Source organism: Dechloromonas sp. ZS-1 (genome assembly GCF_039649255.1).
Taxonomy (GTDB): domain Bacteria; phylum Pseudomonadota; class Gammaproteobacteria; order Burkholderiales; family Rhodocyclaceae; genus Azonexus.
This window is the reverse complement of record NZ_JBDIYD010000001.1, coordinates 1-112,386: the sequence shown is the minus strand read 5'-3', so window position 1 is coordinate 112,386 and position 112,386 is coordinate 1. Positions and strand designations below refer to the sequence as shown.

Annotated in this window: 110 protein-coding genes, 1 other RNA gene, 1 pseudogene and 3 riboswitches (1 of these 115 only partly in view); of the genes and pseudogenes, 75 read left to right on the top strand and 37 right to left on the bottom strand. The window is 63.4% G+C overall.

Features of this window, described 5'->3' with window-relative positions; translation table 11 throughout:
* The 19 genes from AACO21_RS00560 to cobA form a co-directional block, all read left to right on the top strand.
* Positions 1-936: the 3' portion of a nickel-dependent hydrogenase large subunit gene (locus tag AACO21_RS00560; RefSeq protein ID WP_346190527.1), read on the top strand. Its footprint begins 777 nt before the window's first position; 936 of the gene's 1,713 nt are visible here — the last part of the coding sequence; its start codon lies off the left edge, out of view; its stop codon occupies positions 934-936.
* Complete coding sequence (locus AACO21_RS00555) at positions 936-1,430, top strand: HyaD/HybD family hydrogenase maturation endopeptidase (RefSeq protein WP_346190526.1); 495 nt, start codon at positions 936-938, stop codon at positions 1,428-1,430. Before AACO21_RS00560 ends, AACO21_RS00555 begins: the two co-directional genes overlap by 1 nt.
* Positions 1,430-1,720: a HypC/HybG/HupF family hydrogenase formation chaperone gene (locus AACO21_RS00550; RefSeq protein ID WP_346190525.1), complete on the top strand. Its 291-nt coding sequence runs from the start codon at positions 1,430-1,432 to the stop codon at positions 1,718-1,720. Before AACO21_RS00555 ends, AACO21_RS00550 begins: the two co-directional genes overlap by 1 nt.
* Positions 1,713-2,285 (top strand): [NiFe]-hydrogenase assembly chaperone HybE, encoded by a 573-nt coding sequence (gene hybE, locus AACO21_RS00545; RefSeq protein ID WP_346190524.1) that lies wholly within the window; start codon positions 1,713-1,715, stop codon positions 2,283-2,285. The genes AACO21_RS00550 and hybE (AACO21_RS00545) overlap by 8 nt, the downstream gene beginning before the upstream one ends.
* Before the next feature lie 49 nt (positions 2,286-2,334).
* A riboswitch (cobalamin riboswitch) is annotated at positions 2,335-2,542 on the top strand.
* Positions 2,543-2,672: 130 nt separating this feature from the next.
* A complete protein-coding gene (locus tag AACO21_RS00540; RefSeq protein WP_346190523.1) occupies positions 2,673-3,353 on the top strand; it encodes an energy-coupling factor ABC transporter permease in 681 nt (226 codons plus the stop codon).
* Positions 3,350-3,742, top strand: coding sequence for an energy-coupling factor ABC transporter substrate-binding protein (locus tag AACO21_RS00535; protein ID WP_346190522.1), 393 nt, complete (start codon positions 3,350-3,352; stop codon positions 3,740-3,742). The genes AACO21_RS00540 and AACO21_RS00535 overlap by 4 nt, the downstream gene beginning before the upstream one ends.
* The gene (locus tag AACO21_RS00530; protein WP_346190521.1) at positions 3,732-4,475 is read left to right on the top strand and encodes a CbiQ family ECF transporter T component; all 744 of its coding nucleotides are present in this window, start codon (positions 3,732-3,734) and stop codon (positions 4,473-4,475) included. Before AACO21_RS00535 ends, AACO21_RS00530 begins: the two co-directional genes overlap by 11 nt.
* Before the next feature lie 2 nt (positions 4,476-4,477).
* Entirely contained in the window at positions 4,478-5,350 is an 873-nt protein-coding gene (locus AACO21_RS00525) for an ABC transporter ATP-binding protein (protein WP_346190961.1), read from the top strand.
* Position 5,351: 1 nt separating this feature from the next.
* Complete coding sequence (gene cobM / locus AACO21_RS00520; RefSeq protein ID WP_346190520.1) at positions 5,352-6,161, top strand: precorrin-4 C(11)-methyltransferase; 810 nt, start codon at positions 5,352-5,354, stop codon at positions 6,159-6,161.
* 20 nt (positions 6,162-6,181) lie between these two features.
* Complete coding sequence (locus AACO21_RS00515; RefSeq protein ID WP_346190519.1) at positions 6,182-7,105, top strand: sirohydrochlorin chelatase; 924 nt, start codon at positions 6,182-6,184, stop codon at positions 7,103-7,105.
* 15 nt (positions 7,106-7,120) lie between these two features.
* Positions 7,121-7,810 (top strand): precorrin-8X methylmutase, encoded by a 690-nt coding sequence (locus tag AACO21_RS00510; protein ID WP_346190518.1) that lies wholly within the window; start codon positions 7,121-7,123, stop codon positions 7,808-7,810.
* Positions 7,811-7,816: 6 nt separating this feature from the next.
* Entirely contained in the window at positions 7,817-8,995 is a 1,179-nt protein-coding gene (locus AACO21_RS00505; RefSeq protein WP_346190516.1) for a cobalt-precorrin-5B (C(1))-methyltransferase, read from the top strand.
* Complete coding sequence (gene cbiE, locus AACO21_RS00500; RefSeq protein ID WP_346190515.1) at positions 8,992-10,287, top strand: precorrin-6y C5,15-methyltransferase (decarboxylating) subunit CbiE; 1,296 nt, start codon at positions 8,992-8,994, stop codon at positions 10,285-10,287. Before AACO21_RS00505 ends, cbiE begins: the two co-directional genes overlap by 4 nt.
* Complete coding sequence (cobI, locus tag AACO21_RS00495; protein ID WP_346190514.1) at positions 10,284-11,084, top strand: precorrin-2 C(20)-methyltransferase; 801 nt, start codon at positions 10,284-10,286, stop codon at positions 11,082-11,084. Before cbiE ends, cobI begins: the two co-directional genes overlap by 4 nt.
* Before the next feature lie 45 nt (positions 11,085-11,129).
* Positions 11,130-11,861 (top strand): cobalamin biosynthesis central domain-containing protein, encoded by a 732-nt coding sequence (locus AACO21_RS00490; RefSeq protein WP_346190513.1) that lies wholly within the window; start codon positions 11,130-11,132, stop codon positions 11,859-11,861.
* A gap of 592 nt (positions 11,862-12,453) precedes the next feature.
* Positions 12,454-12,864: a cobalamin biosynthesis protein gene (locus tag AACO21_RS00485; protein WP_346190512.1), complete on the top strand. Its 411-nt coding sequence runs from the start codon at positions 12,454-12,456 to the stop codon at positions 12,862-12,864.
* Positions 12,861-13,859, top strand: a complete 999-nt coding sequence (gene cobJ, locus AACO21_RS00480; protein ID WP_346190511.1) for a precorrin-3B C(17)-methyltransferase — start codon at positions 12,861-12,863, stop codon at positions 13,857-13,859. Before AACO21_RS00485 ends, cobJ begins: the two co-directional genes overlap by 4 nt.
* Positions 13,849-14,220 (top strand): NAD(P)H-dependent oxidoreductase subunit E, encoded by a 372-nt coding sequence (locus tag AACO21_RS00475; RefSeq protein WP_346190510.1) that lies wholly within the window; start codon positions 13,849-13,851, stop codon positions 14,218-14,220. The genes cobJ and AACO21_RS00475 overlap by 11 nt, the downstream gene beginning before the upstream one ends.
* Before the next feature lie 17 nt (positions 14,221-14,237).
* Positions 14,238-14,984 carry a uroporphyrinogen-III C-methyltransferase gene (gene cobA / locus AACO21_RS00470; protein ID WP_346190509.1) on the top strand — a complete coding sequence of 249 codons (747 nt, stop codon included), beginning with the start codon at positions 14,238-14,240 and terminating at the stop codon, positions 14,982-14,984.
* Between the two features lie 79 nt (positions 14,985-15,063).
* On the opposite strand, the gene AACO21_RS00465 is transcribed toward cobA, so the two are convergent.
* From AACO21_RS00465 to AACO21_RS00425, 9 genes are all read right to left on the bottom strand, one after another.
* Positions 15,064-15,939, bottom strand: a complete 876-nt coding sequence (locus AACO21_RS00465) for a Tim44-like domain-containing protein (RefSeq protein ID WP_346190508.1) — start codon at positions 15,937-15,939, stop codon at positions 15,064-15,066.
* A gap of 115 nt (positions 15,940-16,054) precedes the next feature.
* Positions 16,055-17,332, bottom strand: a complete 1,278-nt coding sequence (locus AACO21_RS00460; protein ID WP_346190507.1) for a cobyrinate a,c-diamide synthase — start codon at positions 17,330-17,332, stop codon at positions 16,055-16,057.
* Positions 17,329-17,661, bottom strand: coding sequence for a DUF2149 domain-containing protein (locus tag AACO21_RS00455; RefSeq protein WP_346190506.1), 333 nt, complete (start codon positions 17,659-17,661; stop codon positions 17,329-17,331). The genes AACO21_RS00460 and AACO21_RS00455 overlap by 4 nt, the downstream gene beginning before the upstream one ends.
* Positions 17,658-18,092, bottom strand: coding sequence for a MotA/TolQ/ExbB proton channel family protein (locus tag AACO21_RS00450; protein WP_346190505.1), 435 nt, complete (start codon positions 18,090-18,092; stop codon positions 17,658-17,660). Before AACO21_RS00450 ends, AACO21_RS00455 begins: the two co-directional genes overlap by 4 nt.
* Entirely contained in the window at positions 18,089-22,432 is a 4,344-nt protein-coding gene (locus tag AACO21_RS00445) for a cobaltochelatase subunit CobN (protein WP_346190504.1), read from the bottom strand. Before AACO21_RS00445 ends, AACO21_RS00450 begins: the two co-directional genes overlap by 4 nt.
* A gap of 25 nt (positions 22,433-22,457) precedes the next feature.
* Positions 22,458-23,048 (bottom strand): cob(I)yrinic acid a,c-diamide adenosyltransferase, encoded by a 591-nt coding sequence (cobO, locus tag AACO21_RS00440; protein WP_346190503.1) that lies wholly within the window; start codon positions 23,046-23,048, stop codon positions 22,458-22,460.
* A gap of 3 nt (positions 23,049-23,051) precedes the next feature.
* Positions 23,052-23,825, bottom strand: coding sequence for an ABC transporter ATP-binding protein (locus tag AACO21_RS00435; RefSeq protein ID WP_346190502.1), 774 nt, complete (start codon positions 23,823-23,825; stop codon positions 23,052-23,054).
* Complete coding sequence (locus AACO21_RS00430) at positions 23,822-24,799, bottom strand: iron ABC transporter permease (RefSeq protein ID WP_346190501.1); 978 nt, start codon at positions 24,797-24,799, stop codon at positions 23,822-23,824. Before AACO21_RS00430 ends, AACO21_RS00435 begins: the two co-directional genes overlap by 4 nt.
* A gap of 4 nt (positions 24,800-24,803) precedes the next feature.
* Entirely contained in the window at positions 24,804-26,627 is a 1,824-nt protein-coding gene (locus AACO21_RS00425) for a TonB-dependent receptor (RefSeq protein WP_346190500.1), read from the bottom strand.
* A gap of 105 nt (positions 26,628-26,732) precedes the next feature.
* Positions 26,733-26,940: riboswitch (cobalamin riboswitch) on the bottom strand.
* A gap of 113 nt (positions 26,941-27,053) precedes the next feature.
* On the opposite strand from AACO21_RS00425, the gene AACO21_RS00420 reads away from it, so the two are divergent.
* The 5 genes from AACO21_RS00420 (at position 27,054) to AACO21_RS00400 (ending at position 29,131) form a co-directional block, all read left to right on the top strand.
* Entirely contained in the window at positions 27,054-27,251 is a 198-nt protein-coding gene (locus tag AACO21_RS00420) for a hypothetical protein (protein ID WP_346190499.1), read from the top strand.
* Between the two features lies 1 nt (position 27,252).
* Positions 27,253-27,579, top strand: coding sequence for a cell division protein ZapA (locus tag AACO21_RS00415; RefSeq protein WP_346190498.1), 327 nt, complete (start codon positions 27,253-27,255; stop codon positions 27,577-27,579).
* Between the two features lie 34 nt (positions 27,580-27,613).
* Positions 27,614-27,794: non-coding RNA, 6S RNA (ssrS, locus tag AACO21_RS00410), on the top strand.
* A gap of 53 nt (positions 27,795-27,847) precedes the next feature.
* The gene (locus AACO21_RS00405; RefSeq protein WP_346190497.1) at positions 27,848-28,321 is read left to right on the top strand and encodes an EVE domain-containing protein; all 474 of its coding nucleotides are present in this window, start codon (positions 27,848-27,850) and stop codon (positions 28,319-28,321) included.
* A gap of 3 nt (positions 28,322-28,324) precedes the next feature.
* Positions 28,325-29,131 (top strand): sulfite exporter TauE/SafE family protein, encoded by an 807-nt coding sequence (locus AACO21_RS00400; protein WP_346190960.1) that lies wholly within the window; start codon positions 28,325-28,327, stop codon positions 29,129-29,131.
* On the opposite strand, the gene AACO21_RS00395 is transcribed toward AACO21_RS00400, so the two are convergent.
* Positions 29,132-29,908 (bottom strand): enoyl-CoA hydratase-related protein, encoded by a 777-nt coding sequence (locus AACO21_RS00395; RefSeq protein ID WP_346190496.1) that lies wholly within the window; start codon positions 29,906-29,908, stop codon positions 29,132-29,134.
* Between the two features lie 135 nt (positions 29,909-30,043).
* Between AACO21_RS00395 and AACO21_RS00390 the strand changes: the two genes are divergently transcribed.
* The 4 genes from AACO21_RS00390 to AACO21_RS00375 all read left to right on the top strand — a co-directional run bounded on the left by AACO21_RS00390 (position 30,044) and on the right by AACO21_RS00375 (position 33,948).
* Positions 30,044-30,364, top strand: coding sequence for a DUF485 domain-containing protein (locus AACO21_RS00390; RefSeq protein WP_346190495.1), 321 nt, complete (start codon positions 30,044-30,046; stop codon positions 30,362-30,364).
* The gene (locus tag AACO21_RS00385; RefSeq protein WP_346190494.1) at positions 30,364-32,025 is read left to right on the top strand and encodes a cation acetate symporter; all 1,662 of its coding nucleotides are present in this window, start codon (positions 30,364-30,366) and stop codon (positions 32,023-32,025) included. Before AACO21_RS00390 ends, AACO21_RS00385 begins: the two co-directional genes overlap by 1 nt.
* Before the next feature lie 146 nt (positions 32,026-32,171).
* Positions 32,172-32,690, top strand: coding sequence for a PAS domain-containing protein (locus AACO21_RS00380; RefSeq protein ID WP_346190493.1), 519 nt, complete (start codon positions 32,172-32,174; stop codon positions 32,688-32,690).
* A gap of 7 nt (positions 32,691-32,697) precedes the next feature.
* On the top strand, positions 32,698-33,948 hold the full coding sequence (locus AACO21_RS00375) for a methyl-accepting chemotaxis protein (protein ID WP_346190492.1): 1,251 nt from the start codon (positions 32,698-32,700) through the stop codon (positions 33,946-33,948).
* A 28-nt stretch (positions 33,949-33,976) separates the two neighbouring features.
* Here AACO21_RS00375 and AACO21_RS00370 read toward each other — a convergent pair whose 3' ends face one another.
* Positions 33,977-34,651, bottom strand: coding sequence for a GntR family transcriptional regulator (locus AACO21_RS00370; RefSeq protein WP_346190959.1), 675 nt, complete (start codon positions 34,649-34,651; stop codon positions 33,977-33,979).
* 160 nt (positions 34,652-34,811) lie between these two features.
* On the opposite strand from AACO21_RS00370, the gene scpA reads away from it, so the two are divergent.
* The 5 genes from scpA (at position 34,812) to AACO21_RS00345 (ending at position 42,123) form a co-directional block, all read left to right on the top strand.
* Positions 34,812-36,962 carry a methylmalonyl-CoA mutase gene (scpA, locus tag AACO21_RS00365; protein ID WP_346190491.1) on the top strand — a complete coding sequence of 717 codons (2,151 nt, stop codon included), beginning with the start codon at positions 34,812-34,814 and terminating at the stop codon, positions 36,960-36,962.
* Positions 36,963-36,969: 7 nt separating this feature from the next.
* Complete coding sequence (gene meaB, locus AACO21_RS00360) at positions 36,970-37,980, top strand: methylmalonyl Co-A mutase-associated GTPase MeaB (RefSeq protein ID WP_346190490.1); 1,011 nt, start codon at positions 36,970-36,972, stop codon at positions 37,978-37,980.
* A gap of 31 nt (positions 37,981-38,011) precedes the next feature.
* Positions 38,012-39,547, top strand: a complete 1,536-nt coding sequence (locus tag AACO21_RS00355; protein WP_346190489.1) for an acyl-CoA carboxylase subunit beta — start codon at positions 38,012-38,014, stop codon at positions 39,545-39,547.
* A 21-nt stretch (positions 39,548-39,568) separates the two neighbouring features.
* Complete coding sequence (locus tag AACO21_RS00350; protein ID WP_346190488.1) at positions 39,569-41,581, top strand: acetyl/propionyl/methylcrotonyl-CoA carboxylase subunit alpha; 2,013 nt, start codon at positions 39,569-39,571, stop codon at positions 41,579-41,581.
* Positions 41,582-41,853: 272 nt separating this feature from the next.
* Positions 41,854-42,123 carry a hypothetical protein gene (locus tag AACO21_RS00345; RefSeq protein WP_346190487.1) on the top strand — a complete coding sequence of 90 codons (270 nt, stop codon included), beginning with the start codon at positions 41,854-41,856 and terminating at the stop codon, positions 42,121-42,123.
* Here AACO21_RS00345 and AACO21_RS00340 read toward each other — a convergent pair whose 3' ends face one another.
* From AACO21_RS00340 to AACO21_RS00285, 12 genes are all read right to left on the bottom strand, one after another.
* Positions 42,124-43,056, bottom strand: coding sequence for an exopolyphosphatase (locus AACO21_RS00340; protein WP_346190486.1), 933 nt, complete (start codon positions 43,054-43,056; stop codon positions 42,124-42,126). It abuts the gene before it with no gap.
* A gap of 86 nt (positions 43,057-43,142) precedes the next feature.
* Positions 43,143-43,628 (bottom strand): ferredoxin-type protein NapF, encoded by a 486-nt coding sequence (napF, locus tag AACO21_RS00335; RefSeq protein WP_346190485.1) that lies wholly within the window; start codon positions 43,626-43,628, stop codon positions 43,143-43,145.
* A gap of 4 nt (positions 43,629-43,632) precedes the next feature.
* Positions 43,633-44,469 carry a c-type cytochrome biogenesis protein CcmI gene (gene ccmI, locus AACO21_RS00330; protein ID WP_346190484.1) on the bottom strand — a complete coding sequence of 279 codons (837 nt, stop codon included), beginning with the start codon at positions 44,467-44,469 and terminating at the stop codon, positions 43,633-43,635.
* Positions 44,466-44,957 (bottom strand): cytochrome c-type biogenesis protein, encoded by a 492-nt coding sequence (locus tag AACO21_RS00325; RefSeq protein WP_346190483.1) that lies wholly within the window; start codon positions 44,955-44,957, stop codon positions 44,466-44,468. Before AACO21_RS00325 ends, ccmI begins: the two co-directional genes overlap by 4 nt.
* Positions 44,954-45,538 carry a DsbE family thiol:disulfide interchange protein gene (locus AACO21_RS00320; protein ID WP_346190482.1) on the bottom strand — a complete coding sequence of 195 codons (585 nt, stop codon included), beginning with the start codon at positions 45,536-45,538 and terminating at the stop codon, positions 44,954-44,956. Before AACO21_RS00320 ends, AACO21_RS00325 begins: the two co-directional genes overlap by 4 nt.
* Positions 45,535-47,526, bottom strand: coding sequence for a heme lyase CcmF/NrfE family subunit (locus tag AACO21_RS00315; protein ID WP_346190481.1), 1,992 nt, complete (start codon positions 47,524-47,526; stop codon positions 45,535-45,537). The genes AACO21_RS00320 and AACO21_RS00315 overlap by 4 nt, the downstream gene beginning before the upstream one ends.
* Positions 47,527-47,528: 2 nt before the next feature.
* Positions 47,529-48,038 carry a cytochrome c maturation protein CcmE gene (gene ccmE / locus AACO21_RS00310; RefSeq protein WP_346190480.1) on the bottom strand — a complete coding sequence of 170 codons (510 nt, stop codon included), beginning with the start codon at positions 48,036-48,038 and terminating at the stop codon, positions 47,529-47,531.
* Positions 48,035-48,223: a heme exporter protein CcmD gene (gene ccmD / locus AACO21_RS00305; RefSeq protein ID WP_346190479.1), complete on the bottom strand. Its 189-nt coding sequence runs from the start codon at positions 48,221-48,223 to the stop codon at positions 48,035-48,037. Before ccmD ends, ccmE begins: the two co-directional genes overlap by 4 nt.
* A complete protein-coding gene (ccmC, locus tag AACO21_RS00300; protein ID WP_346190478.1) occupies positions 48,220-48,966 on the bottom strand; it encodes a heme ABC transporter permease CcmC in 747 nt (248 codons plus the stop codon). The genes ccmD and ccmC overlap by 4 nt, the downstream gene beginning before the upstream one ends.
* Positions 48,963-49,631 (bottom strand): heme exporter protein CcmB, encoded by a 669-nt coding sequence (gene ccmB / locus AACO21_RS00295; protein WP_346190477.1) that lies wholly within the window; start codon positions 49,629-49,631, stop codon positions 48,963-48,965. The genes ccmC and ccmB overlap by 4 nt, the downstream gene beginning before the upstream one ends.
* Before the next feature lie 9 nt (positions 49,632-49,640).
* On the bottom strand, positions 49,641-50,255 hold the full coding sequence (gene ccmA, locus AACO21_RS00290) for a cytochrome c biogenesis heme-transporting ATPase CcmA (protein WP_346190476.1): 615 nt from the start codon (positions 50,253-50,255) through the stop codon (positions 49,641-49,643).
* A gap of 129 nt (positions 50,256-50,384) precedes the next feature.
* Positions 50,385-51,386: a cytochrome-c peroxidase gene (locus AACO21_RS00285; RefSeq protein ID WP_346190475.1), complete on the bottom strand. Its 1,002-nt coding sequence runs from the start codon at positions 51,384-51,386 to the stop codon at positions 50,385-50,387.
* Between the two features lie 154 nt (positions 51,387-51,540).
* On the opposite strand from AACO21_RS00285, the gene AACO21_RS00280 reads away from it, so the two are divergent.
* On the top strand, positions 51,541-52,446 hold the full coding sequence (locus AACO21_RS00280; RefSeq protein WP_346190474.1) for a hydrogen peroxide-inducible genes activator: 906 nt from the start codon (positions 51,541-51,543) through the stop codon (positions 52,444-52,446).
* Here the strand turns inward: AACO21_RS00280 and AACO21_RS00275 are convergent.
* Complete coding sequence (locus AACO21_RS00275; protein WP_346190473.1) at positions 52,428-57,422, bottom strand: EAL domain-containing protein; 4,995 nt, start codon at positions 57,420-57,422, stop codon at positions 52,428-52,430. The genes AACO21_RS00280 and AACO21_RS00275 overlap by 19 nt on opposite strands.
* Positions 57,423-57,694: 272 nt before the next feature.
* Between AACO21_RS00275 and AACO21_RS00270 the strand changes: the two genes are divergently transcribed.
* The 16 genes from AACO21_RS00270 to hypE all read left to right on the top strand — a co-directional run bounded on the left by AACO21_RS00270 (position 57,695) and on the right by hypE (position 71,714).
* Positions 57,695-58,792 carry a hydrogenase small subunit gene (locus tag AACO21_RS00270; protein ID WP_346190472.1) on the top strand — a complete coding sequence of 366 codons (1,098 nt, stop codon included), beginning with the start codon at positions 57,695-57,697 and terminating at the stop codon, positions 58,790-58,792.
* Positions 58,793-58,795: 3 nt separating this feature from the next.
* On the top strand, positions 58,796-60,592 hold the full coding sequence (locus tag AACO21_RS00265) for a nickel-dependent hydrogenase large subunit (protein ID WP_346190471.1): 1,797 nt from the start codon (positions 58,796-58,798) through the stop codon (positions 60,590-60,592).
* Positions 60,593-60,691: 99 nt separating this feature from the next.
* A complete protein-coding gene (gene cybH / locus AACO21_RS00260; protein WP_346190470.1) occupies positions 60,692-61,396 on the top strand; it encodes a Ni/Fe-hydrogenase, b-type cytochrome subunit in 705 nt (234 codons plus the stop codon).
* A 102-nt stretch (positions 61,397-61,498) separates the two neighbouring features.
* A complete protein-coding gene (locus tag AACO21_RS00255; protein ID WP_346190469.1) occupies positions 61,499-62,134 on the top strand; it encodes a HyaD/HybD family hydrogenase maturation endopeptidase in 636 nt (211 codons plus the stop codon).
* Positions 62,134-62,436: a HypC/HybG/HupF family hydrogenase formation chaperone gene (hypC, locus tag AACO21_RS00250; RefSeq protein ID WP_346190468.1), complete on the top strand. Its 303-nt coding sequence runs from the start codon at positions 62,134-62,136 to the stop codon at positions 62,434-62,436. Before AACO21_RS00255 ends, hypC begins: the two co-directional genes overlap by 1 nt.
* On the top strand, positions 62,433-62,891 hold the full coding sequence (locus tag AACO21_RS00245; protein WP_346190467.1) for a hypothetical protein: 459 nt from the start codon (positions 62,433-62,435) through the stop codon (positions 62,889-62,891). Before hypC ends, AACO21_RS00245 begins: the two co-directional genes overlap by 4 nt.
* Entirely contained in the window at positions 62,888-63,751 is an 864-nt protein-coding gene (locus tag AACO21_RS00240; protein WP_346190465.1) for a hydrogenase expression/formation protein, read from the top strand. Before AACO21_RS00245 ends, AACO21_RS00240 begins: the two co-directional genes overlap by 4 nt.
* Positions 63,752-63,767: 16 nt before the next feature.
* Positions 63,768-63,968 carry a rubredoxin gene (locus tag AACO21_RS00235; protein ID WP_346190464.1) on the top strand — a complete coding sequence of 67 codons (201 nt, stop codon included), beginning with the start codon at positions 63,768-63,770 and terminating at the stop codon, positions 63,966-63,968.
* Positions 63,965-64,447 carry a [NiFe]-hydrogenase assembly chaperone HybE gene (gene hybE / locus AACO21_RS00230; protein ID WP_346190463.1) on the top strand — a complete coding sequence of 161 codons (483 nt, stop codon included), beginning with the start codon at positions 63,965-63,967 and terminating at the stop codon, positions 64,445-64,447. Before AACO21_RS00235 ends, hybE (AACO21_RS00230) begins: the two co-directional genes overlap by 4 nt.
* 11 nt (positions 64,448-64,458) lie before the next feature.
* Positions 64,459-65,331, top strand: a complete 873-nt coding sequence (locus AACO21_RS00225; RefSeq protein WP_346190462.1) for a hypothetical protein — start codon at positions 64,459-64,461, stop codon at positions 65,329-65,331.
* On the top strand, positions 65,324-65,665 hold the full coding sequence (gene hypA / locus AACO21_RS00220; RefSeq protein ID WP_346190461.1) for a hydrogenase maturation nickel metallochaperone HypA: 342 nt from the start codon (positions 65,324-65,326) through the stop codon (positions 65,663-65,665). The genes AACO21_RS00225 and hypA overlap by 8 nt, the downstream gene beginning before the upstream one ends.
* 65 nt (positions 65,666-65,730) lie before the next feature.
* Positions 65,731-66,912, top strand: coding sequence for a hydrogenase nickel incorporation protein HypB (gene hypB, locus AACO21_RS00215; protein WP_346190460.1), 1,182 nt, complete (start codon positions 65,731-65,733; stop codon positions 66,910-66,912).
* A gap of 6 nt (positions 66,913-66,918) precedes the next feature.
* Positions 66,919-69,258, top strand: coding sequence for a carbamoyltransferase HypF (gene hypF, locus AACO21_RS00210; RefSeq protein ID WP_346190459.1), 2,340 nt, complete (start codon positions 66,919-66,921; stop codon positions 69,256-69,258).
* Complete coding sequence (locus AACO21_RS00205; RefSeq protein WP_346190458.1) at positions 69,227-69,475, top strand: HypC/HybG/HupF family hydrogenase formation chaperone; 249 nt, start codon at positions 69,227-69,229, stop codon at positions 69,473-69,475. The genes hypF and AACO21_RS00205 overlap by 32 nt, the downstream gene beginning before the upstream one ends.
* A complete protein-coding gene (hypD, locus tag AACO21_RS00200) occupies positions 69,475-70,602 on the top strand; it encodes a hydrogenase formation protein HypD (protein ID WP_346190457.1) in 1,128 nt (375 codons plus the stop codon). The genes AACO21_RS00205 and hypD overlap by 1 nt, the downstream gene beginning before the upstream one ends.
* A 59-nt stretch (positions 70,603-70,661) precedes the next feature.
* On the top strand, positions 70,662-71,714 hold the full coding sequence (gene hypE, locus AACO21_RS00195) for a hydrogenase expression/formation protein HypE (protein ID WP_346190456.1): 1,053 nt from the start codon (positions 70,662-70,664) through the stop codon (positions 71,712-71,714).
* Between the two features lie 9 nt (positions 71,715-71,723).
* Here hypE and AACO21_RS00190 read toward each other — a convergent pair whose 3' ends face one another.
* Positions 71,724-71,942: a hypothetical protein gene (locus AACO21_RS00190; RefSeq protein ID WP_346190455.1), complete on the bottom strand. Its 219-nt coding sequence runs from the start codon at positions 71,940-71,942 to the stop codon at positions 71,724-71,726.
* 172 nt (positions 71,943-72,114) lie between these two features.
* Here AACO21_RS00190 and AACO21_RS00185 point away from each other — a divergent pair, with 172 nt between their 5' ends.
* Genes AACO21_RS00185 through AACO21_RS00170 form a run of 4 tightly spaced genes read left to right on the top strand, consistent with a single transcriptional unit; the run spans position 72,115 to position 77,691 of the window.
* Entirely contained in the window at positions 72,115-73,791 is a 1,677-nt protein-coding gene (locus AACO21_RS00185) for a hydrogenase maturation protein (RefSeq protein WP_346190454.1), read from the top strand.
* A complete protein-coding gene (locus AACO21_RS00180; protein WP_346190453.1) occupies positions 73,788-75,278 on the top strand; it encodes a sigma-54 dependent transcriptional regulator in 1,491 nt (496 codons plus the stop codon). The genes AACO21_RS00185 and AACO21_RS00180 overlap by 4 nt, the downstream gene beginning before the upstream one ends.
* On the top strand, positions 75,278-76,276 hold the full coding sequence (locus tag AACO21_RS00175) for a HupU protein (RefSeq protein ID WP_346190452.1): 999 nt from the start codon (positions 75,278-75,280) through the stop codon (positions 76,274-76,276). Before AACO21_RS00180 ends, AACO21_RS00175 begins: the two co-directional genes overlap by 1 nt.
* The gene (locus AACO21_RS00170; protein ID WP_346190451.1) at positions 76,273-77,691 is read left to right on the top strand and encodes a nickel-dependent hydrogenase large subunit; all 1,419 of its coding nucleotides are present in this window, start codon (positions 76,273-76,275) and stop codon (positions 77,689-77,691) included. Before AACO21_RS00175 ends, AACO21_RS00170 begins: the two co-directional genes overlap by 4 nt.
* Positions 77,692-77,705: 14 nt before the next feature.
* Here the strand turns inward: AACO21_RS00170 and AACO21_RS00165 are convergent, their stop codons facing one another.
* The gene (locus AACO21_RS00165) at positions 77,706-78,782 is read right to left on the bottom strand and encodes a hypothetical protein (protein ID WP_346190450.1); all 1,077 of its coding nucleotides are present in this window, start codon (positions 78,780-78,782) and stop codon (positions 77,706-77,708) included.
* Positions 78,779-79,093 (bottom strand): metal-sulfur cluster assembly factor, encoded by a 315-nt coding sequence (locus tag AACO21_RS00160; protein ID WP_346190449.1) that lies wholly within the window; start codon positions 79,091-79,093, stop codon positions 78,779-78,781. The genes AACO21_RS00165 and AACO21_RS00160 overlap by 4 nt, the downstream gene beginning before the upstream one ends.
* 81 nt (positions 79,094-79,174) lie before the next feature.
* On the opposite strand from AACO21_RS00160, the gene nikR reads away from it, so the two are divergent.
* The 5 genes from nikR (at position 79,175) to AACO21_RS00135 (ending at position 86,479) form a co-directional block, all read left to right on the top strand.
* Positions 79,175-79,639 carry a nickel-responsive transcriptional regulator NikR gene (gene nikR / locus AACO21_RS00155; RefSeq protein WP_346190448.1) on the top strand — a complete coding sequence of 155 codons (465 nt, stop codon included), beginning with the start codon at positions 79,175-79,177 and terminating at the stop codon, positions 79,637-79,639.
* A complete protein-coding gene (locus AACO21_RS00150) occupies positions 79,614-80,972 on the top strand; it encodes an ATP-binding protein (RefSeq protein WP_346190447.1) in 1,359 nt (452 codons plus the stop codon). The genes nikR and AACO21_RS00150 overlap by 26 nt, the downstream gene beginning before the upstream one ends.
* Positions 80,973-81,088: 116 nt before the next feature.
* A complete protein-coding gene (locus tag AACO21_RS00145) occupies positions 81,089-81,898 on the top strand; it encodes a nickel transporter (protein WP_346190446.1) in 810 nt (269 codons plus the stop codon).
* 96 nt (positions 81,899-81,994) lie between these two features.
* On the top strand, positions 81,995-84,016 hold the full coding sequence (locus AACO21_RS00140; protein ID WP_346190445.1) for a TonB-dependent receptor: 2,022 nt from the start codon (positions 81,995-81,997) through the stop codon (positions 84,014-84,016).
* 186 nt (positions 84,017-84,202) lie between these two features.
* Positions 84,203-86,479 (top strand): NADP-dependent malic enzyme, encoded by a 2,277-nt coding sequence (locus AACO21_RS00135; RefSeq protein WP_346190444.1) that lies wholly within the window; start codon positions 84,203-84,205, stop codon positions 86,477-86,479.
* Between the two features lie 89 nt (positions 86,480-86,568).
* Here the strand turns inward: AACO21_RS00135 and mpl are convergent, their stop codons facing one another.
* The gene (gene mpl / locus AACO21_RS00130; protein ID WP_346190443.1) at positions 86,569-87,921 is read right to left on the bottom strand and encodes a UDP-N-acetylmuramate:L-alanyl-gamma-D-glutamyl-meso-diaminopimelate ligase; all 1,353 of its coding nucleotides are present in this window, start codon (positions 87,919-87,921) and stop codon (positions 86,569-86,571) included.
* A gap of 50 nt (positions 87,922-87,971) precedes the next feature.
* On the opposite strand from mpl, the gene AACO21_RS00125 reads away from it, so the two are divergent.
* The 9 genes and pseudogenes from AACO21_RS00125 to AACO21_RS00085 all read left to right on the top strand — a co-directional run.
* The gene (locus AACO21_RS00125) at positions 87,972-88,562 is read left to right on the top strand and encodes a hypothetical protein (RefSeq protein WP_346190442.1); all 591 of its coding nucleotides are present in this window, start codon (positions 87,972-87,974) and stop codon (positions 88,560-88,562) included.
* A 40-nt stretch (positions 88,563-88,602) separates the two neighbouring features.
* On the top strand, positions 88,603-89,082 hold the full coding sequence (aroQ, locus tag AACO21_RS00120; RefSeq protein WP_346190441.1) for a type II 3-dehydroquinate dehydratase: 480 nt from the start codon (positions 88,603-88,605) through the stop codon (positions 89,080-89,082).
* 56 nt (positions 89,083-89,138) lie between these two features.
* A complete protein-coding gene (gene accB, locus AACO21_RS00115; RefSeq protein ID WP_346190440.1) occupies positions 89,139-89,597 on the top strand; it encodes an acetyl-CoA carboxylase biotin carboxyl carrier protein in 459 nt (152 codons plus the stop codon).
* A gap of 10 nt (positions 89,598-89,607) precedes the next feature.
* Positions 89,608-90,966: an acetyl-CoA carboxylase biotin carboxylase subunit gene (accC, locus tag AACO21_RS00110; RefSeq protein WP_346190439.1), complete on the top strand. Its 1,359-nt coding sequence runs from the start codon at positions 89,608-89,610 to the stop codon at positions 90,964-90,966.
* Between the two features lies 1 nt (position 90,967).
* Positions 90,968-91,858, top strand: a complete 891-nt coding sequence (gene prmA / locus AACO21_RS00105) for a 50S ribosomal protein L11 methyltransferase (protein ID WP_346190438.1) — start codon at positions 90,968-90,970, stop codon at positions 91,856-91,858.
* On the top strand, positions 91,834-93,015 hold the full coding sequence (locus AACO21_RS00100; protein WP_346190437.1) for a DUF3426 domain-containing protein: 1,182 nt from the start codon (positions 91,834-91,836) through the stop codon (positions 93,013-93,015). Before prmA ends, AACO21_RS00100 begins: the two co-directional genes overlap by 25 nt.
* 9 nt (positions 93,016-93,024) lie before the next feature.
* Positions 93,025-93,957, top strand: coding sequence for a carbohydrate kinase family protein (locus AACO21_RS00095; RefSeq protein WP_346190436.1), 933 nt, complete (start codon positions 93,025-93,027; stop codon positions 93,955-93,957).
* Positions 93,958-94,041: 84 nt separating this feature from the next.
* Positions 94,042-94,803, top strand: coding sequence for a GNAT family N-acyltransferase (locus AACO21_RS00090; protein WP_346190435.1), 762 nt, complete (start codon positions 94,042-94,044; stop codon positions 94,801-94,803).
* Positions 94,704-95,324 (top strand): annotated as a pseudogene (locus AACO21_RS00085) (lysophospholipid acyltransferase family protein); the annotation flags it as partial. The gene AACO21_RS00090 and the pseudogene AACO21_RS00085, both read left to right, overlap by 100 nt.
* 190 nt (positions 95,325-95,514) lie before the next feature.
* Here the strand turns inward: AACO21_RS00085 and AACO21_RS00080 are convergent.
* Genes AACO21_RS00080 through AACO21_RS00065 form a run of 4 tightly spaced genes read right to left on the bottom strand, consistent with a single transcriptional unit; the run spans position 95,515 to position 99,987 of the window.
* A complete protein-coding gene (locus tag AACO21_RS00080; protein ID WP_346190434.1) occupies positions 95,515-96,345 on the bottom strand; it encodes a symmetrical bis(5'-nucleosyl)-tetraphosphatase in 831 nt (276 codons plus the stop codon).
* Positions 96,346-98,169, bottom strand: coding sequence for a glutamine--fructose-6-phosphate transaminase (isomerizing) (glmS, locus tag AACO21_RS00075; RefSeq protein WP_346190433.1), 1,824 nt, complete (start codon positions 98,167-98,169; stop codon positions 96,346-96,348). It abuts the gene before it with no gap.
* A 9-nt stretch (positions 98,170-98,178) separates the two neighbouring features.
* The gene (locus AACO21_RS00070) at positions 98,179-99,186 is read right to left on the bottom strand and encodes an NAD-dependent epimerase (protein WP_346190432.1); all 1,008 of its coding nucleotides are present in this window, start codon (positions 99,184-99,186) and stop codon (positions 98,179-98,181) included.
* 30 nt (positions 99,187-99,216) lie between these two features.
* Positions 99,217-99,987 carry a glycosyltransferase family 2 protein gene (locus tag AACO21_RS00065; RefSeq protein ID WP_346190431.1) on the bottom strand — a complete coding sequence of 257 codons (771 nt, stop codon included), beginning with the start codon at positions 99,985-99,987 and terminating at the stop codon, positions 99,217-99,219.
* 40 nt (positions 99,988-100,027) lie between these two features.
* On the opposite strand from AACO21_RS00065, the gene waaC reads away from it, so the two are divergent.
* Together waaC and waaA are read left to right on the top strand one after the other, a co-directional pair.
* Positions 100,028-100,981, top strand: coding sequence for a lipopolysaccharide heptosyltransferase I (waaC, locus tag AACO21_RS00060; RefSeq protein WP_346190430.1), 954 nt, complete (start codon positions 100,028-100,030; stop codon positions 100,979-100,981).
* Positions 100,978-102,252: a lipid IV(A) 3-deoxy-D-manno-octulosonic acid transferase gene (gene waaA / locus AACO21_RS00055; protein ID WP_346190429.1), complete on the top strand. Its 1,275-nt coding sequence runs from the start codon at positions 100,978-100,980 to the stop codon at positions 102,250-102,252. Before waaC ends, waaA begins: the two co-directional genes overlap by 4 nt.
* On the opposite strand, the gene AACO21_RS00050 is transcribed toward waaA, so the two are convergent.
* The 5 genes from AACO21_RS00050 to AACO21_RS00030 are packed head-to-tail and all read right to left on the bottom strand — an operon-like array spanning position 102,218 to position 106,770.
* A complete protein-coding gene (locus tag AACO21_RS00050; RefSeq protein ID WP_346190428.1) occupies positions 102,218-103,546 on the bottom strand; it encodes a TolC family outer membrane protein in 1,329 nt (442 codons plus the stop codon). The genes waaA and AACO21_RS00050 overlap by 35 nt on opposite strands.
* Before the next feature lie 7 nt (positions 103,547-103,553).
* Entirely contained in the window at positions 103,554-103,877 is a 324-nt protein-coding gene (locus tag AACO21_RS00045; protein WP_346190427.1) for a rhodanese-like domain-containing protein, read from the bottom strand.
* Positions 103,877-104,530 (bottom strand): protein-L-isoaspartate O-methyltransferase, encoded by a 654-nt coding sequence (gene pcm / locus AACO21_RS00040; RefSeq protein ID WP_346190426.1) that lies wholly within the window; start codon positions 104,528-104,530, stop codon positions 103,877-103,879. Before pcm ends, AACO21_RS00045 begins: the two co-directional genes overlap by 1 nt.
* A gap of 60 nt (positions 104,531-104,590) precedes the next feature.
* Positions 104,591-105,232 (bottom strand): TetR/AcrR family transcriptional regulator, encoded by a 642-nt coding sequence (locus AACO21_RS00035; RefSeq protein WP_346190425.1) that lies wholly within the window; start codon positions 105,230-105,232, stop codon positions 104,591-104,593.
* A gap of 53 nt (positions 105,233-105,285) precedes the next feature.
* Positions 105,286-106,770: a carbonic anhydrase family protein gene (locus tag AACO21_RS00030; RefSeq protein ID WP_346190424.1), complete on the bottom strand. Its 1,485-nt coding sequence runs from the start codon at positions 106,768-106,770 to the stop codon at positions 105,286-105,288.
* A gap of 125 nt (positions 106,771-106,895) precedes the next feature.
* Positions 106,896-107,003, top strand: a riboswitch (TPP riboswitch).
* 67 nt (positions 107,004-107,070) lie between these two features.
* Here AACO21_RS00030 and thiC point away from each other — a divergent pair.
* From thiC to AACO21_RS00005, 5 genes are all read left to right on the top strand, one after another.
* The gene (gene thiC / locus AACO21_RS00025) at positions 107,071-108,987 is read left to right on the top strand and encodes a phosphomethylpyrimidine synthase ThiC (RefSeq protein ID WP_346190423.1); all 1,917 of its coding nucleotides are present in this window, start codon (positions 107,071-107,073) and stop codon (positions 108,985-108,987) included.
* A 167-nt stretch (positions 108,988-109,154) separates the two neighbouring features.
* Positions 109,155-110,225 (top strand): hypothetical protein, encoded by a 1,071-nt coding sequence (locus tag AACO21_RS00020; RefSeq protein ID WP_346190422.1) that lies wholly within the window; start codon positions 109,155-109,157, stop codon positions 110,223-110,225.
* 101 nt (positions 110,226-110,326) lie between these two features.
* Positions 110,327-110,701 carry a cyclic nucleotide-binding domain-containing protein gene (locus tag AACO21_RS00015; protein WP_346190421.1) on the top strand — a complete coding sequence of 125 codons (375 nt, stop codon included), beginning with the start codon at positions 110,327-110,329 and terminating at the stop codon, positions 110,699-110,701.
* Position 110,702: 1 nt separating this feature from the next.
* Positions 110,703-111,485: an MBL fold metallo-hydrolase gene (locus AACO21_RS00010; protein WP_346190420.1), complete on the top strand. Its 783-nt coding sequence runs from the start codon at positions 110,703-110,705 to the stop codon at positions 111,483-111,485.
* A gap of 60 nt (positions 111,486-111,545) precedes the next feature.
* A complete protein-coding gene (locus AACO21_RS00005) occupies positions 111,546-112,184 on the top strand; it encodes a cyclic nucleotide-binding domain-containing protein (protein ID WP_346190419.1) in 639 nt (212 codons plus the stop codon).
* Positions 112,185-112,386: the final 202 nt, after the last annotated feature.

The following is a 112,386-nucleotide window of genomic DNA, read 5'->3' as shown; positions in this document are numbered from 1 at the left end:
GTCGATGTCGGCGTGATCGGCGGTCACTATGCCGACTGGACCAAGTACGGGCGCGGCATTACCGACTATCTGTGCGTGCCGGACATCCCGTTGGACGGCAAGGGCACGCAGTTTGCCCTGCCCGGCGGCTTCATCGCCGGCAGCAAGCTGGAAAGCCACAAGCCGATCACCAGCTTCAACGACAAATATTTCATCGATGGCGTTTCCGAAGCGATCAAGCATTCCTGGTACGACTACAAGGGCGGCAACGATGTCACGCTGCACCCGTACAAGGGCGAGACGACGCCGAACTACACGGATTTCCAGGACAACGGCAAATACAGCTGGCTGAAGTCACCGACCTTCTACGGCAAACCGATGCAGGTCGGCCCCTTGCCGCGCGTCATGAACCTGCTCGCCGCCGGTCATGCGCCGACCAAGCAGTACGCGACCGCGGCGCTGGATCTGGTGTCCAAGGTGGCCGGGACGACGGTCGGCGTCGAGGCCCTGCATTCCACCATCGGCCGCCATGCCGCGCGTGCGGTGGGCTGCGCCGTGCAGATCGACGAATTGCTGCATCAGTGGGACCTGCTGCTGGCCAACATGGGCAAGGGCGATTACGCCACGTTCAACCGCCCGACCTTCCCCAAGGGCGAGCAGATGGGCGTCGGTTTCCACGAAGCGCCGCGTGGTGTGCTGTCGCACTGGATTGTCATCGAGTCCGGCAAGATCAAGAACTACCAGTGCGTCGTGCCCACCACCTGGAATGCCGCGCCGCGCAACGAAAAAGACCAGGCGGGCGCCTATGAGGCCTGCCTGATCGACAACCCAGTGGCCGATCCGGAGAAACCGCTTGAAGTCCTGCGCACCGTGCACTCCTTCGACCCCTGCCTGGCCTGCGCCGTGCATGTGGTCGATCAGGAAAACCATCCGGTGATCACGGTCAAAGCCGCCTGATGAAGCGCATCGTCATCCTGGGGGTGGGCAACATCCTGCTCACCGACGAAGGCGTCGGGGTGCGCGTCATCGAGGCGCTCGAACAGGGCTGGACCTTCCCGCCCGAAGTCGAGCTGGTCGATGGCGGCACCTGCGGCATGGAGCTGCTGGAGCAACTGGAGGACCTCGCGGGCCTGATCGTGGTCGATTGCGTGCGCTGCGGTCGACCGCCTGCCACGCCGGTTTTGCTGGAAGGCGACGCGGTGCCGGTGTTTTTCCGCACCAAGCTCTCGCCGCATCAGGTCGGTTTGTCCGACGTGCTGGCCAGTCTGGAACTGACCGGCAAGGCGCCGGGGACGACCATCATCGTCGGCATGCAGCCGATCTCGATGGGCCTCGGCATGGCCCTCTCGCCGGAAGTGGCGGCGCAACTGCCGGTGCTCATCGAGATGACGCTCGCGGCCCTGGCTGGCCTCGGGGTCCAGGCGACGATGCGGGCGCAGGAGGCGGCCTGATGTGCCTGTCCGTGCCGAAATGCGTTGTCGAATGGGAAGGCGAGGGGGACAATGCGGGCGAATTCGCCTGGGTGGAACGGCATGGGCGGCGCGAACGCATCAACATGATGCTGATCGGCCCGCAGCCCGTCGGCACCTGGGTCCTGACCTCGCTGGGGCTGGCCAAGGATGTGGTCGGCGATGCCGAGCGGGGGCTGATCGAGGATGCGCTGGCGGCCCTGGCCGAAACGCTCGATGGCGAGTTCGACCCGAACCGGCATTTCCACGATCTCGACCGCGCGCATGACTGAACGCCTTCGCCAACCCGCCCTGCAACCGCCCCCCATCCGCCCTGCGGAAGCCCGCGAGACAGACCCGAGCGCTTTTCTCGAGGCGCATTACCAGCAGATCTGGACGACGCGGATGCACGACCTGCCCTTCGTCAATCCGGCACTGCAGGTCGAGGCCGTCGGTTTCGTGCGGCACGACGGCGACTGGCTGGGCGTGGTCATTACCCCCTGGTTTCTCAACCTGCTCCTGCTTTCCGGCGGCGGGCCGCTGTGGGGCGATATTCCGGCCGGCGAGCGTCGTTACCTCAATCTGCCCTGTGGCACCCTGCAGTTCATCGCAGACGATGACCCGGAGATCGGCCCCTATCAGTACTGCCCCCTGATCGCGCCGGTGAGTTCGATTCCGGATCATGTGACCGCCCGTCAGGCGGCGCTGGATGCGATGCGCTCGGTCCTGTCGAGCCTGCCGCTGGGCGTGCCAGAGACGGCTGGCCCGCCCGCTTCAACGCCTGTGCCGCCCGCCGAGCCGGCGGCGCCCGTGTCGCGTCGCGGCTTTTTCCGTCGGCTGGCCGGCAAGCAGGGCTGACGCGTCCCCCCCAATTTTTTGCAGTTCCCAAACGCCATATTTCCCGTTTATACTCCGGCCCACTTCGGGTGCCTGACTGTTTTTTGACGGTTGGGTGAAACGGGAAGCCGGTGACCCTGCGCAAGCAGGCAGTCCGGCGCAGCCCCCGCTGCTGTAAGCCTGACGACTCCGCATCGAACCACTGTGCCAAGGGCACGGGAAGGGGCGGAGAAGGATGAGGGTAAGCCAGAAGACCGGCCCGACGAATTGAGTTGCACTGTGCCCCGGGGTGTGGGCGGTGGACTGTCGCCGGCTGCCGTCCTGTTCAGGGGCTTTGTGTCTGCGCTTCCTCCTCTCTCCCTCTTGTCATAGTGCGTTGGCATTTGCGCACACGTCGAGGGAGGTCGCATGCACATCATGGAAGGGTTCCTGCCGGCCCCGCACGCGCTGGCGTGGACCATCGCGGCCAGCCCGTTCGTGGCCGGGGGACTGTACGCCCTGCGCCGCACTTTGCAGGCAGCGCCGGAGCGCCGCATGCTGCTCGGCGTGGCGGCAGCCTTTGCCTTTGTCCTCTCCGCCCTCAAGCTGCCCTCGCTGACCGGCTCGTCTTCGCATCCGACCGGCGTCGGTCTGGGTACCCTGCTTTTCGGTCCGCTGGCCATGGTGCCGGTCGGCCTTGTGGTCCTGCTCTTCCAGGCCCTGTTGCTGGCGCATGGCGGATTGACGACCCTGGGTGCCAACCTGTTTTCACTGGCCGTGGTCGGGCCGCTCGTCTGCCATGTGCTTTTCCGCGCTGCGCGCGGGGTGGGCGTGCCGTTCAGCGGCGCGGTGTTTGTGGCCGCCAGCCTGGGAAATCTGGCGACCTATGTGACGACGGCCGGGCAGCTGGCGCTGGCCTTTCCCGACCCGCTGGGCGGCGTGACGGCCGCGTTTGCCAAGTTCGTGACCATTTTTGCCCTGACCCAGATTCCGCTTGCCTTGAGCGAAGGCCTGCTCACCGTGCTCGTGGTCAATACCCTGCGCCGCCTCAATGCGGATGAATTGCGCAACCTGCCGCTCTGGCGGGGCTTGGCGGAGGCCAAGCCATGATCGGGTGCGTACGCAGTTTCCTGCTCGGGGGGGCGGTCCTGCTGCTCGGTGCGTTGCCGCTCTGGGTGATCGAGCCGGGCGAGGCCGCCTTCCAGGGGAGCGACCAGCAGGCCCAGGCCGAGATCAGCCGCTTGGCGCCGGACTACCAGCCCTGGGCCAAGCCGCTCTTTACCCCGCCCGGCAGTGAAATCGAGTCCTTGCTGTTTGCCTTGCAGGCCGCGCTCGGTGCAGGCCTGCTCGGCTATTGGCTGGGCCGCGCCACGGCGCGGGCGGAATTCCGCAAGGCGGCCTCGGTCCCCTCGGCCGCGGTGTGTCCGACGGTCGACCATCCCGCCGGAGCCAAATCCGTCGGGCGGGATACGACGCAGGAGAGCCCGCATGTGGATTGAAGCCCTCGCCCAGCGCAGTCCGTGGCGAACGGTCTGCCCGTTTGCCAAGGCCGGTTTCGCCCTGACTGCCGGCGGTTTGGCGTTTGCCGGCACGGCGCCGCTGCGGGTACTGAGCGTGGCGGGCGTGTTGAGCCTGTTGAGCGTCTGGGGGGCGGGGACGCCCTGGCGGGCCTACGGGCGCGTTGCCGCACCGGGTCTGGCCTTTCTGCTGCTGTCGAGCTTGACCTTGCTGGTTTCGGTACAGACGGACGCCATGGGCGCCCTGCATCTGATCTGGCTCCCCGAGGGCGGTCTGCGCCTGGCCGAACTGGGCGCGCGGGCGCTGGCTGCGCTTGCCGCCTTGCTGTTTCTGGTGCTCAGTACCCCGTTGCCGGATCTGCTGGGCATGCTGCGTCGCCTGCGGGTGCCGGCCAGCCTACTCGATCTGATGGTCCTGTGTTACCGCATGCTGTTCGTCTTTGCCGCCGCATGGCGGGCGGTGCGGACAGCCCAGCAGGCGCGCCTGGGCGGCGTTTCGTTGCGGGCCCGCTGGCGCGGGCTGCAACTCATCACGGCCAGTCTGGCGGTACAGGTCTGGCTGCGGGCCCAGGCGCTGGAGCGGGCCGCTGCAATGCGCCTGGGCGAGGGGCGGCTGCGTTTCCTGTTGCCGGTGTATCCGACGGCAAGGCGCGACCGTCTGTTGGCCTTCGCTGCCAGTTTGGCGCTGGTGGTCATGATCGGATGGGGTGCTTGAGGATGCCGGTGCTCGCCTTCGAATCCGTCCATTTCCGTTATGGCGACCAGACGGCCGGTCTGGCCGACTGTTCGCTGCACTTCGAGGCCGGCAGCCGCAATGCCCTGCTCGGCGCCAACGGCTCGGGCAAGACCACGCTGCTGCTGCATGCAGCCGGGTTGCTGCGTCCAGAGGCCGGACGCCTGATGCTCGACGGGGTGCCGCTCGATTACAGCCGCGCCGGTTTGCACGCCTTGCGCCGGCGGGTAGGGCTGGTCTTTCAGAATCCCGACAATCAGTTGTTCGGGGCGACGATCGCCGAGGATGTTTCCTTCGGGCCGCTCAACCTCGGGCTCGATGCGCCCACGGTGGAGGCCCGCGTACACGCGGCGCTGGCCGTGGTCGGCCTGAGCGCCTTGGCCGGCGCGCCGGTGAATCAGCTCAGCTTCGGCCAGAAAAAGCGCGTCTGCATTGCCGGTGTCCTCGCCATGCAGCCCGACCTGTTGCTGCTCGATGAGCCGATGGCCGGGCTGGACCCCGCCATGCAGGCCGAGATGCAGGCCTTGCTTGAGCGCCTGTCGGCAGCCGGCGTCAGCATTGTCCTGGCGACGCACGATATCGATTTCGCCTACGCCTGGGCCGATGCCCTGCACGTGCTGGCGGCAGGGCGCTGCATTGCCTCCTTTCCGGCCAGCGCGCTGCCCGCGCACACCGCCCGCTTGCAGGCGGCAGGTCAGCCCTTGCCCGGGGTCTTGCGCCTGGAAACCGCCTTGTCCGCACGGGGCATCGCCGTCCCGCCGCTGCGCAGCCTGGATGCCCTGATCACTCACCTTTCTCCGTCGTCCGGCCCATCAAATCGGGCCACCGGCGACGGTCGACCGCAGGAGAACCCCTGAAATGCCCGGAAAAATCTGGTTTGTCGGCGCCGGCCCCGGTGATCCCGACCTGATCACCGTCAAAGGCCGCACGCTGCTCGAACAGGCGGGGGCGGTGCTCTTCGCCGGCTCGCTGGTCGATCAGGCCGCCACCCTATTCACGCCCGAGGGCTGCGCGATCCGCGACTCCAAGGATATGACCCTGGAGGAGATGACCGACTGGCTGATCGCCGCCGCCGGCCAACACCAGACCGTCGTCCGCCTGCAGACGGGCGACCCCGGCCTCTACGGCGCGCTGATCGAAATGACCCGCCCGCTGACTGCCGCCGGCATTGAATGGGGTGTCGTGCCCGGCGTCTCGTCGGCGATGGCCTCGATGGCCGCCGCCGGCGAAACCCTGACCCTGCCGGAAGTCACCCAGACGGTGATCCTGACCCGCGTGGCCGGACGCACGCCGATGCCGCCGGGCGAAGAACTCGAAGCCCTCGCCGCGCACAAGACCACGCTCTGCATCTACCTCTCGATCACCTTGCTGCACAAGGTTCAGGACGCCCTGCTCGCGGCCGGCTGGCCGGAAGACGCGCCGATCCTGGTCGTGCAGAAGGCCAGCTGGCCGGGCGAAGAAAAGATCGTGCGCGGCACGATCAGGGACATCAAACGCAAGTGCCAGGACGAGAAGATCGCCAGCCAGGCCATGATCGTCGCCAGCCCGACCCTGGGCGCCGCCGATTGGCCCGATCTGATCCGCTCCAAGCTCTACGACCCGACTTTCGGCCACCGCTTCCGGAAGGCGAGCAGCGCCGATCCGATCTCTGCCCACGTGGCGGACTGAATTCAATGCAGAGGAATGCCATGCACGACACTACCCTCCTCCTCGTCGGCCACGGTTCTCGCGGCCGCGAAGGCAACAAGGAAACCATCAACTTCGCGGCGCAATGGCGCGAACAGCACCCGGATTGGCGCATCGAGGTCTGCTTCATCGAACATGCCGAGGTGTTCCTCGATGAAGGGCTGGATCGCGCCGCCAAGGGTGCGAAGAAAGTCATCGCGATCCCCTTCATCCTGAATGCCGCCGGGCACGTCAAGATGGAATTGCCGCATGCGCTGAGCGAAGCGCGTGAACGCCATCCCGGCGTCGAGTTCATCGTCACCCGTCACCTCGGCATGGGGCGCGAAGTGTTTGCCGTGCTGCAGGGGCAACTCGACCGCCTGATGAAGCAACTGGCCATGCCGGACCCGATGACCACCGGCGTCGTCCTGCTCGGGCGCGGTTCCTCGGATGCCGGGGCGAATGGCGAACTGGCCAAGATGGCGCGCTGGATGTTTGAAGAGAACGACCATGAGCTGGTCGACCTCGCCTTCACCGGCGTTACCTGGCCGCGCCTTGAAACCGTCGTGCAGCGCCAGGTCCGGCTGGGCATGATGCAGATCGCCATCGTGCCGGTCTATCTGTTCACCGGGGTGCTCATCGAGCGCATCCTGGAACAGGTGGCCCGCCTGCAGCAGCAATACCCGCAGGTGTCCTTCGCGCTCGGGACGCATTTCGGTTTCGATCCGGGCATTTTCGCCCTGCTCGACAGCCGTGCCCGCGGTGATCAGGGCGAAGGCGCGATGCTCGAATGCGACGGCTGCAAATACCGCGAACTGGCCGAAGACGAGCACCTGCACGACCACAGCCATACCGCCACCGGCGGTTGCGGTCATGTCCACGCCCCTGAACACCCCCACGCGCACGGCCATGCCCATCACGCCGGCTGCGCCCACCAACACGCCTGATTCCGGAGTTTCGCCATGTCCCTGACCACTGCCGCCAATACGGTGACCGAACAGCTGACCGAAGCCGGTCGCGCCATCGAACACGACTCCTTCGCCATCATCGACGCCGAAGCCGGCCCGCACGGCTACACCGCCGAGCAATGGCCGCTCGTGCGCCGCATGATCCACGCTAACGCCGACTTCGAATTCAACGGTCTCACCGCCTTCCACCCGGATGCCATGCAGGCCGGCATGCGTGCAGTCCTGAAGGGTGGCACGCCCATCGTCGCGGATGTCGAGATGATCTGCGTCGGCCTCTCCAAACCGCGCCTGGCGCACTTCGGCCTGACCACCCATCACTACATTTCGGACGCCGATGTGATTGCCCAGGCCAAGGCCGAGAACACCACCCGCGCTGTGCAGGCCATGCGCAAGGCGCAGCGTGAGGGCAAGCTGGACGGCGCCATCGTCGGCATCGGCAATGCGCCGACCGCGCTGATCGAACTCGTCCGCCTGATCCGGGAAGAAGGCGTGCGTCCGGCGCTGGTCGTCGCCATGCCGGTGGGGTTTGTCTCCGCCGCCGAATCGAAGGATCTGATGATGACCGTCAGCGACGTGCCATGGGTGGCGATTGAGGGCCGCAAGGGCGGCTCGACCCTGGTCGTGGCCGCCATCCACGCCATGCTCTCGCTGGCCGAGGCGACCCAGCATCAAGCGGCAGCCTGAGGCGCAATGAGCACCGACACCCCCAGCCCGACGGTCGACGCCGCCGCAAAGCCGGAAAAGGTCCGCAAGGGCGATGCCAAGCGCGAGCGCGGCAACCGTACCGGCTTCACCACCGGCGCCTGTTCTGCGGCCGCCGCCCGCGCCGCCACGCTCGGCCTGCTGCTCAGCGAAGTGCCGGAGCATGTGGTTTGCCGCCTGCCGAATGGCCAGGATCAAGCCTTTGCCGTGCTGCATGGCAGTGTCGAGGAGGTGGCCGGTCACGCCCAGGCGGTGATCGTCAAGGATGCCGGTGACGACCCGGATGCGACGCACGGCGCGCACATGACGGCCGATGTCCGCATCCTCAAGCATCGGGCCGGGGAAATCGTCCTCAAGGGCGGTTTCGGGGTCGGGGTCGTGACCAAGGAAGGCCTGGGTCTGGAAGTCGGCGGGCCGGCAATCAACCCGGTCCCGCGCCGCAACATCACCGACAACGTGCGGGCTGCCGCGGGCGAACTGCTCGATCACGACGGCCTGGAAGTCACCATTTCGGTCCCCGGCGGTGACGAGATGGCGAAGAAGACCCTGAACGCCCGGCTCGGCATCCTCGGCGGCATCTCCATCCTGGGTACGACCGGCATCGTCCGTCCCTACTCGACAGCCGCCTTCCGCGCCAGCGTGCTTCAGGCGGTGGATGTCGCCGCCAGGCAGGGCCAGACCAGCGTGGTCTTCACCACCGGCGGGCGTACCGAAAAATTCGCGATGAAGCAGTTGCCGGCGCTCGATGAGTCCTGCTTCGTGCAGATGGGTGACTTCGTGAAGGCGGCGTTTACGAGCGCCATCAAGCGCAAGCTGCCCCATGTGTATATCGGCGCCATGGTCGGCAAGCTGACCAAGATGTGTCAGGGCCTGGCTGTAACGCATGCCTGGAAAGCCGAGATCGACCGCGACATCCTGGCCGATTCGGCGCGTGAAGTCGGCGCGCCGGCGGACCTGGTCGAGGAAATCCGCGCCGCCGAAACGGCCCGCTTTGCCGCCGAACGCCTCGCTGCCCTCGGGCTGGCTGTCGCCTTCCACGAACAACTGGCGCGCAAGGCGATCCGCAGCCTGAAAGGCCAATACCCGGGCGATTACCACCTGGCGGTGCTGGTCTGCGATTTCGAGGGGCATTTCATCTGCCGCGTCGACGAGGAGGCTGCGCTGTGACCCCCCGTGTTTTCATCATCGGCATCCTCGACGACGGCTGGTCGGGCCTGTCGGATGCGGCCCGTCAGGCACTGTCGACCGTCGGGCTCGTGATCGGCGTCGGGCGCACGCTCGACCTGATCAAGGCGCAGCGGCCGGAAGCCGAATACCGCGATATGGACGGTGCGCTGAGCCAAAGCCCTGCCTGGATCCAGGCCGCCCGCGCCGAGGGCCGCTCGGTGGCCGTGCTGGCCACCGGCGATCCGCTCTGCCACGGCATTGCGAGTTATCTGCTCGGCAAACTCGGGTGCGACGGGGTTGAAATTCTCCCGGCGCCCTCCACCCTGCAGCTGGCCTTTGCCCGCTGGCAGCAGCCCTGGCAGGACGTGAGCATTGCCTCCTGCCACAGCAAGGATGCCGGCGAATGGGTGCTCGGTGCGACGCCGGCGCACGGGCTCTATCCGCTGATGCGTGCGATTGCGCTGAACCGCCGGGTGTTCGCCTTTACCAGCCCGGAAAACGGCCCGGCACGCCTGGCGCGGGCATTGGTGACGGCCGGATATGCCGATGACGTCACCCTGTCGGTCGCCAGCCGCCTGTTGCTGCCGGATGAACGCATCCACACAGGCCTGACTGCGGTCGACGCTGCGCAGATGTGCTTTTCTGATCCGAGCGTGGTGCTGGTTGAACGGCGTGATGTCGGGTGCGGCCCGCATTTTGGCCTGGACGACCTCGATTACATCCAGCGTTCGCCCGAGAAGGGCCTGATCACCAAGCAGGAAGCGCGCACCGTGTCGCTCGCCAAGCTGCGCCTCAAGGCAGACAGCCTGGTCTGGGACATCGGTGCCGGTTCCGGCTCGGTCGGCCTGGAGTGCGCGCGCGTGGCCGCCCTCGGCCATGTCTGGGCGATCGAGAAGAATGAAGGCGATGCCGCCAACGCGCGCGCCAACGCGGCCAAGTTCCGCGTCGGCAACTACACGCTGTGCGAAGGCAAGGCCCCGGCCCTGCTCGACACCTGGCCCGCTCCGGACGCGGTCTTCATCGGCGGTTCGGGCGGGGAACTCGGTGAGTTGATCACGCTGATCCTCGGCCGGTTGAAACCGGGCGGCCGGCTGGTCATGAATTTCGTCACCCTGGAAAACCTGGCCACCGCGACCACCACGCTGAAAGAACTCGGCGCCGGCTGGGACGTGGTGCAACTGCAGGCCAGCCGCTCGCAACCCATTCTCGACATGCACCGGATGGCGGCGCAGAACCCCGTCTGGATCGTGACTGCCTGGAACCCATCAAACGCATGCAAGGACCCACAATGACTGAACCCAAACGCTACGGCAAGCTGATCGGCGCCTCGCTCGGCCCGGGCGACCCCGAACTGATTACCCGCCGTGCCTGGCGCGCGCTGCAATCCGGCGCGCGCTGGCTGTATCCGGTCAAGAAGGCCGAAGAATCGTCCTATGCGTTGTCGATTGTCGAGCGCGGCGGCCTGGCGGTGCCGGGCGATGCAGTCGAGCTGGTCTTCCCGATGACGCGCGACGCCGAAGTCCTGGCCAAGGCCTGGGCCCGGGCAGCCACGCAGACCGTTGCCCTGCTTGCCGAAGGGCGTGATCTGGTTTTCCTGGTCGAAGGCGATGCCTCGACCTTCGCGACCTTTGGCCACCTGGCCCGTGTCGTCCGCGAACGGGTGCCCGAGGTCGAGGTTGAAACGATTCCCGGCGTCTCCTCCTTTGCCGCTGCGGCCGCGACCACGGGCGTGACGCTGGCGGAAGAAGACGAAACCTTCGCCATCATCCCGGCCGCCTACGGTGTTGAGGTGATCAATCATCTGCTCGACGAGTTCGACACGCTCGCCCTGCTCAAGGTCAAGCCGCTGGTCGATGAGGTGGTCGACCTGCTCGCACAACGCGACCTGCTGGCGACCTCGGTCTTCATCGAGAAAGTCGGTTCGCCGGATGAGCGCATCGTCCGCGACGTGGCCAGCCTGAAGGGGACGAAGGTCAATTACCTCTCCCTGATGCTGGTCCAGAACCCCAAGCGCGTGCGTGGCGAGTTGCGCCGTGGCTGCCGCAAGCGCAAGGAGGCCGTCGATGCCTGCGCGACGGTCGACGCCTGAAAAACATAAAAAATCCCCAACCCCAACCGACAGAGAACCCAGAGCATGAAAGTTGCCGTTGTCTCGATCACCAAACATGGCATCGCGCTGGCCGGCAAGGTCGTCGCCGCGCTGCCGGGCGCCCAGTTGTTCTGCCCCGAGAAGTTCCGCGCCGAGGGTGAGACCGCCGCGCCCGGTGTCACCCATTGCTACGAAGGCAAGGTCGGCGACCAGGTGCCGGCGCTGTTTGCCGCCTTTGACGGTATCGTCGCCATCGTGTCGCTCGGCGCCGTTGTCCGGCTCATTGCGCCGCACCTGAAAAGCAAGGAAGTCGATCCGGCCGTGGTCGTTATCGACGAAGCCGGCAAGTTCGTGATCCCGATGCTCTCCGGCCACCTCGGCGGCGCCAATGCCCTGGCCGGCCACCTCGCCACGGCGCTCGGCGCGCAGGCCGTGCTGACCACCGCATCGGACGCCCGCGAAACCATCGGCGTCGATCTCCTCGGGCGTGAACTGGGCTGGCGTTTCGAAGCGACGCACGATGAAATTGTCCGCTGCAGCGCGGCGATGGTGAATGACGAGCCGGTTGCGCTGGTGCAGGAAGCCGGCTCGCGTGATTGGTGGCCGAACCACGCCAACGGTCGCAAAGGCCCGCTGCCAGCCAATGTCACCTTGTTCGAGCGGCTCGAAGCGGTCGATCTCGACCGTTTCGCGGCCGTGCTGTGGATTGCCGAGCGCGAGATGCCTGCCGCCATGGCTGCGCATTTGGCGGGGCGGTGGGTGGTGTATCGGCCGTGAGTGACTGCCTGCGCAGTTTTCAAACGCTCTTTTCCGCCGTGGACCGGCGGCGTACTTTCTTTGCTTCGCCAAAGAAAGTACGCAAAGAAAGGCGACACCCCCGTGCGCGCCGGGCCGTCGGCCCGGTCCCCTGCGCTGCTCGATCAGCCGGGCGGCTGGCTAAACTCGCCTGCGGCTCAAACAACGCCAGCCGACTGCCCCCGGCCGATCTGCGCTGCTCGGCGCTTGCGAGGGTGCCCGCAATGCGTCACGGCAACACGGTTGTGCGCAGAAAATGGGCGCATGCGGCGCACAAAGTATCGGAATCGACCCTCTCAATGACTGAACCCATTGGCTACGAAGGATCGGTTTGCCCCGCCCCTTTGTGCGCGCCGAGCAGCGCAGGCTGGCCGGGGGAATTCGGTTCGCAATGTTTGAGCCGCAGGCGAGTTTTGCGAACCGCCCGGCCAGATGAGCAGCACAGGGAACCGGGCCAAAGGCCCGGCGCAAGCGTAGGGGTCGCCTTTCTTTGCTTCCTTTCTTTGGCGAAGCAAAGAAAGGGAGACGCCGGACAACGGCGGAAACCAGCGGTTCAACCCGCGAGGTGCCGCCCATGAGCGCGCACAAATCCAACATCGCCCTCGGCCTGGGCTGCGACCGTGGTACCCCTGCCAGCACCATCGCCCAATGCATCGCTGAGGCGCTCACCCAAGCCAAGGCCACGCTGGCTGACGTGAAGGCCGTCGCCTCCATCGACCTCAAGGCCGACGAGGTCGGTCTTGCCGAGGTGGCGGAAGCCCAGGGCTGGACGATCCGCTTTTACCCCGCCGCCGAGCTGGCAACGGTCGACGTGCCCAATCCCTCGGAAACCGTCCGTAAATACACCGGCACACCGTCGGTCTCGGAAGCCGCAGCCCTCCTCGTCGCCGGGGCAGACCTCTCCCTCCTGATCATCGAAAAACACAAGCTGCGCGGCCCGGATGGCCGCCATGCCACTGTCTCCATTGCAAGGATTCCCACATGAATGCACCTGAACACATTGCGCCGGCCGGCGTGAAGACCGGCAAGATCATGCTCGTCGGGCTCGGCCCGGGCAGCAACGAGCACCTGACCGCCCGCGCTCGGGCGGCGATTGCCGAGGCCGACACGATCATCGGTTACGTCACCTACATCCGTCTGGTGGCCGATCTGGTCGAGGGCAAGGAGGTGATCAAGAAGTCGATGACCGAGGAACTCGACCGTGCCATTGAGGCGCTCGAGCGCGCCCGTCAGGGCAAGAAGGTGGCGCTGATTTCGTCTGGTGACGCCGGCGTCTACGGCATGGCCGGGCCGACTTTCGAGGTGCTGTTCCAGGCCGGGTGGACGCCGGATTCGGAGATCGAGGTCGAGATCGTGCCCGGCGCCTCGGCCCTCAACACCTGCGCTGCGCTGGTCGGCGCGCCGCTGACCCATGATTTCTGCGCGATTTCCTTGTCCGACCTGCTGACGCCGTGGCCGACCATCGCCCGTCGTCTCGATGCGGTGGCCTACGCCGATTTCGTGGTCGCGCTGTACAACCCGAAGAGCGGTCGCCGTACCCAGCAGATCGTCGAGGCCCAGCGTATCTTTCTGCGCCATCGTGATCCGAAGACCCCGGTGGCGATCGTCAAATCCGGCTACCGCCCCAAGCAGCGCATCGAACTGACCACGCTGGACAAGATGACCGAGGCCGATATCGGCATGCTGTCCACGGTGCTGATCGGCAATTCCAACACCTTCATCCAGCACGGCCTGATGGTCACCCCGCGCGGCTACGCCAACAAGTACGCGGTGGAAGAGGGCGAGCGCAACACCAAGGACGGCGAACAGGCCGGCCGTTCCTTGTCTTCGGGCCTGAATGGCTGGATGGCCGCGATTCAGGCCAGCGGCAAGCGTGCCGCCGAACTGGCCGCCGAATACCGCCTGCCGGAAGACTATATTGCCGCCGTGCTGCAGGCCGAAGTGCCGCCGGAAGGCGAGGAGGCCGACATTGAAAGCTGAACGCGACGCTGAGCAGATCGTCAAACCCAAGATTCGCGACTACAGCCGCCAGATCCTGATCTGCACCGGCCCGCGCTGCACCCAGAACGGCGAGGGCGAAGCCCTGTTCAATGCACTGCAGGCCAAGTTTCGTGCCGCCGGCCTCGGCGTCGATGCCGGCCCGGCGCGGGTCAAGCGCACCCGCACCGGCTGCGTGGCCGCCTGCCAGGGGGGGCCGATCGTCGCGGTGCAGCCGGATGGCGTGTGGTATTACAACGTCACCGATGCCAACATGGATCGCATCATCGAACAGCACCTCAAGGGCGGCCAGATCGTCGAAGACCTGGTTTTCCACCGCAACGGCGAGGGCGACGCGTGCTGAGCGCCGGTACTGCCGCAGTGAGCCCCTTTCCCGCCGGTTGCGTGTCGCTGATTGGCGCCGGTCCCGGCGATCCGGAACTGCTGACGCTGAAGGCCTTCCATCGGCTGCAACAGGCCGAGGTGCTGCTCTACGACAATCTGGTCAGCCCGGAAATCCTGGCCTGGGTGCCGTCGACCGTCGAGCGCCTCTTCGTCGGCAAGATGCCGGGCAACCACACCCTGTCGCAGGATGAAATCGGCCCGCTGATGCTGGAAAAGGTCCGCAGCGGCAGGCGCGTGGTCCGGCTCAAGGGCGGCGATCCCTTCGTCTTCGGGCGCGGCGGGGAGGAAATGGAAGTGCTGCTCGCCGCCGGCATCGGTGTCGAGATCGTGCCTGGCATCACCGCCGCACTGGGCGCTGCCGCCGCTTTCGGCTTTCCGCTGACGCATCGCGAGCACGCGCAAAGCTGCCTCTTTGTCACCGGCCACCTCAAGGACCACAGCGTGGACCTCAACTGGCCTGCCCTCGCCCAGCCTCGACAGACCTTGGCGATTTACATGGGCATGACCGGCATCGACACCATCTCGCGCGAACTGCAGGCGCACGGCCTGCCCGGCGACACCCCGGCGGTGCTGGTGTTCAAGGCCACCTGGCCGGAGCAGAAACTGCATCATGCGACCCTCGCTACCTTGCCGCAGGTGGTGCGTGAGCAGTCGATCAAATCCCCGACGCTGCTGGTGATCGGCAGCGTGGTCAGCCTCTCGCTGCAAAAGCATTCGGTGTGAGCGGTCGGTGCCTGTGAGGGTACCGCCGCAATAAAAAACGGCGGGGAGTCCCCGCCGTTTTGCTTGTTACCGTCCGGACTTACTGGACTTGCTGGATACCTGCGATGGTCCAGCCGCGGCTGCCGTCGGTCGGCTTGATCATGTGCCAGACTTCGTCGAAGGGTTCAGGTGCCTGGCCGTCTTCGCCGATCAGGCCGCTGAAGCGGACGCTGACGATGTAGCGGCTGGCTTCCTCGGTCACGTCGACCACCTCGGCGTTGAGCTGGGCAACATCGGTTGCCTGCTTGGCACCCTTGCGCTCATCGATGGCCAGCTTGATCTCGGCGAACATTTCCGGTGTGGTGAATTCCCGGATGTCGTCCAGATTGCCGGCATCGTTGGCAGCCTGCAGGCGGATGAAGTTGACCTTGGCGTTGCGCACGAAGCCATCGGCGTCAAAGCCGGCCGGCAGGGCAGCAGCGGTTGCTGCAGCAGCGGGGGCAATGCTGCCACCGGCCGGCTGGAAGTCCTGGGCCGGCGGGACATTGCCGCCATAGCCCGCGCCGGCACCGGCGTACTGCATGCCGGCATTGCCTTGGGCGGCGGCTTTCTTGCGCAGGAAGAAGCCGACAACGGCGAGGACGACCATGGCGAGCAGGGCCATCATCATGAAGTTGGCGAGTTCTTCACCAAAACCGAAGTGCGAAGCCAGGGCGGCGAGGCCGAGACCGGCGGCAAGACCGGCCAGCGGGCCCATCCAGGAACGCTTGGGCTGGGCAGCTTGCGGGGCAGCTTGGGCCGGCTGACGGGCAGCTTGCTGGGCCGGGGCGGCTTCATGCGACTTGCTCGGGGCGACCGACTGGCGTTGCATGCCGGAAGAGCCACCGCCGCCGAGGCGCTTGGCGGCTTCGGCATCGCTGATGCTGAGGGTCAGGCCGAGCACGAGGGCGGCGGCCATGAGGACGAAATTCTTCATATGCATTGTCTCCGTATAAGGACTGTGACGGGCGTAGTGTATACGGAAGCAGGGTTGATAAAACCAGATAAATCCGCCGATATTATCCGGTTTTATCGAAGCATCTGGCGCCGCCTCAGCCGAACAGGCGGGCCACGGCGTCCGGGTTGGACGGGAAGTAGAAATGCACGTAGCTGGCGGTCAGGCGCTGGCGGCGGAAAATGGCCTCCCCTTCGCTGCCGTTCTGCTTCCTGGCATGGACGAGCGGGGCAAGCGGGCTCTCGCTCTTGGAGTAATGGAAGGTATGCCCGGAGAGTTTGCCTTCCGGCAGCTCGGCATGCTGCGTGCCGAGTGCGGACAAGCGTTGCTGCATGACCGAACGTCCGGGGAGCAGACCGCCAAAGCGGTGGCTGACGCCGGCCTTGTCCACGACTTCTTCGAACAGGCTCATCATGCCGCCGCATTCGGCGAGCAGGGGCTTGCCGGCCTCGACGTGTGCCTGCAGCGCCGCCCACAGGGCCCGATGGCCGCTCAGGGCATCGGCGTGGAGTTCCGGGTAGCCGCCGGGCAGCCAGACGGCATCGCAGTCGGGCAGCGGATCGCCGGCAACCGGGGAGAAGAACTGCAACGTGGCACCAAGTTGCTGCAGGGTTTCCAGATTGGCCGGGTAGATGAAGCCATAGGCGGCATCGCGGGCGATGGCAATGCGTTTGCCGGCGAGTTGCGGCGGGATGGCCGGGGGCGAGGCGTCGGGAAATTCGATGGCGCGGGGCAGGTCGACCGTCGCGCTGGCGGCGAGGGCGTCGGCCAGGCGGTCGAGGCGTTCGCCGAGATCGTCGATTTCTGCCGCCTGCAGCAGGCCGAGGTGGCGCTCCGGCAGGCTGTCGCCGTTTTTCGGCAGGGCGCCGAACCAGCCCATGCCGGCGGGCAGGCTCTCCTTGAGCAGCGCGGCGTGGCCGGGGCTGGCGACGCGATTGCCGAGCACGCCGGCAAAGGGCAGGCCGGCCCGGTAGCTGGCCAGGCCGTGGGCGACCGCGCCGAAGGTCTGGGCCATGGCGCCGGCATCGATCAGGGCCATGACCGGAATACCGAAGTGGCAGGCGATGTCGGCCGCGGAGGGCGTGCCATCGAAGAGACCCATGACGCCTTCGATCAGGATCAGGTCCGAGTCGGCGGCGGCGCGGGCGAGACGCCAGCGGGCGTCGGTTTCACCGCACATCCCGAAATCGAGGTTCTGACACGGTCGACCGCTGGCGAAGGCGTGAATCTGCGGATCGAGAAAATCCGGGCCGCACTTGAAGACGGTGACGCGCCGACCCTGACGGGCATGCAGGCGGGCGAGGGCGGCGGTAACGGTGGTCTTGCCCTGGCCGGAGGCGGGGGCGGCGATGAGCAGGGCGGGGCAGGCGGTCATGGTTGCTTGGGCGTGCTGGGTTCGATGAGGACGAGGCGGCCGGTTTTCGGGTCGCGGAAGACTTCGCCGACGCGGGCATAGCCGCTGCCGGCCTGTTGGGCACCCTCGGCCGGGCGCTCGATTTCGCGGCCTTTTTCGACCGGTTGAGGTGCTTTCAGGGCGCTTTGCGTGCCGGCTGCCAGGGCAGCGAGCAGGCCGCAGGCAAAGACCAGCATGACATCGACGAGATTGACCAGGCTGGCGCGCGGGTCCTCGTCGCGGTCGTCAAAGCGGGCGTCGAGCCGGGAATACAGGCGCAGGCGCTTGCGCGGCTGGGCGGGGTCGCTCATTCCATGGCCTCCAGCAATTCTTCGTACCAGCGGCGGCGCAGCTTGCCGATGACCAGCCCGCCAATGCCGGCGACCAGGCCGAGCACGGTGGCGTCGAAGGCGACGGTGACGGCGCTCGCCAACTGGGCGGGATCGCCTTTGCCGAGGGCGGCGAGGCCCGGCCCGAGCGGGATGATGGTGGCCATCAGGCCGAGCATGGGCGGAATGCGGGCCAGCAGGTCGGCGCGCTCCAGGCGATGGCGGGCGACCGTCTGCACGCGCAGGAGGTCACCGGCGGCCTGCAGACGGGCGAGGCCGCCAAAGCGTTCGCCGACGGCCAGGCCGGCTTCGATGACGGCAATGGCGCAGGCGGCAAGCAGGGCGAACAGGGCCGGGGTGAGCAGCCAGGTGACGGCATCGTGCAGCCAGGCAAAGGACAGGGCATCGGTCATGGGAATCTCCGTGAAGCGGCGGGCAACTGACGGCCCCGCCAGAGGCCGAGGGTGAACAGGGCGAGCGTGCCGGCGAGCAGGAGCAGCACGTGCAGGGTGTCGAGCAGCGCCGGGGCGGGCGGCGGCAGGGTGTCGAGTTCGTAGTAGCGGGCGGGCGGTGCCGCCTCGGCCGTCGCCGGGTCGCTGGTGCCGGCTGGCTTGGCCGTGGCCGATTGGACCTTGCTGGGGGCGTTGACCGTCGGGCTGGCCGTGGGCGCGACCACGTCACCGCGTGCCTTGGCCAGGGTGACGCCGAGCGCGGCGGCATCGGCGCTGTCGAGGCGCGGGGCCAGCCAGTCCCACATCGGATGGTTGGGGGCGGTATGGCCGCTGCCGGGCAGGCCGTTTTTGGCCACCAGGCGGGCCAGTTCGCCGCCCAGGCGGCGGACGGTGGCGGCATCGGTCTGCCAGAAGCCTTTTTCGGCGGCGACCATGAAGATGGCCAGCATGTGCGCCTTGACCTGGGCATTGTGGCCGTCGCCGAGGAAAGCCGGCAGGCCGAGTTTGTGGGCGTCGTCGAAATACACCGATTTCACTTCGTCCCAGGCCCAGTTCTTGACCAGATCCGGTCGGGTCACTTGCCAGCCCCAGAGGTTTTCCAGGAATTCCTGACCCATCGTGCGGGCGCCGGCATAGCCGTGGCCCATCAGCGGTTTGAGCCAGGCGGGATTGAGGAAGCGGCCGCGCAGCTCACCGAGCAGGGCGGCGGTGAGCGGCTGGACTTCCGCCTGGCCGGGCTGGGCATGCTGCAGGATCATGGCTTCCGGCGGGCGTCCGGTGCGCCCTTCGATGGCCAGCGACAGACCGCCCAGGTAGTCGAAGGCATCATTGTTGTCGAGCAGGCCGTAGAGGTTGCTGGCCCGGCCGTGATAGGTGCGGGCAATGCGGTCGAGTGCGGCATCGAAGGCGGCATGACCGGCTTCGCCCTGACTGTCCAGACCGTAGGCGTGGCCCATGCGGGTCCGGTAGGCGCGTCCGATTTCATCGCGCTCGCGCCAGGCGCCGGAGCGTTCCGTCAGTCGATTGACGCCGGCCCCGTAGGCACCGGGGGCATCGCCGAAAATCCGCTGGGCGGCGGCACGTCCGGCCTCGCCCACGGCCATGCCGCTGCTGCGCAGGGCGTCGAGACGGGCCAGCCACTCGCGGGCGACGCGGTTGCCGGCCAGCGGCTCGTTGCCCCAGCGGGCGGTGGGGACCGGTGCGAGGGCCGCGCCGAGCGCTTCCTTGAGCGACGGATCCTGTTCGGCGAGATGGGCTGCCGAGGCGGCCAAGGCCAGACGGCCGGCGCGGTCGATCAGGTGAATGAGGTTCGGATAGAGATCGCGGAAGAGGCCGGATGCCGTGACGATCACATCGCGGCGCGGCGCATCCGGCAGCAGGGCCACGTCGGTGACGATGCCGCGCGCGTTCCAGACCGGCTGGGCGCCCATCAGTGCGAGGGCGAAGCCGACCATGACGCCTTCGTCGCGCACGGCATCGGAGGCCCAGAGGATGATGCCTTCGCTGCCCTGATCGCCGGTCGTCCGACGGTCGACGGCCTGGCGGGCCATCGTTTGCCCGAGGCCATAGCCGATGCGCGTGGGCAGGATGTCGCCATCCACGGCGTGGAAATTACGGCCGGTGGGCAGGGCCTCCGGCGAGCGCAGCGGGTCGTTGCCCTTGCCCGGCGGAATGAAGCGGCCATCCAGGCCGGCCAGCAGACCTTGCATTTCGAGGCGCGGCGAAGCGGCCAGCTGACGGGCTACCTCGGGGTCGTCGATGCCCCCCTGCTTCATCGAGTCGAGCATCAGGGCGAGAGAATCCGCCGACCAGTCGCGCCCAAAAATGTGCAGACCGTGCGGCATGAATTTCTCCTGCAGCTTGGTCAGGTAATGGCCGATTTCATGGGCCAGCAGATCGTCGTCAGCCGCTTCGAAACCGATGCCGCGCACGGCCAGCACGTCGGCCATCGAGGCCTCCAGCTCGGCCTTCAGGTTGAGGGCCACCACTTGCTCGCGCATGGTGCGGGCGGCTTGGGCCTTGAGCGACTCCGAACTGGCGGCCTCGAAGCTCTCGACGACCTGACGCAGGGCGAGCAGTTGATCATAGAGCGGGGTGGCGGCGAGCGGCGGCGTCAGGTGATCGACCATCACGGCGAGGCCGCGTCGCTTGGCCTGGGTACCCTCGCCGACACCATCGACGATGTAGGGATAGACACCGGGCAGATCGCCTGCGATCAGGCTGGGATAATCGTCCGCGGCCAGACCGACCGCCTTGCCGGGCAGGAATTCGTAGGTCGAGTGGCGGCCGACATGGACCAGGACATCGGCGCGGAAGCGGTCGCGCAGCCAGTGATAGAAAGCCAGATATTGGTGCGGCGGAGTGACGCTGGTATTGGCGTGCAGGAGTTCTTCGTCGACTTCCCAGCCGCGGGGCGGTTGCGGGCCGATGAACACATTGCCGAAGCGAATGCCGGGGACCAGCAGGCGCCCGCTGTCGACCATGATCTTGCCCGGCGCAGCGCCCCAGCCCTTCATGCCCTCGATGCCGTACGCGGTGAGGCGGGCCACGAGCGGGGCCAGCGTTGTACAGGGCCGCCGGCTGCGTTCGCCGAGACAGGCGATGTAGCCGTCCTCCAGGCGTTGCAGATCGCGCAATGCGGCCTGCCGCTTGGGATGATCGGCCCCTTCGACAAGGTGATGCAGCTCCTTCATCACCGTTTCAACCCGCTTTTTGCCCAAAGCGCGTTCGCCGGCCGCTTCGGCTTCGAGCACTTCGGCGTGCAGGCGGCCGAGCGGGCCGCGCGTCATCTCGCCTTGGAGCCGCTCCGGCAAGGTGCCGAACCAGCGGCGGTAATCGTCCTTGCTCAGGGTGTTGACCGTCGCTGCCAGCTCGCGCAGGGCGGCGCGATCTTCCGGCAGGTTCACGCCCTGCGCCATGATCCGGTCGAGCAAGGCTTCCGGTGACGCCGGCAGTTCGCCCGTACGATAGCCGGCTGCCTTGAGGGCCGTCAGCATCTCGAACAGGGAGTGCGGCACATCCAGGTTGTCCGCTCCGATGTTTTGCCGGCCCGGTGGGTGGTTGTAATAAATGACGGCGACGCGCTTATCCGCGTTGGCCTTGGCGGCCAGGGCGTGCCAGCGGGCCACGCGCGCGGCCAGACGGTCGACTTCGGCAGCCAGGGCGACCGGCGGACGCAGGCTGAGGCCGGTACGCGCATCGGCCCGCACCGGGCCGAGTGCGGAAACGACGATGGGCTGGCCGATGCCCTGCAATTCCGGCAGGGCGACTCGATATTGCACCGAATCGGCGGGTAGACCGTCGGGCGACAGCCGCCATTGCGTCGCATTGCGCTCGGTGAGACGGAGGGCCTTGATGACCGGCACGTTGAGCGCTTGCAGGGCCTGGGTGACGGCATCACGCCCTTCGGCAGCGCCGACCACGAAATCCTGCAGCACGACGAGGCTGCCGATACGTGCGGGGGCCAGGATCTCGGGTAGGCGTTCGATCACCTCGCGCGAGGTACCACCCCAGCGGGCCAGGACCTGGAGGCAGGGCGTCTGCCGCGCGGTGAGGGCGGCGCAGAGCGCAGCGGGGGCACTGCCGTCCATGTTGGCCAGATCGAGCACGACCGTGGTCGGCGCGGCGCTGAGGCCGAGTGTCCGGCCGGCCGTCCAGGCGCGGGCGTCGCTCAGTTCCTGCTTGTCCTGGCGTACCCGGAGTGCCGGTTCCGCTCGGGGCAACGGCAAGGGGCGGCGGGGATCCAGCAGGTGGGCAAACAGTGCGGCGGTGTTCTCGGCGCCCCAGCCTTGCCAGAGCTGGCGGGCGGCCAGCCAGCGGGCTGCGGTGGGGTGGTTGCGGGCGGCGCTCAGTGCGCTGTCCGGGATTTTTTCCTGCGCCAGCTGACGGAGCGTCTCCGGCGGAAAATCGGCCAGACTGCCCGGGCCGTCGAGGCCCCGGCTCATCAGCGACAGGCTGGCTTCGCCATTCATTGCGAGCAAGCGTGTCTGCGGGCGGGCATGGCGGTCCAGGGCGTCCTTCAGACGACGCGCCGGATCGCCGAACACGGAAACGGCCAGAATGGCGTCTGCGTCCCCGATCCAGCTTTTCAGCTGGCGTTCGTTGGCAGCCATCAGCTGGGCGGGCGTCCGCAGCAGAATGCGGTCCTGCGGCTGGGCGTCGAGGTGGCGATGCGCCGCCTCCAGTGCTGTGGGCGCGGCGCGTTCGGTGACGATGCCGAGCAGGGTGGCCGCCGTGGCCGGCCCGGCAAGCAGGTAGCAGGCCAGCAGCAGGCTACTCAGAAGATGCTGAAAACGGGGCATGGACTGCGGTCGACCGTCGGCGGGCTTACCAGTCGAGGCCGGGCATGGCTTTCACGCCAGCCTGGAAAGCGTGCTTCTCGTTGCCGATCTCGCTCACCGTATCGGCCGCGTCGCGCAGGGCGTCCGGGGCGGCGCGGCCGGTGATGATGACATGCTGCAGGCTCGGACGGGCGGCCAGTTTGGCCAGGACTTCGGGCAGGTCGAGCCAGCCGTATTTGAAGGCATAGGTCATTTCATCGAGCACGACGAGGCCGATCGCCGGGTCGGCCAGATAGCCGCAGGCAACCTGCCAGGCGGCCTGGGCGGCACGGGCGTCGCGTTCCTTGTCCTGGGTTTCCCAGGTAAAGCCTTCGCCACCGACATGCCAGCGCACGCCCGGCTGAGTGCGGAAAAAAGCTTCCTCACCCGTATCCGAGCGGCCTTTGACGAACTGGACGACCGCCACCTGCAGACCATGACCGAGGGCGCGGGCGACCACGCCGAAGGCGGCAGAGGATTTGCCCTTGCCGTTACCGGTATTGACCAGCAAGACCCCGCGCTCTTCCTGCGCGGCGGCGATTTTTTCATCGACGACGGCTTTTTTCTTCTGCATGCGGGTTTCGTGGCTGATGCTCATGACTTACTCCGGGATGAAACAGCGGTGGCCGCGATCGTCGAGCTGACGCAGGCCATAGCCGTAAAGTTGGGACAGCTTTTCTGCGGTCAGGATGGCGTCGACCGGCCCCTGCTCCGTGCACCCATCGCCATGCACGAGCAGGGCACGGTCGCAAAAGCGGTGGGCCAGGGCCGGGTCGTGCAGAACCATGACCACGCCGGCACCACAATCGCGGGCCGTGCCGGCAAAGAGTTCGAGGACGGCCATCTGGTGGTTCAGGTCGAGGTGCGACAGCGGTTCGTCCAGCAGATAGAGCGGGGCCGCCTGGGTGAGCAGCGTGGCAATGGCCAGGCGCTGGCGTTCGCCGCCGGACAAGGTGTGAATCTGGCGCTCCTCCATGCCGGCCAGTCCGACAGCGCTCAGGGCGCTGCGTGCGAGATCGGCATCGTGCCTGCTTTCCCAGGCCCAACGGCCAAGGTGCGGATGACGACCGGTGAGGGCGGTTTCGAGTACGGTTGAGCCGAAGGGATCGTTCTGAAACTGGCCGAGCCAGGCCCGGCGCAAGGCGGACTCCCGCGCCGGCAACAGGGCGCAATCTTCACCATCGAGCAGCACGGCGCCGCCATCCGGCTTGCGCAAGCCGGCCAGTACGGAGAGCAGCGTCGATTTACCGGCACCGTTGCGGCCGAGAATGGCCAGACGTTCACCGCCCGCGACCTGCAGATCGATGCGGTCGACCACTGTTTTGCCGGCAATTTCAACCCGCAGCTGATGGGCTTCAAGCAGGGGCCGGCTCATTTCGGTTGCCTCGACAGCAGGAAGAGGAAAACCGGCACGCCGATCAGGGCCGTCAGCACGCCGACCGGCAGTTGCTGCGGCGCGAGCACGGTGCGTGCAGCGGTATCGGCCAGCACGAGCAGGGAACCGCCAGCCAACACCGAGGCCGGGAGCAGCAGACGCTGATCGTTGCCGGTGGCCAGACGCACCAGATGCGGTACGACGAGACCGACAAAGCCGATCGAGCCGGCCGTGGTCACCGAGGCGGCGGTGGCCAGCGAAGCCAGCAGATACACGATGTAGCGCAGGCGGTCGACCGAGACCCCAAGGGCGCGCGCCTGCATCAGCCCGCGTGAGAGCAGGTTGAGCTCGCGGGCATAGGGCACGGCCACGGCCAGCGCCACAACTAAGGCAAGCACCGGTGGCCACCAGTGTGTGCTCTGGCCGAGGTCGCCCATCAGCCAGAACAGCATGCCGCGCAGTTTGTGCTCCGGGGCAATGGCGAGCATCAGTGCAATCAGCGCGCCACAACCGGCGGCGACGATGACGCCGGTGAGCAGCAAGCGGGTCTGGGTCCAGCTGCCATCGCCGTGCGCCAGGCCAAACACGATGAACATGGCCCCCAGCGCGCCGGCCAGTGCCAAGCCGTCGATCCCGATGATCGGCAGCCCGAGCAGGATGGCGAACATCGCCCCGACGCCCGCCCCGCCGGAAATCCCCAGTACATAAGGATCGGCCAACGGATTGCGCAGCAACACCTGCATCAGCGCGCCGGCCAGGGCGAGCAGGCCGCCGCAGGCAAAGCCGGCAATCGCTCGCGGCAAACGCAGTTGCAGCACCACGTCCATGCCGCCCGCTTCCCCGCCGGTCAACGCCGCCCACACATCCGAAACCGGAATGTGCAGGCTGCCCAGACTGAGCGCCACTGCAAAGCTCGCCCCGGCTAGGAGACAGAGCGCGAGCAGGATGAGCAGGGCGCGGCGGCGGGAGGGCATGGGCTTACTTCGGTGCGTAGCGGACGCCGATGAAGGCGTTCAGGCCGGGGGTGGTGAAGTCAGCAGCGGTTTCGTAGTTGCGGTCAAACATGTTGTTGACGCGCGCGAAAACGGACCAGTCACGCTCGAAACGGTAGGCGGCATAAACATTGGTGAGTGCATAGCCAGCCAGCTTGCGGGTATTGGCGTCGGTGTCAAAACGCTGCCCTTGTGCTTGCAGTTCGAGGCGCCATTCCCAGGCTCCAAGCTGTTTGCCAATGCTGGCCGATCCATAGTTCTGGGCACGGCGGGCCAGGAGTCGGTGCATGGCACGATCACGCGGATCGACATGGCTGTAGCTGGCGCTCAAGTCATAGTCGGCAATTTTTCCCTCGTAGCTCAAGGTAGCCCCTTGAATTTTTGCTTCACCAATATTGATCGGGGTATTAAGACCGGACCACGAGATCAGGTCGGCAACCCGGTTCTGAAAGAGCGTCAATGAGGCACGGTGACGACCATTGTCGTACTGTATGGCCGCTTCCTGATTGATCGAGCTTTCTGGCTTGAGGTTCGGATTCCCTTGGCGGCCACTGGTGAGTGGGTAGTACAAGTCACTGAAGGACGGCGCCTTGAAGGCCGTACCCAGGCCGGCATTGGCACGCCAATGCTGGGTCAGTTGGTAGCCGTAGGCGATGGCGCCGGTTGTCTTGTCGCCAAACTGGGAACTGTTGTCATTGCGGGCATTTACCTGCAGATGGTGGCCGCCAATCTGGCCATTCCAGCCCAGGAGTAGCGAGTCAATCGTACGTTCTTCAATCGGGTACTTGCCGGTCCCCGTGACCGATTGATCGAGGCGCTCCAACGCAAATAGGGCGTTGCCGACCGGAAGCTTGAAATCATGCTGCCAGGTGTATTGGCGTTGGACAGTTTTAAACAAGCTATCAAGCGCACCATTTTTCATTGCGCGCGTTTCATCTACGCTTTGGCCAAGGCGCAGGGTGCTGGTCCAATTCTGTGTGATGGCGTTTTTGAGATACGTGCTTAAGGTCGAGATGGCCAACTGGTTTCGCCAAATGGCAGTCTTGTCTGTCGAACTGTCATAGCCACTGTCCCCGTCACTGAAGTAGTAGCTGGCGCCTGCCTCGTGGCCTTTGGCAAAGGTATAGCCAAGACTGCCGGAGAAATTGGTGTTGCTGAAGCTGTCACGGTCGCGGTTATATCCACCACTCCGTGGTGTGGTGCTATTGAACCCCCGGGTTTGGCTGTGGCCTACGTTGGCGGCATAGTGCCAACCATCCTGTCCGCCTGAGAATCCGAAGCTTTCTGTTTGGGTATCGTAAGTCCCTGCGCCTACTTCTGCGTTGAATTTAATGGGACCGTTCCCGCGGCGCGTAAAGATCTGAATAACCCCACCGATGGCATCACTGCCATAAAGGGAGGAGGCCGGACCACGAAGGATTTCAATTCGATCAATCTGATTGAGGGGGAGGCGTGACCACGCTGCCATTTCTCCCGAGGATGCCGAGCCAACGCGAATGCCATCCACCAGGACCAGCGTGTGGCCTTTGCTTGTGCCTCGCATCAGAATGCTAGAGGTGGCACCGTAACTGCCACTCGACGTCATTTCGATGCCGGGTTGTCGGGAGAGCAACTCGGTGAGCGTGGACGAACCTGCTTGCTCGATCTCTTCTCTTTCAATCACAGAGATATCAGCGAGCACTTCATTGGCACGCATGGCTTGGCGGGTTGCGGTCACTTGTACTGTATTCAGAGACGGTGCTTCTGCAGAGGCAACTTGTACGAATGCAAGGGACAGCAAGGTTGCAATTGGGGTGGGGCGAAGGGGCATGGCACTTCCTAGGCTGATGGCGACCCCGCCAGCAGCATGAGATGATCAGAGGAAGAAGTGCAGGGGAATGGGCCTTGAACCGAGCCGCGCCACCACCCCGTGGCACTTCAGCGAGTTGATCCAGGCCGGTATCCGGGCTCGCGAGTCTTGACCTGCCGCCTTCCCGGGATATGTCCCAGTGGCGTTGTGGCAGGCCCGCACTCACTTACCGTTGCGGGGGCAGCAGCGGCATGGTCGCTTGGGCGACGCACCGCTTTCCCGTTTAACTGCGTTCGGAGAGTCCGTCGGCAGCACCTGAAGCGGGCGCGATTGTACGCGTAATCACGCTGTAATGCATTATTCAATCTGTAAATTGCCGATAAACTACTTTGAGAAGAACGGCTTAGTCCTTGACCATGCAGCGATTCAACCTTTATAGTCCGCGCCATGAATACCGAACTCGAAGCGCTCGAAAGCAAGGTTGAACAGGCGATTGGCCTGATTCAACAGTTGCGTGCCGAGAACGAAGTCCTGAAGAACCAGATTGCCGCAGCCGAAGCGGAGCGCCTGCATTTGCGCCAGGCCATGACGCAGGCACGGGAACGTCTTGAGGGCCTGATGGACCAAATCCCTGAGGATGCCTGAGATGAGCGCCGAGACCAATTTCCTCGACGTCAAGATCATGGGTCGCGAATACCGCGTGGCCTGTCTGCCGGAAGAGCGTGCCGCCTTGTTGTCGGCCGTCGATCTTGTGGATGGCAAGATGCGCGAAATCGCGCAGCGGACCAAGAGTTCGATCGCCGAGCGTGTGGCGGTCATGGCGGCGCTGAACATTGCACATGAACGCCTGACCCTGATCGAAGGCAGCACACCGACGGACGGTGTTGATACTTCCGATACGAAGCGTAGAATCGAAGACATGGGAGCACGGCTGGATGCCGTGCTGGTGCCCCAGCAGCAACTGGATCTGTGATCCCGCGCTGTTGATCCCGGTACCATCCGCAGTGTGTCCCCTGCGGTGTTCGTTAAGGCCATAGATTCCTTGAACCAATGCTGATTGGCATCGGTTGCGGACCGTTGAAACCGCTGTTGTGCGCGCTCTTCGTCGAGCGTGCCTGATGCGGGAGGAAAGCAACCACTCTGAACCCCGGTTCAGGATGCCGGCCTGACGGCACCCGCGGGGGCCAATATTCAAACGGGTGGCAGATGACTCTGCCGCCCGTTTTTCATTGGAGAAAGGCGTGTCGTACTGGTTGATGAAATCGGAGCCGGATGAGGTTTCCATCGACGATCTTGCCCGCTTGGGAACGGTGCCCTGGACTGGTGTGCGAAATTATCAGGCACGCAATTTCATGCGTGATGCGATGAAGATCGGTGATCTTCTGTTCTTTTATCACTCATCGTGTGCCGAACCCGGTATTGCTGGACTGGCTGAGGTGTGTTCCGAGCCTTATCCCGATCCCACCCAGTTCGATACGGTCAACCCGTATTTCGATGCCAAATCGAAGCCGGATCAACCCCGTTGGTGGTTGCGGGACGTGCGTTTTGTCCGGAAGACGCCTTTGCTGACGCTGGCCGCGCTGCGTCTGCATCCGGAACTTGCTAACATGCGCCTCCTGGCGCGCGGCAATCGCTTGTCGATTACGCCGGTTGCGCCGAACGAATGGCGCTTCATTGTTGAGACGCTGCTCGGAATTGCGGCAGTTCAGGAGTAAATGATGAGTATCGAGTGGTTGCTCGCCTATTTGGCCTTGGGTGCATTTGTCGGATTTTTCGCCGGACTCTTGGGCGTGGGCGGAGGCGGCATCATGGTGCCGGTGCTGACGACGATGTTTGCAGCCCAGGGGTTTCCGCCGGCACAGATGGTGCACCTGGCGCTGGGTACCTCCATGGCAGCCATTGTGCTGACTTCGGTGTCCAGTCTGAGGGCGCATCACGCGCATGGCGCAGTGCGCTGGGATATCGTCAAAGGCATTGCGCCCGGCGTGCTGTTCGGCACTTTTGGTGGTACGTTCATCGCTGCTTCTGCACCGACACGTCCCCTGGCCATTTTCTTCGGCTGCTTCATGGCCTATGTCTCATTGCAGATGATCCTGAATGTGAAGCCCAAGCCTTCCCGAGCCTTGCCGGGGCCGTTGGGCCTGGCTGGTGTCGGTTCGGGTATCGGGCTGATTTCGGCCCTGGTGGCGATTGGTGGAGGTTCCCTTTCCGTTCCCTTCATGACCTGGTGCAACGTCAAAATGCAGAATGCGATCGGGACCTCGGCGGCCATCGGCTTGCCCATTGCGCTGGCCGGTGGGGCAGGGTATCTGATCAATGGTTGGTCGGTTGAGGGCCTGCCGGCTTGGTCGGTGGGCTATGTCTATCTGCCGGCACTGGTCGCAATCAGTGCGGTATCGACCTTCACGGCGCCTCTGGGGGCGCGGCTGGCACACCGTCTGCCGGTGGCTACGCTCAAGAAAGTTTTCGCCGGTGTGCTGATCTTGCTCTCGGCCAAGATGTTGCACACCGTATTGGGCGCCTGATCAGCGTGCTTTGAAGACGGGTTTGCGCTTTTCGAGGAAGGCGGCAAGCCCTTCCTTGTAGTCTTCGGTGTCCAGAAACGCGAAGGAAGCGGCTTTTTCCTCGTCGTTCAGCGGTCGACCGCTCATCAGGCGGCGAATCCACTGTTTGTGCCAACCGGCGACCAGAGGGGCCCCGTTACAGATGCGACGGGCCGTGGCGTAGGCTTCGTCTTCGACCTGTGCATCCGGCACGATGCGCGTCACCAGGCCTTTTTCATAGGCTTCAGTCGCGGTCAGGATGCGGCCTTCGAGCAGGATCTCCTTCATGACTGCCGGACCGGCGAGCTTGAGCAGCCCTTCCATTTCGCCCGGATACATAGAGAACCCGAGGCGGTTGATCGGGGCGCCAAAGCGGGCACTTTCGCCTGCGATGCGCAAATCGCACACGCCCGCAATTTCCAGTCCGCCACCGATGCATGCGCCGTTGATCAGGGCAACGGTCGGGTGCGGGCAGTCGGCAATGGCGTTCAGTGCTGCAGCGACCTGCCCGTGGTAATGCAGTGCTTGCTCCAGAGTGGCGCGGCCAGTCACAAACTCCTCCAGATCGCCACCGGCGGCAAAGGCATCCTTGCCTGCCCCTCGGATGACCAGGCTGCGCACAGAAGGATCGTCGCTGATCTGTTGAAGTATGGCGGCGATCTGCTGCCACATACCCAGATTGATGGCGTTTAACTTGCCCGGATTGTCGAGCGTGAGGGTGGCGATTTCGCCATCGATTTGAAGGTTGACCGTAGACATATCTCTTTGGAATTACGACAAAAAATGCTGTTGTCAGCGGGGAAAATACATTGCAATGGTCTTATATAAGATATATATTCGCGTTGCAGTATCCGTAATTATTAATTAATTAGATAAGCAAGAGGAGAATTTGCCATGAGCAGTGCGATGTATCAGCACATGCGGGCCAATCCGAAGTTCCAGGAATTGGTCGCTCGCCGCGGGCGTTTCGCATGGACCCTGTCCTTGATCACCTTGGTCATGTTTTACGGTTTCGTTCTTGTGGTCGCCTTCAATCCGATGTCCCTGGGGCAGCCGATTGCAGAAGGCTCCCGCTGGACGATCGGGGTGACCGTTGAGCTTTTCATGTTCGTCTTCTTCTGGGTTCTGACCGCACTCTACGTCAAACGTGCCAATGGCGAGTTTGATGCGATCAACCAGGAAATCATCAAGGACGCCTGGAAGGAGCAAAAATAATGCGTAACCTGATCACCGCACTCTCGCTGGCTGCATTTTCCGCTGCTGGTTTTGCTGCCGATGCCGTTGCCCAGACTGAAAAGCAGGCAACCAACTGGCACGCCATCATCATGTTCTGCATCTTCGTCGCCATGACGATGGGCATTACCTACTGGGCCGCTTCCCGCACCAAATCGACCTCTGACTTCTATACCGCAGGCGGCGGTATCACCGGTTTCCAGAACGGTCTGGCGATCGCCGGCGACTACATGTCTGCTGCCACGCTGCTCGGGCTGACCGCCATGGTCTATACCCAGGGTTATGACGGCTACATCTACATGCTGTGTTTCTTTGCCGGCTGGCCGATCATCCTGTTCCTGATGGCTGAACGCCTGCGTAACCTTGGCAAGTTTACCTTCTCCGACATTACCGCCTACCGCCTCGATCAGGGCAAGGTCCGCACAATGGCAGCAGTTTCTTCGCTGACCGTGGTCTGCTTCTACCTGATTGCCCAGATGGTGGGTGCCGGTCAGCTGATCAAGCTGCTGTTCGGTCTCGAGTACAACACTGCCATCTTCGTTGTCGGTATCCTGATGATGGTGTACGTGACCTTCGGTGGCATGGTTGCCACGACCTGGGTGCAGATCATCAAGGCCTGCATGCTGCTCTCCGGCGGTACGCTGGTCATGTTCTTGGCCTTCGGTCAGTTCGGCTTCTCCTTTAACACCCTGCTCGACAAGGCCATGGCTGTTCACAAGCTGGGTGACAAGCTGATGTACCCGGGCGCGTTGCTGAAGGATCCGGTCACCGCCATCTCGCTCGGTCTGGGCCTGATGTTCGGTACTGCCGGTCTGCCGCACATCCTGATGCGCTTCTTCACCGTGACCGATGCCAAGGAAGCGCGCAAGTCTGTGCTCTACGCATCCGGTTTCGTGGCCTACTTCTTCAACGTGATCTTCCTGATGGGCCTGTGCGGTATCCTCATCGTCGGTCAGGACCCGGCCTTCTTCGAAGGTGGTGAGATCGGCAAGAAGCTGATCGGTGGCGGCAACATGGTTGCCATGCACCTGGCCAAGGCCGTCGGTGGCGACATGCTGCTCGGCTTCCTGGCTGCCGTGGCCTTCGCCACCATTCTGGCGGTGGTGTCCGGTCTGGCGCTGGCGGGTGCTTCTGCCATCTCCCACGACATCTACGCTCGCGTGATCATGAAGGGGCAGGCTTCCGAAGCTTCGGAAATCCGTGTTTCCAAGATCGCTACCATCGTGCTCGGCATGGTTGCCATCGTCCTCGGCATCCTGTTCGAAAAGATGAACATCGCGTTCATGGTTGGTCTGGCCTTCGGTGTTGCTGCTGCGGCTAACTTCCCGGTTCTGATCCTCTCCATGTACTGGAAGGGCCTGACCACCAAGGGTGCCCTGGTCGGCGGTTACAGCGGCCTGATCTCCGCCGTGCTCTTCGTGCTGTTCTCGAAGTCTGTCTGGGTTGACGTGCTCGGCAACGCTGCTGCGCTCTTCCCCTACACCCAGCCGGCCCTGTTTGCCATGCCGATCGCCTTCCTGACTGCTATCGTCTTCTCCAAGATGGATGCCAGCGCTCGCGCCAAGCAGGAAATCGAGGCATTCGAAGACCAGTACGTTCGTGCACAAACCGGCTACGGTGCAGCTTCTGCCAGCAACCACTAATCGGTGATTTACCCGAAAACCCCGCCAGCGCAGGCTGGCGGGGTTTTTTATTGTGCTGGGTCAAGCCTGCATGGGCTCTTTTGCGCTAGAGTAATAGCTAGTTTCGTCATTTTTGAAGTTTGCGGCTGCAGGAGTAAGGGGGCAAGGTGAAGCGCAAGATTGAACCGACCTCTGTGGAGCGGGTGATGCGGGAGGATGATTTCATCGTCTCGAAAACCAACGCCAAGGGCATCATTACGTACGGGAACCCGATTTTCATCGAGTTTTCCGGCTATAGCGAAGCCGAATTGCTCGGTTCGCAACACAACATCGTGCGTCATCCCGACATGCCGCGCTCGGCATTCAAACTGGCCTGGGATACGATTCAGGCTGGCCAGGAGTTCTTCGGCTATGTGAAGAACATGGCCAAGGATGGCAGCTATTATTGGGTGTTCACCCACATCACACCGGATTTCGACAGCCGCAATCAGATCGTTGGCTATACCTCGGTACGTCGTTGTCCAAGGCGTGAGGCCATCACTGCGATCACGCCGGTCTATGCGCAGATGCTGGATGCTGAGCGCAAGGCGGGGGCACGCGATGCCATTGCTGCTGGAACCAAGGTCCTGCTGGACCTGCTTGAGCAAACGGGAAAAAGTTATGAAGAGCTGGTTTTCTCGCTCTAGATTTTTTGTGGCTGGGGTCTTCATTGCCCTGGGTATGCTGGCAGCCTTCTATTCACCTTGGCTGAGCGTACTGCTCTTGTCGCCTGCCTTGATTCTGACGATCTGGCCTGTCCGTCCTCATCAGGCTGAACTAGCTGCACTCGATGCGGTGCTCACCCGTGTTAGCCAGGGGGAGATGGTTGAGCGCCTGCCCAATGCGTTCGATGATCCTCGTCTGGAAAGCATCCGGGTTAATCTGAACTCCGTGTTGGATCAAACAGAGACCGCATTTAGAGAAATCATTGGCGCCATGGCTGCGCTGTCTGAGGAGCGGCGTTGGCGTCGTCTCCAGCAGACCGGCTTGCACGGTACCTTCCGTAATGTGCTGGAGCGCATGCAAAGGTTGCTGGATGAGGTGAATGCCGCGCAGGAGTCGGTGGCTCGAGAGGCCTTGCTTTCGCGTGTATTCCTGCGTTCGGAAAAGGGCCTCTCGATGGCGATTGATCATGTCAGTCGCTCGCTCGAGGAAATTGGCGCCCACGCCCAGCAGACTGAACGTCTTTCGGGCGAGTTCGCAAGCTCGGCCAATCAGATGGCCGATGCTGCCAGCAAGATGTCGGGCGCATTGGGTGGGGCCACCCTGGCTGCCGAAAGCGGGGTACAGGCGCTGGCTGACTTGAGCGACAAGGCAAATGCCATTGCTCAGCTGACCGGCCATATCGACGGCATTGCCAAGCAAACAAATCTGCTGGCGCTGAACGCGGCCATTGAAGCGGCGCGGGCTGGCGAAGCCGGGCGTGGTTTTGCCGTGGTCGCGGACGAAGTGCGCAAGCTGGCCGATCAATCCCAGCGTTCTGCTGAAGAAATTGCCGCCGCGATTGAGGCGATCATGGCATCGATGAGTCTGACGACCGAGCAGATTTCCGGCCTCAATGTGGCGGTGCTCGACGCCCGTCAGACGGCGGACGCGTTCAGTCAAACCCTGGGTGCATCGGCGACCTCGGCAAGCCAGGTTGAAGGCTTGTCCACCCAGATCGACAGTGGTGCGCAGAACATGGGCTCGTCCATGCGCCTGGTTGCATTGGCGCAGAAAGCACGCGCGGATGTGACCGCGATCCTCCATGGTGAGCAACTGGATGTTCGGACGCTCTCCGAGCTGGAACAGGAAGCGCTGAGCGCGGTTCAGGCGAAGAAGTGGGTGCGCGGCAGTTCGGACCGGGATGCCTTGATCGCCATTTACGATCGTTTGTTCAGCAGTATCGAAAACCAGATGCGCTAACGCATCTGGCGATCACGGACAGGCTGAATTAATCGCTGGCTTTGGGGCTGGCTGTTTCAATCTTTGCCAAGGCCTCTCGCCCGGAAAGCAGATGATCATGCATCAGCTTTTCAGCCTTGGCGGCATCGCCGCTATCCAGTGCAGCCATGATCAGGCGATGCTCGTCCAGAGATTGTTGCAGACGGCCTTCGAGTGACAGCGAATGCAGTCGGGAGAGCTTCAGGACCTTGCGCAAATCCTGAATGACGGACAGCAGCCAGCGATTGCCGGAAAGCTCCTGAATGCGCTTGTGGAATTCCTGATTGGCTTCAAAAAACGCATCGATGCGTCCATCCCGGGCGGCGGATTCGAGGCGCTCATGAATGTGCTTCAGGCTGTTCATGTCGGCGGAGCGGGCACGCTTGACGGCTTCAGCGGCGCAGCGGCCTTCCAGCATGGCCATCAGCGGGAAGATGTCGTCGAGGTCCTGACGGGAAATTTCCGTCACGTAGCAGCCGCGACGCGGCTTCAGTTCGACGAGGCCTTCCGAGGCGAGCACCTTGAGGGCTTCCCGCAACGGCGTACGGGAGATGCCGTACTGTTCGGCGAGCTTTTGCTCGTCAATCCAGGTGCCCGGGGTGAGTTCATGGGCAAAGATGCGCTGGCGCAGTCGTTCGGCGACTTCTTGGTACAGCGCGGTAGGTGCGATACGGGTCATTTTCAGCGTGGTCTCGTTCGGTGCAGTCGATGCATTGCCGACTTGCTTCCATAATTATGGATACAGTATTATGTGGAGTTATGTATGTCAAGCTAGGCCCGAAGGCGTAGAATTTTGAATTCTGCATCATCGGCCTGAAAAAATCGAATTCAGTAAGGGGTGTCACATGTCAGAAAAGTTCTTTGATTCCAATAACCTGGATGCTTGGGAAAAGGCCGCGGCCAAACAGGCGCCGGGTGGCGACGTCAATAACCTGGTCTGGAACACCCCGGAGGGGCTCCAGGTCAAGGCGCTGTACACCAAGAAGGACGTCGAAAGTCTCGAATTTGCCGACACCCTGCCGGGTGTGGCCCCCTTCCTGCGCGGCCCGCAACCGACCATGTACGCGGTCAAGCCGTGGACCATCCGCCAGTACGCTGGCTTCTCCACCGCCGAAGCCTCCAATGCGTTCTACCGCAAGGCGCTGGCCGCCGGTGGTCAGGGCGTGTCTGTGGCTTTCGATCTGGCGACGCACCGTGGCTATGACTCCGATAATCCCCGTGTCGTCGGTGACGTCGGCAAGGCGGGTGTGGCAATCGACTCCGTCGAAGACATGAAGATCTTGTTCGACGGCATCCCGCTCGACAAGATTTCCGTCTCGATGACGATGAACGGTGCCGTGCTGCCGATTCTCGCCGGCTACATCGTGGCTGCCGAAGAGCAGGGCGTGAAGCAGGAGCAACTCTCCGGCACGATCCAGAACGACATCCTCAAAGAATTCATGGTGCGGAACACCTACATCTATCCGCCCAAGCCGTCGATGAAGATCATCGCCGACATCTTCGGTTACACCGCGCAGCACATGCCGAAGTTCAACTCGATCTCGATTTCCGGTTATCACATCCAGGAAGCCGGCGCCAACCAGGCCATCGAACTGGCCTTCACGCTGGCCGACGGCATGGAATACGTGCGTACCGGTGTGGCCTCGGGCATGGACGTCGATACCTTTGCGGGTCGTTTGTCCTTCTTCTGGGCGGTCGGGATGAACTTCTATCTCGAAATTGCCAAGATGCGTGCTGCCCGCCTGCTGTGGCACCGCATCATGTCCGGCTTCAATGCCAAGAGCCCGAAGTCGATGATGCTGCGTACCCACTCGCAGACCTCCGGCTGGTCGCTGACCGAGCAGGATCCGTACAACAACGTCGTGCGTACCACCATCGAAGCGATGGCGGCCGTATTTGGCGGCACCCAGTCGCTGCACACCAACGCGCTCGACGAAGCCATCGCGCTGCCGACCGAATTCTCGGCCCGCATTGCCCGCAACACGCAGCTGATCATCCAGGAAGAAACCCACATCACCAACGTCGTCGATCCGTGGGCCGGCTCCTACATGATGGAAAAGCTGACCCAGGACATGGCCGACAAGGCCTGGGGCATCATCCAGGAAATCGAAGCCATGGGCGGCATGACCAAGGCTGTTGAATCCGGCTGGGCCAAGATGCAGGTCGAGACCTGTGCCGCCGACAAGCAGGCGCGCATCGACTCCGGCAAGGACGTCATCGTCGGCGTGAACAAGTACAAGCTGGCCAAGGAAGACGCGATCGAGATTCTCGATATCGACAACCATGCCGTGCGCGAAGCTCAGGTTGCCCGCCTCAAGCAAATCCGCGCTACCCGTGACGCGGCTGCGGTCAACGCCGCGCTGGAAGCCCTGACCAAGTGCGCTGAAACCGGCGAAGGCAACCTGCTCGACCTGTCGGTCAAGGCGATTCGCCTGCGCGCCACGGTCGGCGAAGTCTCCGATGCGCTGGAAAAGGTCTTTGGCCGCTTCCGCGCCAACAATCAAACCATTTCCGGTGTCTATGGTGGGGTGGTCGAAGGCATGGAAAGCTGGGAACAGATCAAGGCCGATGTGGCCAAGTTCGCCGAAGAAGAAGGCCGTCGTCCGCGCATCATGATCGCCAAGCTGGGGCAGGACGGTCACGACCGTGGCGCCAAGGTGGTGGCGACCGCCTACGCCGACCTCGGCTTCGACATCGACATGGGCCCGCTCTTCCAGACTCCGGAAGAAGCCGCCCGTCAGGCCATCGAGAACGATGTGCACGCCATCGGCTGCTCGTCGCTGGCTGCCGGTCACAAGACCCTGGTGCCGCAGATCATCCAGTGCCTGAAGGATCAGGGCGCCGACGACATCATCGTCTTCGCAGGGGGGGTGATCCCGGCGCAGGATTACGATGCCCTGTTCGCGGCCGGTGCCAAGGCCGTCTTTGGTCCGGGTACCCGGATCGAGGATTCGGCCAAGAAGGTGCTGGAAGAAATCCGCAAGGCCCGCGCCTGATCGCTGCATGAATCTGGGCGACCTTCCTGTGCAGGCCAACCTCTTGTCCGACGCCGACCGCCAACTGGTGGACGGCGTGCTGGCCGGCCAGCGCCGTGCGCTGGCCAAGGCCATCACGCTGATCGAATCGACGCGTGCTGATCATCAGCAACGTGCGCAGCAGGTGCTGACCGCGCTGTTGCCGAAAACCGGCAATGCGATCCGGATCGGCATCTCCGGCGTCCCGGGCGCGGGCAAGTCGACCTTCATCGAAGCGCTCGGCGTCTGGCTGATCGGCCAGGGCAAGAAGCTGGCGGTTTTGGCCATCGATCCGTCGTCGACCGTGACCGGGGGCTCCATCCTCGGTGACAAGACCCGGATGGAACTGCTTTCGCAGCGCGAGGAAGCCTTCATCCGGCCGAGCCCGTCCGCCGGTTCGCTGGGGGGCGTTGCCGAGAAGACACGTGAGGCCATGCTGCTCTGTGAAGCCGCCGGCTACGACGTGATCATCATCGAGACGGTCGGTGTCGGTCAGTCGGAAACGACGGTGGCCGGGATGGTCGATATGTTCTGCCTGCTGCAATTGCCGAATGCCGGCGACGACCTGCAGGCGATCAAGAAAGGCATCGTCGAGATTGCTGATCTTGTGGTCATCAACAAGGCCGACATCGACAAGCAGGCAACGGCGGTGGTGCGCGCCCAGTGGCGCAACGCGCTGCACATGCTGCGCCCGGCCTCGCCCAACTGGTCCCCCCCGGTCATCGCACTCTCTGCCTTGCACAAGCAGGGCATTGTCGATTTCTGGGAAGAAGTCGAGAAATACCAGGCGGCCCTCAAGCCGACCGGCGAATTCGCTGCCAAACGCCAGCATCAATCGCTGGCCTGGATGTGGCAACTGATCGATGCCGGCCTGCGCCAGCATTTCCGTCATCACCCGCGCGTGCAGGAAAACCTGCCCGCACTCACCCGTTCTGTCGAAGCAGGGAGCACGACGCCGGCTGCGGCGGCCTATGCCCTGCTCGATTACCTGAAACATTAATCAACGACCCGCTTTTTCTTGGGAGTTTTCTATGCACGACATCATCCGCCAGCTGGAAAAAAAGCGTGAACTGGCCCGCCTCGGCGGCGGCCAGAAGCGTATCGACAGCCAGCACGCCAAGGGCAAGCTGACCGCCCGCGAACGTATCGAACTCTTGCTCGATCCGGATTCCTTCGAGGAATGGGATATGTTCAAGGAGCATCGCTGCGTCGATTTCGGCATGGATAAATCCGAAAAGACCCCGGGCGACGGCGTCGTCGTCGGCTACGGCACCATCAATGGCCGCCTGGTTTTCGTCTTCTCGCAGGATTTCACCGTCTTTGGCGGTTCCCTGTCCGAAACACACGCTGAAAAGATCTGCAAGGTCATGGACCAGGCCATGAAGGTCGGCGCGCCGGTGATCGGCCTGAACGATTCGGGCGGTGCCCGTATCCAGGAAGGCGTGGCCTCCCTGGGCGGCTATGCCGACGTGTTCCAGCGCAACGTGATGGCCTCCGGCGTCGTGCCGCAGATCTCCATGATCATGGGCCCCTGTGCCGGTGGTGCGGTGTATTCGCCGTCGATGACCGACTTCATCTTCATGGTCAAGGATTCTTCCTACATGTTCGTGACCGGTCCGGAAGTCGTGAAGACCGTGACCCACGAAGAAGTTACCGCCGAAGAACTGGGCGGCGCCGTGACCCACACCAGCAAGTCCGGCGTGGCTGATCTGGCCTTCGAAAACGATGTCGAAGCCCTCTCCATGCTGCGTCGCTTCATGGGTTTCCTGCCGGCCAACAACCGTGAAAAGCCGCCGGTCACCCCGACCAACGATCCGGCCGACCGCGTTGACTACTCGCTCGACACCCTGGTGCCGGACAACGCCAACAAGCCGTACGACATGAAGGAACTGCTCATCAAGATTGCCGATGACAGCGACTTCTTCGAAATTCAGCCAGACTACGCCAAGAACATCATCATCGGCTTCGCCCGCATCGATGGTCATCCGGTGGGTATCGTCGCCAACCAGCCGCTCGTGCTGGCCGGCTGTCTGGACATCAAGTCCTCGATCAAGGCTGCCCGTTTCGTGCGTTTCTGCGATGCCTTCAACATTCCGGTCGTCACCTTTGTCGATGTGCCGGGCTTCATGCCGGGTACCACCCAGGAATACGGCGGCATCATCAAGCACGGCGCCAAGCTGCTCTACGCCTATGCTGAATGTACCGTGCCGAAGGTCACCGTGATCACCCGCAAGGCTTATGGCGGTGCGTACGACGTGATGTCCTCCAAGCACCTGCGCGGCGACGTGAACCTCGCCTGGCCGTCTGCTGAAATCGCGGTCATGGGCCCGAAGGGTGCCGTGGAAATCATCTTCCGCGAAGAAAAGAACGACCCGGAAAAGCTCGCCCAGCGCGAAGCCGAGTACAAGGAAAAGTTCGCCAACCCGTTTGTGGCGGGCGCACGTGGCTTCATCGACGACGTCATCATGCCGCACAACACCCGCAAGCGGATCGCCCGCTCGCTGGCCATGCTGCGTGACAAGAAACTCGACAATCCGTGGCGCAAGCACGGCAACATTCCGCTGTAAGCGTCAGGGAGGAATAGAAACATGTTCAAGAAGATTCTGATTGCAAACCGCGGCGAAATCGCCTGCCGCGTCATCAAGACCGCCCGCAAGATGGGCATCCAGACCGTTGCCGTCTATTCCGAGGCCGACAAGGATGCGCTCTTCGTCGACATGGCCGACGAAGCCGTCTGCATTGGCCCGGCTGCCTCGAAAGAGTCCTACCTGGTCGCCGACAAGATCATCGCTGCCTGCAAGCAGACCGGCGCTGAGGCTGTTCACCCGGGTTACGGCTTCCTGTCCGAGAACGCTGAGTTCTCCCGTCGTCTGGAAGCCGAGGGCATCAAGTTCATCGGTCCGAAGCACTACTCCATCGCCAAGATGGGCGACAAGATCGAGTCCAAGAAGCTGGCCATCGAAGCCAAGGTCAACACCATTCCGGGCTACAACGATGCGATCGACGGCCCGGATGCTGCGGTCGAAATCGCCAAGAAGATTGGCTACCCGGTCATGATCAAGGCCTCCGCCGGCGGCGGCGGCAAGGGGCTGCGCGTGGCCTACAACGACGCCGAAGCCCATGAAGGCTTCTCCTCCTGCGTCAATGAAGCCCGCAACTCCTTCGGTGACGACCGCGTCTTCATCGAAAAGTACGTGCTGGAACCGCGCCACATCGAAATCCAGGTGCTCGGCGACAGCCACGGCAACTACGTCTATCTGAACGAGCGTGACTGCTCGATCCAGCGTCGTCACCAGAAGGTCATCGAAGAAGCGCCGAGCCCCTTCGTTGACGCCGAAATGCGCAAGGCGATGGGCGAACAGGCTGTGGCCCTGGCCCGTGCCGTGAATTACGAATCGGCCGGTACGGTTGAATTCGTGGTTTCCGGTGCGACCAAGGAGTTCTACTTCCTGGAAATGAACACCCGCCTGCAGGTGGAACACCCGGTCACCGAACTGATCACCGGCCTCGACTTGGTCGAGCAGATGATCCGTGTCGCCTACGGCGAAAAGCTGCCGCTGACCCAGGCCGACGTGCAGATCAACGGTTGGTCCATGGAGTGCCGGATCAACGCCGAAGACCCGTTCCGCGGCTTCCTGCCCTCCACCGGCCGTCTGGTCAAGTTCCTGCCACCGGTTGAGAGCACCGATGCCAACGGCACGATCCGTGTCGATACCGGCGTCTACGACGGCGGCGAGATCTCGATGTTCTACGACTCGATGATCGCCAAGCTGATCGTGCATGCCCCGACCCGTGCGCAAGCCATTGAGCGCATGCGTGACGCGCTGAACGCCTTCGTCATCCGCGGCATCTCCTCGAACATCCCGTTCCAGGCCGCCCTGATGCAGCATGAAGTCTTCCACTCCGGTATTTTCGATACCGGCTTCATTCCGAAGTACTACCCGACGGGCTTTGATGCCTCGATGGTGCCGCACGATGATCCGGCCCTGCTGGTCTCCGTGGCCGCCTACGTCTACCGTGCCTACACCGACCGTGCCGCCTCTGTTTCCGGTCAGATGGCCGGTCACGAGCGTATCGTCGGTGATGACTGGATGGTCATTCGCCTGAATGGTGAAGAGAAGGAAAAGCACCCGGTCACCGCGCGTCCGGTGGAAGGCGGCTACCACATCGAGTACGCCGGCAAGTCCTACGAAATCCGTTCCGACTGGAAGCTGGGCGAGACCCTGTTCAACGGCACCTGCAACGGTGAAGCCTTCACCCTGCAGGTCGAGCGTCACAAGACCAAGTACAGCCTCTTCCACTGGGGTACCCGTGCCGACTTCATGGTCATGAGCGCCCGCGCTGCCGAACTGCTCGCCCTGATGCCGGAAAAGCCGGCCCCGGACCTCTCCAAGTTCCTCCTCTCCCCGATGCCGGGCCTGCTGCGCGAAGTCGCCGTCAAGGTCGGTCAGGAAGTGAAGGCAGGCGAGAAGCTGGCCGTCATCGAAGCGATGAAGATGGAAAACATCCTCAAGGCCGAGCAGGATTGCAAGGTCAAGAAGGTCTCCGCTGCCGTCGGCGAAAGCCTGTCGGTGGACCAGATCATCATCGAGTTCGAGTAATCCAGTTTTCGGTCGATTCCTGCGGTCGACCGTCGCCCAAAGCACAAACCCGTCTTCGGACGGGTTTTTTTATGGGGACTGCCAGTCGTCCTCCCCAATCAGTCAGAGAGCGGGGTTCGCGTGGGTTCGGTCTCGCCACGTAAAGATGTACTGATGACGATTTGGCTAAAGAGGGTGAGGGGTACCCTGCAGGACAATGCCTTGACCTTGGTCAGCATCAGGTCAGTGGCTTGGCGCTAGCATGGGGCATTGCACAGAGGAAGGGATGCGCCATGAGCGGATTTGAGCATTACGCGCAGGAGCTTGCCGAGCTGGATCAAGAGATTCGGCGTTACGCGGCGATTTGCGGGGTAGATCTGAGCCAGCGCTATCAGCTGGAGGCCTGTCTGGCCGAGCATCACGATACGTGGGCTGAGGACAAGGCGCGTTCATCCTTGCAGGGGCTTTTGGTGCTGCGGATCAAGCTGGAGGCAGAAATGCTGGCGCTGGGCTTCAGCCCAGCGCCCTTGCTGCCGCCGGAAACGACGGCAGCAGCGTCCTGATCAGCCGTCGGCGTTGATTTTGGCGATCAGCGCCTGCAGCGTGGCTTCAGCCTGATCGTTGGCAACCTGGCAGGTGCCGGCGGCGTGGTGACCGCCGCCGCCGTATTGCAGCATCAGTTCGCCGACATTGGTCTTGCTGCTGCGGTCCAGAATGGATTTGCCTGTGGCGAAGACCGTGTTCTGCTTCTGCAGGCCCCACATGACATGAATCGAGATGTTGGTTTGCGGGTAGAGGGCGTAGATCATGAAGCGATTGGTCGCCCAGATGGTCTCTTCATTGCGCAGGTCCAGCACGGCCAGGTTGCCGTGTACGGTGGTGCAGCGCTGCAACTGTTCCTTGGCTTTGACGGCCTGGTCGAAATAGAGCTCAACGCGTTCCTTGACGTCCGGCAGAGCAAGGATTTCCTCGATGGTGTGGTTACGGCAGTATTTGATCAGGTCCATCATCAGCGTGTAGTTGCTGATGCGGAATTCACGGAAGCGTCCGAGACCGGTACGGGCATCCATCAGGTAGTTGAGTAGCACCCAGCCTTTGGGATCGAGGATTTCGTCGCGGTTGAATTGGGCGGAATCGGCCTTGTCGACCGCCGCCATCATGTCATCGGCGATGTTCGGAAAGGCGGCCTTGCCGCCATAGTAGTCGTAGACGACGCGCGCTGCCGACGGCGCATCCGGGTGGATGATGTGGTTCTTGCGCTCACCGGTATTACGGATGGTTTCGGAGAGGTGATGGTCAAAAGCCAGATGGGCACCGGCGACATATGGGAGGTTGGTGGTGATGTCGCGTTCGGTGATGTCCACCTTGCCGTCCTGCATGTCCTTCGGATGGACGAACTTGATGTCGTCGATCAGATTCAATTCATTGAGCAGCACGGCGCAGACGAGGCCATCGAAATCGCTGCGTGTGACAAGGCGGAATTTTTCCGGGTTCATGCAGTTGTCTCCTGTGATTTGGCTTGGGTGACCCAAGCCCACAGAATAAACCGCTGCCCTTGGCCGTCAAGGCCTTTTGTACGGCTTCAGGCGCCGATCTTGAGGGCTTGGGCCGGGCAGGGTGCGATGCAGGCGCCACAGCCGGTACAGGTGTCCGGATCGAGGGTGGGCAGCGGGCTGCCACCAAGGCGGGGAATGAAGCGGATGGCGCGTGCGTCACAGTGCTCGCCACAGACCCGGCATTCGATCCCCTGGCTGGGCAGGCAGCGTGCGGCATCGAGTTGGGCCCGGTAGGTCCAGGCCGGGGCTTCCGGGGTGGCGCGAGCCAGGGCGGCCGGTTTGCAGGCCGTCAGGCAGTCGCCACAGAAGGTACATTCGCCGCGGCTGAAGTCGAGCGTGGGATAGCCACCGTCCCCCGCCTGGATGATGCCGCTGGGGCAGGCGCTGACGCAGTCGTTGCAGCGGGTGCAGCTGTCGACAAAGGCCGATTCGGGCAGCGCCCAGGGCGGACGGATTTCAGCCCAGGGACGGGGTCGACCGCGGAAGAAGCCGCGGCGCGCCAGATCGACCATGGGCTTAGCCGCCCGCCTTCATTTTCTCGATGCCGCTACGCAGCATCTGGTCGATCTCGGAGCCCGGCTCAACCTGCGGCAGCAGGGCTTCCCAGTATTTGACCGCCTGCTTGCGATCACCGGTTTCCATGGCTGCGGCGCCGGCCAGGAAGAGGCTGTGGCCGTGGTTCGGGTTGATCTTGAGGGCCTTCTGGACGAGGGCGACCGGCTTGCCTTTCAGGCCTTCTCCCCGGGCCATGGCCAGGGTTTCCGCGTAGCTGGCGAGCAGGTCGGGATCGTCCTGCAGCGCCTTCTCGGCCTTGGCATAGGCGTTCACGGCGTCTTCGTAGCGTCCCAGCGACTTGTAGGAACGGGCGAGCATCAGCCAGCCCTGCATGTCGTCCGGATTCTCCTGCATGCGGGCAGCCAGCTTGGCGACCATGGCGTTGATCTGATCGGGCGTGACCTTGGCCTGGGGGGCGGTTTGCGCCGGGTCGAGGGCGCGCGGGTTGCCGAGGATGCCGTAGCCGCCGAGGGCTAGCACCGGCAGCAGCACGACCAGCGCGAGGGCGGTCTTGCGGGTCGGCGCGGCGGTCGCTGCACGGGCAGCCTGATCCGGCTCGACTTCTTCCAGCAGGCGGCGCTGAAGCTCGGCCTTGGCCTGTTCGAAATCGGCGTCAGCCAGGGTACCTTCCGTGCGTTCTCGTTCCAGTTCGGCCAGTTGGTCGCGGAAAATCGCGAGATTGGCCGTCTTGCGGTCGTCGACCGTCTCCGGGCGGCGCGGCTGGCGCCACAGGGGCGGCAGGAGAAAAGCCGCCACGACCGCGATGAGCAGCAGGGCGAACAGGGCAAATTGCGTCATTTTGAATCGAGTTCCTTGAGCAGGGCGTCAGCACGGCGGGCTTCGTCGGCCGAAAGGGGGGCTTCCTGGGCGGCAACACGCACGGCACGGCGCTTCAGGTAGCGCACCAGGGCAATCAGGCCGATCAGGAGGAGCAACACGGGGCCGCCCCAGAGCAGCAGGGTGACGCCCTTGACCGGCGGGCGGTAGAGGACGAAGTCACCGTAGCGGGCCACCATGAAATCGATGATCTGCTGGTCGCTTTGGCCGGCCTTGATCATCGTGCGAATTTCGCGGCGCAGGTCCTGGGCGAGCTCGGCGTTGGAGTCGGCGATGGTCTGGTTCTGACAAACCAGACAACGCAGTTCTTCGGAGAGACCCTGCAGACGCTTTTCGGCCACCGGGTCGGCGGCCAGGGCGGCTTCCGTGGCGCTATCGACGGCGCCGACGGTCGACGTCATGGCGAGGGCCAGAATCAGGCTGGCCAGGGCACACAGGCGGCGCATCATTTGGCCAGCTCCGCCAGCAGCGGCATGATTTTCTTGCCGAGGACATCCGGCGTGATCGGGCCGGTGTGCTTCATGCGGATAACGCCGGCCTTGTCGATGACGTAGGTTTCCGGCACGCCATAGACGCCGTAGTCGATGCCGACACGGCCGTCGAGGTCCATCGCGGTCAGGGTGTAGGGATCGCCGTGTTCGGACAGCCACTTGTTGGCGCGCTCGAAGGCCAGCTTGCGCTCTTCTTCCGCACTCAGCTTGGCCATGTCGAAGCCGCCGTCACCGCGTACTTCCTTGTAGTTCAGGCCGATCAGCGGGACGCTGACTTTTTTCGAAAACTCGACCAGGATGGGGTGCTCCTGACGGCAGGAGACGCACCACGAGGCCCAGACATTGAGCAGCCAGACCTTGCCCTGCATGTCTGCCGGGCTGATCTGGGTGCCGGGCTTGGCCAGCACTTCCAGCTTGAAGGCCGGGGCCGGCTTACCGACCAGCGGCGAGGGCACATCGCGCGGATTCAGGTTGAGGCCGACGGCGAGCAGGGCGACGAGGGCGGCAAAGGCGCCGACGATCCAGTAGTAACGGTTCATGCGTGTTGGGCTCCAGCAGAGGCAGTGGCCTTGTCCGAGCGACGGGCCAGGCGGTAGCGGCGGTCGAGCATGGCGAGCAGGCCGCCGATCGACATCAGGACGCAGCCGCCCCAGATCCAGTCGACAAAGGGCTTGTAATAGACGCGCACGGCCCATTCGCCTTCCGGCTTGGTGCGATCGATGGGTTCGCCCAGCGAGACATACACGTCGCGCAGGAAGCCGGCATCGATGGCGGCTTCGGTCATCGGCATCGCGGAGGAGTGGTAGTTGCGCTTCTCCGGATTCATTTTGCGCTGGAATTTGCCGTCGACCGTCAGATCGAAATCGCCCTGGGCCGCCACGTAGTTCGGACCATTCACCTGCTTCACGCCATTGAACACGAAGTGGTAGCCGGCGACATCGACCGACTCGCCCGGGGCGAGCTTCACATCCTTTTCATCCTGGAAGCTGGAGACCATGGTGACACCGACCACGAAGACGGCAACGCCGATGTGGGCCAGGTGCATGCCCGTGAAGCTGCGCGGCTGGTTGAGTGCGGCCGCAACGAAGCTGCGCCCGGCACGCGTGTGCTGGACGCGTTCCACAAAGTTGAGGGCGGCGGTGGCGACGATCCATGCAGCGAGCAGCAGGCCGAGTGCGGTCAACGCGCTCCAGTGGCCGTAAATCAGCGGCAGGGCAATGGCGACTGCCGCCCCCACTGCCAGCGCCCAGCGCACCGCACGCGCCATCTCCGGCACGGAGGCTTCCTTCCAGCGGGCAAACGGCCCGACACCCATGAGGAACAGGATGGGCGTCATGACCGGCACGAAGACCGCGTTGAAGTACGGGGGGCCGACCGAAATCTTGCCAACGCCCAGCGCATCGATGAGCAGCGGGTACAGGGTGCCGAGCAGGACGGTCGCGCAGGCGACGACCAGCAGCACGTTGTTGGTGAGCAGCATCGACTCGCGGGAAATCAGGCCGAAGCGTCCGCCCAGACCGACCTTCGGTGCGCGGGCGGCAAACAGCGTGAGCGAGGAGCCGATCACGGCAACGAGGAAGAGCAGGATGAAGATGCCGCGGCGCGGATCGGTGGCAAAGGCGTGCACCGAGGTGAGGACGCCGGAACGGACCAGGAAGGTGCCGAGCAGCGACAGCGAGAAGGCCGAAATCGCGAGCAGCACCGTCCAGTTCTTGAAGCTGCCGCGCTTTTCGGTGACGGCGAGCGAATGGATCAGCGCGGTCCCGATCAGCCAGGGCATGAAGGAGGCGTTTTCAACCGGGTCCCAGAACCACCAGCCGCCCCAGCCCAGTTCGTAGTAAGCCCACCAGGAGCCCATCGCGATGCCCAGGGTCAGGAAAATCCAGGCAGCCATGGTCCACGGCCGGGACCAGCGGGCCCAGGCGGCGTCGAGCTTGCCGGAGAGCAGCGCGGCGATGGCGAAGGCGTAGGCCACCGAGAAACCGACATAGCCCATGTAGAGCAGCGGCGGGTGGATGACCAGGCCCGGGTCCTGCAGGAGCGGGTTCAGGTCGCGCCCTTCTTCCGCGCCCGGCAACAGGCGCTCGAAGGGGTTGGAAGTGATCAGGATGAAGAGCAGGAAGCCGAAGCCGACCAGGCCCAGCGTGCCCAGGACGCGGGCCACCATGGCATCCGGCAGATCGCGCGAGAAGAGCGCGACGAGCAGCGCCCACCAGGTCAGCATCAGGATCCAGAGCAGCAACGAGCCCTCATGGCCGCCCCAGACGCCCGCCACGCGATACTGGATCGGCAGCAGGGAATTGGAGTGCTGGGCAACGTAGACCACCGAGAAGTCGTTGGCGACGAAGGCCTGCGTCAGGCAGGCGAAGGCAAAGGTGACGAGCAGCGCCATGGCGCCGGCAGCCGGACGGGCGAGGGCGATCCAGGCGGCCTGCTGGCGGTGCGCGCCGATCATCGGCAGGGTGCCGAGCACCAGCGCGACAACGGCAGCGAGAATGAGGGCGAAGTGACCGAGTTCAGGAATCATGCTCAGTAACCTGCTTTCGGCTTGTCGGTGTTGGCTGTGGGGGCGGTGTTCCCGGTGGCGGCGTCGCCTGCCTTCTTTTCGGCAGCGCGTGCGTGGGCATCGCCGACGGCCTTGGCCGCTTCGGGCGGCATGTAGTTTTCGTCGTGCTTGGCGAGCACTTCGGAGGCAACGAAGGTGCCGCCTTCGTTCAGCTTGCCCTGGGCAACGACGCCTTTCCCTTCCTTGAAGAGGTCGGGCAGGATGCCCTTGTAGTTCACCGGGATGTCCTTTTCGGTGTCGGTGACCACGAAACGGATGGTGACGCCGTCGGCTTCGCGGCTGACGCTGCCTTCCTTGACCATGCCGCCGATGCGGAAGGCCTTGCCCTGCGGCGCCTTGCCGGCTGCGACATCGGTTGGTGAAATGTAGAGGGCGATATTGCTGTTCAGCGCATTGAGCACGAGGGCGGCGATGATGCCGAGGATGGCCAGGGCGCCGCCGATCAGGGCGAGTTTTTTGTGACGGGTCTTCATTCGGTGGTCCTGCTTTCTGCACGAAGCTGACGCTTCAGTCGGGAAATGGTGGTCTTTCGATGGCGGGCAACGGCAATCGGTTCAATCGCCATGATCAGTGCGGTGAGGCCAAACGAGCCCCAGACATAGAGGCCGTAGCCGCCCATGGCGAGAAAATCGCCCAGGCTGTTCCAGTAGATCGTCATGCCTGTTCTCCGTTCAGTTCGGCCTTGACCCAGTCGGTGTGGCGCTCGCGCTCTAGCATGATGGTGCGCACGCGGGCAAACGCCACGGCAATGCTGTACATCCAGAAGCACAGGGCCATCAGCAGCATGCTCCAGAGCATGACTTCAGCCATCGAGGATTTACTCAGATTGACGCTGGAGCCCTGGTGCAGGGTGTTCCACCACTTCACGGAGAAATAGATGATCGGCACATTGACCACGCCGACCAGGAGCAGCAGGCCACCTGCCTTGTCCGCCCGGCGCGGATCGTCGATCGAGGCGACGAGGGCCATGTAGCCGATGTAGAGGAAGAGCAGGATCAGTTCGGAAGTCAGGCGGGCATCCCAGACCCACCAGGTACCCCACATCGGCTTGCCCCAGAGGGCGCCCGTCCACAGCGAGAGGAAGGCCATCAGGGCGCCGGTCGGCGCCAGGGCCTGCGCCATCATGCCCGAGAGGCGGGTGTTGAAGGCCAGCCCGATGGCCGCCCAGAAAGCCATCACGATGTAAATGAACATCGACATCCAGGATGCCGGAACATGGATGAAGATGATGCGGTAGCCCTCGCCCTGCTGGAAGTCGGTGGGGGCGACCAGCATGCCGATGTACAGGCCGATTAGGCCGAACACGACCGAGGCGGTGGCAAACCAGGGAATGAGTTTGCCGGCCAGCGGATAGAAGGTGGCCGGCGAGGCGAATTTGTAGAGATTGAAGCGGTCGTTCATTCGAGGGCGATCTTCAAGGCAGCGGCCGACGCCCAGGGGGCGAAGCCGAGTGAGGCAAAGGTGAGGGCGGCGAGCAGCGACAGATGTCCTTCCCCCCCGAGCCCGGACACGGTCGCATCCACTGCGCCAGCGCCGAATATTAGCACCGGGATGTAGAGCGGGAGGACGAGCAGCGAAAGCAGGACGCCACCGCCGCGCAGACCGAGCGTCAGCGCAGCACCGATGGCACCGATGCCGGAGAGGGCGGGGGTGCCGAGCAGGATGGTGCCGGTCAGGATGAGCAGGGCTTCGCCGGAGAGGTCGAACTGGATGCCCAGGATGGGAGCGATCAGTGCCAGCGGCAGGCCGGAGACCAGCCAATGGGCGATCACCTTGCCGGTGACAACCAATCCGAGGGGATGCGGCGCGAGGGCCAGTTGTTCCAGCGTGCCGTCACGGTGGTCGTCGGCAAAGAGGCGGGGCAGCGAGAGCATGGTGGCGAGCAGGGCAGCGACCCAGAGGACGCCGGGTGCCAGCTTGCGCAATTGGTCCGGCTCCGGGCCGATGCCGAGCGGAAACAGGCTGACCACGATGACGAAGAAGAACAGGGCCGAGATGATATCGGCCTGGCGGCGCATGGCCAGTTTGAGGTCACGGCCGGTCACGGCAAGGATGATCTTCAGCATTGCGTTCCGTCAGCCGAGTTTGAGTTCGCGGATCCGCCCGGCCGGGATGTCGACCGGTTGGTGCGTGGTCATGACGGCCAGGCCGCCGCGCTGCAGGTGAGCGGAAATCAGCTTCGCCAGCCAGTCGACCGCCGCCACGTCGAGGGCGACGAAAGGCTCGTCGAGCACCCACAGGGCGCGCCGTTCCTTGACCAGACGGGCCAGGGCAACGCGTCGTTTCTGGCCTTGCGAGAGATATTTGCAGGCCAGATCCTCGCGCCCGGCGAGGCCCACCTGTTCCAGCGCATCCAATGCGTCGTCTTCGGACAGCGGGGCGTCGGCCAGGCGGGCTGACGCGAGCAGGTTTTCCAGCGGCGTCAGCTCTTCCTTGATGGCATTGTGGTGGCCGAGATAGCACAGGCTGGCGCGGAAGGTGTCGCTGTCGGCACGGATCGAGCGGCCCTGCCAGCGGATTTCGCCGGCCTCCGGGGGAAGCAGGCCGATCAGCATGCGCAGCAGGCTGGTTTTGCCGGCGCCGTTACGCCCTTGCAGGTAGAGCAGTTCCCCTGCTTCCAGCCGAAAGCCGAGGCCTGCGAACAGGCGGCGCTCGCCGCGCACGCATTCCAGATTGTCAGCTTCAAGCATCAGGGAAAAACCGAAAGAAATCAGGCGCAAATTATGAACGCGCTAGTGTACCGGCAGATTGATGATCATCAAACAACGGGGGTCATGAAAAACGGGGGGCTTTCCCCCCGTGTGCTGGTGCCCTGTGTCTTACTTCTTTTCAAATGGTGTCGGGCGCGGCGTGGCATCGGCTGACGGCGGCAGAATGGGCAGCTTGAAGTTCGGCTGCTCGCCGGTCAGGGTTTTCAGGAAGGCGACGATCTTGGCGTTTTCCGCGTCCGTGAATTTCTTGCCGAGTTGCAGGCGGCCCATGGTGTCGACGGCTTCCTTCAGGGTATTGGCTGCACCGTCATGGAAGTAGGGGTAGGTCATTTCCACGTTGCGCAAGGTTGGGACCTTGAAATTGAAGCGGTCAGCATCCTTGCCCGTGACGGCGGAACGTCCCTCGGCCGGGCTGGAGGCCTTGTACGGCTCGACCAGCCCCATCTTCTGGAAGGAGTTGCCGCCGACGGCCGGGCCGTTGTGGCAGGCCACGCAACCGCTGTCCTTGAAGAGTGTGTAGCCTTCGAGTTCATTTTTGCTCAAGGCTTTCTTGTCGCCCTTCAGCCATTTGTCGAAACGTGAATTCGGCGTGACCAGCGTTTCTTCGAAGGCGGCGATGGCTTTGGTCACTTTTTCGATGTCGACCGTCTCCGAGCCGAAGGCTTTCTTGAATTCGGTCACATAACCCGGAATCGATTGCAGGACATTGATGGCCAGGGTGTGCGTGAAGGCCATCTCGCCCGGATTGGCAATCGGCCCGCCCGCTTGTGCCTTGAGGTCGGCGGCACGGCCATCCCAGAACTGGGCGAGGTTGAGGCTGGAATTGAGTACGGTCGGTGCATTGATCGGGCCTTCCTGCCAGTTGTGGCCGATCGAGGTCTTGATGTTATCGGTGCCGCCCATGGAAAGGTTATGGCAGGAGTTGCAGGAGATGAAGCCTGATTTTGAAAGGCGCGGATCGAAATACAGTTTCTTGCCGAGTTCGACCAGGGCTGGGTTCGTGACCTTGGCGGGCTGGATGGGTTGAATGGGTTCCTGCGTGCCGGCCAGGGCGCTGCCGTTGATCAGGCCGGCCAGGACCAAGGCGAAAGGCCAAGCGTTGGTTTTCATGGTGTTGTGCTCCCTTTTCTGTGAATTGGTTTGCGCATTCTCCTCGCTGGCATCATGTTAATATTGACGTAAGTCAATGATTTTTATGGGATTTGCCTATGGCCACCATAGCTTTTCCCTATAATCGATAAGGTTTAATTTCTGAGAGTGAGTGATGACGCTGACCGAACTTCGCTACATCGTCGCCTTGGCGCAAGAGGGTAATTTCAGTCGGGCTGCCGAGCGCTGTGCCGTGAGTCAGCCTACCTTGAGTGTGGCGATTGCCCGCCTGGAATCCGAGCTCGGCTTGCCGCTGTTTGAGCGGGGGAAAGGGTTTGTGGCACCGAGCGATGTGGGGGCGCGTGTCATCGAGCAAGCCCTTGTCGTGTTGCGTGAAGCGGACAAAGTGGGGCAGATCGCCTTGTCCGGGAAGGATCAGCTGCGCGGTGCCTTGCGTCTGGGCGTCATTCACACCATCGGGCCGTACTTGTTGCCGCAGCTGATCCGGGCCTTGAGAACCGATGCGCCGGAGATGCCGCTGATGATCGAGGAAAACATGACCGCCAACCTGGCCGCCATGCTCCAGAACGGCGCGGTTGATGTGGCGATTATTGCCTTGCCCTTCGAGGTGCCCGGTGTCCTGACCCGAGCACTCTACGATGAGGCCTTCAAGGTGGTGGTGCCCCAAGGCCATCCCTGGAGCGCGCGCTGCGAGGTGCCGCCGGAGGAAGTGGCCGGAGAGGGCGTGCTTCTGCTCAAGGCCGGCAACTGTTTCCGTGAGCAGGTGCTTGATGCCTGCCCGCATATCAGCAGCGCCGACACCGATCTGCGCCAGGGGCATTCGATCGGTACCATCCGTTGCATGGTGGCATCGGGCCTGGGCGTTTCCGTGTTACCCGAAAGTGCCTTGGGGCATCCTTACAGCAACGACATGATCTGCGTCGTGCCTTTTGCTGAACCGGTACCTTCGCGGCGTGTGGCGCTGGCCTGGCGCACCGGTTTTGTCCGCCCCAAGGCCATTGATGCCCTGGTGCGCGCGATGGCAGCGCTCGATCCTGCGGTCTACCGGCCGATTGCCTGATTCATCAGCATTTCTGCCTGAATCTGCTGGATGTAATGGCTGATCTGCTGGCTGGCATCTCGTAAGGCCTGACTGAGCGTGGCGCGTGCCTCGGTGTGGCTGGCCGGTGTTTGTGCCAGTTGTCGGGCGATCTCGTGCAACTGTAAATGCGCTTCACCCAATTGCTCGAAGCAGTCGATATGCCGGTAACGCTCGCTTTGCGGGCTGTTGTACCAGCGGCCGAGGCGGCAAACATGGGGCGCCATGATCGGGGCTTCGTCTTCCGCGTGTGCCAGATGCGCGAGGAACTGATGTGTCCAGCGCTGGTGCTCCACATCGGCGATCAGCATGGGGAGGTCTTCCCGTGACCAGCGGAAGGCGGTGACCGCATTCCACAAGGTATCCGGCTGGAAGTGCGAGATCCAGTCCGGCACGGCGCTCGCCGGCATGGGGCGGGCAATGCCGTAGCCCTGGGCCACATCGCAGCCGAGCTGGAGCAGGACCAGACCGTGCTCCGGGGTTTCCACACCTTCGGCAATGACCTTGCGGCGGAAAGCCTGGGTCAGACCGATCACGCCTTCAACGATGGCCAGATCGTCCGGATCGTCGAGCATGTCGCGGACGAAGGATTGGTCGATCTTCAACACCTCGGCCGGCAGGCGGCGGAAGTAGGTGAGGGAGGAATAGCCGGTCCCGAAGTCATCGAGTGCGAACTGGATGCCGAGTCGGGCACATTCGGCAAACAGCTTGCTCATGCTGCCGATATCTTCCAGCGCGGCGGTTTCGAGAATTTCCAGTTCGAGCAGTGAGGCTGGCACGTCATTATGTGTTGCCAGCAGATGTTCAAGGTGTTGGGCGAAGTGCGCGGATTGCAGGTGGTTGCCGGCGATGTTGACGCTGACCGGCAGGGCGATGCCGGCAGCGTGCCAGGCGCTCAGCTGGTTCAGGCTTTCTTCGAGGACCCAGTTGCCGATGTCGATTTCAAGCTCCGAGCCTTCGATGCTGGGCAGGAAATGCGCCGGTGCCAGCACGCCGCGCTCCGGATGCTGCCAGCGAATGAGGGCTTCCAGGCCGACCACCTTGCCCTCGCGCATATTGACCTTGGGCTGGTAGTAGAGGACGAATTCCCGACGTTGCAGCCCCTCGCGAATGGCGCTCATCTCGTCGCGCCGCAGGCGGGCGCGCCGGTCGCTTTCGGGGTCGAAGAGGTGGTAGCGGTTGCGCCCGCTTTCCTTGGCTTCGTACATGGCCTGATCGGCGTGACGCAACAGGGTGTCGGTATCCGAGCCGTCCAGCGGGTACAAGGTGACGCCGATGCTCGCCGAGATGGTGATCGTATGGCTGCCCACCAGGAAAGGCTGGGACAGGGAACTGATGACGCGGGCGATGGCGATGTCGCACTCGTGTTCATCCTGTAGTCCACCCAGCAGCAGCACGAACTCATCCCCGCCCAGACGGGCGACGGTGTCGCCGCCGCGCACGCACTGGCGCAGGCGCTGGCCGACCTCGATGAGCAGGCGGTCGCCGGTGGCGTGGCCAAAGGTGTCGTTGACCGGCTTGAAACCGTCCAGATCGAGATAGCAGACGGCAAGGGCTCGGTTGCTGCGCTCGGCTTGTGCCATCGCCAGTTGCATGCGGTCACCCAGCAGCATGCGGTTGGGCAACTGGGTCAGCGCATCGAAGTGGGCCAGGCGCTCCAGGCGCTGTTGATGTTCCTTGAGCAGGGTGATGTCGGAGAAGATGCCGACAAAATTGGAAATTGCCCCATCCCGGTCGTGGACCGTCGAGATGGTCAATTGCTCGACGAAGATCTCGCCGTCCTTCTTCCGGTTCCAGACTTCGCCTTGCCAGTAGCCGTGCTCGCGGATGATGCGCCACATTTCCCGATAAAACTCGGCATCGTGGTGGCCGGATTTGAGCAGGTCGGCCGCCTGACCGACGGCTTCGTCGCGGCTGTAGCCGGTGAGTTCGGTGAAGGTGCCATTGACCTCGACGATGCGCCCCGCCGGGTCGGTGATCATGATGCCCTCGTGGGCATTGTCGAACACGCTGGCAGCCAGCTTTTGACGGGCCTCGGCAGCCAGGCGTTCGCGGATGTCCTGAGCAATTGCAATGAGGGCTGGTTCGCCGTTCCAGTTGCCGTGCAAAGTGCGTGTTTCAACCGGGATGGCGCGACCTTGGGCGTCGATGATGGGGAACGGACACGTGCTGCTGCGACCGCTTCGGATGTCGGCGAGCAGGGCGCTTGCGCGTGCTTGGTCCGCCTCGGTGTGCAGGCTCAGGATCGACTGCCCGATCAGACTGCCTTCTGCGTAGCCCAGATGCTCGGTAACGGCGCGGTTGTGGTGCAGGATGCGTTCGTCGGGGCCGATCACGAAAATGAAATCGGTGAGCGTTTCAAACAGCCCGTTCAGATTGTCCTGCAGGCTGCGGCTTTCGGCTTGAGCCTGCAGGCGAAGCAGGGTCTGGCTGAAATACTGGGTCATGTGCCCCAGGGTCGTCAGCGTGGCCGGCGAGACTTGCGGGACAACATGGCTGGCCAGTGCCAGGCAGGCAATCGGTTCGCCATGGCTGGAAATGGGCAGCATGATCAGGCAGTGCAGGCCTTCGGCCTGCATCAGCGGGCTGCTCACCAGCGCGAGGTCATTGCAGTGTTCGCAGGGGCTGTGGCAACCGCAGACAGTCTTGTCATCTTGAAGGAGTTGCGCTTCGGGCGTGTCTCGGCCAATACGCCGGATGCCGGTCGCAAAGCCGGACGAGAGGCCGTGCTGTGCGATGAGTTCAAAGTCGCCCTGAGGGGTGCGCTGGTAGATCATGCCGGCATCCAGTTCCGGCATGCGCAGGGCGGCCATCAGGATGCGCTGGAAAATGGTTTTTTCCGTCAGGTCGCTGGTGGTGGTGCTGGCCAGATCGTGCTCGATGCTCAGCCGGAGTTCGGTGTGCTTGCGCTCGCTGATATCCGAAACCACAGCGACCAGTGCGGTTTGGCCAAAGTAATCAACGGCCTTGAGTCGGACATCGCAGGGGAAGGGGTGGCCTGCGCGCCCCTGAACCCAGAGTTCGAATTGGCGTGGCACGCCTTGGCGGGCTGCCTCGAAATGATCGGCCAGGTCGGCCAGGTTGTTCATGCCGGTGACGGCCAATTCCTGATAATGGCGGCCGATCTGCTCGCCGCGCGGGGTGTCGAGCAGGGTCTCTGCACCGCTGTTCACGTCGAGCAGATGGCCGTCTGGGGTCAGGATGAAGAGGGCGTCGCCCAGTTGGTCGACAATGCCCCGGAAAGTGTCCAGACCTTGATGCAGTGTGTCCACGTGCTGCTGGTGGCTGAGGATCAGGGCAGCAAGCTGGCTGGCCGCCACAAGGTCCTGCACCTGGCGGCTGTCCGGGGCCCCGACGCGTGGCTGGTAGGCGGCCAGAATGCCGAGCAGCTGACCATCGTGACCGATGATCGGGTTTGACCAGCAGGCCTGGAAGCCCTGCTGGCGCGCCAGGTCTTGGTGTTCGCGCCAGGCAGGGTCCTGCGCGATATCTTCGGTGATGACCAGCGCCATGCGGAAGGCAGCGGTGCCGCATGATCCGGAATTGTCGCGGATGGGCAGGGTGCTGACGTACTGGCTGAAGGCCGCGTCCAGCCGGGGGGCTGCTTCCAGTTTGAGGCGGGTTTTGTCCGCCGTGATGCTCAGGATGGCGCAGGACCAGTCCGGGTGTTCTGCCTCGATGGCCAGGGCAAAAAGCTCCAGGGTCGCCTGCAAGGGTTCGCCCCGGATCAGGCCGGCCAAAGCGGCATTGCGTAGGAGCATGGCTTCTTCGGCGCGCCGGCGGGCGGTAATGTCCTGGGCGAAGCCGACGGTGCCGAGCAGGCTGCCGTCTTCAGCGAAGATCGGGGCTTTGAAGGTTTCATGCCAAATGCGCTCGCCATGCAGCTGAATCAGTTCGATGATGGTGCGCTGCTTGCCGTCGCGCATCGTGGCCTGATCTTCTGCAACATAGTGGCTGGCCAGGTCGTCCGGCGCAAAGTCGGCGTCGCAGCGTCCGATCAGGGCTTCCGGGCTGCTGACCTGCAAGGCATTGGCGAGGGCCTGGTTGGCGCTCAGGAAGCGGGAATTGGTGTCCTTGAGCCAGACCAGGAACGGGAAGTTGTCGAGCATGGCCCGCTGGTAACGCTCCTGCAGGCGCCGTGCTTCCTGGGCACTGTCGCGCGCCTTGAGCAGGGACAGGCGTTCCGAAGTCGCATCATCCAGCAGGTCGAGCTCGAGCGGGCGCATCAGCGTGTGCTCGGAAATCAGGCCGACGACGCTGCCCTGACGGTCAACCGCCACCAGATGCCGGATTTTCAGCGCGGCCATGCGCTCGCTCGCGTCGGCCAGCGAAGTGTCGGCGAGAATGCTGTGGACGGGATGGGTCATGACCCGGCGCAGTGGCGGGTTGTCATGCGCCTCCAGAAACAGGCGCACCACATCGCGTTCCGTCAGGATGCCGATCGGTTTGCCCTGATCGGTAATGACGGCGCAGCTGGCATGCTGGCTCAGCATGGCCTGCAGGGCTTCATCGAGCGGCTGGTCCGGCGCAAAGCACGGAAAGTCGCGGATCATCAGGCTGTCGACATCATTCAGGTGACGGAAGAAGTCCGGGCCCAGGTGGTGTCGGAATTCGGTCTCGGAGGCCACGCCGAGCGGGCTGCCGGCTTGATCGATCACAACCAGATGGCGGATCCCAAGCCGATTGGCCTCCTGATAGGCGGCGCGAAAATCCATGCTGGCCGGGACCGTATGGACCGGCGTGGTCATCAGTTCGGTGACCGGCTGCTGCAGGTCACGGTGCTGGCGCATGGCGCGCAGGATATCGAATTCAGTGATGATGCCCAGCGCCTTGCCATCGCGCATGACGATGACCGAGGAGTGCTGGCGGGCGAGCATGAGTGCTGCGGCCTGCGCCAGGGAGGCGCCGACTTCGATCTGGCTGGAGTGGGTTGCAATCAAGTCAGCGATTCGTGGCATCGACGTTTCCTCAGGAGTGTTCGCATTCTATCGAAGAGTGCGTCAGGCTCACTTGCTTTGTATCAGGAATGTGTCGTGAATCTGGCCTGGAAGGTTTGCGTCCACTCTGGAATGAATCTTGTCGATTGTTGCGCTGCGGTTTGAGTGTTGCAGGTGGCGCTGGATGAGCGAATGCCATGATTTAAATCATAAATTCCGGCACATTAAAGTGCTGGCACAAAGTTTGCGCAAAACCCCCACCACCGCAGGCCAATAACAATGGGGGAAACATCGTGACCGAAACTTTCTATGAAGTGCTGCGTCGCCAGGGCATCACCCGGCGCAGCTTTCTCAAGTTCTGCAGCCTGACCGCCACCTCGCTGGGGCTGGGCAGCGCCGCCGCGCCGCGCATCGCGCACGCGCTGGAAACCAAGCCACGGACGCCGGTGCTCTGGCTGCATGGCCTGGAATGCACCTGCTGTTCCGAATCCTTCATCCGCTCGGCACACCCGCTGACCAAGGATGTCGTGCTCTCCATGCTGTCGCTCGATTACGACGATACCCTGATGGCCGCTGCCGGCCACCAGGCCGAGGCCATCCTCGATGAGGTGAAGAAGAAGTACAAGGGCAACTACATCGTGGCCGTCGAAGGCAACCCGCCCCTGAACGAAGACGGGATGTTCTGCATTCAGGGTGGTCGCCCCTTCATCGAGAAGCTGCGCGAAACCTGCGCCGATGCCAAAGCCATCATTTCCTGGGGCGCGTGTGCGTCCTACGGCTGCGTGCAGGCCGCCAAGCCGAATCCGACCCGCGCCACGCCGGTGCACAAGGTCATTACCGGTAAGCCCATCATCAACGTGCCGGGCTGCCCGCCGATTGCCGAAGTGATGACCGGTGTCGTCACCTACATGCTGACCTTCGACCGTATTCCGGAGCTGGATCGCCAGGGCCGCCCGAAGATGTTCTACGGCCAGCGCATTCACGACAAATGCTATCGCCGCGGTCATTTCGATGCCGGCCAGTTTGCCGAGGCCTGGGATGACGAGGGGTCGCGCAAGGGGTACTGCCTGTACAAGATGGGCTGCAAGGGCCCGACCACCTACAACGCCTGTTCGTCCATGCGCTGGAACGGCGGCGTCAGCTGGCCGGTGCAATCCGGTCACGGCTGTATCGGCTGTTCCGAAGATGGCTTCTGGGACAAGGGCAGCTTCTATGACCGTGTGACCAGCATCACGCCGTTTGGCGCCGAAGCGAACGCAGACAGCATCGGCAAGGCCGCTGCCGGCACCGTGGGGGCGGCGATTGCAGCACATGCCGCCGTGACCGCGCTGGCGCGGGCGCGTCAGAAAGCGGGCGAAACCAGCGCCGCAGAAGAAAAACAGGGGGAATAATCAATGGCTTCTTACGAAACCCAAGGCTTCAAGGTCGACAACTCCGGCAAGCGTGTCGTCGTTGACCCGGTGTGCCGCATCGAAGGTCACATGCGCGTCGAGGTCAATCTCGACAGCAACAACGTCATCCGCAATGCCGTGTCGACCGGCACCATGTGGCGTGGTCTGGAAGTCATCCTCAAGGGCCGTGATCCGCGTGATGCCTGGGCCTTTGTCGAGCGTATCTGCGGTGTGTGCACCGGGACGCATGCCTTGACCTCGGTGCGTGCGGTCGAGGATGCGCTGTCGATCCAGATCCCCGACAACGCCAACATCATCCGCAACCTGATGCAGCTGAATCTCTATATTCACGACCATCTGGTGCACTTCTATCATCTGCATGCGCTCGACTGGGTCGATGTCGTGTCCGCCCTGAAGGCCGATCCGAAGGCAACCTCGACGCTGGCCCAGAGCATCTCCAGCTGGCCGCTCTCCTCGCCGGGTTATTTCCGCGACATCCAGAACCGCCTGAAGAAGTTCGTCGAATCGGGCCAGCTCGGTCCCTTCATGAATGGCTACTGGGGCAACCCGGCCTACAAGCTGCCGCCGGAAGCCAACCTGATGGCGGTGGCGCATTACCTAGAAGCCCTTGATTTTCAGAAGGAAATCGTCAAGGTGCACACCATTTTCGGCGGCAAGAACCCGCACCCGAACTGGCTGGTCGGCGGCGTGCCCTGCGCCATCAATCTGGAAGGCACGGGGGCGGTGGGCGCCATCAACATGGAGCGCCTGAATCTGGTCAAGAGCATCATTGACCGCTGCACCGAGTTCGTCGAGCAGGTCTATGTGCCGGATCTGCTGGCCATCGGTTCCTTCTACAAGGGCTGGGGCTACGGTGGCGGTCTGTCCTCGAAGAACATGCTGTCCTACGGCGACATTCCGAACATCGCCAATGACTATTCGACCAACAGCCTGCTGCTGCCGCGTGGGGCCATCATCAACGGCAAGCTGGACGAGATTCACCCGGTCGACCTGCGCGATCCGGAGCAGGTGCAGGAATTCGTTGCCCACTCCTGGTACAAGTACCCGGATGAAACCAAGGGCCTGCACCCGTGGGACGGGGTGACCGAGCCGAATTTCGTGCTCGGTCCGAACACCAAGGGCACCAAGACCAACATCAAGGAGCTCGACGAAGGCGGCAAGTACTCCTGGATCAAGGCACCGCGCTGGCGCGGCCATGCCATGGAAGTCGGCCCGCTGGCCCGGATGGTGATGGGCTACCTGCAGCCGAAGCAATTCCCGGAAATCCACGGTCTGGTCGAAGGCGCACTGAAGAAGCTCGATGTGCCGGTCAGCGCCCTGTTCTCGACCCTTGGCCGGACCGCCGCACGCGGTCTGGAAACGGCGTACTGCGTCAAGCTGCAGAGCCAGCAGTTCGACAAGCTGATGACCAACCTGAAGAACGGCGACCTCAACACGGCCAACATCGAGAAATGGGAACCGGCAACCTGGCCGAAGGACGCCAAGGGCGTCGGCTTCACCGAGGCACCGCGCGGTGCGCTCGGCCACTGGGTGACGATCAAGGACACCAAGATCGACAACTACCAGTGCGTGGTGCCGACCACCTGGAATGGCGGTCCGCGTGACCACAAGGGCCAGATCGGTGCCTTCGAAGCCTCGCTGATGGACACCCCGGTGGCCAAGGCCGACGAGCCGCTGGAGATCCTGCGGACCCTGCACTCCTTCGACCCGTGCCTGGCGTGCTCGACGCACGTGATGAGCCCGGATGGTCAGGAAATGACCTCCGTCAAGGTGCGCTAAGGCGTCAGATCCGTCATGCCCGCCACCGCGGGCATCCGGTGGCCTGGCTACCGGATGTGCGCTGTGTGCGGGTACGACCAACGGTTATAGGAGACAAACATGCTCTCTCAACAGGACATGCTGGAGGCCGAACGGCACGGTAAACAAGTCCGTTCGATCTACGTCTATGAAGCACCGGTGCGCTTGTGGCACTGGATCAACGCGCTCTGCATGGTGGTGCTGGCGGTCACCGGCTATTTCATCGGCAAACCCTTGCCGACGGTGCCGGGCGAAGCGGCTGAGAACTTCCTGATGGGCTACATCCGGTTTGCCCATTTCGCTGCCGCCTACCTTTTCGCGGTCGGCTTGCTGGGCCGGATCTACTGGGCGCTGGTGGGCAATCACCATGCCCGGCAGATTTTCCTGCTGCCGATCACCAACAAGCATTGGTGGAACGAAGTGTTGTTCGAACTGCGCTGGTATCTCTTCCTCGAAAAACATCCGAAGAAGTATGTCGGGCATAACCCGATGGCCCAGCTGATGATGTTCTTCTTTTTCACGGTGCTGGCCGTGGGCATGGTGGTGACGGGCTTTGCGCTGTACAGCGAAGGCACGGGCCTGGGCTCGTGGAGCGATGTACTGTTTGGCTGGGTATTGCCGCTGTTCGGCGGCTCCCTGCAGGTCCATAACCTGCACCGCCTCGGCATGTGGATCATGATGACCTTCGCCATCGTGCACATCTACGCGGCCATCCGTGAAGACATCATGAGCCGTCAGTCCCTGATCTCGACGATGATCAGCGGCTGGCGGATGTTCAAGGACTGACGGCCGCGCACAGGCGAGCGGCCGGAGACAAGATTAGGTGTCTTACCTTGCGTTAGCCCCGGCGTACCTTGGTACCCGGGGCCTTTTTTTAAGGAAGCGCAGATGAATTCCAAACGCATTCTCGTGCTCGGCATCGGCAACCTGTTGTGGGCCGACGAAGGCTTCGGTGTGCGCTGTGTCGAGGCACTCAATGCCGCCTGGCAGTTCCCGGAAGAGGTAACGGTCATGGATGGTGGCACGCAAGGGCTCTATCTCCTGCCTTATGTCCAGGAAGCCGATTGCCTGCTGGTCTTCGATGCAGTCGACTACGGCGATCCCGCCGGCAAACTGCGCGAAGTGGTGGGCGATCAGGTACCGCGCTTCATGGGCGCCAAAAAAATGAGCCTGCACCAGACCGGGTTTCAGGAAGTGCTGATGGCAGCCGAACTGACCGGCAAGTTGCCGGCCGAACTGGTGCTGATCGGCGTGCAGCCGGAGGAGCTGGAAGACTACGGCGGCAGCCTGCGCGATGTGGTGAAGGCCCAGATGGGCCCGGCGCTGGATATCGCCATGAACTGGCTCAAGCGCTGGGGGGCCGAGGCCATCCCGCGTCAGGGCGAAGTCGAGCCGATTACCGATGTGGCATTGGCCATGGGGGTTTATGAGGCCGAACGTCCACCGGCGGACCAGGCATACCGTCTGGGCGATGCGCGCTTTCTGAATATGGAGAGCAGCGAGCCCCAGGGGGAGATGGCCTGATGTGCCTCGGTCTTCCCGTACAGGTGATCGAGTGCGGTGAGCACTTCGCCCGCTGCCAGGGGCGTCAGGGTGAAGTCCGCATCGACATCGCCCTGGTCGGCGAGCAAGCCCCCGGCACCTGGCTGCTCTGTTTTCTCGATGCCGCCCGCGAAGTCATTCCGGCCGAGCGTGCCGCTGCCGTCAATGCCGCGCTCGATGCCGTGCATGCCGCCGGCGAAGGGGGGACTGATTTCTCCGCCTTCTTTGCCGACCTCGACCGTGAACCCCAATTGCCTGATTTTTTGAGGACAGCCCAGTCATGACTTTCGAACTCAAACCCGGCGCGACTTCGCTCGATCGCCTGGAAACGGCCCTGGGCCGCATGGTGCAAAAACACGCTTTTATCCGGGTCGACCCCAGCCAGGCTGATTTTCCGGCAGGCCTGGTCGCCTTGCTGGTGACCGAAGATCCGCAACGCAACCTCGAGGTGCTCGACGCCTGCGTCATTCTGCCTGAGGCTTTGAAGCCCCTTGGCGACCGGGTGCTGCGCTATGTCGCCGGTCCGGAAAGCGCCCCGGCACTGATGCAGCGTTTTGGCGTGGTGCGTGCGCCGAGCGTGGTTTTCCTGCGCGATGGCGAATACGTGGGTGCCTTGAACGGCATTCGCGACTGGAATGACTACCAGAATGAGGTCGACCGTCTGCTCAGTGGTCCGGCCCAACCCAAACCCATCGGCATCCCCGTGCGGGCCGCCGTTTCCGCCGGAGGCTGTGCATGAATCCCTCGACCCTGCGTCCTTTCCCGATTTCCGTCGTGGCCATGGGCCCCGGCTCGCAAGGTGACGAAGCGCCGGAATACCTGCCCATGCCCAAAGGCATGGACACCTTTTCGCAGCCGCGCCTGCCCGATGGGGTGGCGCCCGAAGTGGTCGATCAGGCGGCTCGTCTGCTTGGCGTCTTCGTCGATGGGGCGGAAGAAGTGGGCTTCGGGGGCGGTGCCAAGCTTGATCTGACCGGCCTCAGCGCACCGGTGCGTGAGGTTATCAACCAATCGCTTGGTTTCGGTGAGGTCAGTGCCTTCACGACGGCGCCGGCACACTGGCGCGTGCAGGAAACCGCCTTTGCCGGCCTCTGGCGCGTGATCCAGGTGGCGGATGAGGGGCAGTTTCTGGTCGACCGCTTGGAAACCGGCGCCATTCCCCAGGCCTTGATCGATGCCATGCTGCAGACGAGCAGCCGGACCCTGGCCGCACCGAGTTATCCGGCGGGCTGCATGAATGCGCAGGCCCTGATCGAAGAAATCCGCATGCAGGCAGCCGCCTGGCAGCCGGGCGAAGCGGCGCATGTGATCAACCTGACCCTGTTGCCGGTCTCCGATGCCGATCTCGATACGCTCTATGGCTGGCTCGGCCACCGTGAGGTTTCCCTGCTCTCGCGGGGTTACGGCAACTGCCGCATCACCAGCACGCGCCTGCAGAACGTCTGGTGGGTGCAGTACTTCAACAGCATGGACACCCTGATCCTGAACTCCATCGAGATCATCGGCATGCCGGACGTGGCGCTGGCCTCGACCGAAGATTTCACCGACTCGATCGAGCGTCTGCGAGAATACATCGCCCTGATGGTCGAACCGATCTGAGGTCGTGGACAAGAACATGCGATTCGAAGGCAGTTTTCTCGATGTGAAGCCGGACGACCGGCTGGAATGCGGCATTTGCTGGTGGGTGTATGACCCGGCGATCGGCGATGACGTACGCGGTATCCCGCCCGGTACGGCCTTTGCCGATTTGCCCGACGACTGGCACTGCCCGGGCTGCGACGCGCCGCGTCACAAGTTCATGGTGCTGGGCGAATGACGCCTTGGGCGGAAGACCCTTCGCCGAGCCTGTGCGCGGTGTTCGGCGACATCGCCCGGACACGCATGGCCGACGTGCCGATCTGCAATCGGGCCCTGCAGGTTGAGGCCATCGCTTTCCGCCGTTTGCCCGAAGGGCCCTGGGTCGGGGTCATGATCACGCCCTGGGCCATCAACCTGCTGTGTCTTCCGGCCGAGGGGGCGGCCTGGCCGGATTTGCCGGCCTGCAGCAAATACAGCTGGCAGTTCCCCTCCGGCTTTTACGAATTTACGGTGGCCGAGGAAGCCCGCCTGGGCATCTATCACCTTTGCTCCCTGTTTTCGCCGGCGCAGGAATTTCCCAGTCAGGAACAGGCCCGTCTGACCGCCTTGGCGATTGCGCATGCGCTCTTCGGCCAGCCGATCGATGAGCCCGCCGAGCCGCCCGCGACGGTGGAAAAACGCCCTTCACGCCGGGCTTTCCTGGGCTTGGGGCGATGAGTTCGCCGGGGATGCTGCGTATCGGCCTGACGCCGGCGGGGGCGGTCTCGGTCAATCTGACACGGCCGCTGGTGGCGCGTGTCTTCATCGGTCAGAACCCGGAAGCCGTGGTCAAGACCGTGCCTTACCTCTATACCCTCTGTGCGCATGCTCAGCGCGCTGCGGCGCAGGCGGCGCTGACGGCGGCGGGCGGTGTGCCGGCGCGGACGCTCGATGCCGACGAGCTCTGGCTGGAGGTGGTGCATGAAAACTTCTGGCGCCTGTTGCTCGACTGGCCCGTGGTCTTCGGTCTGGCGCCGGCCAAGGCCGAGTTCGTGCGCTGGCGCGGCGAACGTTTTGGTCCGCAACGCAACGCAGCCACCCGGGATGTTCTGGTGCGCGTGTTGCAGCCGTTGATTGAAAATTGCCTTGCGGCGACGGTCGACCGTCCGACAGCAACCGAATTTGATTTTCCGGGTTTGACGCCGGCCGACTGGCTTGCATACTGCCGGGGGGCGCATGCTGCGGTGCCGGCAAGCCGGCGTCCCGCTTCGGTGGCCGAGGCCCTGTTACGTCGTTTGGCTGAAGTCACACGGGCCGTGCAGGCTTTGGAGAACGGATTGCCGTTTCCGATGGCGGCGGCCGGTGAGGCGGGCTGGGGCGTGGGGCAAAGTTTGACGGCGCGCGGTGTATTGACCCATGGGGCACGGGTGGAGGACGGCGTGGTCACGGATTACCGTGTCTGGGCGCCGACGGATTGCCATTTTGCCGATGCCGGGGGATTGCAGGCGCTGCTGGCCGGTAGCGTTTGGCCCGAGCAGATGGCGCTGCGGCAAAGGATCGATCAGGCGGTGCTGGCCTTGGACCCGTGCCTGCCTTATGTTGTGGAGTGGGACGATGCATGAAATGTCGCTCGCCGAAGGCGTGCTGCAACTGGTCGAAGACACGGCGGCGCGCGAGGGCGCGCAGCGGGTGAAAACCGTGGTGCTGGAGATCGGTCGCCTGTCGTCGGTTGAACCGGCGGCGCTGAGTTTTTGTTTTGAAGCGGTCACGCACGGCAGCATTGCTGCCGGCGCCACGCTGGAGATCGTGGACGTGCCCGGCGCAGGCTGGTGCATGCAGTGCGCAGCGACGGTGCCGATGACGGAATTGTTCGGCGCCTGCCCGCAATGCGGCAGCCATCAGGTGCAGGCAACGGGCGGCACGGAGATGCGCGTCCGCGAGATTGAAATTGAGTAAATGCGCGCCGCAAAGCGCGCGTCAGTGCGCCAATCAGCGCACGTGAATAAAAAAGGAGATGAGACATGTGTACGGTTTGTGGTTGCGCACCGGGTGAAGTGAAGATCGAAGGAGATGGCCACGTGCACGCGCATGTGCACGCCGATGGCACGGTGCACGTTCATGCACATGACCATCATCACCCGCACGGCCATGGTGGCGAGCACGATCACGCCCATCATGCGCACCCGCATACGCATGCCGACGGCACCATGCATTCGCATGATCACGACCACGACCATGCCCACGCGCATGGTGAGACGCATGACCACCACCATCACGATCATCCGCATACGCACGCGGATGGCACGACGCATTCACACGATCATGCGCATGCCCACGGGCACGATCACACCCACGCGGCCAGCCATGATCATGCCCATGAGCACGCCCACAGCCATCCGCATGCGCCGGGCGTCGGCGGTGATCTCGATTACGGTACCGGCCCGGCCCGCGCCCATGTGCCGGGCATGAGCCAGGCGCGCATGGTGCAGATCGAGCAGGACATCCTGTCCAAGAACAACACCTATGCCCGCGCCAATCGCCGCTGGTTCGACGAACGCGGCATCTTCGCGCTGAATCTCGTGTCCAGCCCCGGCTCGGGCAAGACCACCCTGCTGTGCAAGACCATCGCGCAGTTGAAGGGCGAGCTCGTCATCAACGTCGTCGAAGGCGACCAGCAGACGGCCAACGATGCCGAGCGCATCCGCGCCACCGGCGTGCCCGCCCTGCAGATCAATACGGGCAAGGGCTGCCACCTCGACGGCCACATGGTCGGCCACGCAGTCGAGCGGCTGAAGCCGGCCGATCATTCGCTCTTCCTGATCGAAAACGTCGGCAACCTCGTCTGCCCGGCTGCTTTCGATCTCGGCGAGCATCACAAGGTCGCCATCCTCTCGGTGACCGAAGGCGAGGACAAGCCGCTCAAGTACCCGGACATGTTTGCCGCCGCCGACGTGATGCTGCTCAACAAGTGCGATCTGCTGCCCTACCTGCAATTCGATGCCGATCTGGCCGAAGCCAATGCCCGCCGCGTCAATCCCAAGCTGGTCGTCTTCCGTGTCTCGGCCACCACCGGCGAAGGCATGGCCGCGTGGCTCGACTGGATTCGCCAGGGCTTGAAGGCCCAGGCGGCGAAGCAGTCCGCCACGGTGGACGAACTCAAGGCCCGCATCGCGGAACTCGAGCGCGCGCTCGCTGCCCGCTGAGGCGCCATGTCCGCCCGGCAGTACCGTATCCGAGGCCTGGTGCAGGGCGTGGGCTTCCGGCCCTACGTTTGGCGCCTGGCGAACGCGCTCGGCCTGCGCGGCTGGGTGCGTAACGACGGGGCGGGGGTGTCGCTGGCGGTCGACGGCCAGAATGTGGCCGAATTCCTGCATCGCCTGCCGCTGGAAAAACCGCCGCTGGCGCGTATCGATGCCATTGAATGCGTCGGGGGCGAGGTCGTGCTGGACAGCACGGGCTTCGTCATTTTGGATAGCGTGGCCGGCACCGTGGCCACCGCCATCGGGCCGGATGCTGCGCTGTGTCCTGACTGTCTGGCCGACCTGTGCGATCCGGCAAGTCGCCGCTGGCGCTACGCCTTCACCACCTGTACCCATTGCGGGCCGCGTTATACGGTCAGTCGTCAGCTGCCTTACGACCGGGCCCATACCAGTCTGTCCCCCTTTCCGCTTTGCCCACCCTGCGCGGCGGAGTACGCCGATCCGGCCGATCGGCGCTATCACGCCGAAACCACGGCCTGCCCGCGCTGCGGTCCGCGTTTGCAGTTGAAGGCGGCGGTCGACGCGGAAAACTGGGCCGATTTCGACGGCGACCCCTTGGCCGAAACGCTGCGCCGCCTGCGCGCCGGCCAGATCGTCGCGATCAAGGGCCTGGGCGGCTTTCATCTCGCCTGCGATGCGCGCAATGCCGCGGCCGTGGCCGAACTGCGCCAGCGCAAGCAGCGCGATGCCAAACCCCTGGCCGTGATGGGGCTGAATGCGGCCTCGCTCGCTGCTGTGGCCGAGATCGGGCCGGGCGAAGCGGCTTGTCTGCAGGCCGTCGCTGCGCCCATCGTGCTCTGCCCCAAAGGCAAGCTCGACCTGCCGGGCATCGCGCCCGGCCTGGCCTGGATCGGCGCCATGCTGCCAGCCACGCCCCTGCATCTGCTGCTCTGGCATGAAGCTGCCGGCCGTCCCGTCGGTACCGATTGGCTGGCCGCCGAACACGATCTGCTGCTCGTCATGACCAGCGCCAACCCGCATGGCGAGCCGCTGGTCATCGACAATGCCGAGGCGGCACTGCGGCTGGCTGGGCTGGCCGATGCGCTGTTGCTGCACGACCGCGACATCCTGATCCGCTGCGATGACTCCGTCGTTCGTCCCGCCCCGGCCGGCCCGGCGTTTGTGCGGCGGGCGCGCGGCTATGTGCCGGTGCCGATCCCGCTCGCCAAGGGCGGGCCGACCGTGCTCGCGCTGGGCGGCTACCTGAAGAATACGGTGTGCGTGCTGAAAGGGCGGGAAGCCTTCCTGTCGCAGCACATCGGCGGCCTCGACAACGCGGCGGCGGTGGGCTTTCTCGAAGAAACGGTGGCGCATCTGCTGGCCATTCTCGATGTCCAGCCCGATCTGATTGCGCATGATCTGCACCCGGATTTTCCGTCGACGCGCCTGGCCCAGGCCTGGGCCGCAGCGCGGGGCATTCCGGCGATTGCGGTGGGGCACCATCAGGCGCATCTGGCGGCGATCTGCGCTGAACATGGGCTTAAAACGCCGGTCATCGGGTTGGCGCTGGATGGCGTGGGCCTCGGCCCGGACGGTGGTGCCTGGGGCGGCGAACTGCTCCGTCTCGACGCCGCTCAGGCCTGCCGGCTTGGCCATCTGTGGCCGCTCGCACTGCCCGGCGGCGACCGCGCCGCCCGCGAGCCGTGGCGCATGGCGCTGTCGGCCCTGCATGCCTGCGGCCTCGCCCCGACGGTCGACGCCTGGCAGCGCCGTGTTTTTCCGGATCAACGGTTGGAAACGCAGGCCCTCCTCGGCTTGCTCGAACGCGGCCTGCGCTGCCCGCCAAGCAGCAGTCTGGGCCGCTGGTTCGATGCGGTGGCCGGTCTGCTCGGCGTGCAGGCGGTGAGTCAGTATGAAGGCCAGGCAGCGATGCGTCTGGAAGGTTTGGCCGCCGGCCACGGCCCGGTGTCGCCGCGGGCTGACGGCTGGCGCATTCAGGACGGGGTGCTCGATCTGCGTCCGCTGGTGCCGGTCCTGCTGGCCGAGACGGATGCCGGGCGTGGTGCCGCCCTGTTTCATGCCACGTTGGCGGCGGCCCTAGCCGATTGGCTGCGGGCGACGGTCAACCCGGAAAAAGGGGCCCATATCCTGGTTGGCGGCGGCTGTGCGATGAATGCCGTGCTCATGGCGGCGCTGGCGGCGCATTTGGGCGCAGCGGGCTGGACGCTCGTCACGGCGCGGCAGGCGCCGCCCAATGATGGCGGGCTGGCGCTCGGCCAGGCCTGGGTGGCGCGACAAGTATTCAAGGAGAGAAAAAATGTGTCTGGCGATTCCCGCACAGGTGGTTGAGTTGCGCGACGGCGACAATGCCGTGGTCGATCTGGCCGGCGTGCGCAAGGAGATTTCCCTGGCGCTGGTTGAAAACGTGGCGGTCGGCGATTACGTCATCGTGCATGTCGGCTATGCGCTCAACAAGCTCGATCCGGCCGAGGCCGAGAAGACCCTCAAACTGTTTGCCGAGATGGGCGGCGTGCTGCCCGAAGACGGCCCGCCGACGCTGCACTGATGAAATATATCGACGAATACCGCGACGGCGACGTCGCCCAGACCCTGGCCGCTGCCATCCGCGCCGAAGCCGACCCGGCGCGGCGCTATCACTTCATGGAATTCTGCGGCGGCCACACGCACGCGATTTCCCGCTACGGCGTCTCCGACCTGCTGCCGGACAATGTGAAGATGATTCACGGGCCGGGCTGCCCGGTGTGCGTGTTGCCCATCGGCCGGGTCGATCAGGCCATCCGCCTCGTGCTGGAGCAGGGTGTCACCTTGTGCACCTACGGCGACTGCCTGCGCGTGCCCGCCTCGAACAGCCTCTCCCTGTTGAAGGCCAAGGCGCGCGGCGGCGATGTGCGCATGGTCTATTCGAGCATGGATGCGGTGACGCTGGCGCAGAAAAACCCGGACAAGCAGGTTGTCTTCTTCGCCATCGGCTTCGAGACGACGACGCCGCCCACCGCCGTCGCCATCAAGCAGGCTGCGGCGCTCGGGCTGAAGAATTTTTCGGTGCTGTGCTGCCACGTGCTGACGCCGTCGGCGATTTCCAGCATCCTCGAATCGCCGGAAGTGCGCCGTTGGGGCACGGTGCCGCTCGATGGCTTCATCGGCCCGGCGCATGTGTCGACCATCATCGGCAGCCGCCCTTACGAGTTCTTCGCCGAGGAATACAGGAAGCCGGTGGTCATCGCCGGCTTCGAGCCGCTCGATGTGATGCAGGCGATCAAGATGCTGATCCGCCAGGTCAATGAGGGACGGGCCGAGGTTGAAAACGAGTTCTCCCGCGCCGTCGACCGTGAGGGCAACCTGAAAGCCCAGCAACTGGTGGCCGAAGTGTTCGAAATGCGCAAACAGTTCGAATGGCGCGGGCTCAATGTCCTGCCGTATTCGGCCCTGCGCATTCGCAGCGCGTTCGCCGAATTTGACGCCGAAAAGCGCTTTCCGCTCGGCTATGCCTCCGTGCCTGATCATAAAGCCTGCGAATGCGGCGCCATTCTGCGCGGGGTCAAACGGCCGCAGGACTGCAAGATCTTCGGCACGGTCTGCTCGCCGGAAAACCCGGTGGGCTCGTGCATGGTCTCCTCCGAAGGCGCGTGTGCGGCGCACTACACCTATGGGCGGTACAAGGATGTGGGCTGATGCAGCCCCAATCTGACCGCCTGGTACCAGACTCAATCCTGCATTGACCCTTGCTCATCATGACCGATACCCGAAAATCCTACATCCGTCCCCTCGATATCAAGCACGGCCAGGTCGATATGGCCCACGGCGCCGGGGGGCGGGCGATGGCGCAGCTGATCGACGAACTGTTTGCCCGTCATCTCGGTAACGACTATCTTGCCCAGGGCGACGATGGCACGGTCTTGCCGGCGACGGGCGAAGGGCGGCTGGTCATGGCGACCGATGCCCATGTCGTGTCACCGCTGTTTTTTCCGGGAGGCGACATCGGTTGCCTTTCGGTGCATGGCACGATCAACGATGTGGCGGTGATGGGGGCGAGGCCCCTGTATCTGGCAGCCAGCTTCATTCTGGAAGAAGGCTTTCCGCTGGCGGATCTGGCGCGCATCGTGCAGAGCATGGCGGCGGCCGCACGCGAGGCGGGGGTGCCGGTGGTGACCGGGGATACCAAGGTGGTCGAGCGTGGCAAGGGCGACGGCGTGTTCATCACCACCACCGGGGTCGGCGTGCTGCCGCCGGGGCGCAGCTTGTCCGGACGGCAGGCACAGCCGGGCGATGCCATTCTGGTGTCCGGCAGTCTGGGTGATCACGGCATGGCGATCATGGCCGAACGCGAGAGCCTGGGCTTCGATTCGCCCATCGTCTCCGACACGGCGGCGCTGCATGGCCTGATCGAGGCCATGCTGGCGAGCGGGGCGGCGATCCGCGTGCTGCGCGATCCGACGCGCGGTGGTCTGGCGACGACCCTGAACGAGATCGCCAAGCAGTCCGGGGTCGGCATGATGCTGCAGGAGAAGGCCCTGCCGGTGAAAGCGGCGGTCAACGCGGCCTGCGAACTCCTGGGTCTGGACCCGCTTTATGTGGCGAATGAAGGCAAACTGGTGGCGATCTGCGCCGAACAGGATGTTGATCGCCTGCTCGCCGCGATGCGGGCGCATCCGCTCGGCGCGGCGGCGGCCCGGATCGGGACGGTGCATGAAGACCCGCACCATTTTGTCCAGATGACCACGGCCTTTGGCGGCCGCCGGATTGTCGATTGGCTCTCCGGCGAGCAGTTGCCGCGGATTTGCTGAGGGGAAAACTCAGTGGCGCGCTGCGATGACCACGGACAACACGTCACCGACTTCGGAAATGACCAATTGACGGGCATCGTCGAGGTCGTCCGCGTTGCGGATGTGAAACAGGTCGCGGCGCCCGTCCGGGTAACGCACGGCGGCGACGTACTCACGACGCGGCCGGGCCGGACGCATCGTTTCCCCCTGAGTCGTGGCCGGCGTGGCCACCTTTCTTTGTCGTTGCATGACTGCTGCCTCGGTCTGATGTTGTGTTTGTTTTCAGCCATGCTAGACAAGGCTAAGCGCTTGAAAAATAGCGCCAAAGTTATAGAAATATGCCGTGGGGAAATCCGCGGTTCGGCGGCCTTGGCTGGATAAGGCTTCATTCCGTTAGCAAGTTTTGTAAAACCCGTTTGGTATGCGCATTCTCTTTCTCACGCACAGTTTCAACAGCCTCGCCCAGCGCCTGTTCTGCGAGTTGTCCGCACGCGGGCATCTGGTCAGCATCGAGTTCGACATTGCCGATGCGGTGAGCGAGGAGGCGGTGGCCCTGTTCAAGCCGGATCTCATCCTGGCTCCTTTCCTGAAACGTGCAGTGCCGGCCTCGATCTGGTCGGCCCATCCGTGTTTCATCGTGCATCCGGGTGTACCGGGCGACCGGGGGCCGTCGGCACTGGATTGGGCCATTCAACAGGGCGTGCCGACCTGGGGCGTGACCGTGCTGCAAGCCGAGGCGGAAATGGATGCCGGCCCGGTCTGGGCTTCGGCGCAGTTTCCGATGCGCGCGGCGCGCAAAGCGGCGATTTATCGCAACGAGACGACCGAAGCCGCCGTGCAGGCTGTCTTGCAGGCGGTCGACCGCTTTGCCGCCGGCAATTTCACGCCGGAGCGCGTGCCGGGCGCGGCGCATGCGCTGATGAAGCAGGCCGATCGGGCGCTCGATTGGGCGCGCATGGGCAGCGCCGACATCCTGGCGCGTATCCACGCTGCCGATGGCTTCCCCGGCGTGGCCGACACGCTGTTCGACACGCCTTGCCATCTCTTCGATGCCTGGCCGGAAAGCACCTTGCGCGGTACGCCGGGCAGCCTGCTGGCGCGGCGCGAGACGGCGATCTGCCGGGCCACCGCCGATGGTGCCGTGTGGATCGGCCATGTGAAGCGCGCCGGCGGCATCAAGCTGCCGGCAACGCACGCTTTTCCAGAAGCCTGTGCTTTGCCCGAGGTGCCGCTTGACGGCTGGTGGCAGGCCGCAGCGCCCACTTGGCAGGACATCGCCTATCAGGAGGCCGGCGGCGTCGGCACCCTGCGCTTCGAGTTTTACAACGGCGCGATGAGCACGGCCCAGTGCCTGCGTCTGACCGAGGCCTTCCGCTGGGCGACGACGCGCCCGACGCGGGTTATCGTGCTGGCCGGGGGCGAGGATTTCTGGTCGAACGGCATCCATCTGAACACCATCGAATCGGCCGAGAGCCCGGCGGATGAATCCTGGGCCAACATCAACGCGATCGACGATCTGGCCGAAGCCATTTTGACCTGTTCCAGCCAGTTGACCGTCGCCGCCCTGCACGGCAACACCGGGGCCGGCGGCTGCTTCCTGGCACGGGCCTGCGACGCGGTCTGGGTGCGCGACGGCGTGATGCTCAACCCGCATTACAAGAACATGGGCAACCTGTTCGGTTCCGAATTCTGGACCTATCTGCTGCCGCCGCGCGTCGGTCTGGACGGCGCTCGGGCGATCATGCACCACCGCTTGCCGATGACCGCGCAGGAAGCCGTGCAGTGCGGCTTCTACGATGCCTGTCTGCCCAGCCCCGGCTTCTTTGTCGATGTTGTCCGGCGGGCGGCGGAACTCGCGGCCAGCCCCGATCTCGACGGTCGACTGGCGGCCAAGGCCGAAAAACGGGCTGCCGATGAGGCGATCAAGCCGCTTGCCGCCTACCGGGCCGAAGAACTGGCGGAAATGCGCCGCAATTTCTACGGATTCGACCCGTCCTACCACGTGGCGCGCTATCATTTCGTGGCGCGTTCGCCCCACTCCTGGACGCCGCGTCACCTGGCCCGCCATCGCGATCTCGACTGGAAAATTCCCGCATGAACCTGCCGTCCTCGTTCAGCCTGCGCAAGCTGCCGGGCGTCCTGGTTGTCGACGACGAACTGCGCTCGCAGGAGGCTTTGCGCCGGACCCTGGAAGAAGATTTCGACGTGCTCTGCGCCTCTTCCGCCGATGAGGGTATGGCCCTCCTTGAGCGCGAGCAGGCCAGCGCCGGCATCCGCATCGTCCTCTGCGACCAGCGCATGCCCGGCACGACCGGCGTGCAGTTCCTGAAGGAGGTGCGCAGCCGCTGGCCGGACATCGTGCGCATCATCCTGTCCGGCTACACCGATGCCGAAGACATCATCACCGGCGTCAATGAAGCCGGGATCTGGCAATACCTGCTGAAGCCCTGGCAGCCGGAACAACTCCTGCTGACCCTGCAGCGCGCCGCCGAAGTCTGGCGCCTGCAGCAGGAAAACCAGCGCCTCTCGCTCGATCTGCGCACCGCCGAGCCGGTCCTCAAGCGCCGCGTCGAGGCCAAGTTCGACAAGGCGCGCCAGCGCTTTGGCCTGGACGGCATGGTGCGTGCGCCGGGCAGTCCGCTCAATGCGGTGTGCGATCTGGTCGCCCGCGTCGCGCCCTACGATCTGTCCGTGTTGATCACCGGCGAGTCCGGTACCGGCAAGGAAATGGTGGCGCGCGCCATCCATTACGAAAGCCGCCGCGCCGCCAAGCCCTTCATCACCGAAAACTGCGGTGCGCTGCCCGATACCCTGCTCGAATCTGAGCTCTTCGGCTACAAGCGTGGCGCCTTCACCGGCGCGGTCGAGGATCGCATTGGCCTCTTCCAGCAGGCGGATGGCGGCACGCTCTTCCTGGACGAAATCGGCGAGACCAGCCCGGCCTTTCAGGTCAAGCTGCTGCGCGTGCTGCAGGAGGGCGAATTCCGGCCGCTCGGCAGCAATCGTCCGGTCAGTGTCGATGTGCGCGTGATCGCCGCGACCAACCGCGATCTCGAAGCCGATGTGCGCACGGGGCGTTTCCGTGAGGATCTGTATTACCGGCTCGCCACCATGACCCTGCATGTGCCGCCGCTGCGCGAGCGGGCCACGGACCTGCCGCTCCTGGCGGCGCGCCTCTTGGAAAACAGCGGTCAGGCGCTGGGCAAAGCGGCCACCGGCTTTACCGCCGAAGCGCTCGCCTGCATGGCGGGCTACCGCTGGCCCGGCAATGTGCGCGAACTGCAGAACGAAATCCTGCGCATGGTGGCGCTGGGCGATGGGCCGACCTTCGGGGCCGATCTGCTCTCGCCGCGCGTCTTGCAGGCACCGCCCATCGACCCGCCGAGCAGCGAGGCCGCACCGGTGGACTGGACGGCGAATTTGAGCGGCGGCTTGCGTGAGCGCATGGAGCAACTCGAATATCAGGTTCTCAAGGCGGCGATGATCCGCCACCGCTGGAACAAATCGCGCGCGGCGCGCGAGCTGGGCCTCTCGCGCGTCGGCCTGCGCGCCAAGCTGACGCGTTACGGCCTGGAGCAGGCCTGATGCGGGTGGTCTGGCTGCAAAGCGGGGGTTGTGGCGGCTGTACGCAGTCTTTCCTGGCGTTCGAATCCCGGCCGCTGTTCGACGAGCTGGCCGATGCCGGTATCGAATTCGTCTGGCATCCGGCCCTCTCGGAAGCCAGCGGCGATGAGGCGCTGACCCTGCTGGAGGCGTGCGCCAGCGGCCGTACGCCCTTCGATGTGCTCTGTGTCGAGGGCGCCATGCTGCGCGGACCCAACGGCACCGGCAAATTTCATCTGATGGCTGGCAGCGGCCGCCCGCTCACGGAATGGGTGGCCCGTCTGGCTGCCCAGGCGCGCTGGGTCTTCGCCATCGGTTCCTGCACCGCCTATGGCGGTTTTTCTGCGAGCACGCCGGGTAACCCGCTCGAAGCCTGTGGTCTGCAATACGACGAAAAAACGCCGGGCGGCCTGCTCGGCGCGGATTTCCGCAGCGCGGGCGGCTTGCCCGTGGTCAATGTGGCCGGCTGCCCGACGCATCCGGGCTGGGTGGTCGATACGCTGGAAAAGCTGGCCCTGGACGGGTTGACCGTCGCCGACCTCGACGATTACGGGCGGCCGCTGCTCTACGCCGGCGAACTGGTGCATCACGGCTGCTCGCGCAATGAGTTTTACGAGTTCAAGGCGAGCGCGGAAAAACACGCCGATCTGGGCTGCCTGATGGAAAACCTGGGCTGCAAAGGCACGCAGGCGCACGCCGATTGCAACCTGCGCCCGTGGAACGGCAGCGGCTCCTGCCTCAAGGGCGGCTTTGCCTGCGTGGCCTGCACCGAGCCGGGCTTTGAGTCGCCCGGCCATGCTTTCCAGGAAACGCCCAAGGTCGCGGGTATTCCGATCGGCTTGCCGACCGACATGCCGAAGGCCTGGTTCGTCGCGCTCGCCGCGCTTTCCAAGTCGGCCACGCCCAAGCGCGTGCGCGACAATGCCGTGGTCGACCATCCGGTCGTGCTGCCCGGCGTGCGCAAAGGCGGTGGCAAATGACGCGCATCGTGGTCGGTCCCTTCAACCGGGTGGAAGGCGACCTGGAACTCAAACTGGATCTGGCGGACGGGCGCGTGAGCAGCGCCTACGTCAATTCACCCTTGTTCCGGGGGTTCGAGCAACTGCTCGTCGGACGGCCCGCATTGGATGCGCTGGGCATCGTGCCGCGCATCTGCGGCATCTGTTCGGTTGCCCAGTCGGTGGCGGCGGCGCAGGCCTTGGGCAGTGCCATGGGCATCGTGCCCACCGACAACGGCCTGCTGGCCCGGCATCTGATCCAGGCGACGGAAAACCTCGCCGATCACCTGAGCCATTTCTACCTCTTCTTCATGCCGGATTTTGCCCGCCCGGCCTATGTTGACCGTGGCTGGCACTACGCAGCGGCGGAGCGCTTTACCGCCATTCGCGGCAGCGCCGCCGCCGATGCCCTGCCGGCCCGGGCCAATTTCCTCAAGCTGATGGGTTTTCTTGCCGGCCGCTGGCCGCATACGCTGGCCATCCAGCCCGGCGGCAGCACGCGCGCCATCACGGCCGGGGAGCGTGTGCGCCTGCTTGCGCTGCTGCGCGAGTTCCGCAGTTTTCTGGAACGCCGCCTGTTCGGCGATCAGCTGGAAGCCGTCACGGCGCTGGATTCGGCCGCTGCGCTGGCCGCCTGGTCCGACGGTCGACCCGGTGATTTCCCCCATTTTCTGGCCATTGCCCGCGACCTCGGGCTGGACGGCATGGGTCGCGCCCATGACCGTTTCTTGAGCATGGGTGCCTATGACCAATTCCCGGCGGGCGTCTGGCAGGACGGTGAGTTGCAGGCGTTTGACCCGGCCTGCATCACCGAGGACACCCGCCACGCCTGGCTGCTGGATGGCCCGGCCTGTCCGCCCAGCGAAGGGGAAACCTTGATCGACGCCGACAAGGCCGACGGCTACACCTGGTGCAAGGCGCCGCGCCTGGCCGGCCAGCCTGCCGAGGTGGGGGCCCTGGCCCGGCAGTTGATCGCCGGTCACCCGCTCATCGTCGACCTCGTGCAGCGCCAGGGCGGCAGCGTGCAGGCCCGCGTCGTCGCCCGCCTGCTCGAATTGGCCCGCGTCGTGCCGCTGATGGAAAACTGGGTGCGTGCCTTGCAACCCGGCGCCCCCTTCTGCGCCCAGGGCCTGGTGCCGGAAGATGGCCGCGGCATCGGTCTCACCGAAGCCGCCCGTGGCAGCCTCGGTCACTGGCTGAGCGTGCGCCGGGGCCGCATCGAGCGCTACCAGATCATCGCCCCGACCACCTGGAACTTCTCACCGCGTGACCGCGAGGGCGTCCCCGGTCCGCTCGAAACCGCCCTCATCGGCCTCCCCGCCGGCGACGGCGCACCCCCGACCATCCAGCACGTCGTCCGCTCGTTTGATCCGTGCATGGTGTGTACGGTGCATTAACCCGTCACGCCGGTCTAAGCGTGGATTGATCGTCCCCGTTCAATCCGCGACAGCAGGGTCACTACAAAGACGATCAGCGTGAGTGCATTGAACAGGCCGGCGTGGGCCGGGAGCTTGCCGAGCAGCACGCCGCCGACACGCAGTGCCAGGCCAAGGTGGAGCAGGGCGAGCGGCAGGTAGAGGACGGGGTGGTAGGCGATGCGGATGCGCATCACGGCGGGTACGATGATGGGGGCGTGGCCGAAGACCATGGCCAGGACAAAGCCGAGGGCGATGGCGTGGAGGGCCGCATCGCGCCAGGGATGGCCGGGACTGAAGGCGCCGGCCAGGCCGAGCAGGCCGCCGAGGGCCAGCCAGCCGTAGCCGCCGAGCAGGCAGGCGGCGACGAAGCGCGGCAGGCCGTTCAGGCGGATGTTGCGCCGGGCGATGTCGTAGATGAGCAGCCAGAGGGCAAGCAGCAGACAGCCCAGGCCGAAGCCGCGCAACCCGGTGTCGTCGAATGCCGCCATGAGGCTGCTGCCGGTGAGCAGGATGACAATGCCGACGAAGCCATGGCGGGCCGCTTTTGGGGTCGGCAGAAAACGCGTCAGTTCCAGGCGCTCGCCGGCAATGGTCAGGATCAGGAAAAGCAGCCAGGCGGGCGTCGCGGTGACCGGGTTGCCACTGCCGAGCCAGACCAGCGTGCCGGCCAGCCAGCAGGCTGCGCCAAGCAGCAGGATTTTGCCGTGCAGGGCCGGTTGGCGCTGGTGGGCAACATGGCTGGCCAGCACCAGCAGGCCGGCCGCCATGGCATTCAGGCCGATGGCGACGGTCGCCCCGCCCAAAAGCAGAAAAATGCCGCTCAAGCCCGCAACGAGCGGGGCGCCGTAGGCCCAGCTGCGCCCGAGGGCGACGGCCCGTTCGAGGCTGATCACGGTGCCGAAAAAGGCTGCGATCATCAGGGCGCCGTGGACACCGGCCGCCTGCGCGGCAAGTGCCGGGACAGGCCAGCCGAGCCGGGCCAGACCGGCCAGCACACCGCCGACCAGCCCGGCCATGGCGAGCAGGAGCAGCGGCAGGCGGGCGCGCGGCGGCAGGTCAGGCAGACTCATTCAGACCAGCCCAGGCGCTCGCGGCAGGTCGGGGTCATCATCGACGGCTGCCAGGGCGGTTCCCAGACCACGTTGATGTCGAGCACCGTGGCGGCGGGCAGGATGCGCTGCACTTCGGCGCGGGCATCTTCGACGATCAGCGTGCCCATCGGGCAGGCCGGTGACGTGAGGGTGAGATCGATCGTGACCCGTTCCGGCGTGATGTCGATGCGGTAGACCAGGCCCAGATCGACGATGTTGGCCCCGATTTCGGGGTCGGCCACCTGCTTCAGGGCAGTGCGCAGTTGTTCAGTATCGGGGAGGGCGGGCATGGCGGTAGCGGCTAGAATAACGACTCCGGCATCCTAACATCGCCGCCGGATCCGGTTTTTAGCAGGGAGCAAGAGAATCCGATGGAGCGCTTTACCATTTCCCTCGACGCATCGCTGGCCAGCCAGTTCGATGCGTTGATTGCCCTGCGCGGCTACCGCAACCGCTCGGAAGCCGTGCGCGATCTCATTCGTACCGCGCTCGAGGACGATCGTCAGCGCGCCGCGCCGGATGGCCATTGCGTGGCCAACCTCTCCTATGTTTACAACCATCACGAGCGCGAACTCTCGGAGCGCCTGACCGGTTTGCAGCACGACCACCACGACCTGACGGTGGCTGCCCTGCACAGCCATCTGGATCACGATAATTGCCTGGAAAGTGTGATCCTGAAGGGCGAGACGGTGCGCGTGCGCCAGTTTGCCGATGCCCTGATGGCCGAGCGCGGGGTGCGTCACGGCCAGTTGAACGTGATTGCGCTGGAGGCGGAACACCATCACGCCCACGATGCCGAGGGAGCGCCACATGTCCACTACCGTCCCGCCCGCTGAGCCCGACGCCGCCCCGGAAGCCGGCTCCCCTTTGCCGCCGGGCGGGGAGCAGGCCTGGATCGAGGTCATCCAGAAGATGGATGAGGTCTATAACGACCTGCTTCAGTATGAAGTCGCCCTCGAGGAAAAAAATGCGGCGCTCGAAGAGTCGCACCAGTTCATCGAGAGCGTGCTCGCCTCGATGTCCGACATCCTGATTGTCTGCGACCGCAACGGCACCATTCAGGAGGTCAATCCGGCCTTGCGTCATTTCACCGGCAAGGGCAACGAGGACCTCGCGCATACGCCGATTTTCGACCTCTTTGCCGACGATGGTGAACGGGCCAAGGCGCGCGATCTGTTCAGTCGCTATGGGCGCGACGGCGTGCATGACTGCGAACTGTTTTTACGGGCCGGCGACGGGTCGACCGTCCCGGTCTCGATGAACTGCACGCCCCGCCTGTCGCAGACCGGCAAACTGGTCGGCGTGGTGGTCACGGGCCGTCCGGTGGGCGAACTGCGCAAGGCCTACCAGGCGCTGCGTCAGGCGCACGAAGATTTGAAGCGGACGCAGAGTCAGTTGCTGCACGCCGAAAAAATGGTCTCGCTGGGGCGACTGGTGGCCGGCGTGGCGCATGAATTGAACAACCCGATCAGCTTTGTGCTGGGCAATGTGCTCTCGCTCAAACGTTACGGCGAACGCCTGGAACGCTACATCGGCGCCGTGCATGCCTCGCCGCTGGCCGAGGACGCCGAACTGGCCGAGTTACGCCAGGGTTTGCGCATCGACCGCATTCTGGGCGACATGCCGCATCTGATCGACGGCATGATCGAGGGCGCCGAGCGCACGCGCGACATCGTGGATGCCTTGAAGCGTTTTTCGGCGGTGGATAAGGCGACGCCGGAGCGGGTTTCCCTGAACGAAGTGATCGAACGCGCCGTCCGCTGGGTGACGCAGAGTGCCTCGGCGCGCTTTACGGTCCAGGTCGATGTGCCGCCGGACCTGATCTGCCCGGGCTCCTCGGGGCAGTTGCAGCAGGTCGTCATGAACCTGGTGCAGAACGCCTGCGATGCGACGGAAGGGGGGGCTGCACCGCAGTTGTGGATCACCGGCGAGCGGCAGGGCGATCAGGTGGTGCTGCATTTTGCCGACAACGGTCCCGGTATTGCCGAGGCCAATCTGAGCCGTCTCTTCGAGCCCTTCTTTACCACCAAGCCGGTCGGGCAGGGGACCGGCCTCGGGCTGTCGATCAGTTACGGGATTGTCGATCGCCATGGTGGCCGCCTGACGGCGGGCAACCGTGCGGTGGGCGGGGCGGAATTCATCCTGACACTCCCGGTGGAAAGTCATTGATCACTTTGTCTGCCTGACTGGCGCGTGGGCCAGAGCGGAGTTCAATACGAACAATGACTTATCGGCTTGGCACAGTCTTTGTATGAAGATCGTCAAAAAATTCATACGGAGACGTGATGGACGCCTTGCCTGCCGACTGGCTCTCCCTGCTCATCCTGACCTTCGTGCTCGGGATGAAGCATGGTTTCGATGCCGACCACCTGGCCACGATTGATGGCCTGACCCGCTTCAATGCGCGCCAGAATCCGCGTCTGGCCCGTTATTGCGGCAGTCTCTTCTCGCTCGGCCACGGTGCCGTGGTTATCGCGATTGCGCTCGGGGTATCTGCCCTGGCCGGCCAATGGGCGGTGCCCGAGTGGTTTGGCATGACCGGTGCCCTCATCTCCATCGCCTTTCTGCTTGCGCTCGGCGTACTCAATTTGCAGGCTGTCCTGCAGGCCGGCCCGGACGAACTGGTCCAGCCGATCGGTCTCAAGGGGCGGTTGCTCGGACGCCTGCGGCATGTCTCCCATCCGGGCTTGGTGGCCCTGGTCGGGGCACTGTTTGCGCTCTCCTTCGACACGATGTCCCAGGCCGCCTTCTTCGCCCTGACCGCAACGCAGTTTGGCGGCTGGCAACACGCCCTGCTGCTGGCCGGCTTGTTCATGGCCGGCATGCTGCTGACCGATGGCATCAACGGGTTCTGGATTGCCCGCCTGATTGCCCGTGCCGATCAGGTGGCGCTGGTGGCCTCGCGCGTCATGGGGCTGGTGGTCTCCGGCGTCAGCCTGCTGGTGGCGGCGTTTGGCGCAGCCAAATTGCTGTCGCCCGCCGTGGATGCCTGGAGCGACGGCAAGGAGCTGATGTTCGGCGGCCTGCTGGTGGGGGTCATTGCGTTGAGCTTCGTTCTGGCGGTGCGTTTGACCCGTCGTCCGGCGCTGGCCTGATTGCTACCAGGGGAGAGAAAGCCGGTTCGCCGGCTTTTTTATGCGATGAAATTAAGAAGAAAATTTATTTGTTCTTATCTGGTGCTGGCGGGTGTCGTGCCTGTGCATGCGGCAGAACTGTCGACCGTCGAAGTCCGGGCCCGGGTTGAAAACATGGAGGGCATGGCCAGTGCGGGCAGCGAGGGGGCCGTCTCGGGGGCGCGTCTGAGCAACGTACCGATCCTGCGTCCGGGCGAGGTGCTGGAGATGGTGCCGGGGCTGATCGTGACCCAGCACGCTGGCGACGGGAAGGCCAATCAGTATTTCCTGCGCGGCTTCAATCTCGATCACGGCACCGATTTCGCCACCTGGGTGGCGGGTGTGCCGGCCAACATGCCGACCCACGCGCATGGCCAGGGCTATACCGACCTCAATTTCCTGATTCCGGAACTGGTCGACCGTATCCATTACCGCAAGGGCCCGTATTTTGCGGAGGAGGGGGATTTTTCCTCGGCCGGGGCGGCCCATATCGACTATGTGCGCCGGCTGTCGGGGCATCTGGCGCAGATCACGCTGGGTCAGCACGGCTATGGACGCACCTTGCTCGCCGGTTCGCCGGATCTGGCGCGCGGTACCCTGCTGTATGCGCTGGAGGCGTTTCATAACGACGGGCCATGGACCGTGCCCGAGCACTATCGCCGCCTGAACGGCGTCCTGCGCTACAGCGAAGGCACGCGTTTCGATGGCTGGTCCGTAACGGCAATGCGCTATCGCGGGCACTGGGTGTCGACCGATCAGGTGCCGCTGCGCGCGATCGAATCCGGCCGCCTCGGCCGCTACGACAGCCTGGATCCGACCGCCGGCGGCCAGACCTGGCGCGACAGCCTGTCGGCAAACTGGGCAACACGTGGGGCGGCGACGCAGACGCAGGCTTCGGTGTGGTGGCTGCGTTCCGGCCTGGATCTCTGGTCGAACTTTCAATATGCCCTGAACGACACGACCCATGGTGACCAGTTCAAGCAGGCCGAACGGCGTCAGGCGGCGGGGCTGGGCGTGTCGCATGCGCTGGAAACCGGCTGGGCGGGTTTTGCCCAGACCCACAGTGTCGGCGTGCAACTGCGCCAGGACCGCTTGGCCCCGGTCGGCCTGTATCGGACGCAGAACCGGAGCCAGCTCAGCACGACCCGCGAGGATCGTGTCCTGCAGCGCAGTATTGGCCTCTGGGCGCAGAACGAATGGCGCTGGACGCCGTGGTTGCGCAGCATCGCCGGTCTGCGTGCCGATGCCTACCGCTTCGATGTGCAAGCGAGCGATCCGGCCAATGCGGGTGTGGCGACCGATCAGATCGTCACCCCCCGGTTTTCGCTGGTGTTCGGGCCGTGGCAGAAAACCGAGTTCTATCTCAACTATGGTCACGGTTTCCATTCCAACGATGCGCGCGGCGCCACCATCACGCGCGATCCGGTGAGCGGGGAGGCGGTCGACAAGGTCAAGCCGCTTGTCCGCACACGTGGTGCCGAACTCGGCCTGCGCAGCGAAATCCTGCCCGGCTGGCAGTCGACCGTCGCCCTCTGGCAACTGAGTGCCGCCTCGGAATTGTTGTTCGTGGGCGATGCCGGCACCACCGAGGCCTCGCCTCCGTCGCTGCGGCGCGGGGTGGAATGGAGCAATCTGTATACCTTCAACGACTGGCTCGCGCTCGATGCCGACCTAGCCTGGTCACGAGCACGTTTCCGCGATGAGAACACGGCGGGGCCGTTCATTCCGGGGGCGGTGACCACGACGGCCAACCTGGGGGTGAGCGTGGACAACCTTGGCCCCTGGTTCGGTAGCTTCCGCCTCCGCTACTTCGGCCCGCGCCCGCTGCTGGAGGACAATTCGGTGCGTTCGGCGAGTTCCGCCCTGAGCAATTTCCGGGTCGGCTACAAGGTCGACCGTCGGACACAGGTAGCGCTCGATGTGTACAACCTGTTTGACCGGAAATTGAACGACATCGAGTATTGGTACTGCTCCCGCGTCCCGGGCGAGGCCGCCAGTGCAAGCGGCTGTGCCGACGGGACGGCGGACGGCTATGAGGGTCGCCACATTCATCCGGCCGAACCGCGCAGCCTGCGCCTGACCCTGCGTTACCAGTATTGATGGGCGAATCGGCGCCTTCTGGGGACGTGGCAAAGGCACTGATTCGATACTGAAAGCAGGGGGTGTCACGCAAGCGTTGTAATCATTGCGTACAATTCTTCCGTAATTCATAATTACAGCTTCTCTCGGCTTACCCTTTGGGGTAACCTACAGGGTTTTCCCTATACCCGAACGCAAGGAGATTTCGTGGAAAAGGATCTGCGCGACGCCGCACTCGAATACCATCGCTGGCCGACCCCCGGCAAGATTTCCGTCCGCCCGACCAAGGGGCTGACCAATCAGCGCGACCTCGCGCTGGCTTACTCCCCGGGTGTGGCGGCTGCCTGCGATGCCATCGTCGAAGATGAAGCGACCGCGGCGCTGTACACCTCGCGCGCCAACCTGGTCGGCGTCGTCACCAACGGGACCGCCGTGCTGGGCCTGGGTAACATCGGCCCGCTGGCCGCCAAGCCGGTCATGGAAGGCAAGGGCTGCCTGTTCAAGAAATTCGCCGGCATCGACGTCTTCGACATCGAACTGGCCGAGAACGACCCGGACAAGCTGATCGACATGATCGCCGCCCTCGAGCCCACGCTCGGCGGTATCAACCTCGAAGATATCAAGGCCCCGGAGTGCTTCTACATCGAGCAGAAGCTGAAGGAACGGATGAACATCCCCGTCTTCCACGACGACCAGCACGGCACGGCCATCATTTCCGCCGCCGCCATGCTGAACGGCCTCAAGGTCGTCGGCAAGAAGATCGAAGACATCAAGGTGGTCTGCTCCGGCGCGGGTGCCGCTGCGATCTCCTGTCTGAACCTGTGGTGCGATCTCGGCGTCAAGCGCGAGAACATCACCGTGTGCGACTCCAAGGGCGTGATCTACGTGGGTCGCCCGGGCGGCATGGATGAAACCAAGGCTCGCTACGCTCAGGAAACCGACAAGCGCACCCTGGCCGATGCCATGATCGGTGCCGACGTGTTCCTCGGCCTGTCCACCGCCGGCGTGGTGAAGCAGGAGATGATCACCACCATGGCGGCCAAGCCGATGATCTTCGCCCTGGCCAACCCGACCCCGGAAATCATGCCGGAGCTGGTCAAGGAAGTCTGCCCGGAGGCCATCATCGCCACCGGCCGTTCCGACTACGTGAACCAGGTCAATAACGTCCTCTGCTTCCCCTTCATCTTCCGCGGCGCCCTCGACGTGGGTGCAACGCGCATCACCGAAGAAATGAAGATGGCTTCCGTGCGTGCCATCGCCGAGCTGGCCGAGGCCGAAGTGACCGACGAAGTGGCCATGGCCTATCCGGGTCATGACCTGACCTTCGGTCCGGAATACCTGATTCCGAAGCCCTTCGATCCGCGCCTGATCGTCAAGATCGCCCCGGCCGTGGCCCAGGCGGCCATCGATTCCGGCGTTGCCACGCGTCCGATCACCGATTGGGATGCCTACCGCGCCAAGCTGTCCGAATTCGTCTATCACACCGGTGTCGGCATGCGCGCCATCTTCCAGGCCGCCCGTCAGGCCCAGGGCAAGCGCGTCATCTACGCCGAGGGCGAAGACGAACGCGTGCTGCGTGCTGCCCAGGTGGTGATCGAAGAGAAGTTCGCCCGTCCGATCCTGATCGGTCGTCCGGAAGTCATCCAGCATCGTCTGGAAAAGGCCAGCCTGCGCATCAAGCCGGGTGTCGACTTCGATATCGTCAATCCGGATTTCGACGAGCGCTATCGCGAATGCTGGACCGAATACCACAAGCTGATGGTGCGCCGTGGCGTGACCCCGGCCATCGCCAAGGAAGCCCTGCGCCGCAAGCCCACCGTGATCGGTGCCATGCTCTTGAAGCTCGGCTACGCCGATGGCCTGATCTGCGGCATGACCGGTCAGTTCAGCCATCACCTGGGCGTGGTGCGTGAAATCATCGGCAAGCGTCAGGGCGTCAACACCCTGGCGGCGATGAACTACCTGATGCTGCCGGGCCGCTCCCTGTTCATCTGTGACACGCACGTGAACGAAAACCCGAATGCCCAGGAAATCGCCGAGATGACCCTGCTGGCGGCAGAACAGGTCAAGCGCTTCGGCTCCCAGCCGAAGGTGGCGCTGCTCTCGCACTCCAATTTCGGTTCCGGCTCCACCGAATCGTCCCGCAAGATGGGCGTGGCGGCGGGCCTGGTTTCCGCGATGTCTTCCGGCGAACTGGAAGTCGATGGCGAAATGCACGGCGATGCCGCGCTGAACGAAGTCATCCGTCGCGAAGCCAATCCGGACTCGCCGCTCAAGGGCGAGGCCAACCTGCTGGTCATGCCGAACATCGACGCTGCGAACATCAGCTACAACCTGCTCAAGATGACCGGCGGCGAAGGCGTCACCATCGGCCCCATCCTGCTCGGTGCCGACCGTCCGGTGCATGTGCTGACCTCGACCGCCACCGTGCGTCGTATCGTCAACATGACGGCGCTGGCTGTGGTTGAAGCGATGGAACGCTAAGCCGCCCGGCTATCGCATGAAAAAGGCCGCTGCCTTCGGGCAAGCGGCCTTTTCTTTTGGGTGCTGTTGTTACCTTGCGTGCCTGCCGCTCAAGCCGGCTCGGCCAAGGCGGCCAGCAATTTGCCGTGAATGCCGCCGAAACCGCCGTTGCTCATGACCAAGATATGGTCGCCGGGCTGAGCCGTTTGGCGGATACGGTCGACCAGGGTGGGGAGGTCATTTTCAACCACAGCACGTTCCCCCATGGGCGTCAGTGCCTCGGCCGCATCCCAGCCCAGGTTGGCGCCGTAACAGAACGCGAGGTCGACTTCGCGCAGGCTGGCGGGCAGCTGGGATTTCATCGTGCCCAGTTTCATGGTGTTCGATCGCGGCTCGAAGACAGCAAGAATGCGGGCGTTGCCGACTTTTCGCCGCAGACCGGCAACGGTGGTCGCGATTGCGGTCGGGTGGTGGGCGAAGTCGTCATAGACCGTGATGTCACGCACGACGCCACGTACCTCCATGCGGCGCTTGACGTTCACAAAGCGGGAGAGGGCTTCCAGGCCTTTGTCGAACGGCACGCCGACGTGGCGGGCGGCAAGCAGCGCAGCGCAGGCGTTGGCGCGATTATGGTCGCCGGTCAGCGCCCAGATGGTGCGACCGATTTCACCATTCTGGCCATGCAGGATGAGTTGACCGTCGGCGTCATCGCCTGTGCAGCGGTAACCCCCTTCCGCATTGAAGCGCTCGACCGGCGTCCAGCTGCCACGGGTCAATACGCGTTCGAGGCTGGCTTCGGCGGCGTTGCTGACGATCAGGCCGCTGCTGGGCAGGGTGCGCACCAGGTGGTGGAATTGCGTCTCGATGGCACCCAGATCGGCGAAGATGTCAGCGTGGTCGAATTCAAGGTTGTTCAGGACCACGGTGCGCGGGCGGTAATGGACGAACTTGGAACGTTTGTCGCAGAAGGCCGTGTCGTACTCATCCGCCTCAATGACGAAGAATGGCGTGTCGCCCAGGCGGGCCGAGACGCCGAAATTCATTGGTACGCCGCCAATCAGGAAACCGGGCGCCATGTTGGCGTCTTCAAGAATCCACGCCAGCATCGAGCTGGTGGTGGTCTTGCCGTGTGTGCCGGCCACACCCAGTACCCAGCGTCCCTGAAGAACGTGCTCGGCCAGCCATTGCGGGCCGGACATATAAGGCAGGCCCTGATCAAGAATGGCCTCCAGCAGCGGATTGCCGCGTGAGATGGCATTGCCGATCACGAACAGATCGGGATTCTGGCTGAGCTGGGCGGTGTCGAAGCCCTCGATCAGTTCGATGCCGGCGCCGCGCAGCTGGTCGCTCATCGGCGGATAAACATTGGCGTCGCAGCCGGTCACTTTGTGGCCAGCGGCAACGGCGAGCTGGGCGACGCCGCCCATGAAGGTGCCGCAGATGCCGAGAATATGAATGTGCATGTCACATAGACCCGTTAGAATGGGGGCGATTCTACCCTGATCGAGGCCACATGCCCCGCCATGAACGATCCCGCCCGGAACACGGTGTCCGGGCCAGCATCGCCAGTGCCGCTGCCCGCCTGATGGCGGAAGACGGTATCACCGATTATCACCTGGCCAAACGCAAGGCCGCCCGCCAGCTGGGTTTGCCCGAACACACCGCTTTCCCCGATAACGCCGAAGTCGAGGCCGAATTGCGTGCCTATCGCAGTCTCTATCAGGGCGAAGAGCACGCCGAACTGCTCCTTGCCTTGCGCTCGACGGCGCTGGATCTGCTGGATTTGCTGGCGCCCTTCCATCCCTATCTGACCGGCTCTGTCCTGGAAGGGACGGCGGGCGAGCATTCGCGGATCGATATCCTGTTGTTTCCCGATAGTGCGAAAGAAGTGGAGATTTACCTGCTCAATCGCGGCATCGACGTCGAACATGCCGACCCGAAGAACGAGCGGGTGGAAGCGGTGCTGGTCATGGAGACCGACACGGCAGATGCCAATCTGGTGATCATGGCGCCGAGTCAGGAGCGGGTGGCCTTGAAATACCGCGATGGACGCCCGCGTGAACGCATCCGCGCCGACGCCTTGCGTGCCTTACTTTCGGCCTAAGGCTGGACAAATTGCTGCGAATTACGGCAAACTTGCTGCTATGAAGAAGCAAAAAAATGCTTCCAAGCCGGTCGATAAGGCCCGGATCCTGGTGATCCATGGCCCGAACCTGAACCTGCTTGGCACGCGTGAACCCGATCATTACGGTCGCGTCACCCTGGCCGACATCAACCTGTCGCTGTCCAGGATGGCGGAGGCCGCCGGCGTGGATCTGGAATGTTTCCAGAGCAACCACGAAGGCGCCCTGATCGAACGTATCCATGCCGCCCGCGAAGAGGGCGTGCAGGCGATCGTCATCAATCCGGCGGCTTATACCCATACCAGCGTAGCCTTGCGCGACGCGCTGGCCGGTGTGGCCATCCCGTTTGTCGAAGTGCATCTCTCCAACGTGCATGCCCGTGAACCGTTCCGGCATCACTCTTATTTCTCGGACCTGGCCATCGGTGTGATCTGTGGCCTGGGTCATCGGGGCTACCTGCTTGCCCTCGAGTACCTGCTCAACCAGCTTAACATTGACTAAAACCGACATCAGTCGGCTTCTGGCGGCGATCTGCCGCAAACAGGAAGGGAGTTCTCATGGATCTGCGTAAACTCAAAAAACTGATCGACCTCGTTCAGGAATCCGGTATTTCCGAACTGGAAGTCACCGAAGGTGAAGAAAAAGTGCGTATCGCCAAGCATTTCGGCGGTGTCGCTGCCGCCCCGATGCACTACGCCATGCCGGCTGCCATGCCGATGCAGGGTGGTGCTGCGCCGGTTGCTTCCTCCGTGAATCTGGATGATGAAGACGATCTGCCGGAAGGCCATGTCGTCAAGTCGCCGATGGTCGGTACCTTCTACCGTGCTTCCTCGCCGGGTGGCGACCCGTTCGTTCAGATCGGTTCCGCCGTCAAGAAGGGCGATACCCTGTGCATCGTCGAGGCCATGAAGCTCCTCAACGAAATCGAGGCGGATGCCGACGGCGTGGTCAAGGCCATCCTGCTCGAAAACGGCGAGCCGGTCGAATTCGGTGAGCCGCTCTTCGTCATCGGCTGAGCGTCCTGCCATGTTTGAAAAAATCCTTATTGCCAACCGGGGCGAGATCGCGCTGCGTGTGCAGCGTGCTTGCCGCGAGCTGGGCATCAAGACCGTGGTCGTGCACTCCGAGGCAGACCGCGATGCCAAGTACGTCAAGCTGGCCGATGAGTCTGTCTGTATCGGCCCGGCGGCCTCTGCTCTCAGCTATCTGAATATCCCGGCCATCATCGCCGCAGCAGAAGTCACCGACGCTCAGGCTATTCACCCGGGTTACGGCTTTCTCTCCGAAAATGCGGACTTTGCCGAGCGTGTCGAGTCTTCCGGCTTTGTTTTCATCGGCCCGCGTGCTGAAACCATCCGCCTGATGGGCGACAAGGTCTCGGCCAAGGACGCCATGAAGGCGGCCGGTGTGCCCTGTGTGCCGGGCTCTGAAGGTGCGCTGCCGGACGATGCCAAGGAAGTGGTGCGTATTGCCCGCGAAATCGGCTATCCGGTGATCATCAAGGCGGCTGGTGGCGGTGGCGGGCGCGGCATGCGTGTCGTGCATACGGAAGCTGCGCTGGTCAATGCCGTGCAGATGACCAAGCAGGAAGCACAGACGGCTTTCGGCAATCCGACGGTCTACATGGAAAAATTCCTGGAAAACCCGCGCCACGTGGAAATCCAGGTGCTGGCCGACGAGCACAAGAATGCGATTTATCTGGGCGAGCGTGACTGCTCCATGCAGCGTCGTCACCAGAAAGTGATCGAAGAAGCGCCGGCGCCGCATATCCCGGCCCGTCTGATCAGCCGCATTGGCGAACGTTGTGCTGATGCCTGCCGCAAGATCGGCTACCGTGGTGCCGGGACCTTTGAATTCCTGTACGAAAACGGTGAGTTCTACTTCATCGAGATGAATACCCGCGTCCAGGTCGAGCATCCGGTGACCGAGGCCATTACCGGCGTCGATATCGTCCAGGAACAGATTCGCGTCGCCTTCGGCGAGAAGCTGCGCTACAAGCAACGTGATATCGAATTCCGTGGCCACGCCATCGAATGCCGCATCAACGCCGAAGATCCCTTCACGTTCGTGCCCTCTCCCGGCAAGATCGAGTTCTATCATCCGCCGGGCGGCCCCGGGATCCGTGTCGATTCGCACATTTATCAGGGCTACACCGTTCCGCCGCATTACGACTCCATGGTTGCCAAGGTCATCGCGTATGGCGATACCCGCGAGCAAGCCATGCGCCGCATGCGCATTGCCTTGTCCGAAATGAGCGTTCAGGGCATCAAGACGAATATCGCGCTGCACCAGGAGTTGATGCAGGACGCCCGCTTCATGGAAGGCGGCACCAGTATTCACTATCTGGAGCACAAGCTGGCCCAGCGCAACGAGTTGAACAAATAAGATGGCCTGGCAAAGTGTCAGTTTCCTGACCGACGCCGCTTCGGCGGAGCCGATCTGTGATGCCCTGATCGAGGCGGGCGCTTTGTCCGCTTCCATCGAGGATGCCGATGCCGGCACGCCGGATGAGCAGCCGCAATTCGGCGAGCCGGGCTCGGTGACGACGCCGGGGTGGGCGCATTCGCGCGTCGTGGTATTGCTCCAGCCTGACGATGATGTTGCCGCACTGATCGGCGCCGCCGTCGCAGAAGTCGGCCTCACAGCCTTGCCCGAGTGGACCGTCGAGCGCATCGAAGAACAGAACTGGGTGCAGCTGACCCAGTCGCAGTTCGACCCGATCCGTATTTCCGAACGCTTGTGGATTGTGCCGTCCTGGCATGAGCTGCCCGATCCGTCCGCGATCAGCCTGATTCTTGATCCGGGTATGGCGTTTGGGACGGGCTCCCACCCGACCACCCGTCTTTGTCTCGAATGGCTGGAGCGCGAGGTCAAGGGCGGCGAGCGCATGCTCGACTATGGCTGTGGCTCCGGTATTCTCGCCATGGCAGCGGCCAAACTGGGTGCCAGCCATGTGGCCGGGGTCGATATCGACCCGCAGGCCGTGGACGCCGCGCGCGCCAATGCCGAACGCAACGCGGTCGTTGCGACCTTTGCCGATTCGGCAGAACCGGTCGCCGGCGAGTATGATCTTGTCGTGGCGAATATCCTTTCCAATCCCCTGCGCGTCCTGGCGCCGGCCATTTGTGCCCATGTCCGCTCCGGCGGCCGTCTGGCGCTGTCCGGCATCCTGCGCGAGCAGGCAGAGGAAATCATCGGTATCTACGCCCAATGGCTGCCGATGCAGGTGGCCGATACGCGTGAGGACTGGGTATGTCTGGCCGGGGTCAAACCCTGATGCGAACCCGCTGCCCGGCGTGTGACACGGTTTTCCGTGTCACCTCCGAGCAGCTTCGCTTGAAGGCGGGCAAGGTCCGTTGCGGCCATTGCCAGCACGTTTTCAACGCTTTTGACCAGTTGGTCCCGGATGCCGATCCCGTTGCGGATCTGCCTCTTCCGGCGGATTCACTTGCGCAGCCCGAGCCGGCGACACACGATCCTGCCGCACCCGCACCCGCACCCGCACCCGCACCCGCACCCGCACCCGCACCCGCACCCGCACCCGCACCCGCACCCGCACCCGAGTCGCCGACGGTCGACGTGCTCGTGGCGCCAGAATCCGTTCTGCCCGGGGAGGACGCAGTGGTGGCGCGCACGCCGGCCGAGTCGCCGCACGATGACTCGGTTGCACCGACGCGGGCCGCAGCGTCCGATTTCGTGCCCTTCATGGGCGATGCATCCGCGGCAGCTGTCCAGCGGGACGCGCGCGATCACGTGCCGGCGCCGATGGTCTCGTCCATTGAAGAAGCCGTCGAGCCGGGCGCGGAGGCTGCAGATGATGTGGATGCGGAATCGGTGGCCGCTTCCACGCAGGCTGCCCGTGAGGCAGGCTTGGTGGCCGCACGGGAGTTGATCGATACCCAGGCCTATAACCGCTGGGCTGCCGGAACATTGGCCGAAAGCGGATTGTCGGGTTTCGCGGCGGAGCAGCATGAACGTCCCATGTGGCCGTATGTGCTGGTCTTGATCAGCCTCGTGCTGATGTTGATGGCGCAACTGGGCTATCACTACCGGACCGAATTAAGCCGCAAGTTCCCGGCGCTTTCGGATCTGTACGCTGCACTTTCGATTCCGGTTCCCCTTTCCCGCCTGTCCGAGTCCGTGAGTATCGAGACCTCGGATCTTCAGGCCGACAATGCGCGGGGCTTGTTTGTCCTGCAGGCCGCTTTGCACAACCGGGCGGCCTTTGCGCAGGATTGGCCGGTGCTCGAACTGACCTTGACCGATGTGAATGACCGCGTGGTCTCGCGCCGTTTGCTCAATCCCATCGATTACCTGCCGCCCGGCACCGATGCGACTGCCTTCCCGGCCAATGGCGAACTCGGTATCCGTCTCTGGCTGGAAGCCCAGGGGCTGGGTGCGGCCGGGTATCGCCTTTATGTCTTTTATCCCTGAGTTTTTTCCATGACGACACTGATTTGCGGCTCGCTGGCCTTCGACAACATCATGGTCTTTCCGGACCGTTTCAAGCATCACATCCTGCCGGAGCAGATCCATATCCTGAATGTGGCCTTCCTGGTCCCGGAAATGCGCCGCGAGTTCGGTGGTTGTGCCGGCAATATTGCCTACAACCTGATGCTGCTGGGCGGTTCGCCGACCATCATGGCCACGGTGGGCGACGATGCGCAGCCTTATCTCGCCCGTCTGGACGCGCTGGGCCTGGATCGTCGTCATGTTCGCCAGATTCCCGGTAGCTTCACCGCCCAGGCTTTCATCACGACGGACCTCGACGACAACCAGATCACCGCCTTCCACCCGGGGGCGATGGCGTTCTCGCATCTGAACAAGGTCGAAGCCGCCAAGCCGACGCTGGGCATCGTGGCGCCGGATGGACGCGATGGCATGCTGCAGCATGCGCGCGACTTTGCTGCTGCCGGTGTGCCGTTCATTTTCGATCCGGGCCAGGGCCTGCCGATGTTCAGCGGCGACGACCTGATGGATTTCATCGGCCTGGCGGATTACGCCTGTTTCAACGACTACGAAGCCAAACTGGCCTGTGACCGTACCGGGCGCAGCCTGGAACAACTGGCCAGCCAGTTGAAGGCGCTGATCGTGACGCGCGGCGGCGAAGGCTCGGACATCTATGTCGACGGGCGTCGTATCGAAATCCCGTGCGTCCAGGCGGATCAGATCCTCGATCCGACCGGCTGCGGCGACGCCTATCGCTCTGGTCTTCTTTACGGGATTGCGCAAGGCTATGACTGGGAAAAAACCGGTCGTCTGGCAGCCGTCATGGGGGCCATCAAGATTGCCCATCGCGGCGGTCAGAATCACCAGCCGACGCGCGACGAGATCGCCGCCCGCTTTGAACAGGCCTTTGGCAGCCGTCCCTGGTAAGCCGAAACCGCACTGTCATGTTCGGGCAATTGGCCTGTAACATGCGTCTTCCATGCTTCTCTCCATACAAAAACGGAGAAAAGCATGGAAAATATCCAGACCAAAGCCGGCGCGCAACGTCCGGCAAAGCGCAGCCTCGATGTCCTGCTGGCGCGCAGCCAAACCGAAATTCTTGATGCGCAGCGCCTGCGCTACCGTGTCTTTGCCGGTGAAATGGGCGCCAATCTGCCGACCCGTACGCCCGGTGTTGACCACGATATCTACGATCCCTATTGCGAACACCTGATCGTCCGTGATCGCGAGAGCGGTGAAGTGGTGGGGACCTACCGCATCCTCTCGCCGGAGAATGCCCGGCAGGTCGGCTATTACTCGGAAAACGAATTTGACCTGACCCGTTTGCATCATCTGCGCCCGCGTCTGGTTGAGATCGGACGCTCCTGCGTGCATCCGGAATATCGTACCGGAGCGACGATCACCCTGCTCTGGTCGGGTCTCGCCCAGTACATGGTGGAGCGTGGCTACGACTATCTGATGGGCTGCGCCTCGATCAGCATGGCCGACGGCGGGCATGCCGCAGCCAGCCTGTATAATCGCCTCGCCGTGGATCATCTGGGTCCGCAGGAGTACCGCGTTTTCCCGCGCTGTCCGTTGCCGTTGGCCGCTTTGCAGCAGGATCGTCCGGCCGAAGTGCCGCCCTTGATCAAGGGCTATCTGCGTGCAGGGGCCTGGATTTGCGGTGAGCCGGCGTGGGATCCCGATTTCAACACGGCGGATTTGCCTATTCTGATGCCGATGGCCAAGGTGGCCAATCGCTACGCCAAGCACTACCTGGGACAGAACGACTGAATACGACGCCTTTACTGATTCGCTGCTGGCGCATCTTTCGACTGGCACTGCTGATTGTCTGCGGTGCCATCGTTGCTTTGCTGGTTTTTCCCTGGTGCCCGGATCGGAAGCGCCTGGCGTTGAAGCAGACCTGGTCAGCGGCCGTGCTGGATGCGCTGGCCGTTGAACTGGATGCCGATCTGCAGGCTGCCATTCCGGGCGCCTTGCTGGTTGCCAATCACGTTTCCTGGATCGACATCTTCGTCATCAATGCGGCCTTGCCCTCGGCCTTCGTTGCCAAGGAGGAAGTGCGGCACTGGCCGGTGATCGGCTGGCTGGCGGCTCGCAACGATACGGTATTTTTGCGTCGGGGTTCGCGCGGACATGCCAAGCTGATCAACGAGGAAGTGGCGCGTATTTTGGGGCAGGGCAAGCTGGTCGCGGTCTTTCCGGAAGGTACGACCACGGATGGATGTGCCCTGTTGCACTTTCACGCGGCGCTGATTCAACCTGCCCTGGCGGCCGGGCGACCTGTTTCGCCGGTCGCGCTGTCTTACTGGGAGGCCGACGGTCAACGCTCGCTGGCCCCCCGATATGATGGCGATATTTCGCTCGGTGCATGTACTGCGGCCATTTTGCTGCGCCCGCGTTTGCGTGCCCGTTTGGTGGTGGCGCCCGCGTTGGGTTTGGCGGGTGAAGACCGCAAGCAGGTGGCGGCGGCGGCGCGCGAGGCTATCGCAGCAGGGGCTGGGCTTCCCCGGGAGAACAATCCACCTGAAACACCCGACGGTCTTCCAGGCGCACTGCCGTCAGCTGGCCGCCCCACAGACACCCCGAGTCCAGGGCCAACAGCGTCGGTGTGATCTTCAGCCCCAGGGCAGACCAGTGCCCGGTGACCAGCACGCTCTCGGCATGTGCCCGGCAGGGGACCTCAAACCAGGGCAGATGTCCGGCAGGCGGGTTCGTGGTTTCGCCCTTCGTGTGAAATTCCATGACGCCTTCCGGCGTACAGAAGCGCATCCGGGTCATGGCGTTGACGATCACGCGCAGGCGTGCCCAGCCGCTCAGGTCATCAGACCAGCCCGCCGGCTCGCTGCCCCACAGATTGCGCAGGAATTCGCGGTAGTCCGGTCCTTGCAGGGCGGCTTCGACCTCCCTGGAGAGGGTGCGTGCCTGCGCGGCCGTCCATTGCGGCAACAAACCGGCATGCACCATGCAGTACGGGCCTTCCGTATAGCACAGCGGCTGCTGGCGGAGCCAGTCGAGGAGTTCGGCGCAATCCGGTGCATCGAGGATGGCTTGCAGGGTGTCGTCCTTGCCCCGAAATTTGGCCCCGCCTTCCGCCACCATCAGCAGATACAGGTCATGATTGCCAAGTACGGTGACGGCCGCCGCGCCCAGGCTTCGAATGAAGCGCAGGGTGTCGAGTGATTTGGGGCCCCGGTTGACCAGATCGCCGACCAGCCAGAGGCGATCCTGCGCCGGATTGAAGGTACAGGTTGTCAGCAGGCGCTCGAGCGAGTCAAAGCACCCCTGAATGTCGCCTATCGCGTAAGTGGCCACTTACTCTACCGTGACGGATTTGGCCAGATTGCGCGGCTTGTCCACATCGGTCCCCTTGACCAGGGCGACATGGTAGGAGAGCAGTTGCAGCGGAATGACGTGCAGGATGGGCGAGAGCTGGCCGTAGTGTTCCGGCAGGCGCAGGACATGGATGCCGTCGGATTCGGTGATCTCGGAATCGCCATCGGCAAAGACATAGAGCTCGCCGCCCCGGGCACGCACTTCCTGCAGGTTGGATTTCAGCTTTTCCAGCAGCTCGTCGTTCGGGGCGACCGAAATGACCGGCATTTTGGCGTCGACCAGGGCCAGCGGCCCATGCTTCAACTCGCCGGCCGGATAGGCTTCGGCATGAATGTAGGAGATTTCCTTCAGCTTCAGCGCGCCTTCGAGGGCGATCGGATAATGACGGCCGCGTCCGAGGAAGAGGGCGTGATGCTTGTCGGCAAAGCGCTGAGCCCAGTCACGGATGTCATTTTCGAGGTCGAGCACCTTGTTGACCGCAACCGGCAGGTGGCGCAGCTGTTCGATGAAGGTGGCTTCCTGTTCGGCGTTCAGGCGCTGCTTGGCCTTGGCCACGGCGAGCGTGAGCAGAAAGAGGGCAGCCAGCTGGGTGGTGAAGGCCTTGGTTGAGGCCACGCCGATTTCCGGACCGGCACGTGTGATGAAGCGCAGGGCGGATTCGCGGACGATGGCCGATTCCGGCACGTTGCACAGGGCCAGCGTGCGGGTCTGGCCGAGCGACTTGGCATGGCGCAGGGCGGCCAGGGTGTCGGCGGTTTCGCCCGATTGCGAAATGGCCACGACCAGCTGGCGCGGATTGGCGACCGAGGTGCGGTAACGGTATTCGGAGGCGATTTCGACATTGCAGGGCACGCCGGCGATGCTTTCCAGCCAGTAGCGGGCCGTCTGCCCGGAGTGGGCGCTGGTACCGCACGCAAGAATCAGGATCTGGTCGATATCGGCGAGCATCTCGCCGGCTTCGGCGCCGAACATGCCGGGCTGAATGCTCTTGCTGCCACCGATCATTTCGAGCGTGTTGGCCAGGGCTTCCGGCTGCTCGAAGATTTCCTTCTGCATGTAATGGCTGTAATTGCCCAGCTCGACCGCCGCGGCGGAGAGTTGCGAGACATGCACCGGGCGTTCGACCGGCGTGCCGTCCAGGCGGGTGATGCGCACGCCGCCGACGGTCAACTCCGCCAGATCGCCATTTTCCAGATAAACCATGTTGCGCGTGACCTGGAGCAGGGCGGAGGCATCCGAGGCCGCATAGTTGCCGGTCTCGGAGACGCCGAGCAGGAGCGGCGAGCCTTCGCGGGCGACCACGATCTTGCCCGGCTGGCGCTGGTCGATGACGGCGATGGCGTAGGCGCCGATCAGGCGCCGGCAAGCCAGGCGGACGGCGGTAAAGAGGTCCGGTTCGTTGCGCAGCAGCGATTCAACGAGGTGGGCGATGCTTTCGGTGTCGGTGTCCGAGGTAAACACGTAGCCTTGGGCGCTTAGTTCGGCGCGCAGGGCTTCGTAGTTCTCGATGATGCCGTTGTGCACGACGGCGATGCTGCCGGAGATGTGCGGGTGGGCATTGCGCTCGCAGGGCACGCCATGCGTCGCCCAGCGCGTGTGGGCAATGCCGGTCGGCGACTGGGTGCTGGCGGAGGCCGTTTCCAGTTCGGCCACGCGACCGACCGAACGCACGCGCTCGATCTGGCTGCTGCCAATGACGGCAATCCCGGCCGAGTCGTAGCCGCGGTATTCGAGCTTCTTCAGGCCCTCAACCAGGACCGGGACGATGTTGGTGTTGGCTGCTGCTGCAACGATGCCGCACATGGGAATTCCTTAAAGCTGGTAATAGTCGCGATACCAGGCGACGAAACGATCGACGCCGGTCTGGATCGGGGTGGCCGGGGCAAAGCCGACCCAGTCGTCGAGCAGGCGGGTATCGGCGTAGGTGGCCGGGACGTCGCCATCCTGCATGGGCAGGTAGATTTTTTCCGCCGTCTTGCCGATGGCCTGTTCCAGGGCCCCGATGAAGTCCATCAGCGGTACCGGGTCGCTGTTGCCGATGTTGAACACGCGATAGGGCACGTTGCTGCTCGCCGGGTCGGCGGAAATGGGCTCGTAGGCGGGGTCGACCGTCGCGTTCTTGTCCATGACGCGAATGACGCCTTCGACGATGTCGTCAATGTAGGTGAAGTCGCGTTTCATCTGACCATGGTTGAAAACCTTGATCGGCTGGTCTTTCAGGATGGCGCCGGCAAAGAGGAAGGGCGCCATGTCCGGGCGGCCCCAGGGGCCATAGACGGTGAAAAAGCGCAGGCCGGTCGTGGGCAGGCCGTAGAGATGGCTGTAGGTGTGGGCCATCAACTCGTTGGCTTTTTTGGTCGCCGCATACAGGCTGACCGGATGGTCGACGCTGTCGTGCTCCGAGAAAGGCATTTTGGTGTTGCCGCCGTAGACACTGGAACTGGAGGCGTAGACCAGGTGCTGCACGCCGTGGTGACGGCAGCCTTCGAGCATGTTCACGAAGCCGAGCAGGTTGCTGTCGGCGTAAGCATGGGGATTCTGGATCGAATAACGCACCCCGGCCTGGGCGGCCAGATGGATGATCTTGTCGAAGTGTTCCTGCTTGAACAGGGCGTCCACGCCGCTGCGGTCGGCAATGTCCAGGCGTACGAAGCGAAAGCCCGGATGGCCGGTGAGGCGCGCCAAACGGGCGTCCTTGAGGGCGACTTCGTAGTAGTCGTTGAGGTTGTCGATGCCGACCACCTCGTCGCCGCGCTCAAGAAGGCGCAGGGCGGTGGTCATGCCGATAAAGCCGGCGGCGCCGGTAACGAGGACTTTCATGCGGTCAACCTGTTGAATAAGGCGGATATTTTACCGCAGCGCAGCATCGCTGCGTTGCCGCTCCAGCATCTTGGCATACTTGAGGAAGCTGTTGAAACAGCCGATGGCAATGTGGATCAGGCCGGGCAGGCCATCGCGAAAGCCCTGGCGGATCAGGTAAAACTTGATGAAGCGGATGATCGGGCTGAAGACGATGCGGCCGACACTGCTGCGCTTGCCTGCGGCGAGCGCCATGTCGGCGGCCAGGCTGGTGTAGCGGTTCTGCTTGTTCAGATAACTGGCCAGGCTTTCCGCCGAGTCGTGCAGCAGATCGCCGGGCAGGGTGCCGGTGGTGCCGTCAGCGATCACTTTTTCATGGACGGCATCATCCGACCAGCGTGCATGGCGGCGATCGAAAAAGCGCAGGGACCAATCCGGATAGCCTTCACCGTGCTTCAGGTAACGCCCGAGAAAGCGATTGCAGCGGGCAAAGCGGTAGGCGTGATGCTGCGGCGCGGCGAGGACGCTTTTCAGGCTGGCCAGCAGTTCGGGGCTGACCCGCTCGTCCGCGTCCAGACAGAGCACCCAGTCGTGGCGGCAGGCGTCGACGGCGTATTGTTTCTGTGGCCCGAAGCCCAGCCAATCCTGATGAAGGACGCGTGCGCCGGCTTGCGCGGCGATGGCAAGGGTGTCATCGCGGCTGCCCGAATCGACGATCACGATGTCGTCGGCCCAGGCGACGCTGGCCAGGCAGTCCGCCAGTGCCCGTCCGGCATCGAGGGTGATGATGGCAACAGAGAGCGGCAGGCGGGGTGCGGACATTTATAATTGAGGCTTCGAGAAACCCTTATTTTATCCGCCGATGCGTGTCCTGCTTGTAAAAACTTCCTCGCTCGGCGATGTGATTCACAATCTGCCCGTGGTCAGCGACCTGCAGCGCCACGTGCCGGGTATCGAGATCGACTGGTGCGTTGAAGCGGGTTTTGCCGACATGCCGCGTTTGCATCCCGGCGTCCGCCGGGTGGTGCCGGTGGCGGTGCGGCGCTGGCGCAAGGCGCTGTTTCAGGGGCGGACCTGGCAGGAGATCGGCGCCTTCCGTCGTGCGGTTTCCGGCGAGACCTACGATCTGGTGCTCGATACGCAGGGCCTGGTCAAAAGCGCCCTGCTCGCGCGTTGGGCGAACGGGCCGTTGGCCGGCTATGACGCCAACTCCATTCGCGAGCCGCTCGCCGCCCGCTTTTATGCGCGCCGGTATGCGGTCAGTCGCGCCATGCACGCGGTCGACCGTAATCGGGCCCTGGCGGGCGCGGCGCTGGGTTACGTGCCGGAAGGTCCGCCGGATTACGGCTTGGTCGCGCCGGTGCAGTCCTTCGACTGGTGTCCGTCTGATCCATACGTGGTGTTACTGAGCGCCACCAGTCGCGACGACAAATTGTGGCCCGAGGCGCATTGGCTGGATTTGGGCGCAGCGCTCCACGCCCGGGGGCTCAAGGTGATTTTGCCGGCGGGCAATCCGGTCGAGCGGGCGAGGGCGGCGCGTCTGGCCGCCGCGCTACCCAATGCGGTTGCGGCACCACCGCTCGGTTTGCCCGCTTTGGCGACAGTGTTGGCGGGAGCGCAGGCCGTGGTCGGGGTCGATACCGGTCTGACCCATCTTGCGGTGGCGCTGGATGTGCCGACCGTGGCGCTCTATACCGCCACCGATCCGGGGCTGACTGGTGTGCTGGGGCGCGGTCGTTGGGCCAATTTGGGCAGCAAGGGCCAGATCCCGACGGTCGACGCGGTATTGCAGGCCCTTTTTGAGGCGGCTCCGTGATGGTGCGCCTGGCCTATGCCCTGCTCTGGTATTGCCTGACGCCGCTGATCTGGTTGCGTCTGGCCTGGCGTGCGCGCAAGCAACCGGAATATCTGCAGAATCTCGGCGAACGCTACGGCTTTTACCGGCAAACGCCGTTCAACAAGCTGATCTGGGTGCATGCGGTTTCCGTGGGCGAAACGCGGGCCGCGCAGCCCTTGATCGAGGGCTTGCTCGCCCAGTGGCCGGAACATCGCATCCTGCTCACCGGCATGACACCGACCGGTCGTCAGACCGGGGCCGAGGTCTATGGTGCGCGCTTCGGCGAGCGGGTGATCCAGGTTTATCTGCCTTATGACTATCCCGGCGCCGTGCGCCGTTTCTTCGCCCATTTCAATCCGGCCTTCGGCGTGCTGATGGAAACGGAAATCTGGCCGAACCTGCTGGCTGCAGCAAAGACGGCCGGGGTGCCGGTTGTGCTCGCCAACGCCCGCCTTTCGGCGCGTTCGGCGCGGGGCTATGGCCGTTTTGATGCTTTGGTGCGCCCTGCGTTTGCTGCGCTCGCCGGCGTGGCAGCGCAAACCTCGGGGGATGCCCGGCGCTTGGGCGAACTCGGGGCGCCGACGGTCGACGTCTGCGGCAACCTGAAATTCGATGTCACGCCTGGCCCGGACAAACTGCTGCTGGGGCAGCGCTGGCGGGCTGCGTTGAACGGGCGCCCTGTCTGGCTGGCGGCGAGCACCCGCGAGGGGGAAGAGCCCCTGATTCTGGCTGCCTGGCGTCAGGTGGCACCGTCCGGGGCGTTATTGGTTCTGGTGCCGCGCCATCCTCAGCGGTTTGATGCGGTTGCTGCGCTGGTCCGCGAGGCCGGTCTGTCCTGCGTGCGGCGCTCCGATGGCTTGCCGCAGGCCGATACGGCGGTCTGGTTGGGCGACAGCATGGGCGAGATGGTGGCTTACTACGCCCTGGCTGATCTGGCCTTCATCGGCGGCAGTTTGCTGCCGCTGGGCGGGCAGAATCTGATCGAGGCAGCAGCCTGTGGCTGTCCGGTGCTGGTGGGGCCGCATACCTTCAATTTTCTGCAGGCGACGGAAGATGCACTGTCCGCCGGGGCGGCTCGACGCATTCAGGATGAAACGGACTTGGGCGCAGCAGTGGTCGGCTTGCTGGCGGATCCGGTGCAACTGGCCGGCATGCGCGAGGCTGCCGTCAGTTTTGCCCGGGCGCACCAGGGTGCGGCCGGACGTACTCTGGCGTTTATTGCGCGGCGGATGGGTCGAGCAGGGCGTTGACCTGCTCAACGTCGGGTTCACCCAGCGCACCGACTGCAGCCTTCAGGCGCAGTTGGGCCATCAGGGTATCGAGCGTGGCTTTGGCCAGGTCGCGACGGGTTACATACACCTGATTTTCGGCATTCAGGACATCGATGTTGATGCGAACGCCGACTTCGTACCCGAGCTTGTTCGATTCGAGCGCAGATTGGGATGAAACGAGCGCCGCCTGCAGGGCCTTGACCTGTGCCAGGCCATTGACCACGCCGAGGTAGTACTGGCGGGCTGCCAGTGCCGCGCCGCGACGGGCAGCCTCCAGCCCGGACTGGGCGGCCATCGCATTGCCGGCGGCTTCGCGCTGCTTCGATACGGTGGCACCACCCTGAAAGAGCGGGATACTGATTTGAATCCCGGCGTTCTTGAAATCGGTGTCGGTGACACCGATGGCCGCTGAGGCGAGGGTTTTACTGTTTCCGGCATTGGCCACCAGGTCGACCGTCGGATAATGGCCGGCCCGTTGTTTGTCGACTTCACGCCGGGCGATTTCGGCGGCGGCCTGTTGCGCCTGTACGCTGAGGCTGTCCTGTTCTGCGGCGCTGACCCAGGGGGCCATGGTGTTCGGTTCGGGGGGCGTCAGGCTGGCCTGATGTGCCGGCGGCGCCAGGGCTTCGGGTTCGTTGCCGATGATTGCCTGCAGGGCGCGGCGGCGCACTTCCAGGTCGTTCTCTGCGGCGAGTTCCTGTGCGGAAGCCAGGTCGTAGCGCGCCTGGGCTTCATGTGTGTCGGTGATCGTCGTCGTGCCCACCTCGAAATTCTTTTTGGCGGATTCGAGTTGCTGGGCGATGGCTGCCTTGTTGGCGCGCAGTGCCTTCAGGTTCTCAGTGGCGTAGATCACGTCGAAGTAGGCTTGCGCGGTGCGCAGGATCAAATCCTGGCGGGCCAGTGCAAAGTTGGCCTCGGCTTGGGCGACCTGGAGCTTGGCCTGGTCGTGGCTGACCCAGTTCTGCCAGCGGAACAGGGGCTGGGAGAGGGTCAGCTGGTAGCCATTGGAATTGAATTTCGGGCTGCTGGTCGTGTTCGTGTTGCGGAACGTGGTGTCGTTCTCGTTCCAGACCGTGTTGCCCGACAGCGTCAGGCTGGGGAGCAAACCGGCCAGGGCCTGCGGTGCCTTTTCTCGCCCGGCGTCCAGGGTGCCGCGTGCGGCGGCGAAGGTCGGATCGTTGTCCTGTGCAGCACGGTAAATCTGCAGGAGGTCTGCGGCATGGACCGTGGTGATCAGGCAGGGGGCGAAGAGGAGGGCGGAGAGTGTACGCATGCCAGTCTCAATAGCGAGGCATTGAAGGATCGACTTCGTCCGCCCAGGCTGCAACACCACCGGTCAAGTTGAACAACCGGTCATGTCCCTGGCGTTCGAGGAACATCGCCACTTGCATGCTGCGCACCCCGTGGTGGCAGATCACGACCACATCGCGGTCGGGGTCGATTTCCTGTTGACGGGCAGGGATGAGGTGCATGGGAATAAGCACCGCACCCGGCAGGTGGCAGTGCTCGTATTCCCAGGCTTCGCGCACATCCAGCAGCAGGGGCTGGGGACGGGTTGTGTCGGCCAGCCAGTCGGCCAGATGTTGTGCGCGAATCTGTTGCATCAGAAGGAGAAGGCGGTTTTGGCGGTCGCGTTGTCGAGCGGCGGAACGACCGTTTCGAACAGGTTGACCGTGTTGTAGGTTCCCTCGGCCGTGCAGGTGATCAGTTGCGCCTGCATGACCGGGGCGTCACCGACGATGACGGCCAGTCGGCCGCCGACGCGCAGCTGCTTGAGGAGAGCGGCCGGCAGGGTCGGCAGGGAGGCCGACACGACGATGGCGTCGTAGGGGCCACGGGCGCTCCAGCCCTGGCTGCCGTCACCGATTTCGATCGTGACATTGCGAACGCCAGCGTTGTCGAGGTTCTGGCGGGCTTGCGCGGCCAGTTCGGGACGCGATTCAACGCTCACCACATGGTCGGCACGGCCGGCCAGCAGGGCGGCCATGTAACCCGAGCCGGTGCCGATTTCGAGCACCTTGTCGGTTTTCTTGAGGCTCAGCTCCTGGAGCAGCTTGGCTTCGATTTTCGGGGCCAGCATGGCCTGGTTGTCGCCGATGGGGATCTCCATGTCGGCGAAGGCCAGGTTGCGATAGGCCGCCGGGACGAAGTCCTCACGCTTGACGACGAAAAGCAGGTCGAGAACCTGCGGGTCCAGCACATCCCAGGGACGGATCTGCTGTTCGATCATGTTGAAACGCGCTTGCTCGATATTCATGGGTGTCTCCGCAGGCTTAATATTAGCGACGGCTAATATATTGATTCCGACAAAGCGGAATTATACCTGACTCTCCTTTCCCGTCTGGCGCAGTCCGTCGAACAGCAACTGCATGTGTATATCGAGATAGTGCAGCGGATCCTGTTCGCTGCTTTGGCCGCAGGCCAGGGAGTGGCGCCAGATCAACAGCATCAGGATGGGCGCAATGATGACGTCGATGGCGGTTTCGATGTCGAGAGGGCGGAATTCGCCGCTGCGCATACCCCGCTCCAAGGCGGCGCCGACCAACTGGCGTCCGCGCTTGATCACGTTATCGACGTAGTACTCGGCCAGTTCGGGGAAATTGCGCGCCTCGGCCACCATTAGTTTGGGAATGCCGGCAAAGCGGGTCTGGCCGATCTTTTTCCACCAGTTGTCGAGCAGGGTCCGCATGAGCTCGCGGGCGCTGCCGGTGTGCTGCGCCAGGATGGCCTCGTTTTCAGCCAGGACCGGCACGATGCCGTCCTGGATCACCGCCTTGAAGAGCGCTTCCTTGCTGTCGAAATAGAGATACAGCGTCCCCTTGGAAACCCCCGCGCGCTGGGCGACATCTTCAAGCCGGGTGGCGGCGAAACCACGCTCGACAAAGAGTTCGAGCGCGGCGTCGGCAAGTTCGCCCGGACGGGCATCCTTGCGGCGTTTTCGAGGGGCGGGCGTATTCATGGGTAAGTTAATGACTAGTTGGTCATTAACTTACCATCACGGCATTTTGCCGGTCAACGCCCTTCCTTGATCAGTCGGCCTGCAGGCGGCTGGATGGGGCGGGCATTGTTGCGATAGAGGCGGCTGAAGATATTGATCTGGTCGGTCGAGACTTGAACCGGTTGCTTCATGACCAGCCACAGAACATTTTCGCTGCACGGCGGGGTGGTCAGGGAGCCCATGTAGGTGTAGTAGCCACGAGCGGCGGGCAGCAGGTCGGCCGGGTTGATGGCGATATTCGGCGGTTCGACCGGTGCGTTTTTTTCCAGCGGCATGTAGTTCCAGACCGACTGGATGAACGGGTTTTCGTTGCCGCGCTCCAGCAGGACTGCGACGACAGCGAGTTGCCCGTCATCCGCCTTGTGGACCAGGTGAACCACCATGTCGAAGCGCTGGCCGTTGACCTTCTCTTCGGAGGGGCGATGGAAATGGAACTGGATCAGTTCGAAGGTTTTACCGGTCAGGGTGATGGCACTGTCAGCGACATTGACCTGGACGGTGTGGCCGTTATCGACGATCCGGAAGGTCGAGGGGCGGTAGTTGAACTTGATCGGTTCGAGGTCCACCTTGATGCCGTCGCGGATATCGATTGGTGACTGGCGCTGCCCGGTGGCGCACAGGGTGTTCTTCGCGTCCAGCTTGGACCAGTTTTCCGGGCCGCCGGGGCCTTCATAGCCCCAGTGAATATGGGCATGCTCGGTGGCGGCGGCCTTGTGGGCGATTTCCAGCATGTAGCCTTCGGCTTTCGCCGGCGCCGGTTTTTTCGGTTTGGCCGGTGCCGGGGCGTGCACATAAACCGTGTGCGGCTTGGGGGCGGGAGCGCTGACTGGCGGCATCGGTGCTGCCGGTGCGGCGGCGGCAGGGGCTGCCGGCTTGGCGGATGCGGCAGGGGGTGTGGTCGCGGCGGCCTGGGCAGCACGCTCGGCTTCGGCGGCGGCTTTCAGGTTGGGGCGGATCGAGGGGATGGGGGCATCGGCCGGGGTGTCACTGGTTTTGACGGCGGCGCCTTTCTCTCCCTTGGCAAGCTCTTGCTTCAGCAGGGCTTCGTTGGCCTGTTTCAACTGGCCTGCGGCATCGTTTGCCTTCTGGGCGACTTCGGCCTGATTGTCCTTGGGTGGGCGGCAGACTTCACGCAAGACCTTGTCGTCGAGAGTGCCGCTGCGGACAGGGAGATCCGTCCCTTTCAGGTCTTCCTCACGAATGACTTCGTTTTCATTCTTCTTGTAGATGCGCTTCAGCGTGTTCGCGTTGCGTGCGCCGCAATCGTATCGGGTGAGGGCTTCGATGACCCGGTAACCGGCGCCGGAACGGGCATCGATCAGTTCGCGTTCCAGAATGACGCGGCCCTGGGCCTGTACCGTGTTGCCTTCCCGCTTGATGCTGGTGCGGTCGAGTTCGATGCGCTTCCCCGGCTCGGACGAGATGGTTTGCCAGGTGGGCGCGGCGAAGGCAGCGAAGGGCAGGGTGGCCAACAGGGTGGCGATGGTCAGTTTGCGCATGGGTGACCCCTTTATCTTTTCTTTGAAATTCCAAGGCTTGGCAAGGATATTTCGGCCTGTTTCTAGAAATCTTGAGGCAGGCGGTGCGTTTCTTGCATTTTGCCTGTCTTTCCAGTAACTTGCAGCCCACTCGTTAGGGGTGTCGTCTGTCGGTTTCACGCCGACGGTCGACTGAGAAATACCCTTCGAACCTGATCGGGTCATGCCGGAAAGGGAAACGGATGTTCGTGAGTGCGTAACGATCGAACTTTTTTCGCTCCCTGGCCGTCTCAGCCCGCTGACTTCAAGCACGGAGCACTCATGAACGCCAAAGACACCTTCCTCGCCGCCAACGCCCATGTCGACGAGGCCGCCATCCAGCCGCTGCCGAATTCCCGCAAGATCTACGTTGAAGGCTCGCGCCCGGATATCCAGGTGCCGATGCGCGAGATCAGCCAGGCGGATACGCCGACCGCGTTCGGTGGCGAAAAGAATCCGCCGATTTTCGTTTATGACTGTTCCGGCCCGTATTCCGACCCGGCGGCCAAGATCGACATCCGCTCCGGCCTGCCCGCGCTGCGCGCCCAGTGGATCGCAGAGCGCAACGACACTGAGGAACTGCCGGACCTGAGTTCCGAGTTCGGTCGTCAGCGTGCTGCCGACAAAGCACTCGACGAGCTCCGCTTCCCCGGCCTGCACCGCAAGCCGCGTCGTGCCAAGGCCGGCGCCAACGTGTCGCAGATGCACTATGCGCGCAAGGGCATCATCACGCCGGAGATGGAATACGTTGCCATCCGTGAAAACCTGAATCGCGCCGCCTATATCGAATCCCTGCGGTCGACCGGCAAAACCGGTGAAAAAATGGCTTCGCTCCTGACCCGCCAGCATCCGGGTCAGAGCTTTGGCGCTGCCATCCCGGCCGAGATCACGCCGGAATTCGTGCGCTCCGAAATCGCCCGTGGCCGCGCCATCATCCCGAACAACATCAACCACCCGGAAAGCGAGCCGATGATCATCGGCCGTAACTTCCTGACCAAGATCAACGCCAACATCGGCAACTCGGCGCTCGGCTCCAGTATTCAGGAAGAAGTCGAGAAGATGACCTGGTCGATCCGCTGGGGCGGCGACACGGTGATGGACCTGTCCACCGGCAAGAACATCCACGAAACCCGCGAGTGGATCATCCGCAACTCGCCGGTGCCGATTGGCACAGTGCCGATCTACCAGGCACTGGAAAAGGTGAACGGCAAGGCCGAAGACCTGACCTGGGAAATCTTCCGCGACACGCTGATCGAGCAGGCCGAACAAGGCGTCGATTACTTCACCATCCACGCCGGCGTGCTGCTGCGCTACATCCCGATGACCGCCAACCGCATGACCGGCATCGTCTCGCGCGGCGGTTCGATCATGGCCAAGTGGTGTCTGGCGCACCACAAGGAAAGCTTCCTCTACACGCATTTCGAGGAAATCTGCGAAATCATGAAGGCCTACGACGTCGCCTTCAGCCTCGGCGATGGCCTGCGTCCGGGCTCGATCTACGACGCCAACGATGAAGCGCAATTGGGCGAGCTGAAGACCCTCGGCGAACTGACCGAAATTGCCTGGAAGCACGACGTGCAGACCATCATCGAAGGTCCGGGCCACGTGCCGATGCACCTGATCAAGGAGAACATGGACCTGCAGCTCGAGTACTGCAAGGAAGCTCCGTTCTACACCCTCGGCCCCTTGACCACCGACATCGCGCCGGGCTACGACCACATCACCAGCGGCATCGGCGCTGCGATGATCGGCTGGTACGGCACCGCCATGCTCTGCTACGTCACGCCGAAGGAGCACCTCGGTCTGCCCGACAAGGACGACGTCAAGGAAGGCATCATCACCTACAAGCTGGCCGCACATGCCGCCGACCTGGCCAAGGGCCACCCCGGCGCGCAGATCCGCGACAACGCACTGTCCAAGGCCCGCTACGAGTTCCGCTGGGACGACCAGTTCAACCTCGGCCTCGACCCGGATAAAGCCCGCGAATTCCATGACGAGACCCTGCCCAAGGAATCGGCCAAGGTCGCCCACTTCTGCTCGATGTGCGGCCCGCACTTCTGCTCGATGAAGATCACGCAGGACGTGCGCGACTTCGCGGCCAAGCAGGGACTGGGAGAGGACGAGGCGCTGGAGAAGGGCATGGAGGCCAAGGCGGTTGAATTCGTGAAGACCGGTGCCGAGATCTACCACAAGGTCTGAATATTTCAGGGGCGGATATTTGTTCCTCTGGCATAATTCCGAAAAATTATGACGGATGGCAATTGAATAACGGGTCTTCTCCCCTTCCTATTCTGACGCTTTTGACGGGGGCCTTCGAGCAACTTGGTGCGGAGGTTCCCGCCCCAAAACGAGCGGCTTTGGCTGACATGATTACCCGTGCCATGGGGCAACCTGGCCGGGTATTCCATGCTGTCCATCACGCCTTGGCATTGGCGGATGAACAATCACCCGTCATTACGCTGGCCGCTTTTTTTCACGATCTGGTGTATCTCAAGCTGGATGATGGTTTTCCTCCGGATTTCAGACCCATAGCCACACGCCTTTTCCTGCCGGAAGAGCATGGCTTCCGGTGGTTGGCTCACGCGGCCTCTTTTCACGAAAGCTTGTGTGCTGCCGTATTTGATATTCAGCCGGACGATCTTTTGCGCCCAGAGCGGGGACTGAATGAGTTCTCCAGTGCCTTATGGGCTGCCAATGCCTTGGGGGGCTTGCTTCCGCCCTGCATCCTTCTATCCGTTCTGGCCTGCATTGAAGCATCCATTCCCTTTCGTACGAGAGAGGATCGCGATCTGGATCAGGAAGAGTTTCTCCGCCTGGAACTGGTCAATACCCGGTTTGCTTGTGCGCTGAGTGAGCGAGCGCTCCGCTCTGCGGTTGCTTTTGCAAGAGACTTCGCCAACCGGGATGTGATGGGCTTTGCTCATCCTGTCCCTGCGTTTTTCCTGAGCGATACCTTGGCCTTGGTAGAGGAGAATGCGCGAGTTGCGATTCGGCAAGGAAGCGATCTCTCTCAGGCCTACCTCAAGGCGCTGGTTGCCATGCTGTGTTTCCTGGATGGTTTGGCGCCCAGTGCTGTTTTTCGAGGGAAAGATTGTTCTGTCGGCCAAGCACGGAATCAATATTTAATGGATAACCTTCGCATGGGGTGCTTGGCCTTGCGACTCCTGATCATTGCCAGTGTGGTGTGGCAAACAAATCCAAATACATCCATGGCGTCGGTCACTCAGGAAAATCTCTCGCCATCAATGCAAGAATTGGCCGATCTACTCCGCAATGTCACAACCCAAAGCCCTTCGTTGCAAGGTCTGCTATCACTGGCTCAGTCTCGAATGATCTCGTTGTGTGAGAACACCGCGATTGCTCGGAATCAGCTGGCCCGCTGTTTTTTTGATGGCGAACTCAACGCAGAATCCTATCTCTTGAGCGCGCTTGCTTAATTTGCCTCGTTCGCCATATGAATTTGTAATTTCTGTGTAAGCTTTCATATTTAGGCTCCTCGTTTATTAGTGATTTTGAATGTGAGCCGGCGATGGATGGGGTGGGGCGGTTTGTTCAGGAATACAAGGCTGGTGAGGCGATATTCCGTGAAGGTGACATTGGCAAGGAGATGTTTGTCATCCTCTCCGGCAAGGTAAGCATTGTTCGCCATGTCGATCAGGGAGAGCGCGTCCTGTTGGCTGAGTTGGCCGAGGGGGAAATGTTCGGCGAGATGGCCTTGGTTGCAGAAGGGCGGCGCTTCGCCACCGCCTTGGTTACCGAAGATGAGACCAAGGTGGTACGCATCGACCAGGCTAGATTTGTCTATCTGGTCAGCCAGCAGCCTGCATTTGCATTGAGTGTGATTCGAATGATGGCACAGCGTCTTGCTGATGTCGGCCAAAAGGCTTCAAGCGCGCAGATGGAGGTTGCTTGAAATGGATATGCCGGGTGCAGAAGTTGTTAAAAAGCGTATTGCCGAAATCTATCCATCGGTTTATCTGATCTACGGACAAAACCGTTCTGCGCATGCTTATCTGATCAAAGGGGATGCGAAAACCGTTCTGATAGACAGTTGCCTGCCGGATGGTGTGGCAGGGGTGGTTGATGCGCTGGCCGAGGTAGGTGTCGCACCTGAGGATATCGACCTTGTTTTGCTTACACACGAGCATATCGATCATGCCGGTGGTGTTCCATTCTTCGGGAAAAAATCGCTGGTTGCAGCGCATCGTCTGGCCGCCAATAAATTGACCTTGCAGGATGAGTTCGTCCTGATGAACAAGGCTTTTGACTCGAGTGCCGATGCGTTCCGGATTGATCTGTTGCTCACAGAGGGCGCGGTGATCGATCTTGGTCGCTATGAATTGCACGTTATTCATACGCCGGGCCATTGCTCTGGTGCGATTTGCTTCTACGAGCCGAATCACCGCCTCTTGTTTTCGGGGGATGTCGTGATGGCGACGGGTATCGTGGGTGGCGTCTTGCAGTCAGGAAATATCAGCGACTACATCCATTCGATGCGTCGCCTGGCCGCACTGCGGGTTGAGCACCTTTATCCTGGCCACGGGAAAATCTCGGATCGTGCCGAGGCTGATATCCAAAAAGGAATTGAGCGTCTGGAAACCCTTCTTGATGAGTCAAAAATGCTCTTTAAGGTTGTGCAGAACTCGCAGCATGGCTTCGATCACATCATGCGCTCGCTGCGTGATCTGAATCGCTAATGCGTGTTGCGGAAGAAGAGGGCCGGCGCGGCCTTCTTTTTGACCATTTAGGATCACCCAATGGAAATGCAGATTGTTGCCTGGCTAGCGGCTGGCTTGGTTTTTATGTCTTTTTTCATGAAAACCATTGTGCCTTTGCGGACGATGGCGATTGCCAGCAATATCGTATTCATTTGCTATGCCCTGATGGGGATTCATTTTGGTGTTTTTGACAAAGTGCTCCCCATTTTCGTGTTGCATGTAGCGCTCTTGCCGCTCAATTTGATCCGGTTGCGTGAGGTCAAAAAAACCATCCGTGATGTTGAGGCAGCAAGTCAGGCTTCGCCTTCACTCGACTTCTTGCTGCCTTACATGACCCGGGAGACGTTTGCATCCGGGGCGTGCTTGTTCCGCAAAGGTGATGATGCAGACCGCATGTATTTGCTCCACAGCGGGAAAGTGCATCTAGGTGAGTTGAACAAGACCTTGTCCCCAGGCGATGTGTTTGGCGAGGTCGGTGTATTTGCCGAGCATGCTCAGCGTAGCTCTTCCGCCATTTGCGAGGGCGATTGTGAACTTTTCTCCGTCAGTCGCGAGAAGGCCATTGAGCTGTTTTATCAGGACCCCAAGTTCGGGTTTTACATCGTGCGAGCACTCGCGCGCTACGTGGCGGAAGGTGTGGCGCCCCAAAGCGAGGGCGAGTTGAAACGTGTTGCCTGAGCATATGCGACCGCTTCGCGAGACTGCATTGTTTCAAACCGTGTTTGAAACAAAATTCCATCGTTTATAAGAATTTCGTCAGGTTTTTGTCAGAATCTGTGCTGTTTTGACGATTTATTCGCAATGGCTTTGTTGCACAAATCGGGTATACAGGTTGCTAGGGGATAGGTTTGTGACCAACGAACCTTAAGATGCCGAAGCC

Coding starts and splice junctions, on each gene's coding strand:
- AACO21_RS00095 (WP_346190436.1), top strand. CDS start 93,025: ATGACGACACTGATTTGCGGCTCGCTGGCCTTCGACAACATCATGGTC.
- napF (WP_346190485.1), bottom strand. CDS start 43,628: ATGGTCGATCTGGCGCGCCGCGGCTTCTTCCGCGGTCGACCCCGTCCC.
- AACO21_RS00190 (WP_346190455.1), bottom strand. CDS start 71,942: ATGCAACGACAAAGAAAGGTGGCCACGCCGGCCACGACTCAGGGGGAA.
- ccmB (WP_346190477.1), bottom strand. CDS start 49,631: ATGCTGAAGATCATCCTTGCCGTGACCGGCCGTGACCTCAAACTGGCC.
- AACO21_RS00030 (WP_346190424.1), bottom strand. CDS start 106,770: ATGCGCAAACTGACCATCGCCACCCTGTTGGCCACCCTGCCCTTCGCT.
- AACO21_RS00390 (WP_346190495.1), top strand. CDS start 30,044: ATGAGCAGTGCGATGTATCAGCACATGCGGGCCAATCCGAAGTTCCAG.
- prmA (WP_346190438.1), top strand. CDS start 90,968: ATGGCCTGGCAAAGTGTCAGTTTCCTGACCGACGCCGCTTCGGCGGAG.
- AACO21_RS00555 (WP_346190526.1), top strand. CDS start 936: ATGAAGCGCATCGTCATCCTGGGGGTGGGCAACATCCTGCTCACCGAC.
- AACO21_RS00430 (WP_346190501.1), bottom strand. CDS start 24,799: ATGCCCTCCCGCCGCCGCGCCCTGCTCATCCTGCTCGCGCTCTGTCTC.
- AACO21_RS00355 (WP_346190489.1), top strand. CDS start 38,012: ATGCACGACATCATCCGCCAGCTGGAAAAAAAGCGTGAACTGGCCCGC.
- AACO21_RS00340 (WP_346190486.1), bottom strand. CDS start 43,056: ATGAACCCGGAAAAATTCCGCCTTGTCACACGCAGCGATTTCGATGGC.
- AACO21_RS00435 (WP_346190502.1), bottom strand. CDS start 23,825: ATGAGCCGGCCCCTGCTTGAAGCCCATCAGCTGCGGGTTGAAATTGCC.
- AACO21_RS00515 (WP_346190519.1), top strand. CDS start 6,182: ATGCACGACACTACCCTCCTCCTCGTCGGCCACGGTTCTCGCGGCCGC.
- ccmC (WP_346190478.1), bottom strand. CDS start 48,966: ATGAACGACCGCTTCAATCTCTACAAATTCGCCTCGCCGGCCACCTTC.
- hypC (WP_346190468.1), top strand. CDS start 62,134: ATGTGCCTCGGTCTTCCCGTACAGGTGATCGAGTGCGGTGAGCACTTC.
- AACO21_RS00345 (WP_346190487.1), top strand. CDS start 41,854: ATGAGCGGATTTGAGCATTACGCGCAGGAGCTTGCCGAGCTGGATCAA.
- AACO21_RS00070 (WP_346190432.1), bottom strand. CDS start 99,186: ATGAAAGTCCTCGTTACCGGCGCCGCCGGCTTTATCGGCATGACCACC.
- AACO21_RS00160 (WP_346190449.1), bottom strand. CDS start 79,093: ATGCCCGCCCTCCCCGATACTGAACAACTGCGCACTGCCCTGAAGCAG.
- AACO21_RS00020 (WP_346190422.1), top strand. CDS start 109,155: ATGATTACCCGTGCCATGGGGCAACCTGGCCGGGTATTCCATGCTGTC.
- cobM (WP_346190520.1), top strand. CDS start 5,352: ATGCCCGGAAAAATCTGGTTTGTCGGCGCCGGCCCCGGTGATCCCGAC.
- AACO21_RS00090 (WP_346190435.1), top strand. CDS start 94,042: ATGGAAAATATCCAGACCAAAGCCGGCGCGCAACGTCCGGCAAAGCGC.
- hypB (WP_346190460.1), top strand. CDS start 65,731: ATGTGTACGGTTTGTGGTTGCGCACCGGGTGAAGTGAAGATCGAAGGA.
- AACO21_RS00175 (WP_346190452.1), top strand. CDS start 75,278: ATGCGGGTGGTCTGGCTGCAAAGCGGGGGTTGTGGCGGCTGTACGCAG.
- AACO21_RS00530 (WP_346190521.1), top strand. CDS start 3,732: ATGTGGATTGAAGCCCTCGCCCAGCGCAGTCCGTGGCGAACGGTCTGC.
- meaB (WP_346190490.1), top strand. CDS start 36,970: ATGAATCTGGGCGACCTTCCTGTGCAGGCCAACCTCTTGTCCGACGCC.
- AACO21_RS00315 (WP_346190481.1), bottom strand. CDS start 47,526: ATGATTCCTGAACTCGGTCACTTCGCCCTCATTCTCGCTGCCGTTGTC.
- AACO21_RS00505 (WP_346190516.1), top strand. CDS start 7,817: ATGAGCACCGACACCCCCAGCCCGACGGTCGACGCCGCCGCAAAGCCG.
- hypA (WP_346190461.1), top strand. CDS start 65,324: ATGCATGAAATGTCGCTCGCCGAAGGCGTGCTGCAACTGGTCGAAGAC.
- cobI (WP_346190514.1), top strand. CDS start 10,284: ATGACTGAACCCAAACGCTACGGCAAGCTGATCGGCGCCTCGCTCGGC.
- hybE (WP_346190524.1), top strand. CDS start 1,713: ATGACTGAACGCCTTCGCCAACCCGCCCTGCAACCGCCCCCCATCCGC.
- ccmE (WP_346190480.1), bottom strand. CDS start 48,038: ATGAAGACCCGTCACAAAAAACTCGCCCTGATCGGCGGCGCCCTGGCC.
- nikR (WP_346190448.1), top strand. CDS start 79,175: ATGGAGCGCTTTACCATTTCCCTCGACGCATCGCTGGCCAGCCAGTTC.
- AACO21_RS00350 (WP_346190488.1), top strand. CDS start 39,569: ATGTTCAAGAAGATTCTGATTGCAAACCGCGGCGAAATCGCCTGCCGC.
- AACO21_RS00325 (WP_346190483.1), bottom strand. CDS start 44,957: ATGATGCGCCGCCTGTGTGCCCTGGCCAGCCTGATTCTGGCCCTCGCC.
- hypE (WP_346190456.1), top strand. CDS start 70,662: ATGACCGATACCCGAAAATCCTACATCCGTCCCCTCGATATCAAGCAC.
- AACO21_RS00150 (WP_346190447.1), top strand. CDS start 79,614: ATGTCCACTACCGTCCCGCCCGCTGAGCCCGACGCCGCCCCGGAAGCC.
- ccmA (WP_346190476.1), bottom strand. CDS start 50,255: ATGCTTGAAGCTGACAATCTGGAATGCGTGCGCGGCGAGCGCCGCCTG.
- AACO21_RS00550 (WP_346190525.1), top strand. CDS start 1,430: ATGTGCCTGTCCGTGCCGAAATGCGTTGTCGAATGGGAAGGCGAGGGG.
- AACO21_RS00275 (WP_346190473.1), bottom strand. CDS start 57,422: ATGCCACGAATCGCTGACTTGATTGCAACCCACTCCAGCCAGATCGAA.
- hypD (WP_346190457.1), top strand. CDS start 69,475: ATGAAATATATCGACGAATACCGCGACGGCGACGTCGCCCAGACCCTG.
- AACO21_RS00450 (WP_346190505.1), bottom strand. CDS start 18,092: ATGACCGATGCCCTGTCCTTTGCCTGGCTGCACGATGCCGTCACCTGG.
- AACO21_RS00045 (WP_346190427.1), bottom strand. CDS start 103,877: ATGCAACAGATTCGCGCACAACATCTGGCCGACTGGCTGGCCGACACA.
- AACO21_RS00185 (WP_346190454.1), top strand. CDS start 72,115: ATGCGCATTCTCTTTCTCACGCACAGTTTCAACAGCCTCGCCCAGCGC.
- AACO21_RS00455 (WP_346190506.1), bottom strand. CDS start 17,661: ATGAGCGACCCCGCCCAGCCGCGCAAGCGCCTGCGCCTGTATTCCCGG.
- cobJ (WP_346190511.1), top strand. CDS start 12,861: ATGAATGCACCTGAACACATTGCGCCGGCCGGCGTGAAGACCGGCAAG.
- AACO21_RS00100 (WP_346190437.1), top strand. CDS start 91,834: ATGTCTGGCCGGGGTCAAACCCTGATGCGAACCCGCTGCCCGGCGTGT.
- AACO21_RS00445 (WP_346190504.1), bottom strand. CDS start 22,432: ATGCCCCGTTTTCAGCATCTTCTGAGTAGCCTGCTGCTGGCCTGCTAC.
- AACO21_RS00125 (WP_346190442.1), top strand. CDS start 87,972: ATGCCCCGCCATGAACGATCCCGCCCGGAACACGGTGTCCGGGCCAGC.
- scpA (WP_346190491.1), top strand. CDS start 34,812: ATGTCAGAAAAGTTCTTTGATTCCAATAACCTGGATGCTTGGGAAAAG.
- cybH (WP_346190470.1), top strand. CDS start 60,692: ATGCTCTCTCAACAGGACATGCTGGAGGCCGAACGGCACGGTAAACAA.
- AACO21_RS00180 (WP_346190453.1), top strand. CDS start 73,788: ATGAACCTGCCGTCCTCGTTCAGCCTGCGCAAGCTGCCGGGCGTCCTG.
- AACO21_RS00005 (WP_346190419.1), top strand. CDS start 111,546: ATGGAAATGCAGATTGTTGCCTGGCTAGCGGCTGGCTTGGTTTTTATG.
- AACO21_RS00240 (WP_346190465.1), top strand. CDS start 62,888: ATGAATCCCTCGACCCTGCGTCCTTTCCCGATTTCCGTCGTGGCCATG.
- AACO21_RS00280 (WP_346190474.1), top strand. CDS start 51,541: ATGACGCTGACCGAACTTCGCTACATCGTCGCCTTGGCGCAAGAGGGT.
- AACO21_RS00535 (WP_346190522.1), top strand. CDS start 3,350: ATGATCGGGTGCGTACGCAGTTTCCTGCTCGGGGGGGCGGTCCTGCTG.
- mpl (WP_346190443.1), bottom strand. CDS start 87,921: ATGCACATTCATATTCTCGGCATCTGCGGCACCTTCATGGGCGGCGTC.
- AACO21_RS00170 (WP_346190451.1), top strand. CDS start 76,273: ATGACGCGCATCGTGGTCGGTCCCTTCAACCGGGTGGAAGGCGACCTG.
- AACO21_RS00420 (WP_346190499.1), top strand. CDS start 27,054: ATGAATACCGAACTCGAAGCGCTCGAAAGCAAGGTTGAACAGGCGATT.
- AACO21_RS00490 (WP_346190513.1), top strand. CDS start 11,130: ATGAAAGTTGCCGTTGTCTCGATCACCAAACATGGCATCGCGCTGGCC.
- pcm (WP_346190426.1), bottom strand. CDS start 104,530: ATGAATATCGAGCAAGCGCGTTTCAACATGATCGAACAGCAGATCCGT.
- AACO21_RS00460 (WP_346190507.1), bottom strand. CDS start 17,332: ATGACCGCCTGCCCCGCCCTGCTCATCGCCGCCCCCGCCTCCGGCCAG.
- AACO21_RS00225 (WP_346190462.1), top strand. CDS start 64,459: ATGCTGCGTATCGGCCTGACGCCGGCGGGGGCGGTCTCGGTCAATCTG.
- AACO21_RS00205 (WP_346190458.1), top strand. CDS start 69,227: ATGTGTCTGGCGATTCCCGCACAGGTGGTTGAGTTGCGCGACGGCGAC.
- AACO21_RS00525 (WP_346190961.1), top strand. CDS start 4,478: ATGCCGGTGCTCGCCTTCGAATCCGTCCATTTCCGTTATGGCGACCAG.
- AACO21_RS00320 (WP_346190482.1), bottom strand. CDS start 45,538: ATGAACCGTTACTACTGGATCGTCGGCGCCTTTGCCGCCCTCGTCGCC.
- AACO21_RS00510 (WP_346190518.1), top strand. CDS start 7,121: ATGTCCCTGACCACTGCCGCCAATACGGTGACCGAACAGCTGACCGAA.
- AACO21_RS00035 (WP_346190425.1), bottom strand. CDS start 105,232: ATGAATACGCCCGCCCCTCGAAAACGCCGCAAGGATGCCCGTCCGGGC.
- AACO21_RS00145 (WP_346190446.1), top strand. CDS start 81,089: ATGGACGCCTTGCCTGCCGACTGGCTCTCCCTGCTCATCCTGACCTTC.
- AACO21_RS00050 (WP_346190428.1), bottom strand. CDS start 103,546: ATGCGTACACTCTCCGCCCTCCTCTTCGCCCCCTGCCTGATCACCACG.
- AACO21_RS00010 (WP_346190420.1), top strand. CDS start 110,703: ATGGATATGCCGGGTGCAGAAGTTGTTAAAAAGCGTATTGCCGAAATC.
- AACO21_RS00400 (WP_346190960.1), top strand. CDS start 28,325: ATGAGTATCGAGTGGTTGCTCGCCTATTTGGCCTTGGGTGCATTTGTC.
- AACO21_RS00465 (WP_346190508.1), bottom strand. CDS start 15,939: ATGAAGAATTTCGTCCTCATGGCCGCCGCCCTCGTGCTCGGCCTGACC.
- AACO21_RS00415 (WP_346190498.1), top strand. CDS start 27,253: ATGAGCGCCGAGACCAATTTCCTCGACGTCAAGATCATGGGTCGCGAA.
- AACO21_RS00285 (WP_346190475.1), bottom strand. CDS start 51,386: ATGAAAACCAACGCTTGGCCTTTCGCCTTGGTCCTGGCCGGCCTGATC.
- ccmI (WP_346190484.1), bottom strand. CDS start 44,469: ATGACGCAATTTGCCCTGTTCGCCCTGCTGCTCATCGCGGTCGTGGCG.
- AACO21_RS00385 (WP_346190494.1), top strand. CDS start 30,364: ATGCGTAACCTGATCACCGCACTCTCGCTGGCTGCATTTTCCGCTGCT.
- glmS (WP_346190433.1), bottom strand. CDS start 98,169: ATGTGCGGCATCGTTGCAGCAGCAGCCAACACCAACATCGTCCCGGTC.
- AACO21_RS00245 (WP_346190467.1), top strand. CDS start 62,433: ATGACTTTCGAACTCAAACCCGGCGCGACTTCGCTCGATCGCCTGGAA.
- AACO21_RS00485 (WP_346190512.1), top strand. CDS start 12,454: ATGAGCGCGCACAAATCCAACATCGCCCTCGGCCTGGGCTGCGACCGT.
- AACO21_RS00065 (WP_346190431.1), bottom strand. CDS start 99,987: ATGTCCGCACCCCGCCTGCCGCTCTCTGTTGCCATCATCACCCTCGAT.
- waaC (WP_346190430.1), top strand. CDS start 100,028: ATGCGTGTCCTGCTTGTAAAAACTTCCTCGCTCGGCGATGTGATTCAC.
- accC (WP_346190439.1), top strand. CDS start 89,608: ATGTTTGAAAAAATCCTTATTGCCAACCGGGGCGAGATCGCGCTGCGT.
- AACO21_RS00395 (WP_346190496.1), bottom strand. CDS start 29,908: ATGTCTACGGTCAACCTTCAAATCGATGGCGAAATCGCCACCCTCACG.
- AACO21_RS00165 (WP_346190450.1), bottom strand. CDS start 78,782: ATGAGTCTGCCTGACCTGCCGCCGCGCGCCCGCCTGCCGCTGCTCCTG.
- AACO21_RS00235 (WP_346190464.1), top strand. CDS start 63,768: ATGCGATTCGAAGGCAGTTTTCTCGATGTGAAGCCGGACGACCGGCTG.
- thiC (WP_346190423.1), top strand. CDS start 107,071: ATGAACGCCAAAGACACCTTCCTCGCCGCCAACGCCCATGTCGACGAG.
- hypF (WP_346190459.1), top strand. CDS start 66,919: ATGTCCGCCCGGCAGTACCGTATCCGAGGCCTGGTGCAGGGCGTGGGC.
- AACO21_RS00255 (WP_346190469.1), top strand. CDS start 61,499: ATGAATTCCAAACGCATTCTCGTGCTCGGCATCGGCAACCTGTTGTGG.
- accB (WP_346190440.1), top strand. CDS start 89,139: ATGGATCTGCGTAAACTCAAAAAACTGATCGACCTCGTTCAGGAATCC.
- ccmD (WP_346190479.1), bottom strand. CDS start 48,223: ATGACGATCTACTGGAACAGCCTGGGCGATTTTCTCGCCATGGGCGGC.
- hybE (WP_346190463.1), top strand. CDS start 63,965: ATGACGCCTTGGGCGGAAGACCCTTCGCCGAGCCTGTGCGCGGTGTTC.
- AACO21_RS00265 (WP_346190471.1), top strand. CDS start 58,796: ATGGCTTCTTACGAAACCCAAGGCTTCAAGGTCGACAACTCCGGCAAG.
- AACO21_RS00425 (WP_346190500.1), bottom strand. CDS start 26,627: ATGCCCCTTCGCCCCACCCCAATTGCAACCTTGCTGTCCCTTGCATTC.
- cobO (WP_346190503.1), bottom strand. CDS start 23,048: ATGAGCATCAGCCACGAAACCCGCATGCAGAAGAAAAAAGCCGTCGTC.
- aroQ (WP_346190441.1), top strand. CDS start 88,603: ATGAAGAAGCAAAAAAATGCTTCCAAGCCGGTCGATAAGGCCCGGATC.
- AACO21_RS00540 (WP_346190523.1), top strand. CDS start 2,673: ATGCACATCATGGAAGGGTTCCTGCCGGCCCCGCACGCGCTGGCGTGG.